Origin of the sequence: Citrobacter sp. TBCS-14 (assembly GCF_005280805.1) — a bacterium.
GTDB lineage: Bacteria > Pseudomonadota > Gammaproteobacteria > Enterobacterales > Enterobacteriaceae > Citrobacter > Citrobacter gillenii.
Genome location: NZ_SZWM01000164.1, coordinates 57,219 through 172,561 on the forward strand (window position 1 = coordinate 57,219; position 115,343 = coordinate 172,561).

Sequence of the window (115,343 nt, forward strand, 5' to 3'; positions counted from 1 at the left end):
GATTGAAGGTGCAGGGCGTGAGCGTTTTAGCGCCGTGCTCGAAAAAGGGGCTATTGCCGCAGAGGGCGACGAAAAGGCTGTCGAAAAAGCGCGTACTGCGCCGTTTCGTGCCCCGCTGATTATTGCGGTGGTGGCGAAATGTGAAGAAAGTGACAAGGTTCCACTGTGGGAACAGGAAATGTCAGCGGGTTGTGCGGTAATGGCCATGCAAATGGCGGCGATTGCGCAAGGCTTTGGCGGGATCTGGCGCAGCGGTGCATTAACCGAAAGTGCAGTGGTGCGCGAGGCATTTGACTGTCGTGCGCAGGATAAAATTGTCGGCTTCCTCTATCTGGGCACGCCACAGCTTAAAGCATCCACCACGATTAACCCTGCCGATCCGAGCGCATTCGTCCAGTATTTCTGATTTCAGCGGCTAAACTGTCTGGATTATGAGCAAAGACACCCGAATTCAGACAGTCACTCTTACCACATCATGGAATGAGCGCTACCATAGCCCGATTGCAATGACAGGAGATGTCCATGAGCGAGCACGCTATTCGTTTAACGCAATACAGCCACGGAGCCGGTTGCGGTTGTAAAATTTCCCCCAAAGTGCTGGAAACCATCCTGCACAGCGAGCAGGCGAAATTTGTTGATCCGAATTTACTCGTGGGGAATGAAACCCGCGACGACGCGGCCGTGTACGATCTGGGTAATGGCACCAGCGTTATCAGCACCACCGATTTCTTTATGCCGATAGTCGATAATCCGTTTGATTTTGGCCGCATCGCCGCGACCAACGCCATCAGCGATATCTTCGCGATGGGTGGCAAACCGATTATGGCTATCGCGATTCTGGGCTGGCCGCTCGATAAGCTGGCACCGGAAGTCGCCCGTGAAGTGACCGAAGGCGGGCGTTTCGCCTGTCGCCAGGCCGGCATTGCGCTGGCGGGTGGTCACTCTATTGATGCCCCAGAGCCGATTTTTGGTCTCGCCGTGACGGGCGTGGTCCCTACCGAGCGCGTGAAGAAAAACAGCACCGCAGAAGCGGGATGTAAGCTGTTCCTCACCAAGCCGCTGGGCATTGGCGTGTTGACCACCGCTGAGAAAAAATCGCTGCTTAAGCCTGAGCATGTTGGGCTGGCGACGGAAGTGATGTGCCGCATGAATATTGCGGGCGCAGCGTTTGCGGACATTGAAGGCGTGAAAGCCATGACCGACGTGACCGGTTTTGGCCTGCTGGGACACCTGAGCGAAATGTGTCAGGGCGCGGGCGTTCAGGCGCAAATCGTTTACCAGGATATTCCAAAACTGCCTGGTGTTGAAGAGTACATCGCGCAAGGCGCAGTGCCGGGCGGCACGCAGCGTAACTTTGCCAGCTACGGGCATCTGATGGGTGAGATGCCGCAGGCGGTACGAGACCTGCTGTGCGATCCGCAAACCTCCGGCGGCCTGCTGCTGGCGGTAACACCGGAATCTGAGGCTGAAGTGAAAGCGGTTGCCGCGCAGTTTGGCATTGATCTCACCGCGATTGGTGAGCTGGTTGAAGCACGTGGCGGTCGCGCCATGGTTGAGATCCGTTAATTCGATGCGGTTGTTTATTGCCGAAAAACCGAGTCTGGCGCGCGCGATTGCCGATGTGCTCCCTAAGCCACATCGCAAAGGTGATGGCTTTATTGAATGCGGAAATGGGCAAGTGGTGACCTGGTGTATCGGTCACCTGCTTGAACAGGCGCAGCCAGACGCCTACGACAGTCGCTATGCACGCTGGAGTCTGGTCGACTTGCCGATTGTACCGGAAAAGTGGCAACTGCAGCCGCGTCCCTCCGTCACCAAACAGCTCAACGTCATCAAGCGCTTTCTGCATGAGGCCAGTGAAGTCATTCACGCGGGAGACCCCGATCGTGAAGGACAGCTGCTGGTCGATGAAGTGCTGGATTACCTGCAACTGGCGCCGGAAAAGCGGCATCAGGTACAACGGTGTCTGATTAACGACCTTAACCCACAGGCGGTGGAGCGGGCAATTTCTCGTCTGCGCGCCAACAGCGAGTTCATCCCGCTGTGCGTTTCGGCGCTGGCGCGAGCGCGTGCCGACTGGCTGTACGGCATTAATATGACGCGCGCCTATACCATTCTTGGGCGTAACGCGGGTTATCAAGGCGTGCTGTCCGTGGGGCGTGTGCAGACGCCGGTGCTTGGTCTGGTGGTGCGCCGTGATGAAGAGATTGAAAACTTCGTCGCCAAAGATTTCTTTGAGGTCAAAGCGCATATCGTCACACCTGCCGACGAGCGGTTTACCGCTATCTGGCAGCCGAGCGAGGCGTGTGAACCTTATCAGGATGAAGAAGGGCGCTTACTGAACCGTACGCTGGCGGAGCATGTGGTGAAACGCATCAACGGTCAGCCAGCGATAGTCACCAGCTATAACGATAAACGGGAATCAGAATCCGCACCGTTGCCGTTCTCACTGTCGGCGTTGCAGATTGAAGCCGCTAAACGCTTCGGACTGAGCGCGCAAAACGTGCTCGATATCTGCCAGAAGCTGTATGAAACCCACAAATTGATTACCTATCCGCGTTCTGATAGCCGCTATCTGCCGGAAGAACATTTTGCCGGTCGCCATGCGGTGATGAATGCGATTAGCGTGCACGCTCCGGATTTATTTCCGCAGCCTGCGGTTAATCCCGATACGCGTAATCGCTGCTGGGACGATAAAAAGGTTGATGCGCACCACGCGATTATTCCCACTGCGCGTAGTTCATCCATCAATTTGAATGACAATGAAGCCAAGGTGTACAACCTGATTGCGCGTCAGTATCTGATGCAGTTCTGCCCGGACGCGGTATTCCGCAAGTGCGTCATTGAGCTGGATATTGCGAAAGGCAAATTTGTTGCTAAAGCCCGTTTCCTGGCGGAAGCCGGGTGGCGTACGCTGCTGGGTAACAAAGAGCGCGACGAAGAAAACGACGGCACACCGTTGCCGGTGGTGGCTCGTGATGACGAACTACTGTGTGAAAAGGGCGAAGTGGTGGAACGCCAGACCCAACCGCCGCGCCATTTTACCGACGCGACGCTGTTGTCGGCGATGACCGGGATCGCACGGTTTGTGCAGGATAAAGATCTGAAAAAAATCCTGCGTGTCACCGACGGACTGGGAACGGAGGCTACGCGTGCGGGGATTATTGAACTGCTGTTTAAGCGCGGGTTCCTGGTGAAAAAGGGTCGCTATATACACTCGACGGATCCCGGAAAGGCGCTGTTCCATTCGTTGCCAGAAATGGCAACGCGTCCGGATATGACCGCGCACTGGGAGTCGATCCTGACGCAAATCAGTGAAAAGCAGTGCCGCTATCAGGACTTTATGCAGCCGCTGGTGGACACGCTGTATCAGCTGATTGACCAGGCTAAACGTACGCCAGTACGCCGATTCCGCGGGATAACCGCGCCGGCTGGCGCGGAGAAGAAAAAGAGCGCGCCGCGAAAACGTCCGGCGAAAAAAAGCCCGCCTTCAGAGGAGGCAGGCCTGTAATGCGGTCATGACTGATGATTAAATCACACCCTGGCCCAGCATCGCGTCGGCAACTTTCACGAAGCCAGCAATGTTGGCGCCTTGCACGTAGTTGGTTTGTTTGCTTTCACCACCGTACTCGACGCAGGCGTGGTGAATATCCAGCATGATGTGGTGCAGGCGCGCATCCACTTTCTCCGCTTTCCAACCCAGACGCGCGGCGTTCTGCGCCATTTCCAGGCCTGATGTCGCCACGCCACCGGCGTTGGCGGCTTTACCCGGCGCAAACAGTACGCCCGCTTCGAGGAACAGATCGGTGGCTTCGATGGTGGTCGGCATGTTTGCGCCTTCCGCCACGGCCTTGACGCCGTTGGCAATCAGCATCTGCGCAGCGTCCACATCCAGTTCGTTCTGCGTAGCGCACGGCAGGGCGATATCCACCGGCACTGACCACGGTTGCTTACCTTCCAGATAGGTCAGGCCAAACTCACGGGCGTAATCCGCCACGCGGCCATCGCGGCTGTCTTTAATGGCACACAGACGCGCCAGTTTCTCTTTCGTGAAGCCACTCTCGTCAACCACGGTACCGCTGGAGTCGGAGGCGGTCACCACACGGGCACCAAACTCCATGGCTTTCTCAATGGCGAATTGCGCCACGTTACCGGAGCCGGAAACGGCGACACGCATGCCTTCAAAGCCCAGACCATGGCGCTTAAGCATTGCTTCGGTGAAGTACACCAGGCCGTAGCCGGTCGCTTCCGGGCGGATCAGACTGCCGCCGAACGACAGACCTTTGCCGGTAAAGACGCAGGCGCTGTTGTTGGAGAGTTTTTTCATCATCCCGGCCATAAAGCCGACTTCACGACCGCCTACGCCGATATCACCCGCCGGAACGTCAGTGTCTGGCCCTAAATGGCGGAACAGTTCGGTCATCAGGGACTGGCAAAAACGCATCACTTCGCCTTCGCTTTTGCCTTTTGGATCGAAATCGCTCCCGCCTTTACCTCCGCCCATCGGCAGCGTGGTGAGGGCGTTTTTAAAAGTCTGCTCGAAGCCAAGGAATTTCAGGATCGACAGGTTTACCGACGGATGGAAACGCATGCCGCCTTTGTAAGGACCAATCGCCGAGCTAAACTGTACACGCCATGCGCGGTTAACCTGTACCTGATTACGATCGTCCAGCCAGACCACGCGGAACTGGATCACGCGCTCAGGTTCAACCAGACGTTCCAGCAATGACATTTGACGATAGCGCGGGTTTTGTTCGAGGAACGGCCACAGCGTCGTCATGACCTCACGAACGGCTTGCGCGAACTCGGTTTGATTCGGGTCGCGCTTTTGCACATGGTTGAGAAATGACGCCAAAGAACATGTCTGATCCATAGATATAAGAACCTCTTATGTATTGATATGGTTATATTTTTGATGTTTATGTTATGTGTTGTGCAGTTTTTGACTATAACATCAGCAGTGTGACGGGACGCAAGAAAAAATTAACCCCGCTAAGGAAATTAATATTGCGGCGTAGGTCATAACTAAAAACGATGCGGGAAGGGACTAAAGTTTCAGCCGGTTTATACCGTTATACTGAGCATAGAGGTCAGTTTAAAAGGAAAGAGTATGCGCCGTTTTATCATGGCAGGTGCGCTGGTTTTGCTCTCCAGCACGGCACTGGCAAATCAGCTTTATCGCCCGGATGTGCAGGTTAATGTGCCGCCAGAAGTGTTCAGTTCCAGCGGTCAGCGGGCGCAGCCCTGTAATCAGTGCTGCGTTTATCAGGATCAAAACTATTCGGAAGGCGCGGTGATCAAGGCTGATGGCGTGCTGTTGCAATGCCAGCGCGATGAGAAAACGATCGGCACTAATCCGCTGGTCTGGCGTCGCGTAAAAGAATAAATGCCTGTAAGAGCGGGATGTCGGCAGGCGCCAGCGGATACGTCAGCGCCTCTTCAGGTAGGCACCACACCAGTTGCTGATGCTCATGCGCGTGCAGTTCGCCCTGATAATCTGGCACATGCCAGGCATGCAGATGGATAATCCGGCCTGATACTTCGCGTTGATGGCTGGCAACGTACTGCCCAACAATCGCCTCAATGCCGAGTTCTTCGTGCAGTTCACGCCTCAGCGCCTGCGGCTGGTTCTCGCCGGGCTCTACCTTACCGCCCGCAAACTCCCACATACCCGGCTGATCCGCATGCGCCGGGCGCTGAGCGAGTAATATTTTGCCATCACGTTCAAGGATAGCGGCGACCACGTCGAGGGTTTTCATCATATTCATCAAGATCTAACAGCAGAAAGTGACATACTATCGCTATCTTTGTTTTATCTAAAGTATTCAGGAGTCACCGTTGAACGATCCTCAGGCGTGGGTAAAACCGTTGACGCGTATCCCTTCCAGTTTGAAACCGCTTGTCGCGACGCAGAAAAAACATTACGGCGACGTGCTGCATCCCACGCGCTGGTGGGGGCGTATGCCGTTTCTGTTTTGGCTGGTCGCGCTGTTTGTCGGATTTCTGGAGCGTAAACGGGCGCGATTAACCCCGGTGATGCGCGCGCTGTTGATGACGCGGGTGTCGCAGGTGTGTCATTGCGCGTTCTGCGTGGATGCCAACAGCTTACGGCTGGCCGAACGCAGCGGTGCGCTGGATAAAGTGTTACAGGTGGCGAACTGGCAATCGTCTGCACTGTTTAGCGCAGAAGAGCGCGTGGCGCTGGCCTATGCGGATGCGATGACTGCCACGCCGCCGCGCCTTGATGATACGCTGAAGACGCAAATGCAGCAGCATTTTACCGATGACACGATTACCGAAATGACCGCGCTGATTGCCTTTCAAAATCTCTCGGCACGCTTTAACGCCGCGCTGGATATTCCTTCGCAGGGATTGTGCGACAGTTTCAAAGGACGGCCAGATGCTTGACCGCCATCTTCATCCGCGGTTAAAACCGCTGCTACATCAGTGCGCTCGCATGATTGATAAGCCCGGTATTTCGCCGGACGGTCTGACGCTCTTCGGTTTCGCTATTGGCGTGCTGGCCTTGCCGTTTCTGGCATTAGGCTGGTATTCGGCGGCGCTGGTCGCCATTGTGCTTAATCGTCTGTTTGATGGGTTGGACGGCGCGCTGGCGCGGCGCAGGGGACTGACCGATGCCGGCGGATTCCTCGATATTTCACTCGATTTTCTGTTTTACGCGCTGGTGCCGTTTGGCTTTATTCTGGCGGCACCCGAGCAGAATGCGCTGGCGGGCAGCTGGCTATTGTTTGCGTTTATCGGCACCGGCAGCAGTTTCCTGGCCTTTGCCGCGCTGGCGGCGAAGCATCAGATTGATAACCCCGGTTATGCGCATAAATCGTTTTATTATTTAGGTGGGTTGACCGAAGGCACCGAGACGATATTGCTGTTCGTGCTGGGCTGTCTGTTCCCTGATTATTTTGCCGTGCTGGCGTGGATATTTGGTGCGCTGTGCTGGCTGACAACGTTCACGCGGATCTGGAGCGGATACCTGACGCTGAAATCGGTCCAGCGTCAGGAATAATCAGCGATTACTTGCTGGTGTCCGGGCCGCGCTCGCCGCTGGCTACCGGGTTCTTCGGATTGCTGCTCCACTCGAACCAGCCACCGTCGTACACCGAGACGTTTTTCCAGCCCATCGCACGGGCGTACATAAACGTCTCCGAGGCACGCCAGCCGGTACCGCAGTAGAAGGAAACCTGCTGATCCGGCAAGATGTTCCACTGTTTCCACATTGCGGCGATATCGTCTGCGCTGCGCATGGTGCCGTCCGGGTTATGGAAATCTTCCATATGCGTGGAGTCGCTGCCCGCATGACCCCAACGCGCCCCCGCAATTTCACCTTTTGGTTTAATGTAGCTGTAACCGCTGGTGGTGCCGACAAATTCCGGCCACGAACGAATGCTGACCAGCGACGCATCCTGACGATGCAGCAGGCCACGCGCCTGTTCCATATCCAGCATCAGCTGCGGCTGGGCAGGGATCGTCGCGCCAAAATCAGGCTCCGGTTTAACCGTCGGTGCCGTGCCGCGTTCGACCGGTAATCCTGCGTCGGACCACGTCTGCCAGCCGCCGTCGAGCAGGCGAACATCTTTCACGCCTGCGTACAGCATGATCTGTGCGACACGCGCCGCCGCATAGACATCACGGCCATACAAAATCACCGTCGTGTCATGACGAATACCGTGTTTAGCCAGCATCGCTTTGAGCTGCGCGTCGGAGACTTTGTTCCACAGCGGTTCGCTTTCGACTTCGTTGGTATCAATGTATCCGGCACCCGGAATATGACTGAGCAGATAGAGCTTCGGTGCCCCCCAGGCCGCTTCAATGACTTTCCAGTCACCGGCCGGTTTAGCGGTGACGGCTTTGCCTTGTTGCAGGTCGTGTAGCCACTGCGGATAGACCAGCTGTTCGAAGTGCGGTAGGCGCTGCAGGCGCGCGGGATCCTGCAGTGCATCGCTGAGCGTGGAAAGCTGGCTAAAGCCCACTTTCTGCAGACGCGCTTTAACGGCCTGCATGTCGCTTTCGCTGCCATACAGCGCTACCGGTGCATCGGTTTTTAACTGATGTTGCTTAACCCAGGCGGTGAGTTGCTCGTCGTTCATGTTGTCGAGCCAGGCGGCAGACAGGTTCAGGGCGGCAGGTTCATGGCCGGAAGGGCCATTAAGCGATTGCGGCCAGCCGTTATAAAACGCACTTTGACGGGTATCGATTGCCGCGCCTTGTTGCTGCTGTAACTGGTGGAGGGTGAGCGTCTGTGCTGTTTCAGCAGCCCAGGAAGAAGCGCAAGCGAGCCCTAAAGCCAGTGCCAGCGCGGTCATTTGAGAAACACGTTTCATCGAATAGCCCGACGTTGAAAAAAAGAAGACGACATTCTGTGCCGCCAGCCCGATAAAATCATTGCGTTAACGCAGCATATCGCCACATTCACGCCCAGTTTGCCATCTGCAAAACGCGGCCCGCGGGCGGAACGTCCTGCGCGTCATGGGTAACCTGCACCACGGGAATACCCAGCTTGCGCACTTCGGTAAAGACCCACTGGCGAAACGCGTCGCGCAGCGAGGTGTCCAGTCGGCTGAAGGGTTCATCCAGCAGCAGCGCCTGTGGTTGTGCCAACAGCGCGCGCAGCAGGGCGATACGCGATCGTTGCCCGCCGGAGAGTGACGCCGGATCGCGATGATAAAAGCCCGCCAGCCCGGCACGCTCAAGGGCGCGCTCGACCTTATCTCGTCTGGCCGATCCTTTCAGACTTGCGGGGAGTGCCAGCAGCAAATTTTGCCCCACGCTGAAATGGTCGAACAGCAGGGCATCCTGGAACAAAATGCCAATCTGGCGCTGCGCCGTGGGCAACGAGTCGATGCGCCGGTCGTTAAGCCACAGCTCGCCACTCGCCTGAAACGTTGGAGAAAGTGCGCCAATCATCCACGAGAACAGCGATGATTTGCCGCTGCCGGAGGGACCCATAATAGTGACAATGTCACCTTTGTTGACCTCGAAATTGGCCTTGTTGAGCAGAACGCAAGGTCCCAGATGTAGCGAAACATTTTTCACAATTAGCATTAGCGGAGTCCTTGTCGACAGCGGCCAACCCATGCGGAGAGTAATGCTGACAGTGCGAAAACCAACAGCGGCAGCAGCAGTTGCCAGAGCGCCTGTGACGCAAGCCGTGCCGCGCTGCCGCCGCTGCTCAATGCAACGGCCTCGGTGGTCAGCGTGGGAAAGCGTCCGGCCCCTAACCACAGGGTCGGCATATACTGGGCGATACTGACGGAAAATCCCACCGCGAAAGCAATCAGCGCCGGACGCAGCAGCAGCGGACATTTCACCTGCCAGAAGATGCGCTCCCGCGACCAGCCCAGCGTCTGCGCAATCAACATTAACCGCGGATCAATTCGCTGCCACGCCGGTTTGAGGATAAACAGCATCCACGGTGTGACCCACAGCAAATGTCCCCAGACAACCGTCAACAATTGACCATCCAGCTGTGAGTGTAGCGCCAGCGTATATTGTCCGGTGACCAGCGGGAGTGCAGGCAGGATAATCGGCAGCCAGACCCAACGATGTCCGCGCTGTGGTCCCCATTCCAGCCATAGCAACAGCGTGATTAATGCCAGTGCGCTGGCAATCATTCCCACTTGCAGGCTGGTGAATAACGTCTGGCTATCGATGAATGAATACTGTGCAACCAGGGCCAGAACCAGCAGGCAGAGTACGCCGCTTACGGGCACCAGTTGCGCCAGTGAGCGCCCCAGTGGATAGGATGAAAAACGCTGACGCTTCCCGCTAATCCCCGGCAGGGTACGCCGCCAGCTGCGCCAGAGCAGATAACCAACCAGCGCATACACACACAGCAGCAGTACCAGCAGCAGGCTGGCGAGCGAGCCTTTTATCTGTTGGTCGGCATCGCCCTGAGTGAGCCATTGCCAGCTCAACACCGCAAGCGTTGGCGGATTGCCCGGACCCAGCACGATCGCCACATCCACCGCCGACAATGACCATGCAGTGGCCGCCAGCATCACTTTTCCCAGTGCCGGTGCGATGGCGGGTAAGACCAACCAGTTGAGGCATTGCAGGCGGCTATATCCCAGCGAGTCCAGCACGGTCACCTGCCGGGCAAGCTGCTTTTCACTGAGCAGGGCCGAGAGTACCCATAACAAAAAAGCGCTCTCTTTGACGGCTAGCGTCAAGCCCAGACCGATCCCGTAGCGGTCAGCCTGTGGGGTAAGAAAAGGCAACACGCGGTACAGCAGACCGCCTTCGGCAAACAACAACAGGACGCTGGTGGCAAACGCGACGTGCGGAATCGCCAACAGCCACGGCAGCCGGGTGCACAGCCGCGCCCAGCCCGCGCCGGGCCACATGGCGAGGATCGCCAACAGGGCAATGACCAACGCACCGAGGGTCGCCAGCGTCACGGAAACCAGCGTCGCCATCAGCGCCTGCGGCAGCTGGGGATCGGCAAACAGCGCCAGCCAATAAGTGATGGAGAGCGCAGGTGTGAAAAGTGCGATGGCGGCAGGTACCAGCGGCAAATAAATCACCGCCATGACGCCCCATATCAGCAGGATTAATGCGTACCGTAACGGCGTAGCCATTCTTGTTCCAGTACGTTTACCCAGGCCGCATGGGGTTCAGGAAGCACGGTGGGTAATCCTTTAGGGATCCGTGCCTGCAGAGCTTCACGTTGTGCCGCAGGTAATTTTTGCGGGTCGAGAACCGAAGGGTCGCCCCAGTAGGCGGGATCGGCTTTACGCAGTTGCGCCTCCGGAGAGAGCAGGAAGTTGGCGACGACTTTCGCCCCTGCGCTGGCGCTGGCGTTAGCCGGGATCGTGACAAAATGCACGTTGCCAATCATGCCTTGCGTAAAACCAAAGCTGTAGCTGTTTTTGGGCAATTCACCGCTGACCACTTTTTGTTGTGCATGCGCGGGGTTAAAGGTCAGCGACAAGCGCAGTACGCCGTTGTTCAGCAGCGTATCCATTCGTGCGGGCGTAGGCGGGAAGTCTTTACCTTCACGCCATAAAAACGGATGCAGCGTGTCAAGATACTGCCACAGCGGAGCCGTAACATCAGCGAACGTCGCGGTATCGGGCGCCATTTTCAACGCTTGTGGTTGGGTAGTAAGCGCCATCAGCAACTGCTCAAGAAATGCAGTCCCGGTAAAATCCGGGGGGCGCGGGTAGGTCACCGTACCAGGATGCGCTTTGGCAAATGCCAGCAGCGCCTGCGGGGTTTGTGGTGGCTGTTCGGTCACATCACGGTTAGCGATAAAAGTAAGCTGCGCGCCTCCCCACGGTGACTCGGCTCCCTCTGTAGGGATGGAGAAGTCTTCGCTGACAGGCTGCAGGGTATCAACGTAGCGCCAGTTGGGTAGCGTCTGCGCCCACTGCGTTTGCAGCAGGTTTGCCTCTTTCAGCGTACGGAAGTTTTCACCGTTCACCCACAGTAAATCGACAGAGCCGCCGGTTTTACGCCCGGAAGCGGCCTCTGTTTGAATACGCTTAACCGCGTCGGCAGCATCGGCCAGACGCACGATTTTCAGGTTAATGGCGTAATGTGTTTTCATCTCGCCGCTTACCCAGTCGAGATATTGGTTCACTGCGTTATCGCCTCCCCAGGCGTTGAACCACACCGTCTGGCCGCGGGCGTCGTTTTTGATCTGCTGCCAGCTGTGATCTTGCGCGAAGGTCGCCAGCGGTGAAAACAGCAAACTCAGGCACAATAAGCAATAACGCATACACTCTCCAGTTGTTAAGGGGGGCCTCAGACGTGTTTTCTGTGCCGTTCAAGATAAATGCTTCTCGCCACGGAGATAACCACAGTCAGCGCAAATAATACAAATAGCCCGGTCACGAACCAGAATGCTCCTCCGGTTAACAGGCTGCCGGCCCAGGAATAGACGAGTGTCGCGGGTAGCTGACCGACGCCGGTGGCGAGGAAAAAATGACGAAAGCGGATCGATGTCAGACCGGCGGCGTAACTGACCGGATCAAAGGGAACGAAAGGTAACAGGCGACAGACCAGAATAGTGTGTTTGCCGTAGCGTGCAAAAAAGGCGTCCATGCTATTCAACACCGTTTTTCCGGTCAGCTTTTCCACCGTGCTACGACCAAAAACACGGGCGATGAAAAAGCATAGCGCCGCGCCAGCCATTGCGCTGGTCCAGGAGAGTACGCCTCCCCAGAATGCGCCGAACAATGACGCATTGGCAAAGGTGATCACAAACGCCGGAAGCGGGGCGATAATGGCTTGTAAGATCATTAAGCAAAACGATACCACCGCAGCCTGAGCACCGTATGACCGAATGAGATTTTCAATGGCGTGCTGGTCAACTGTGGCGAATGCCGCCAGGCTGTGACTGACAAAATCACTGACGCCGGGCACCCATATCCAGGCGATCGGCGCCAGCAGTAGCAGGAGAATCAGCCCGGTCCGGCAATAGCGTATGACGTGCGTTTTGTTCAGCTTCATGATTTATCGGCTAACTCACGTTGGACAGAGGGATCAATACGCTTCACGCGGGCCCAGGCTTTGGCTGCCTGTACCAGGGTAAATAAAATAATGCCAGCAATACTGAGTTTAACCATAAACGCCAGGGTGATACCGTCGCTGACGAGTTCATGCGACATGAGCGTATAGATGAACAGGCCGGGGAAGGTGGTGAGCGCAGAAATGACGGTGAATGACCAGAATGGGATGGCGGTCAGCCCATAGGCATAATTTTGAATATTGTACGGGAATAACGGCACCAGGCGGGTGAGGATCAGAAAATCGCTACCGCTTTGGGCAATGCCTTTTTCTATCGCCTGGAAGGTGGCCGTATGCCCGACATATTTCAGCAGCAGATCGCGACCCAGCCAGCGGGCAAGTAAGAACGACAGCGCCGAGGCCACGGTGGCTGCAAACAGCGATACAAGCGTCCCCACCAGCGGGCCAAACAGGATACCGCCGACGATCACCAGCATGCTGCCGGGTATCAGACACAGCGCAGCGACGATAAACAGCAGAATGTACAGCACGTAGCCGTATATGCCGCTCTGGCGGATGAGATCTTGTAAAAGGTGGAAATGGGTTATCAGGCCACTCAGGCCAGAATAATGGAGAACGCCCACCAGGACACAGAGGAGTAGCGCAACGATCAGCAGTCTGTATTCTGCTTTATGCGAACTTCTTTTTCATGGGGGTCTCCTGTAATACCGAGGGTAATAACGCGTTTCGCCAGCGAAAGTGCGCGCGAAGATATAATAAATCCCCGTTGGCAACAATGTATTACCGTGGTTTTTTTGATTTTGCTCAGGCTACACCGACTCTCCAGGCAAGGCCCGGAGAGTGGCAACGCTGAGGCGATCAGACGCGGAATTTGGCCCATACCGGCGCATGGTCGGACGGTTTTTCCATACTGCGGATCTCATAGTCGATGCCGGTTTCTTCGCAGCGCTCCGCCAGCGGGTTGCTCGCCAGCAGCAGATCGATACGCAGACCACGGTTATCGTCAAAGCCTTTTGAACGGTAATCAAACCACGAGTACTGGTCGGCGGTGTCCGGATGTGCGTGACGGAACGTGTCCACCAGACCCCATCCCATCAGTCGTTCCATCCATTCACGCTCTTCCGGCAGGAAGGAGCACTTGCCGGTACGCAGCCAGCGTTTGCGATTCTCTTCACCAATACCGATGTCCAGATCGGTTGGGCTGATATTCATATCTCCCATGATCAGCACCGGATTGTCGCGCTTCAGTTCAGTCTCCAGATAGTTTTGCAGGTTCTGATAAAACGCGGCTTTGGCTGGGAACTTCAGCGGGTGGTCACGGCTTTCGCCTTGCGGAAAATAGCCGTTAATCACGGTGATATTCCCCAGTGGAGACGGGATTTCGGCCATGATAATACGGCGCTGAGCTTCTTCGTCATCGTTCGGGAAGCCACGACGCACCGAAATGGGCGTTTCTTTCGTCAGCAGCGCGACGCCGTAATGGCCTTTTTGACCGTGATAGAAAACGTTGTAACCCAGCTTTGCGACCTCTTCGAGAGGGAACATGTCATCGTGGACTTTTGTCTCCTGCAAGCCGATCACATCCGGTTGGTGTTTTTCGACAATGGCTGCCAGTTGATGAGGACGGGCACGCAGGCCGTTGATATTAAAAGAGACAAATTTCATAGTCGCTGCCACTTTGCAAGATGAATAGTGCAAGGATGGTAGCAGAATTTCCGCAGGCTGACTGCTTCTTGTCACCTGATTCCAACAATGATTGCTAATGGCGTTAACGATGGGGCAAAAACTGCACTGTTTTGGCGCGATACGCGTCAGAATGGGGCAATAATTTCCGAAAAATTTCGTATACGATCACAATTCCAGAATTATATTTGGCGACTGAATAGAATTGCGTTTTTTCCTCTAATTATTCACCCCGCTGGCGAACGTATTCACTTTATATGCACATATGATGAATATTGATGGTTCGTAACTTATTGATATTTCGTTGTCTCATCGTGTTTATGCATATTTTTTGCTGGCTGGCACGAACCCTGCACTCTACATTTACACCGCAAACACTATATTTATTAACATATAAATAACTTTTTATTTACCGTAGAGGTCGCTATGTCTCTGTCAGTTACGCGTGAAAATTTTGATGAATGGATGATGCCCGTATACGCACCGGCTCCTTTTGTGCCGGTTCGCGGTGAAGGCTCGCGACTGTGGGATCAGCAGGGCAAAGAGTATATCGATTTCGCGGGAGGCATTGCGGTTAACGCGCTGGGTCACGCACACCCGGCTTTGCGCGAAGCATTAAACGATCAGGCCGGTAAATTCTGGCATACCGGAAATGGCTACACTAACGAGCCGGTACTGCGGCTAGCAAAAAAACTGATTGATGCCACCTTTGCCGAGCGTGTCTTCTTCTGTAACTCCGGCGCAGAAGCCAACGAAGCGGCATTAAAACTGGCGCGTAAATATGCTCACGACCGTTTCGGCACGCAGAAAAGCGGCATCGTCGCGTTTAAAAACGCCTTCCACGGTCGCACGCTGTTTACCGTCAGCGCCGGGGGCCAGCCGGCCTATTCGCAGGATTTTGCGCCATTGCCGCCGGATATCCGCCATGCGGTGTATAACGATCTTGACTCTGCCAGCCAGCTGATTGATGACACCACCTGTGCGGTTATTGTTGAGCCGATTCAGGGTGAAGGCGGCGTGGTGCCTGCGACAAAGGCCTTTTTGCAGGGACTGCGCGAACTCTGCGATCTCCACAATGCGTTGCTGATTTTTGATGAAGTGCAGACTGGCGTGGGACGTACCGGCGAATTGTATGCCTATATGCACTACGGCGTGACGCCGGATCTGCTGACCACGGCCAAAGCGCTGGGCGGTGGGTTCCCTATTGGGGCGCTGCTGGCTACTGAACCATGCGCAAGCGTTATGACGGTGGGTACGCATGGCACCACTTACGGCGGAAACCCGCTGGCTTCTGCGGTGGCCGGAAAACTGCTGGAGATCGTTAACACGCCGGAAATCCTCACTGGCGTGAAACAGCGTCACGACTGGTTTGTGGAGCGTATTAACGCCATTAACGAACGTTTTGGATTGTTTAGTGAGGTTCGTGGACTTGGCCTGCTGATCGGCTGTGTGCTGAATGCAGAGTTTGCCGGTAAAGCGAAGCTTATCTCGCAAGAGGCGGCCAATGTCGGCGTGATGGTGCTGATTGCTGGCGGTAACGTGGTGCGTTTTGCACCTGCGCTGAACGTTAGCGAAGAAGAGGTTGCCAGCGGACTGGATCGCTTTGCGCTGGCCTGCGAACGTATTAAAGCAGGAGGTTCATCATGATGGTGATCCGTCCCATTGAACGCGCCGATATTACGGCGTTGATGCAGTTGGCCAGTAAGACCGGCGGTGGGCTGACCTCGCTTCCGGCTAACGAAGCCACGCTGATGGCGCGTATTGAGCGTTCACTGCAAACCTGGCAGGGCGAACTGCCAAAAAGTGAGCAGGGCTACGTTTTTGTACTCGAGGACAGTGCCACCGGTACCGTGGCCGGGATCTGCGCGATTGAAGTGGCGGTCGGGCTAAACGACCCCTGGTACAACTATCGCGTCGGGACGCTGGTCCATGCCTCGAAGGAGTTGAACGTCTATAACGCGCTGCCGACGCTGTTTCTCAGTAACGATCACACCGGCAGCAGCGAACTTTGCACCCTGTTTCTTGATCCGAACTGGCGTAAAGAGGGCAACGGCTATTTGCTGTCGAAATCGCGCTTTATGTTTATGGCGGCATTCCGCGACCGGTTTAATGAAAAAGTGGTGGCCGAGATGCGCGGTGTGATTGATGAACACGGCTACTCCCCGTTCTGGCAGAGCCTCGGCAAACGCTTCTTTTCGATGGAGTTTAGCCGTGCCGATTTTCTTTGCGGCACCGGGCAAAAAGCCTTTATTGCCGAATTGATGCCCAAGCATCCTATCTATACCCACTTCCTGTCGGATGAAGCGCAAAGCGTGATTGGCGAAGTGCATCCGCAAACGGCACCGGCGCGTGCGGTACTGGAGAAAGAAGGCTTCCGCTATCGCAACTATGTCGACATTTTCGACGGCGGACCGACGCTGGAATGCGATATCGACCGGGTGCGGGCGATTCGGAAAAGCCGGCTGGTGGAGGTGGCTGAAGGCCAGCCCGCGCCGGGAGAGTATCCGGCCTGTCTGGTGGCGAATGAAAACTACCATAACTTCCGCGTCATGCTGGTGCGCGCCGATCCGCATACCCAGCGGCTGGTGCTGACGGCAGCGCAGCTGGATGCCCTGAAGTGCCATGCGGGTGACCATGTCCGTTTCGTTCGTCTATGTGCAGAGGAGAAAACAGCATGACTTTATGGATAAACGGCGACTGGGTAACGGGCCAGGGCGAGCGTCGGGTTAAAACTAATCCGGTGGGCGGCGATGTATTGTGGCAAGGCCATGATGCAGATGCTACGCAGGTGGCGCAGGCATGCCGCGCCGCACGAGCGGCATTTGCGGGCTGGGCCAGGCAACCCTTTTCCGCGCGCCAGGCGGTGGTGGAAAAATTCGCCACATTGCTGGAGAGCAACAAAGCCGAGCTGACGACCATTATCGCCAGAGAAACCGGAAAACCACGCTGGGAAGCAGCCACCGAACTGACAGCGATGATCAATAAAATCGCCATTTCCGTAAAGGCGTACCACACGCGTACCGGAGAGCAACACAACGAATTACCCGACGGCGCGGCGACGTTACGCCATCGTCCTCACGGTGTGCTGGCGATATTTGGTCCGTATAACTTCCCCGGCCATCTCCCCAACGGTCATATCGTTCCGGCGCTGCTGGCGGGCAATACGCTGATTTTTAAACCCAGTGAACTGACGCCGTGGACCGGTGAAGCGGTGACTAAACTGTGGGCGCAGGCGGGACTCCCTGCGGGCGTGCTAAACCTGGTGCAGGGTGGGCGCGAAACCGGGCAGGCGCTAAGCGCGCTGGAAGATCTCGACGGTTTGCTGTTTACCGGTAGCGCCAATACGGGTTATCAACTGCACCGACAGCTCTCCGGTCAGCCGGAAAAAATCCTCGCGCTGGAGATGGGGGGCAACAACCCGTTAATTATTGAGAATCCGGAAGATATTGATGCCGCCGTGCATCTGACTATTCAGTCTGCGTTTGTCACCGCCGGGCAGCGTTGCACCTGCGCCCGCCGTCTGCTGGTAAAAAAAGGTGCGCAGGGCGATGCGTTTCTGGCGCGCCTGGTTGAGGTCAGCCAGCGTTTACTGCCCGGCAAGTGGGATGACGAGCCGCAACCGTTTATCGGCGGACTGATATCTGAGCAGGCGGCGCAACACGTCTGTGATGCCTGGCAGCGTCTTGAGGCGTTAGGTGGCCGTACGCTGCTGGCGCCGCGACGGGTAAAAGCGGGCACGTCACTGCTGGCGCCGGGCATTATCGAACTCACCGGTGTGGCCAACGTGCCGGATGAAGAGGTATTTGGTCCGCTGCTCGGCGTCTGGCGTTATGACTGTTTCGACGAGGCAATAAGCCTTGCGAACCACACCCGATTTGGCCTGTCATGCGGATTGGTCTCACCGGATCGCAATCAGTTTGACCAGCTGTTGCTGGAAGCTCGGGCGGGCATCGTTAACTGGAATAAACCGTTGACCGGGGCGGCGAGTACGGCACCGTTTGGCGGAGTGGGGGCTTCAGGAAACCATCGTGCCAGCGCGTGGTATGCCGCAGATTACTGCGCCTGGCCAATGGCGAGTCTGGAGTCACCGGCATTAACATTGCCGACGACGCTGAGCCCAGGTCTGGATTTTTCTCGTGGAGAAAAGCGATGAAAGCGCGTGAGGTCAATTTCGACGGGCTGGTGGGACTGACCCACCATTATGCGGGGCTGTCGTTTGGCAATGAGGCCTCGACCCGGCACCGTTTTCAGGTGTCGAATCCCCGTCTGGCGGCGAAGCAGGGCTTATTAAAGATGAAAGCGCTGGCAGATGCCGGGTTTCCTCAGGCGGTGATCCCGCCGCATGAACGTCCGTATATTCCGGTTCTGCGTCAGCTCGGCTTCAGCGGTAGCGATGAGCAGATCCTGGAAAAGGTGGCGCGTCAGGCGCCACACTGGCTTTCCAGCGCCAGCTCGGCCTCGCCGATGTGGGTGGCGAATGCGGCCACGGTCTGTCCTTCGGCCGATTCACTGGATGGGAAAGTGCATCTGACGGTGGCGAACCTGAACAACAAATTCCACCGTTCACTGGAAGCGCCGACTACCGAAGCGTTATTACGGGCGATATTCCGTGATGAGCATGCTTTTGCGGTCCACAGCGCGCTACCTCAGGTGGCTCTGCTGGGCGATGAAGGGGCGGCCAACCACAATCGCCTTGGCGGAGATTACGGTGCACCTGGTGTGCAGCTGTTTGTTTACGGTCGCGAGGAGGGGAATGTGTCACAGCCGAGGCGCTACCCGGCCAGACAATCGCGTGAGGCCAGCGAAGCAGTGGCGCGGCTGAACCAGGTTAATCCACATCAACTTATCTTTGCCCAGCAAAACCCGGACGTTATCGATAGTGGCGTGTTCCATAACGACGTTATCGCGGTATCGAATCGCCAGGTGCTGTTTTGCCATGAACAGGCATTTGTCCGACAGCAGGCGCTGTTGAGCCAGCTACGCGCTCAGGTTGATGGGTTTACGGTGCTGGAAGTGCCTGCTGCGGAGGTGTCGGTGGCGGATGCGGTGGCAACGTATCTGTTTAACAGCCAGTTGTTGAGCCGTGATGATGGCTCAATGATGCTGGTTTTACCACAGGAGTGTCGGGAACACGCGGGCGTGTGGCGCTATCTGAACGGTCTACTGGACGCGGATAATCCGCTTGACGACCTGCGAGTATTCGATCTGCGTGAAAGTATGTCGAACGGCGGCGGTCCGGCATGCCTGCGACTGAGAGTGGTGTTAACACCACAGGAACTGCAGGCGGTGAATCCGGCGGTAATGATGAACGACACGTTGTTCAATACGCTCAATAACTGGGTTGATCGTTACTACCGGGACCGGCTTACCGCTGCAGATCTTGCTGACCCCCAGCTGTTACGTGAAGGGCGCGAAGCGCTGGATTCGCTGACGCAACTGCTCAATCTCGGCTCGGTGTATCCTTTCCAGCAGGAGCGGGCGATCTATGGATAACTTTCTGGCCCTGACCCTCGCGGGAACCTCGCCGGATATCACCCACGGTGAGGCTCATAGTTTTAGCTGGCGGTGGACAGGGCACGGGATGCTGGAGCTGACGCCGGTCGCCGAGGTTGATCGTTCGCTGGTGATCTCTGCAGGTATTCATGGCAATGAAACGGCACCGGTTGAGATGCTGGATGCGCTGCTGTCCGCGCTTTTTCGTGGCGAGTTGACGCTGACATGGCGGTTGCTGGTGATTCTGGGCAATCCGCAGGCGCTGGCGGAGGGGAAGCGCTATTGCCATAGCGACATGAACCGTATGTTTGGCGGGCGCTGGCAGATATTTGTCGAGAGCGGTGAAACGCGGCGCGCCCGCGAACTTGAGCTGTGCCTGGAAGCGTTTTATTCGCGCACCAGGGAGTCCGTGCGCTGGCATCTGGATCTGCACACCGCCATTCGTGGTTCGCATCATCTGCGCTTTGGCGTACTGCCGCAGCGCAACGTGCCCTGGGACGAAGGGTTTCTATCGTGGCTGGGGGATGCGGGACTGGAGGCGCTGGTTTTCCATCAGACACCGGGCGGGACATTTACCCATTTCAGTGGCGAGCATTTCGGTGCGCTGGCCTGTACGCTGGAGCTGGGTAAGGCTCTGGCGTTCGGGCAAAACGATTTGACGCAGTTTGCTCACACGGCGGAGGCGTTGGCGGCTTTGTTGCAGGGTGAGCGTGCATCATCCACGCAAACCACGCCGCTGCGCTATCGCGTGGTGTCGCAAATCACGCGACACAGCGACGATTTTGTTCTTCATATGAACAATCAGACGCTGAATTTTACCCCCTTTAACGAGGGCACATTGCTGGCGCAGGACGGCGATGCGCGTTTTGTTGTTACTCATGATGTTGAATATGTGCTGTTTCCCAACCCAAACGTGGCCTGTGGTTTACGCGCGGGGCTGATGCTGGAAAGGTTATAATCAATATCTTTCCCTCGGGTTTATCTCCGGGGGGTATTTTTTGTGTGCGCTTTCGTTATTACGGATTATTCCTGGTGAGTTGCTTTATTAATAATCAGGCTTCATGTATAATTCTCCATAATCCTTTCAAAATCATCCTGTTGTAATATTTAATTTCAACTCTGCGCAATTAATTCTTTTTTTCTCCATAATTGATGAGAATTTGTTTTTTATACTTTCATTGTTTTACCGTTGCTCTGATTAATTGACGCTTCTACCGGTAAAGTTAATCTCGTCAACACGACATCCGATGAGATAAGCATCGTAAGAATGTCGTCAGAATAACTGAAAGGAAGGATAGAAATTATGCGTAAACTGACTGCTCTGTTTGTTGCCTCTACTCTGGCGCTGGGCGCTGCAAATCTGGCACACGCCGCTGATACCACAACTACCGCTCCGGCTGATGCCAAACCGATGATGCACCATAACGCTAAGTTTGGCCCGCACCACGACATGATGTTTAAAGATCTGAATCTGACTGATGCCCAGAAACAGCAGATCCGCGACATTATGAAAGGCCAGCGCGATCAGATGAAACGTCCGCCGCTGGAAGAACGCCGTGCAATGCACGATATCATCGCCAGCGACAGCTTCGACAAAGCGAAAGCTGAAGCGCAGATTGCGAAGATGGAAGAACAGCGCAAAGCTAATATGCTGGCGCATATGGAAACCCAGAACAAGATTTACAACATCCTGACGCCGGAACAGAAAAAACAGTTTAATGCCAATTTTGAGAAGCGTCTGACAGAACGCGCGGCGCAGAAAGGTAAAATGCCAGAGGCTGCTGAGTAACCGATTAGCGTCTACACTACATTATTCGCGTTGTGTCTGGGCATTGCTCAGGACGGCGCGAATCAAAACTCAAGACCGCCGGCCTTGTCCACAACACGTTTAACGAGGTGGGCAGGATCGGCGGTTTTTTCTTTCCAGCCTATTGCACCCTGCAACCGACACGCTATTCTCCTGAAGCCTGCGAAAATTCTACCTGGATCAGCGCGTTAATCTTTTTTCTTAAAACGTCCTCATCCTCGCTAAGGCAAATCAACTCTGCTGCCGATAACAATAAATGTGCAGAGTGAACTTATGGCGGCCAGGGAGCGTCACGCTGACGTACCGCGCCTTTCTGGAGGGATGATGGAATACTTTGATATCCGCAAAATGCCGGTCAATCTTTGGCGCAATGGTGCGGGTGAAACGCGAGAGATTTGTTGTTTTCCGCCAGCGACCCGCGATTTTCACTGGCGGGCAAGTATCGCGTCCATTGCCGCGAACGGTGAGTTTTCTCTTTTCCCGGGCGTAGAGCGAGTGATTACCCTGCTGGAAGGAGGCGAAGTGACTCTGGAAGGCGCCAATCCCTTCAGCCATACCCTGAAACAGCATCAACCGTTCACCTTTGCGGGCGATCAGGTAGTCAAAGCCAAACTGACAGAAGGTCAGATGTCGATGGATTTCAATATTATGACCCGTCGTGATGTCTGCCAGGCCAAAGTCAGGGTTGCGGATCGAACGTTTACCACCTTTGGTTCGCGCGGCGGTGTGGTGTTTGTGTTAAGCGGAGCCTGGCAGTTGGGCGATAAGTTACTGACGGCGGACCAGGGCGCATGCTGGCACGACGGCAAGCACACGCTGCGGTTGTTAAAAGCGGAAGGGAAGCTGCTGTTTAGTGAGATTAACTGGATGCCGGGGCATTCGCCGGATCCAGTTCAATAATGTCATAGTGACCGGACATTACCGGCCGGCAGAGAATTTTGTAACCATCATGATCGAAGCCGGCGGGCATTCGTGCCAGCGTAGCGGCTTCATCCAGCGATGAAACCGCGCCCAGCCATAGCCAGTTATTGATAATGTGATATTGGGTCATTTCTGCGCGGCTTTCTTTTAGCGCAATCGCATTGCTCCACGGCCAGCAGATCACGCGCAATCTTTCCAGTGCCGCCATCAGACGCAGATGATGCGCCTCGGGACTTTCTTTCCCACAGCAGGCTCCGGCGCAACGTTTAAGCGCTGAGCGAAAGCAGGCGCGACCGCGACTTAGCGGTTCTAGTCCCAGCAAACCGTAGCAAAGCTGGTGCTCGTCGGCGACCGTCTGTAATGCCTGCAGCGCCGCACGCCGGTGTGCAAACAGGCCAAACAGATTCGGGGTATGTGAAAAATCCACATCGCGCGCGTAGATAACCTGGACGCGTTGATCGGTTAATTGCAGAGCACAGAGTTGGCGAGTGCGGCGCAGACGCTTATTGAATAAAGGCTGTTGTTCTTTAATTAGCCGTGCCTCCAGCAACAGGGCACCCATTTCACCCGCCGTGCAAATCCAGGTAATACGTCGGGATTGATGCAGCATGGCCGCTTCGTCTGCGTTGCGTAGATGCGCCATCACCCGGCTGCGAACATTGATGCTTTTACCGATATAAAGCGGCATGGTGTCACTTTCGCCGTGAAACAGATAAACACCGGGCGTGGCCGGAAGCGCTTGTAAAAAGGGGCGCAGTTGCTCGGGGTACTCATAAATTGCAGCTGCTTCAAAGGTAATACGAGGGGCTGATTGGCGGCGTACCACTGTTTACTCCGGATGCTGGTTATTCATCCAGTATAGCAGGTGATTATTGATTGAAAAAGCAACATGCGTGAGGTTGTTGACGCCGGACATGCGAAGCTTTGTTGCTGTCCGGCGTTATGCAAGAAGGTGGGTTACGCTTTTTTCCAGAAATCGTCAAACACCGTAATGGGCGTACGACGTTTGTGTTCCGTCTTTAAATACCAGCCTTCAATTTTCTTCGCGATAGTATCATCCAGAATTTTGCCTTCCAGATAATCATCAATGTTGTCGTACGTTACGCCTAAGGCGGCTTCATCGGGCAGAGAAGGGCGATCGTCTTCGAGGTCGGCGGTAGGCGCTTTCTTATATAAGTGCTCCGGACAGCCTAGCGCGGCCAGCAGCTGTTTCCCCTGACGCTTGTTGAGGCGGAATAGTGGGTTAATGTCGGTGCCGCCATCGCCATATTTGGTGAAAAAGCCGGTAATCGCTTCCGCAGCGTGATCGGTGCCAACCACTACGCCGCTGGTCATTCCGGCGATGCTGTACTGTGCCTTCATACGTTCACGGGCTTTTTCATTACCGCGCACAAAATCGCTCAGCTCAATACCGGCTTCACGTAATGCCTGTTCGCTGGCCAGCACCGCAGCTTTGATATTGACGGTTAACACGCGATCCGGCTGAATGAAGGTGATGGCGTCCTGGCAGTCCTGTTCATCGGCCTGCACACCGTAAGGGAGGCGCACGGCAATAAACTGCAGCGCGTCGTTCCCGGTCTCGTCGCGCAGCTCTGAAATGGCCATTTGGCATAACTTTCCGGCGAGCGTTGAATCCTGACCGCCGCTAATCCCTAATACCAGTGATTTCAGGAAAGGATAGGTTTTCAGATAGGATTTCAGAAAATCTACGCTACGGCGAATTTCTTCTTCTGCATTAATGTGCGGCTGTGCGCCAAGTGCCTGGATTATCTCTTGCTGCAGAGTCATCTAACCCCTCCGAAAAAAATAATGACAAAAAATATGATCGGTTAAAGCTAACGCGTTGACGTCCAAACGACAAGGGATGCAGCCTGATATCGCAGTATTTTGTTTTAATATACCCGTCATACTTCAAGTTGCATGTGCGTCGGCTGCACTCGTTCTCCCCAGTCACTTACTTTAGTAAGCTCCTGGGGATTCGCTCCCTTGCCACCTTCCTGCAACTCGAATTATTTAGGGTATAGATTTTTCCGAAATGGTCTGAGACTCATCTGTAAGCTTGAAAAATGTGTTGTTGTGCTCCAGGCTTATATAACACGCTGAAAAACAAGAGGACGAGAAAATGAACAAGAATCTAACAGGAATTCTGGGTGCAGCGGCGGTATTGACTATGCTGGCGGGGTGTACGGCCTACGATCGTACAAAAGACCAATTTGTTCAGCCCGTGGTGAAAGATGTGAAGAAAGGGATGAGCCGGGCGCAGGTTGCGCAGATTGCCGGCAAGCCGTCTTCTGAAGTGACAATGGTGCATGCTCGCGGGACGTGTCAGACCTACATCCTGGGTCAACGAGATGGTAAAGCAGAGACCTATTTTGTAGCTTTGGATGATACGGGACACGTGGTTAATTCTGGTTATCAGACCTGTGCCGAGTACGACACCGATCCGCAGGCGGCGAAGCAGTAACGACTGCTTAATGCCTGAGCACTCAACGGAACCGGCCATTGCGCCGGTTTTTTTGTGCCGTACGATCTTATTTAATGTCGCGAATTATTTGCCTGAAATGTGAGGGGTGTCATAACGCAAGGTCAATGAGAGACAATTTAGTTGGTCAAGGAAATACCATCCTCTGGTGCAATCCCGTATACTCATTTCAGCCACCTAAAAAAGTAATTTAGCTGACGCAAGTTACCCAGAGCATGGATGCAGGTTATGGCTTGCGGAGTGTCTGGATGACAGATAATCGCATATGAGGATCGTTTTTATGGAAAAGAAACACATTTATCTGTTTTGTTCTGCGGGCATGTCGACTTCCTTGTTAGTTTCAAAGATGCGTGCGCAGGCTGAAAAATACGAAGTACCGGTTATTATTGAAGCATTCCCTGAAACGCTGGCTGGGGAAAAAGGTCCTGTTGCTGACGTCGTGTTATTAGGCCCGCAAATTGCTTATATGTTACCCGAAATTCAGCGTTTGTTACCTAACAAGCCTGTAGAAGTGATTGACTCGCTGTTATATGGCAAAGTCGATGGTTTAGGCGTGCTTAAGGCTGCAGTTGCAGCAATTAAAAAAGCCGCAGCAAATTAATTATATTTTTTAAATTTCCCGTCAAAGAGTTATTTCATTAACATTCACCGCAATATTATATTGCGGTATTTAAGGGTATTTTTCTATGAGTAACGCTATTGCTTCACTTGAAAAGGTACTCCTTCCTTTTGCTGTAAAAATTGGAAAGCAGCCACACGTTAATGCAATCAAAAACGGTTTTATTCGTTTAATGCCGTTAACCCTCGCAGGGGCCATGTTTGTATTAATAAATAACGTTTTCCTGAGCTTTGGGGAGGGGTCGTTTTTTTATTCAATGGGTATCCGACTTGATGCTTCGACTATTGAGAATCTCAATAGCTTAAAAGGTATCGGTGGGAACGTTTATAACGGTACGCTGGGTATCATGTCATTGATGGCGCCTTTCTTTATCGGCATGGCGATGGCCGATGAACGCAAAGTTGACTCTCTGGCCGCAGGTTTGCTCTCCGTCGCAGCTTTTATGACCGTCACGCCTTATAGTGTGGGTGAAGCCTATGCCGTTGGTGCTAACTGGTTGGGTGGTGCGAACATTATTTCCGGTATTATTATCGGTCTTGTGGTCGCAGAAATGTTCACCTTTGTGGTCCGTCGTAATTGGGTTATCAGATTACCCGATAGTGTTCCTGCCTCGGTCTCGCGCTCCTTCTCAGCACTGATTCCTGGATTTATCATTCTCTCCATTATGGGGATCATTGGTTGGGCACTGGCAATCTGGGGCACCAACTTCCACCAGATCATCATGGATTCTATTTCGACTCCGCTGGCGTCGCTGGGCAGCGTAGTGGGTTGGGCTTACGTGATTTTTGTTCCGCTGCTGTGGTTCTTTGGTATTCACGGTTCACTGGCGCTGACCGCGCTGGACAGCGGTATCATGACGCCTTGGGCACTGGAAAACATCGCTATCTATCAACAGTTTGGTTCCGTAGACGCAGCATTGGAAGCCGGTAAGACGTTCCACGTCTGGGCAAAACCGATGCTGGATTCCTACATCTTCCTCGGCGGTAGCGGCGCAACCCTGGGTCTGATTATTGCTATCTTCCTGGCATCTCGTCGTCCGGATTATCGTCAGGTGGCGAAACTGGCCCTGCCGTCAGGTATCTTCCAGATTAACGAACCGATTCTGTTCGGTCTGCCAATTATCATGAACCCGGTTATGTTCATCCCGTTCATTCTGGTTCAACCGATTCTGGCCGCGATTATGCTGGCAGCCTACTACACTGGCATTATTCCACCGATTACCAATATTGCGCCGTGGACGATGCCAACCGGGTTAGGCGCGTTCTTTAACACCAACGGTAGCGTTGCGGCTCTGCTGGTGGCACTGTTCAACCTTGGGGTCGCCACGCTGGTGTATCTGCCATTCGTTGTCGTCGCCAACAAAGCGCAGAACGTTATTGATAAAGAAGAAAGCGAAGAAGATATCGCTAACGCATTGAAATTCTAAATTTAATCCGGCATGGCTTCTCGGTCATGCCGGACTGAACCAGAGGAAAAGAGTATGTTGGATATCGAAAATATCGTGGATACATCGTCAGAAGCTGAAGAGCTTGAAGAAGTGGTGATGGGGCTTATCATCAATTCGGGGCAGGCGCGTAGCCTGGCCTATGGCGCACTCAAGATGGCCAAACAGGGCGATTTTGAGGCGGCGAAGGCCATGATGGAACAGTCTCGTATGGCGCTGAACGAAGCGCACCTCGTACAAACGAAACTGATTGAAGGCGATCAGGGCGAAGGTAAAATGAAAGTGAGCCTGGTTCTGGTTCACGCACAGGATCACCTGATGACGTCGATGCTGGCACGCGAGCTGGTGACGGAACTGATTGAGCTTCACGAGAAGCTGAAATAGCGAGGAGTGCATGATGCAATTACAGATTAACGCACCGGAAATCAAAACCGTTTACGAGCAGCAGTTGTTTAATGGCAAAAATTTCCATGTGTTTATCTATAACAAAACTGAAAGTATCAGTGGACTGCATCAGCACGATTACTATGAATTTACGCTGGTATTAACCGGTCGCTATTATCAGGAAATCAACGGTAAACGTGTGCTGCTGGAACGTGGTGACTTTGTTTTTATCCCCCTGGGATCGCATCACCAAAGTTTCTATGATTTCGGCGCCACGCGGATCCTTAACGTCGGTATCAGTAAGCGTTTTTTTGAACAGCACTATCATCCTTTATTGCCGTTTTGTTTTGTTGCATCGCAGGTGTATCGGGCGAATAACTCCTTTCTCACCTATATCGAAACGGTCATTGCATCACTGAACTTTCGCGAGAGCGGGCTGGATGAATTTGTCGAAGTGGTCACCTTCTACATTATTAATCGACTCCGGCATCACCGTGAAGAACAAGTGTTGGATGACATTCCACAATGGCTGAGAGCGACCGTGGAAACGATGCACGACAAACGTCAGTTTAGCGAGAATGCGCTGGAAAACATGGTCCAGCTGTCGGCAAAATCTCAGGAATATCTGACTCGTGCCACCCAGCGTTATTACAGTAAAACACCGATGCAGATTATTAATGAAATCCGCATTAACTTTGCTAAAAAACAGCTGGAAATGACCAACTATTCGGTCACGGATATTGCTTATGAGTCTGGTTACAGCAGCCCAAGCCTGTTTATTAAAACGTTTAAAAAACTGACGTCGTTTACGCCCAATAGCTACCGGAAGAAGTTAACTGAGTTTAATCAGTAGCTATTATTTGCCAATAACCCATTTTTATAGCTTGCCCAAAATAGCGTCGGGACAGCCACGCTATATCTGACAAACGGGTTGAGCATAATACACGTCAGTGTTTTGACACTGAAGGGAGAAAGTATGAGCCAGAAATTAAAAGTCGTCACTATCGGTGGCGGGAGCAGCTACACCCCTGAATTACTTGAAGGCTTTATTAAGCGTTATCATGAGTTACCGGTGTCTGAATTGTGGTTGGTTGATGTCGACGGCGGTAAAGAGAAGCTGGATATTATTTTCGACCTGTGCCAACGCATGATCGACAAAGCTGGCGTGCCGATGAAGCTGTATAAAACACTGGATCGTCGCGAAGCGCTGAAAGACGCTGACTTTGTGACCACGCAGCTGCGCGTTGGACAACTTAAAGCCCGTGAGCAGGACGAGCGAATCCCGCTGAGCCACGGTTACCTGGGCCAGGAGACAAACGGCGCGGGCGGCCTGTTTAAAGGTTTGCGGACTATTCCGGTTATTTTTGACATCGTGAAAGATGTCGAAGAACTGTGCCCAAATGCGTGGGTGATTAACTTTACTAACCCGGCCGGAATGGTCACTGAAGCCGTCTATCGCCATACGAATTTTAAGAAATTCATCGGGGTATGCAATATTCCGATCGGCATGAAAATGTTTATTACCGACGTGTTGGCGTTAAAAGAGAGCGATGATTTATCTATCGATCTGTTTGGCCTGAACCATATGGTGTTTATTAAAGATGTGCTGGTCAACGGCGAGTCACGTTTTGACGAACTGCTCGACGGCGTGGCCTCGGGGCAGTTAAAAGCGTCCACCGTGAAGAACATTTTCGACCTGCCGTTTAGCGAAGGATTGATTCGCTCGCTGAAACTGCTGCCGTGCTCGTATTTGCTTTACTACTTCAAGCCAAAAGAGATGCTGGCGATTGAAATGGGTGAATACTATAAGGGCGGTGCACGCGCGCAGGTTGTGCAAAAAGTGGAGAAACAACTTTTTGAGCTGTATAAAAATCCTGAACTGAATGTGAAACCGAAGGAGCTTGAGCAGCGTGGTGGGGCGTATTACTCCGATGCGGCGTGTGAGGTGATCAACGCCATCTACAACGACAAGCAGACCGAGCACTATGTCAACATTCCTCACCATGGCCATGTAGACAACATTCCTGCGGACTGGGCTGTTGAGATGACCTGTACGCTGGGGCGCAATGGCGCGACCCCGCATCCACGGATCACGCATTTTGATGAGAAAGTGCTTGGCCTTATCTATACCATTAAAGGTTTTGAGGTGGCGGCGAGTAATGCGGCACTGAGCGGTGAATTTAATGATGTGCTGCTGGCGTTAAATCTGAGCCCACTGGTGCATTCTGACCGTGATGCCGAAATTCTGGCGCGGGAACTGATCCTTGCCCATGAAAAATGGCTGCCAAACTTTGCCGGGTGCATCGAGACGCTCAAAAGCGAACAACACTGATAGAGGTCGGCTATGGAACGCGTACTGATTGTGAATGCGGATGATTTTGGCCTGAGCAAAGGGCAAAACTACGGCATTATTGACGCTTGTCGCCATGGTGTTGTCACCTCGACAACGGCGCTGGTCAACGGCGAGGCCATTGAGCATGCGGTGCAGTTGAGTCGTGAGCTTCCTGAACTGTCTGTTGGCATGCACTTTGTGCTGACGCTGGGGAAACCGCTGACGGCAATGCCAGGGCTGACCCGCGACGGACTGCTGGGGAAATGGATCTGGCAGATGGCCGAGGAGGACACCTTGCCGCTGGATGAAATTTCGCACGAGCTGGCCGCACAGTATCAGCGTTTCATCGACCTGTTCGGCCGGGAGCCGACGCATCTGGATAGCCATCACCATGTGCATATGTTCCCGCAGATTTTCCCTGTAGTGGCCAATTTTGCGGCCCAGCACGGTATTGCGTTACGCATCGATCGTCAGACGGTGTTTGAGGCTGCTGACTTACCTGTTGCGTTGCGCACGTCGCAGGGATTTAGCAGCGAGTTTTACGGCGAGGCGATTTCCGAAGAGCTGTTTTTGCAGGTGCTAGACGCCTCAGCAGACAGGGGCGAGTCCTCGCTGGAAGTGATGTGCCACCCGGCCTTTGTCGATAATATCATTCGACAAAGCGCCTACTGTTACCCCCGCTTAACTGAACTTGATGTGCTGACGTCTCCGGTATTGAAATATGCTATTGCGGAGCGCGGTTATCGTCTCGGCAGTTTTCTGAACGTGTAATTCCTGAGTTTGCGGCGCGTCAATGCGCCGCTTTTTTTAGGCCGGAATGGTGTCGACTTTTCCGCTGCGAGACCAGACACGGTGCGCGGTCATGAGTGCCAGCAAAGTATCCATAAACTGCGCATCTGCGCTGTCCGCTTCAACAATCCCTTCTTCACCCTGATTGCTAACCTTCAGCACGGCTTTCAACTGACGCGCATTGCCTGCCAGCGCAATGGGTTTCAAATGTTTGTATGCTTCCAGTAAGTAGTAACGGGTATCGCCGCGCATGTCGATATCCGCAATATTGCCGCAAGGCACAATGACCGCATCCACGGTCAGTGATGGCGAACCGGCAAAGGTACCGGCGATGTTCAGCACCGAGCCATCGTCGGCAACCACGTTCCCCATACGCGAATAGAGCAATTTTGCATGCACACCGCGGGACTGGAGAGCTTGCATGATGGTGAGCATATCGGCCGATTTGACCTCGTCATTCAGCAAAATGGCCACTATCCGGCCTTTGATATCGCCTTGTGCCCCTGCGTACAAACTGAGTGATGGGGCTTCAGTTAACCCGTTGACGTCCGCAGGTGGGGCGATTTGCTGCTGTTCGTCGGTTAGTTCAAAACCGAGGTTGTCGGCAACAGATTGTGCAAGGGTGGTATCAATGTGCGCCAGTTGTTCAACCACTCTCTCGCGGATATACGGGCGGGTGACTTTGCTCAGTTCAAAACTGAATCCGCCAACAATATGCTGCTGCTCAATAGGCATCTGACTTAGCCAGAACAGGCGAGGGTGCGCATAGTATTCGCCGAAAGAGGGGCTTCTTTCACGTATCTTACTGCCTTCAATACGTTCCTGATATGATTCAAATCCCCCGCGTTTAGGGCCAGGTGGCGTTTCGCGCGGCCAGTTATCATTGATCGAGTTTGGTTCGTAGTTGGCCGGGTTGGTATCAATATCCATGCGATGCATGCCTTCGCGCTGGAAATTGTGATACGGGCAGGTCGGGCGGTTAATCGGAATTTCATGAAAGTTAGGTCCGCCCAGACGGCTGATCTGCGTGTCGGTATATGAAAACAGTCGGCCCTGTAGCAGCGGATCGTTGGTGAAATCAATACCGGGGACGATGTGTCCTGGATGAAATGCTACCTGCTCGTTTTCGGCAAAGAAATTATCCGGGTTACGGTTAAGCACCATTTTTCCGACGCGCTGAACCGGAACCAATTCCTCGGGGATCAACTTTGTTGGGTCGAGCAGATCAAAATCGAATTTAAACTCGTCCTCTTCCGCAATCAGTTGCAGTCCCAACTCATATTCCGGGTAATCACCGGCTTCGATGGCCTCCCACAGATCGCGACGGTGGAAGTCAGGGTCTCGACCGGTAAGTTTTTGCGCTTCATCCCAAACCAGAGAGGCTTTGCCTGCCAGGGGTTTCCAGTGGAAGCGTACAAAGGTGGCTTTACCTTGCGCGTTAATCAGTCGAAACGTGTGGATGCCAAAGCCTTCCATCGTGCGATAGCTACGAGGGATCCCACGGTCTGACATGGCCCACATCACGTTATGCAGTGTTTCTGGCTGTAAAGAGACGTAATCCCAGAAGGTATCATGCGCGCTTTGTCCCTGTGGAATAGCCCAGTGCGGCTCTGGTTTAACCGCGTGGACGAAGTCCGGGAATTTATGGGCGTCCTGGATAAAAAACACCGGTGTATTATTTCCTACCAGGTCAAATATCCCCTCTTCGGTATAAAACTTTGTGGCAAATCCGCGAATATCCCGGACCGTGTCTGCTGAACCGGCGCCGCCCTGGACGGTGGAGAAACGCACAAAAACCGGGGTTATCTTATTTGCCTCGCACAGGAAGTCGGCTTTGGTGACGGCACTTAAATCGGCATAGGACTGAAAGTAACCATGCGCGGCGGAGCCACGGGCATGAACGATCCGTTCCGGAATGCGTTCATGATCAAAATGGGTAATCTTCTCACGCAGGATAAAATCCTCGAGCAGCGTCGGCCCACGGTTTCCGGCGCGTAATGAGTTTTGATCGTCTGCAATGCGGACACCCTGATTGGTGGTCAGGGCAAAATCTTCACTGCCTTTACGAAAAGGCTCCAGTGAGTTGAGTTTGTCATTAACGGTGTCGGGGGCCTTTGCACTACCAGGGGCAGTGGGCTGCATGCCCGGCGGTGTGGGTTTGGCGTCGGGTTTGTGCGAGCCGTCTGCGGGGGCCAGGGAATCTAGCCCTGGTCTGGATTCGCTGGCATCATGAACCGGTGCCGGGTGATTGAGTGGATGCTTGTCATTCTGCGACATGAACTCGTCTCCTGTTTTCATTGCTGAAAGGGTCGTTGTTGCTGTCAAAAACATTAACTATAGACCACGCATCCAGGTGAGCCGGGATCCGTTGAAGGGGAATACTGTAATGAACAAGGCAAACAGCGCACGCAAGGCAGGACGTCAGGGCGCAAAATCGGCTAAGATAGCGTTTTTCTGATTTTTAGAATTTGTCTTTAGTGAAGCAACTGATTATGAAACCTCTTCGCCAACAAAATCGCAAGGTTATCAGCTACGTTCCGCGTGTGGAGCCCGCGCCACCAGAGCATGCGATAAAAATGGATGCGTTTCGTGACGTATGGATACTGCGCGGAAAATATGTCGCTTTTGTCTTAATAGGAGAGGCGTTTCAACGTTCGCCTGCGTTTACGGTTCCGGAGTCGGCGCAACGCTGGGCAAACCAGGTCCGTCAGGAAAACGAACTGAGCAATTAATGGGATATAAAAAAACCGCCGGGGCATGATACTCCGGCGGTTTTTTACGCTTCAGGAAACCGGTTTAACGGTGTGCCAGTTCGGCGTTATCGTCACTGTCCAGAATCGTTTTGTCGGTTTGCTTCAGCCACTGACTGGTGAGCGTACCGGCAGTCATGGAGCCACTGACGTTCAACGCAGTACGACCCATATCGATCAGCGGTTCTACGGAGATCAGTAGAGCGACCAGCGTAACCGGCAGGCCCATCGCCGGCAGCACGATCAGTGCGGCAAACGTTGCACCCCCACCCACACCCGCGACTCCGGCGGAGCTAACGGTCACAATACCGACCAGTGTTGCAATCCACATTGGGTCGAGCGGGTTAATCCCCACAGTCGGCGCAACCATCACTGCCAGCATTGCCGGGTACAGCCCCGCACAACCGTTTTGACCAATCGTGGCGCCAAAAGAGGCGGCAAAGCTGGCAATCGACTCAGGCACACCCAGGCGACGGGTTTGCGCTTCCACATTCAGCGGAATAGACGCAGCGCTGGAGCGGCTGGTGAAGGCAAACGTCAGTACCGGCCAGACTTTACGGAAGTACTTCAGCGGGCTCACGCCGTTAATACCCAGCAGAATACCGTGTACCACGAACATGATGCCCAGACCGAGGTACGAAGCCACCACGAAGCTGCCCAGCTTAATAATGTCCTGCAGGTTGGAGCCGGCAACCACTTTGGTCATCAACGCCAGAACACCGTACGGCGTCAGCTGCATCACCAGACGAACCAGCTTCATCACCCAGCTTTGTAGGGTATCAATAGCGGTTAATACGCGTTCGCCTTTCGGGGCATCATCTTTCAGCAGTTTCAGGGCCGCGACACCAAGGAATGCGGCGAAGATAACAACGCTGATAATGGAGGTTGGGTTAGCGCCAGTGAGATCGGCAAACGGGTTTTTCGGGATAAACGACAGCACCAGCTGCGGCACGCTCAGGTCGGCAACTTTACCCACGTAGTTGGTTTCGATGGCGTTCAGACGGGCGGTTTCAGCACCACCCTGTACCAGTCCATCCGCCGTCAGGCCGAACAGGTTAGTGACCAGTACCCCAACTAACGCGGCGATAAGTGTTGTAAACAGCAACGTCCCGATGGTCAGGAAGCTGATTTTCCCCAGCTGAGAGGCGTTGTGCAGACGCGCAACGGCGCTGAGGATAGAGGCAAATACCAGCGGCATGACGATCATTTGCAGAAGTTGAACATAGCCGTTGCCGACAATGTTGAACCACTGTACAGAATCTTTCAGTACCTGGCTGTCTGAGCCGTAAATCGTATGCAGGGCAAGGCCAAATACCACGCCCATAACCAGACCAACCAGTACTTTTTTGGCCAGACTCCACTGTTTGTGACGGGCTTGCGCCAGCACGAACAGCAGTACAACGAACACGATAATGTTCGCGATTAATGGAAAGTTCATCCCCGTTCTCCTGATCTTTTTTTATGTATCACCGAACTACAGTGATTCTGTTGGCGCAAGATTAGCAGAACTGTGACTTGCCTCTTATATTCAAATGGAATTGTTTATGCCAAAAATGACATTTTGGCCGATTTCTTAATCAGCCTGGTGTTTTATAAAACGATTAAACTGCATTTGTAGCGTATTAATCATCTGCGATGACCAGCGTACTGCACTGTTTTCAGGCAAAGTTTGTGGCATCCAGATAGCCCAGGCAAACAGCGCCATGCATAAAAAACGCTCCAGCTGGTTGCCTTTTTGCGGTACGAGGATCGGCAGGCGAAAGCGCCAGCGGCAGGGCCACAGCAGAGGAACGCCGGCTGGGGTCAGCATATCGGCCAGAATATGACTAAGGTAGCCGAGCACCATCCCCTGTAACGCATCCGCCGGGATTATCCAGGTCTCGGGTACTTTCAAATAGAACGTCGCCAGCAAGGCAAACACCGCCAGCAGGCTATGCGTAAACCCGCGATGACCAAATGCCCGGGCTATGGGCTTTGAGACCAACTTCAGACGCTGCCCCAGCAACGATTTGGGATGATCGATATCGGGCAGCAGGCAGGTCAAGATAGCTGAAGGAACAATATGCCACCAGTCACCCTGCGCGAGAACGGGCGTCAGTTCGGCATTCTTGGCAAATACCGCACAGGCAATAGAGAAAAGAAGGTGGCCTTCCGCCGTCATGATAAAACCCAATAAACTGTCAATTCATACAGTATAGGGGTTTTATACAGTAGGCGAAAGAGGTGACGTTGTAACCCTTTGTCACAAATAGGCGATTAACGTGCCAGCCAGCCACCGTCGACGGCCAATGTATAACCATTAATGTAGTCAGAGGCGCGGCTGGCAAGGAATACCGCCGGGCCTTTCAGGTCGTCAGGCGTTCCCCAGCGTCCGGCCGGAATACGGTCGACAATCTCCTGATTACGGTCGGCATCGTCCCGCAGTTGCTGCGTATTGTTGGTCGCCATGTAGCCCGGCGCAATGGCATTGACGTTAATACCCTGTGCGGCCCATTCATTGGCCAGCAGGCGGGTTATGCCCAGCACGCCGCTTTTTGAAGCGGTGTAGGAAGGTACGCGGATACCGCCCTGGAAGGAGAGCATTGACGCAATGTTGATGATTTTTCCGCCCTGACCCTGGCTCAGGAATTGTCTGGCGACGGCCTGTGACAAAAAGAAAACGGATTTGAGATTCAGGTTCATCACATCATCCCAGTCTTGCTCACTAAAGTTCAGGGCGTCCTCACGGCGAATGGTCCCCGCGTTATTGACCAGAATATCGATCCGACCAAAGGTGGAGACCGTTTGCATCACGATATCGTTCAGCGAGTCCTGCTGGCTGAGGTCGGCCTGGATAGTCAGAAAGCGTCGCCCGAGTGCATGGATTTTCTCAGCGGTTTGCACAGGAATTTTACGATTGACGCCGACCACATCGCAGCCGGCCTCCGCCAGCGCGACCGCCATACCTTGCCCAAGCCCGGTATCACATCCGGTGACGATTGCTACTTTACCTTCAAGACGAAAAGCATCCAAAATCATATTCACCCCAGCTATCAAATGGTTTTAACGCATGCTGTGAGTGAAAGAATAGGAGAGGCTGGCAGGAAATACAATGAAAAATGAAACAACGTTTCAAAAACATGACTGACCTGGCAAAACGGGCAATGCAACCATTGCCCATCAGGGAATTATCCGCGTAGATGCGTGACTGTGAGATCGGCCAGCGAGGTCAATTTAACGTCAGCAAGAACAAAGCGGGCATCGTCCTGGTTCTCATGTGCAGGTACGACGATCGCGCGCATGCGTGCTGCTTTTGATGCAATCATGCCGTTGACAGAATCTTCCAGCGCTACGCAAGATAAGGGCTCCACACCCAATTTTGCCGCGCAGTCGAGGTAGACCTGAGGATGCGGTTTGCTGTAGGGCAATTTTTCTGCCGAGGCCAGCGCATCGAAGCTGTCGCGAAGATCAAACATCGTCAGCACTTTTTCCAGCATATGCAGCGGGGAGGCCGATGCCAGACCCACTCGTAAGCCCTGGGATTTGCACAGCGCGACGGCTTCACGTACGCCAGGCAGCAGTGGTTTTGTCTCTTCAACCAGGGCGATAGCCCGGGTGATAATGCGATCGGTGACCTCCTGGAGAGATGGGCCGCTCCACGGTTGCTGGGCGAACCATAGATCTACAACCATATCGATACGCAGCCCCAGCGTATCGGGCAGTTCATGGCGGCGAGTGATATCTACGCCTAAACTTGCGATCACATCCAGTTCAGCCTGATCCCAAAGGGGTTCAGAGTCGACCAGTAATCCATCCATATCGAAAATTGCAGCAAGAATTTGACGCGGGGTTGACATCACAACCTCTCCTTTGAACATGAAACAGCAGGGATTAAGAGCCTGGGTGAACCGGCTCTCAGCGTTCATTATGGCTAATCCTCGATTATACCGCCTTTAAAGATCAGGCGAAAATGGTTATCAACGGGTAAACTTAGGCCAAAATGACACGTCTTAATCAAGGGGAACTCATGACGTATCAACAAGCTGGACGCATTGCTGTCTTGAAAAGGCTGGTGGGATGGGTGATTTTCATCCCGGCGCTGATTTCAACGCTGGTTTCAGTACTGAAGTTTATGTATGCGCACAGTGAAAAGCAGGAGGGGATTAACGCGGTGATGCTCGACTTTGCCCACGTGATGATTGACATGATGCGGGTAAACACTCCCTTTCTTAACCTGTTTTGGTATAACTCACCGACACCTGATTTTCAAAGCGGACTGAATCTGGTTTTCTGGCTGATTTTTATTCTTATTTTTATCGGGCTGGCGATGCAGGATTCGGGTGCTCGCATGAGCCGTCAGGCTCGTTTTTTACGTGAAGGCGTTGAAGATCAGCTGATTCTGGAGCAGGCGAAGGGCAGTGAAGGGTTATCGCGAGAGCAGATTGAGTCGCGTATTGTCGTGCCGCATCATACGATTTTCTTACAAATATTCCCGCTCTATATTTTGCCGGTTATCGTCATCGTGATTGGCTATTTCTTCTTTTCGCTACTAGGTTTTTTGTAAGCGCGTCACTATCAGGCCCACGCGAAAGCTGCGGGCCTGATTAGCAAAGAACTTCCGCTATATATCTGTTAAGCCGCCAGTATCCTGTCCATCGCTTTCTGCGCCACCACCATATGTTGCCCGCCGAACAGAATCGCTCGATTCAGCAGCGTATAAAGCTGATAGACAGGCTGCCTGTCGAGAAAATCCAGCGGCAGGGGGGAAACCGACTGATAGCCGTCATAAATTTGTGGTGGCTGATCGCTATGTAATGGCAGCATTGCCAGGTCGCACTCTCTGTCGCCCCAATAGCAGGCGGGGTCAAAGATGTAGGGACCATGAGGGCCAAGGGCGCAGTTCCCCGACCACAAATCGCCATGCAGTAGTGAAGGCTGTGGCTGGTGTGATGACAAACGCTGCTGAACATGGTCAACAATGGCGTCAATATTGCCAAATGCGATCCCTTTTTCGGCGGCAAGCTCCAGTTGCCAGCCAATCCGCTGTTCTGCAAAAAAGGTAGACCAGCGACGCTGCCACGTATTGGGTTGAGGCGTGGTAGAGAGTGCATTATCAAAGTCGAGGCCAAACTGCGGCTGATCGCTCCATTCATGAAGATGCGCGAGCTGTTGTCCGAGAATAAAGGCGTTGTGGGCATCCAGTGGACGGGGAGGGAGGAAATCCATCACCAAAAAGCTGTAGTCTCTGTCTGCACCGACCGCCCAGACCTTGGGGACTGAAACGGTATTGCTGCGGGAAAGCAGTTCCAGCTGGTCGGCTTCTGCCGTAAAGCCGGTTAATAGCTCCCTTTCATCGCATTTGACGAAAAAATCGCGCCCCGCATAGCGTAAATGCCATGCGGCGTGGATCTCACCGCCGGGCAGTTCATTACGCAGCTCGATTTCGCCTTCACCGAGTTGCTCGCTTAAAAGACGACTGATAGCCTGCCACATGATGTCTCTCCCCATGTTGTCTGCCAGATCATAAGGTTAGCGCAATAATGCGGTAAAAAAACACGAACCAACGCACACCGTGGACGCGTTATCGCTGAAAAAGCACGTAATGTTTGTTGCTATTTCACTCCTTGCCAGAGCGCTGCAGTTATGGGTTCACGTGATCCACTGCTTTGTTATCACGTGATTTTTCAGCATAGACGCATAACACGTATGTCGACAGTTTTGTTGGTAAATCCCCCTTGATGATGAGGGGGAAGGGCATTACCGCGAAAGGTATGCGTATATTTTCTGCGTATCGTCCTGCGAGCATAAACGGGTACCCTGATTGAGGGTTGCCGCGCTACCTGCCGCTACGCCAAAACGAACAATATCGTCAAATGGCGCATTCTGTGCCAGCTTCAGTGTCATCGCGCCGACCATACTGTCACCCGCGCCAACGGTACTTTGGCTCTTAACCGGCGGGGGTACCACCTGTACGCAGGTTTCACCGTCAACGCCCAGTGCCCCTTGCGGTCCCAACGAAACGACAACACGTTGCGCTTTACCGCTGTGCACAATTTCCTCTGCGGCCTTACGGACGTCATCAGGTTGTGTGAGTTCGCGGTTAACCAATGCGCTGAGTTCTTTGAGGTTGGGTTTGACCAGTTCGATATTGCCGAGCGTTAATGCGGCAGTCAGTGCCTCACCTGAGCTATCAACAATGCAGCGAATGCCCTGCTTTTGTGCCGCAGTAATAAGCTGGGTGAGTTTTTCAAGCTTCACGCCGGGTGGCAGGCTGCCGCTTATCACCAGCAGCGCGCCGGACTCAATTTCCAGCACCTGATCCTGAAGCTGGTGGAACTCGTCATCGGTAAGTGTTGCTCCAGGCATAACAAATCGATACTGCTCGCCGCTGGATTCTACGTGGACGTGAAGATTTTGCCGGGTCCAGTCTTTGGCCTCTATGGTGGCGACCGGGACATTTTCATCGGCAAGCAATGATACCAGGTGTTCCCCGGTAGCGCCGCCAGCCGGAAAGATAGCCGTTGCGTTTCCGCCAAGATGAGCAATGGCGCGGGCCACGTTAATACCACCACCACCGGGTTCAAAAACCGGCGAGGTGCAGCGAAGTTTACCTTCGGGATAGATTTGCGGGGTGATTGTTGCGCTATCGAGAGAGGGCGCAAGTGTTAACGTATAGATACGTACCATCTTTACCTCCTGTTAGGCTGTCCTCAGTCTGGCACTTAATGTGACGAAAGTGAAGTAATTAACAACATGATTTATCGCATCTTTATTTAAAATTATCTCGGCAAAGATATATAAATAAAATTACGGTTTAAGAACGCTCTTATTCAAAAAATGAAATAAGAAATTATTGCTATGTTATTCGAGTCTTTTTATAATTTGTTACCTTTCAAGGGGCTTTTGTCATTGATCCCTATGAAAGTTTCCGAGACCGTAATGGTCTCTTTTTTTGTTGTACGGACTCTTTATAAATGAAGCTTTTGAAGACAGTACCCGCAGCACTCGTGCTGATGGGGGGCGTGTTTGCGTCAATGCATGCCGCCGCCGATGATTCCGTTTTTACTGTCATGGATGACCCCTCCAGCGCGAAAAAACCCTTTGAAGGTAACCTGAACGCGGGATACCTCGCCCAGTCAGGCAACACAAAAAGTTCTTCTTTAACCGCAGATACCACCATGACCTGGTACGGTGAAACCACGGCGTGGTCTCTGTGGGGCAATGCCAGCAATACCTCGTCGAATGATGAACGCTCTTCGGAGAAATACGCCGTAGGTGGTCGTAGTCGTTTTAATATGACGGATTATGATTACCTATTCGGACAGGCCAGCTGGTTGACCGACAGATACAACGGCTATCACGAGCGTGACGTACTGACTGCAGGTTATGGTCGTCAGTTCCTTAATGGGCCGGTACACAGCTTCCGTTTCGAATTCGGTCCAGGCGTACGCTATGACGAACACACCGATGGCACAACCGAAACGCAGCCGCTGGGTTATGCGTCAGGCGCTTATGCGTGGCAGATGACGGACACCACCAAATTCACACAAGGGGTGTCGGTGTTTGGTGCTGAAGATACGACGCTTAACTCTGAAACAGCGTTAAATGTGGCTATCAACGAACATTTCGGTTTGAAAGTGGCTTATAACGTCACCTGGAACTCAGAACCACCGGCTACGGCACCGGAACATACCGATCGTCGTACGACCGTTTCGCTCGGCTATCGTATGTAGTAAAAAACCGGGTCAAATAAATGGCCCGGCTTTTCCAAATAAAATTTCAGTGTTATTATTTTCTGACCGGCATTTTAATTTTTTCGAAAAAAACTTTTCTTCATACTTTCTCCATAATTACTCTTTTGGGTACATATTCAATTTATTTGACACGAATTGATAAATAAATTGACTAGGAAAAAATGTGAGCCAGATCTACACTCTTACCTACAGGCAATTAATCGCCTTCAGACCTTAGCATTAATTCAAGTAAGAGAAGATACCTATGAAAAATATCAAAGCGACGGCTGCTGTCATCGTGCTTTCTGCGCTGTCCTTCGGCGTGTTTGCAGCCGTTCCGGTCACCAACGCACCGTCTGATAACACGACACAAGTTGGCATCACGCATGCCTCTGATGTGGAAGCAGGTTCAAATATCGCTCCTGGTTCCCAGTCAACTGGCCAAAGTATGAATGATGCGTTTAATGTTCATACCCTGGTTGCTGGCGAATGGTCTTAATATCTTCATCAGTGTCCAGACGTCTATTCAGCCAAATGTCGTAATGAAAAAACCGGATATTGATGTACCGGTTTTTATTTTGTCATAAACAGTAAAGTAATATTGAAATATCTTTTTTAATTTATTGGAAGCATCTGTGTACATCGCAAAATAACGCAAAGTACCATTTATTAACGGCGTGACGGTTCAACCCCAAATCATTGCTGCCCACCTTAACATCAGCATTGCCGCGCAAATGACGAGCAGTACCACAACCATTTTCCAGTGTTTTTTGGCAAAGCGATTTTTTGGCATGGTTCTTTCCTGGTCAGTAACAATGATTACCGCATAGTGTAACAAAGACGGCAGGGCGCCAGTGAATTGATTTACATCATAGATGGCGCGTTGATTGTCGCTTTGAACGACCCGTAATGCCGTGTACACTGTCAAGCGGTGTTATCAAAAAGCGGGTGTAGGTTACAGCGTTGCCAGTCAGGTAATGCGTGACATATTTCGCAGAGTGAAGCGGGAATCAGCCCACACCTTTTTGATAAATTTTAAATAGTGAAACTTTGTATGTGCTCTTACGTGTGGGGCACCACTGCAAATAAGGATATAACATGCCTGTTATTACTCTTCCTGATGGCAGCCAACGCCATTACGACCACGCTGTAAGTCCCATGGATGTTGCGCTGGACATCGGTCCAGGTCTGGCGAAAGCCACTATCGCTGGCCGTGTAAACGGTGAGCTGGTTGATGCTTCCGATCTGATTGAACAGGATGCGAAACTCTCCATCATTACCGCTAAGGATGATGAAGGTCTGGAGATCATTCGTCACTCCTGTGCGCACCTGTTAGGGCACGCGATCAAACAACTCTGGCCGCACACCAAAATGGCGATCGGACCGGTTGTTGACAACGGCTTTTACTACGATATCGATCTTGACCGTACGTTAACCCAGGAAGACGTCGACGCGCTCGAAAAGCGGATGCACGAGCTCGCTGAGAAAAACTACGATGTCATCAAGAAGAAAGTCAGCTGGTACGAAGCGCGTGAAACGTTCGTGAAGCGTGGCGAGACCTATAAAGTCTCTATCCTTGATGAAAATATTGCCCATGATGACAAGCCTGGCTTGTATCATCATGAAGAATACGTCGATATGTGCCGTGGCCCGCACGTGCCGAACATGCGTTTCTGTCATCACTTCAAACTGATGAAGACCGCTGGGGCATACTGGCGCGGCGACAGCAACAACAAGATGCTGCAGCGCATTTATGGTACTGCATGGGCCGATAAAAAAGCGCTGAGTGCCTACCTGCAACGTCTGGAAGAAGCGGCTAAACGCGACCACCGTAAAATTGGTAAGCAGCTTGACCTGTATCATATGCAGGAAGAAGCGCCAGGTATGGTGTTCTGGCATAACGATGGCTGGACAATTTTCCGTGAACTGGAAGTTTTCGTTCGTTCGAAACTGAAAGAATACCAGTATCAGGAAGTGAAAGGCCCGTTCATGATGGACCGTGTGCTGTGGGAAAAAACAGGGCACTGGGACAACTACAAGGATGCGATGTTCACCACCTCTTCAGAGAACCGTGAATACTGCATCAAGCCAATGAACTGCCCAGGCCACGTTCAGATCTTTAATCAGGGTCTGAAATCGTATCGCGACCTGCCGCTGCGTATGGCGGAATTTGGTAGCTGTCACCGTAACGAACCGTCAGGTGCGCTGCACGGCCTGATGCGCGTACGTGGCTTCACTCAAGATGATGCGCATATCTTCTGTACCGAAGAGCAGATTCGTGATGAAGTTAACGCCTGCATTCGTATGGTCTACGATATGTACAGCACCTTTGGCTTCGAGAAAATCGTTGTCAAACTGTCCACTCGCCCCGAGAAACGTATCGGTAGCGATGAAATGTGGGACCGTGCTGAAGCGGACTTAGCGGTTGCGCTGGAAGAAAACAACATCCCGTTTGAGTTCCAACTGGGTGAAGGCGCATTCTACGGTCCGAAAATTGAATTTACCCTGTATGACTGCCTCGATCGCGCATGGCAGTGCGGTACTGTACAGCTGGACTTCTCTCTGCCGTCTCGTCTGAGCGCCTCTTATGTTGGCGAAAACAACGAGCGTCAGGTACCGGTAATGATTCACCGCGCGATTCTTGGGTCAATGGAACGTTTCATTGGTATCCTGACCGAAGAGTTCGCTGGCTTCTTCCCGACCTGGCTTGCGCCGGTTCAGGTTGTAGTCATGAATATTACCGATTCGCAGTCTGAATACGTCAACGAATTAACGCAGAAACTACAAAATGCGGGTATTCGTGTAAAAGCAGACTTGAGAAATGAGAAGATTGGCTTTAAAATCCGCGAGCACACTTTACGTCGTGTCCCTTACATGTTGGTCTGTGGCGACAAAGAGGTAGAAGCAGGCAAAGTTGCCGTGCGTACCCGTCGTGGCAAAGACTTGGGCAGCCTGGACGTAAGTGAAGTTATCGAGAAGCTGCAACAAGAGATTCGCAGCCGCAGTCTTCAACAACTGGAGGAATAAGGTATTAAAGGCGGAAAACGAGTTCAAACGGCACGTCCGAATCGTATCAATGGCGAGATTCGCGCCCTGGAAGTTCGCTTAACAGGTCTGGAAGGCGAAGCTTTGGGTATTGTGAGTCTGAGAGAAGCTATCGAAAAAGCTGAAGAAGCTGGAGTAGATTTAGTTGAAATCAGCCCTAACGCCGAACCGCCAGTTTGTCGTATTATGGACTACGGCAAGTTCCTTTATGAAAAGAGTAAATCTTCTAAGGAACAGAAGAAAAAGCAAAAAGTTATCCAGGTTAAGGAAATTAAATTCCGTCCTGGCACCGACGATGGCGATTACCAGGTAAAACTCCGCAGCCTGGTACGCTTTCTGGAAGAGGGTGATAAAGCTAAGATCACGCTGCGTTTCCGCGGCCGTGAGATGGCTCACCAACAGATCGGTATGGAAGTGCTTACGCGCGTCCGTGACGATCTGAGTGAACTGGCAGTGGTCGAATCCTTCCCTACGAAGATCGAAGGCCGCCAGATGATCATGGTGCTCGCTCCTAAGAAGAAACAGTAAGGCCTTCAAGTAGCAATTCCTGTGGAGCCTACGGGCTTCGCAGGTTTTGTTCGCCTATGTTTCGTTTATTAACAATGCGAAGTGGAAGTTATTAAAATGCCAAAAATTAAGACCGTACGCGGTGCTGCTAAGCGCTTCAAAAAAACCGGTGGTGGTGGATTTAAGCGTAAGCACGCAAACCTGCGTCATATTCTGACCAAAAAATCTACTAAGCGTAAACGTCACCTGCGTCCAAAAGGCCTCGTGTCTAAAGGCGATCTGGGTCTGGTTATCGCGTGCCTGCCGTACGCATAAGCCGTTAACGTTTAATTAATTTTTTTACTAAGAATATAGATACAGGAGAGCACATATGGCTCGCGTAAAACGTGGTGTAGTTGCCCGTGCACGTCACAAGAAAATTTTGAAACAAGCTAAAGGCTACTACGGTGCGCGTTCTCGCGTATACCGCGTTGCCTTCCAGGCTGTTATCAAAGCTGGTCAGTACGCTTATCGTGACCGTCGTCAGAAAAAGCGTCAGTTCCGTCAACTGTGGATTGCGCGTATCAACGCAGCAGCACGTCAGAACGGTATTTCTTACAGCAAATTCATCAACGGCCTGAAAAAAGCCTCTGTTGAAATCGACCGTAAGATCCTGGCTGACATCGCAGTATTCGACAAAGTAGCGTTCACCGCTCTGGTTGAAAAAGCGAAAGCAGCTCTGGCATAAGCCGGTGAAAAGAGGGAGCCTGGCTCCCTCTCTTTTATTTGTAGCGTAATCAATTAGTTGACAATTCACCCGTAAGCCTTTTCAATAAAGGTTGTCCGGTTTTTACTACATAAGGTAACGCAAGCATGAATGCTGCTATTTTCCGCTTCTTTTTTTACTTTAGCACCTGAATCCGGGAGGCTCGCGCGTGAAAGAAGAAACGGAAAACAGCGCCTAAGAGCCTCCCTGGTGGAGGCTTTTTTTATACACGTAATCCTTCAAGCGGCCCCTGTATTGGCTGCATTTTGCTCTCTTGCCGCCTGGATGCAACTTGAATGATTTTGTGTATATATGAGCGACATATGAATATCGCCACACAACGAGGAAAACCATGTCACATCTCGCAGAGCTGGTTGCCAGTGCAACGGCCGCTATTAACCAGGCTTCAGATGTTGCCGCATTAGACAATGTCCGCGTCGAATATTTGGGTAAGAAAGGGCATTTGACCCTGCAAATGACAACCCTGCGCGAACTGCCGCCTGAAGAGCGTCCGGCAGCAGGTGCGGTTATCAATGAAGCCAAAGAGCAGGTACAGCAGGCGCTGAACGCGCGTAAAGCTGATTTAGAAAATGCTGCGCTGAATGCACGTCTGGCAGAAGAAACCATTGATATCTCCCTGCCGGGCCGTCGTATTGAAAACGGCGGGTTGCATCCGGTCACACGTACCATCGACAGGATTGAAAGCTTCTTCGGTGAGCTCGGATTTACCGTGGCGACGGGACCGGAAATCGAAGATGACTACCACAACTTCGATGCGCTGAATATTCCAGGCCATCACCCGGCGCGTGCTGACCACGACACGTTTTGGTTTGACGCCACGCGCCTGCTGCGTACTCAGACCTCTGGCGTGCAGATCCGCACCATGAAAGAAAAACAGCCGCCAATCCGCATTATCGCACCGGGCCGCGTGTATCGTAACGACTACGATCAGACGCACACCCCGATGTTCCATCAGATGGAAGGCTTGATTGTTGATACCAACATCAACTTCACCAACCTGAAAGGCACGCTGCACGATTTCCTGCGTAACTTCTTTGAAGAGGATCTGCAGGTACGTTTCCGTCCTTCCTATTTCCCGTTCACTGAGCCTTCTGCGGAAGTTGACGTAATGGGAAAAAATGGCAAATGGCTGGAAGTGCTGGGCTGCGGTATGGTCCACCCGAACGTGCTGCGTAACGTTGGTATCGACCCAGAAATCTACTCAGGTTTTGCCTTCGGTATGGGTATGGAGCGTCTGACCATGCTGCGTTACGGCGTCACCGATCTGCGTTCTTTCTTCGAAAACGATCTGCGTTTCCTCAAACAGTTTAAATAAAGGCAGGATAAAACAATGAAATTCAGTGAACTGTGGTTACGCGAATGGGTAAACCCGGCAATTGATAGCGATGCGCTGTCAAACCAGATCACCATGGCGGGCCTCGAGGTCGACGGCGTTGAAGCCGTTGCCGGTGAATTTAACGGCGTAGTGGTCGGTGAAGTGGTTGAGTGCGGCCAGCACCCGAACGCAGACAAACTGCGTGTCACCAAAGTTAATGTGGGCGGCGATCGTCTGCTGGATATCGTCTGTGGCGCACCTAACTGCCGTCAGGGATTAAGAGTCGCCGTGGCGACCATCGGTGCCGTTCTGCCGGGCGATTTCAAGATTAAAGCCGCCAAACTGCGCGGTGAGCCGTCAGAAGGGATGCTGTGCTCGTTCTCTGAGCTGGGTATTTCCGATGATCATAACGGGATTATCGAACTGCCGGCGGATGCGCCGATTGGCACCGATATCCGCGAATACCTGAAGCTTGACGATAACACTATCGAAATCAGCGTTACGCCGAACCGCGCCGACTGCTTAGGCATCATCGGTGTTGCACGCGATGTTGCGGTACTGAACAAAGCCCCGCTGGTTGAGCCGGAAATCGTCCCTGTGGCGGCGACAGTTGATGACGTGCTGCCAATCCAGGTTGAAGCCGTTGACGCCTGTCCGCGCTATCTGGGCCGTGTGGTTAAAGGTATCAATGTTAAAGCACCAACGCCGCTGTGGATGAAAGAGAAACTGCGTCGTTGCGGGATCCGTTCCATCGATGCCGTGGTTGATGTGACCAACTATGTACTGCTCGAACTGGGTCAGCCGATGCATGCGTTCGACAAAGACCGCATTGAAGGCGGAATTGTTGTGCGTATGGCAAAAGAGGGTGAGACCCTGGTATTGCTGGACGGCAGCGAAGCAAAACTGAATGCGGATACGCTGGTTATTGCTGACCACAACAAAGCGTTGGCAATGGGCGGCATCTTTGGCGGAGAGCACTCTGGTGTGAATGATGAGACGCAAAACGTCCTGCTGGAATGTGCGTTCTTCAGCCCGCTGTCCATTACGGGTCGCGCGCGTCGTCACGGTCTGCACACCGATGCCTCTCACCGCTATGAGCGTGGCGTCGATCCGGCACTGCAGCACAAAGCTATGGAGCGTGCAACGCGTCTGCTGATTGATATCTGCGGCGGCGAAGCCGGTCCGGTTATCGATGTGACGACCGAAGCCACGCTGCCAAAACGCGCAACCATTACGCTTCGTCGTAGCAAACTGGATCGTCTGATTGGCCATCATATTGCCGATGAGCAGGTGAGCGATATTCTGCGTCGTCTGGGTTGTGACGTGACGGAAGGCCAGGATGAGTGGCTGGCGGTTGCACCGAGCTGGCGTTTCGACATGTCGATTGAAGAAGACCTGGTCGAAGAAATTGCCCGCGTATACGGTTATGACAATATCCCGAATACGCCTATTCAGGCAGGCCTGATCATGGGGACGCATCGCGAAGCAGATTTATCGCTGAAGCGTGTCAAAACCATGCTCAATGATAAAGGCTACCAGGAAGTGATCACCTACAGCTTCGTCGACCCGAAAGTTCAGGCGCTGCTGCATCCGGGTGAAGAAGCGCTGTTGCTGCCAAGCCCAATCTCAATCGACATGTCGGCAATGCGTTTGTCCCTGTGGACCGGCTTGCTGTCTACGGTGGTGTATAACCAGAACCGTCAGCAGAACCGCGTGCGTATTTTCGAAACGGGTTTACGTTTTGTTCCCGATACCCAGGCTAACCTCGGGATCCGTCAGGATCTGATGTTGGCAGGTGCGATCTGCGGCAACCGTCATGATGAACACTGGAACCTGGCAAAAGAGGCCGTTGATTTCTATGATCTGAAAGGCGATCTGGAAGCGGTTCTCGACCTGACCGGTAAACTGGGTGACATTCAGTTCAAAGCTGAAGCCAATCCGGCATTACATCCGGGCCAGTCTGCGGCGATTTATCTGAAAGGTGAACGTATTGGTTTCATTGGGGTTGTTCATCCTGAGCTGGAACGTAAACTGGATCTGAACGGTCGCACTTTAGTGTTTGAACTGGAGTGGAACAAGCTCGCAGACCGCGTGGTGCCTCAGGCTCGTGAAGTTTCTCGCTTCCCGGCGAACCGCCGTGATATCGCCGTGGTGGTGGCAGAAAACGTTCCCGCTGCGGATATTTTATCCGAGTGTAAGAAAGTTGGCGTAAATCAGGTAGTTGGCGTAAACTTATTTGACGTGTACCGCGGTAAGGGTGTTGCGGAGGGTTATAAGAGCCTCGCTATCAGCCTGATCCTTCAGGATACCAGCCGTACACTTGAAGAAGAGGAGATTGCCGCTACCGTCGCCAAATGTGTAGAGGCATTAAAAGAGCGATTCCAGGCATCATTGAGGGATTGAACCTATGGCGCTTACAAAAGCTGAAATGTCAGAATATCTGTTTGATAAGCTTGGGCTTAGCAAGCGGGATGCCAAAGAACTGGTCGAGCTGTTTTTCGAAGAGATCCGTCGTGCTCTGGAAAATGGTGAGCAGGTAAAACTCTCTGGTTTTGGTAACTTCGATCTGCGTGATAAGAATCAACGCCCGGGACGTAACCCGAAAACGGGCGAAGATATTCCCATTACAGCACGGCGCGTGGTGACCTTCAGACCCGGACAGAAGTTAAAAAGTCGGGTCGAAAACGCAACGCCCAAAGAAGAGTGATTTGACGTTCCGCTAAGTCACTTACGCCGCCATCAAAGCGGCAGTGAAAAGCATGACGTATATATACCCTAAATACTTCGAGTTGCAGGAAGGCGGCGACGCAGCGAATCTCCAGGAGCGTACATAAGTACGTGGCTGGGGTGAGCGAGTAAAGCCAACGCACATGCAGCTTGAAGTATGACGGGTATAACTAAAAAGGCCGCTCTGCGGCCTTTTTCCTTTCCACTACCGAATCGGCACCGTAAAATCCCCTCATCTCTTTTCAGCAGAATGGAAAACATGCTGACCTTCGCCCATCAACAACAGCGACGAAATGTACGCTGGATATTGTCTCTGTCAGCGCTGATGCTGCTGGCAACGATCCTCAGCCTGTGCGCAGGCGAACAGTGGATTGCGCCCGGCAACTGGTTTAGCGCCCGTGGCGATCTGTTCGTGTGGCAAATTCGACTTCCTCGTACGCTGGCCGTACTGCTGGTCGGTGCCGCGCTGGCGCTGTCCGGTGCTGTGATGCAGGCGCTGTTCGAAAACCCGTTAGCCGAACCAGGCCTGCTGGGCGTGTCTAACGGCGCAGGCGTTGGACTCATCGCCGCGGTGCTATTGGGGCAGGGCCAGTTACCCGGCTGGGCGCTGGGCCTGTGCGCGATTGCCGGGGCGCTGATCATCACGCTTATCCTTCTGCGTTTTGCCCGCCGCCACCTGTCGACCAGCCGTCTGCTGCTGGCGGGCGTGGCGCTGGGTATTATTTGTAGCGCCTTGATGACGTGGGCTATCTACTTCTCAACCTCTTTTGATCTGCGACAGTTAATGTACTGGATGATGGGCGGCTTTGGCGGTGTCGACTGGCAGCAGGCCTGGCTGATGGTCGCGCTGCTGCCCGTTTTACTGTGGATTTGCTGTCAGTCGCAGCCGATGAATATGCTGGCGCTGGGGGAGACGTCTGCGCGCCAGCTAGGGCTGCCTTTATGGTTCTGGCGGAACCTGCTGGTGGTGGCCACTGGCTGGATGGTGGGGGTCAGCGTGGCGCTTGCTGGCGCCATTGGTTTTATCGGCCTGGTTATCCCGCATATTCTGCGACTGTGTGGATTAACCGATCATCGCGTATTGCTGCCTGGCTGTGCGCTGGCGGGGGCTATTGCATTACTGTTAGCGGATGTTGTGGCACGTCTGGTGCTGGCGTCGGCTGAACTGCCTATCGGCGTGGTAACGGCAACCATGGGTGCACCGGTATTTATCTGGTTATTGTTAAAATCCGGGCGCTAGACGTCTGCGGTTCGGACTATGATTAAACACGGAAAATTGATCGCTGACTATCCACCTGGAGATGCTATGCAAGACACTATTTTCAATACCGAAGTGACGACTATCGACGGAGATGTCGTCTCATTACAAGCGTATGCCGGAAAAGTCCTGTTAATTGTTAATGTTGCCTCAAAATGTGGATTAACGCCGCAGTATGAGCAACTGGAGAATCTGCAGAAAACATGGCACGAGCAGGGATTTACCGTGTTGGGGTTCCCCTGCAATCAGTTTCTCGGTCAGGAACCCGGTAGTGAAGAGGAAATTAAAACCTGGTGCAGTACTACCTGGGGCGTTACTTTCCCCATGTTCAGTAAAATAGATGTCAACGGCGAAGCGCGCCATCCGCTGTATCAGAAGCTGATTGCCGCCGCGCCCACCGCCGTAGCGCCAGCCGACAGTGGGTTTTATGCGCGCATGGCGAGCAAAGGGCGCGCGCCGCTCTACCCGGACGATATTCTGTGGAATTTCGAGAAGTTTTTAGTCGGGCGCGATGGTCAGGTTTTACAGCGTTTTTCACCCGATATGACGCCTGAAGATCCCATCCTTGTGGAACATATCAACGCGGCGCTGGCAAAATAATGTCTCCTTTGATGCAGCTCCAGAATGTGGCGGAATCGACCCGGCTTGGCCCGCTTTCCGGTGAAATAAGGGCCGGGGAGATCCTACACCTTGTCGGACCCAACGGCGCAGGAAAAAGCACGCTGCTGGCGAGGATGGCGGGGTTAACGACCGGTGAAGGAACCATCGTGTTGGGTGATGTGCCGCTCGATGACTGGCCTGCGGCAAAACTGGCGCAACATCGCGCTTATCTTGCGCAACAACAAACCCCCCCGTTTGCCATGCCGGTTTGGCATTTTCTGACGCTGCATCAGCCTGATAAAACGCGTACCGATTTGCTGCAGGAGACGGCCGACGCGCTTGGGTTGGGTGATAAACTTGGACGTGGGTCGAATCAGCTTTCTGGCGGCGAATGGCAGCGGGTGCGTCTTGCGGCGGTAATACTGCAAATTTGTCCGCAGGCTAATCCGCACGGCCAACTGTTGCTGTTAGATGAACCGATGAACAGTCTGGATGTTGCGCAACAAAATGCGCTGGACCGCCTATTGGGCCGACTCTGTCAGCAGGGAATTGCAATTGTGATGAGCAGTCATGACCTGAACCATACGCTGCGTCATGCGCACAAAGCCTGGTTACTCAAGCGCGGGAAGTTGTTGGCCAGTGGTACACGCGATGCGGTGCTGACGCCGGCTAATCTCTCTCAGGCTTATGGCGTAAACTTCCGTCGTCTGGATATCGAAGGCCACAGAATGCTCATATCAACCACTTAAGTTAAATGGGCTCTTGAAAACCCCATTATTTCCACGCTAAATTGGCGCAAGAATAAAAAATAGAGGATTCGTCCTGCATGCGTTTTTGGCTTCTTTTTATCACAGCATTGTTTTTGGCAGGGTGCAGTAGCCATCGCGCTCCCGCACCCAATGCCCGGTTATCGGACTCTATCGCCGTGATTGCCGGTCTTAACGACCAGTTACAGCACTGGCGTGGTACACCTTATCGTTATGGCGGCATGAGCCGGAGCGGCGTGGATTGTTCTGGCTTTGTACTGATGACGATGCGCGATAAATTCGACCTGCAATTACCGCGCGATACGCGCACGCAGTCAAAGATTGGTACCGAAATTGATAAAGATGAATTGCTGCCAGGCGATCTGGTTTTCTTTAAAACCGGATCGGGTGAAAGCGGGCTACACGTCGGTATTTACGATACCAATAATCAATTTATTCATGCCTCCACCAGTCGTGGCGTGATGCGCTCCTCGCTTGATAATGTCTACTGGCGTAAAAATTTCTGGCAGGCGCGACGTATTTAAATCTCCCGGGTGATGGGGCTGGTCATGTATGAAGCAGTTCCATCATCGCCATTTAAAGTCAACTTTCACTTCAGCTGCTGCACTGACAATAACCCTGTGCATTAAGAGAGTATTTTGCTAAAAATATGATTTATGCCGAGTTATTAAAAAGTACAAAGCTGGATATTAGCTTATAATCAGGATAAGCTAAAAAAAAGGATTCGATTTACTGGCTAAAAAGGGAAAAATGAAAGAGCCTCAATTTGCATCTGATGTGACGTATTTTTCCATCCTTTGCTACAGGATGCCGGATTACACCCATGCAGCGGGGCTGGCACAATGATAGTTTCACTGGATAATCTTTATCATTCTGAGTTCTCTTTTCTTCCTGCGCGAAGTGCAGGAGGCGATCTTAAATACGTAGACATCATCACCCATTTTGTTAGTCCTGACGGCGTAGTGCATATGCCATCAGGGTTGGTCATACCTCGGATGTCGGACGATGAGCAGCGTCGTTTATTTAGCGAAAAACTCGAATTAATCGAAACATGCCAACATTTTTTTATTCAACGCAACATTTCTGCGTGGCTTAATTTAACTCCGGCAGTCGCTAATACTTTATTATTAGATGCAGAATATGCTTCGCGTATTGAACGATTTTCATTTATTGAATTAACCATTAATGAAAGTTTTCCCGAGTTAAACAAGGGTAAAGAAAATCCAATACTGGCGGCATTAGCGGCGCGATTTCCATTAGTCTTGACCAACTTCGGTGCGCCAGGCATATCCACGCGTGCAATTTTTGATGGCCTGTTCAAACGTGTCGTACTGGATAAACACTTTATTCAACAACGTATTACGCAAAATTCGTTTGAGCCTTTTATGCGCGCCATTCAGGCACAAATATCCCCAGACTGCGAATCAATAATCATCAGCGGCATTGATACGCAGGAGATGCTCGAACGGGTATTGCCCCTGGGATTCAGCGCCATGCAGGGTGCGCTATGGCCGGCTGTCTTACCCGCGCAGATAACCTCATTGATGCAAGGATAACCCTTGCATTTGCCGGTGTTTAACCGTTCGTTAACAGTCTACACTAGAGGCAGGAGGCCCTATGACCCTGTCTTTTACCACCCGCTGGCGTGATGAATTGCCAGCAACCTATACGGCACTTTCGCCTACTCCCCTGAAAAATGCGCGCGTAATTTGGCATAACGATATGCTTGCTGAGCAATCAGGGATCCCGGCTACGTTGTTTAATAGTGAAAATAACGCAGGCGTTTGCGGCGGTGAAACGCTGCTTCCCGGCATGTCGCCGTTGGCGCAGGTCTATAGCGGACATCAGTTTGGTGTTTGGGCAGGGCAGTTGGGTGACGGACGCGGGATCCTGCTGGGTGAACAGCTGCTCGCCGATGGCTCGACGCTTGACTGGCATCTGAAAGGCGCGGGACTTACGCCATATTCGCGCATGGGAGACGGGCGTGCGGTACTACGTTCGACGATCCGCGAAAGTCTGGCCAGCGAAGCCATGCATTATCTCGGGATCCCCACGACGCGAGCGCTGTCGGTGGTCACCAGCGACACGCCGGTCTACCGCGAAACGGTAGAAGCCGGGGCGATGCTGATTCGCGTGGCGCAAAGTCATATGCGCTTTGGTCACTTTGAACACTTCTACTATCGTCGTGAACCCGAAAAAGTACGTCAACTGGCCGATTTTGCGATTCGCTATTATTGGCCGCACTGGCAGGACGAGGCGGATAAATATCAACGGTGGTTTCAGGACGTGGTCACGCGCACCGCGATCTTAATTGCCGACTGGCAGACGGTAGGGTTTGCGCACGGGGTGATGAACACCGACAACATGTCGATTCTGGGGCTGACGATGGACTACGGTCCCTTCGGTTTTCTGGATGACTATGTGCCTGATTTTATCTGTAATCATTCGGATCACCAGGGGCGATACAGTTTCGATAATCAACCGGCTGCCGCGCTGTGGAATTTGCAGCGGCTGGCGCAAACCCTGTCGCCGTTTATTGCGGCCGACGCACTCAATGACGCGCTGGATAACTATCAACTGGCGCTGCTGACCCGTTATGGGCAGCGGATGCGACAAAAGTTGGGCTTCTTTAGCGAGCAAAAAAACGATAACGAATTGCTCAGCGAACTGTTTAGCCTGATGGCACGGGAAAGAAGCGATTTTACGCGAACGTTTCGTATGCTGAGTCAGACGGAGCAACATAGTGCGTCTTCGCCGTTGCGCGATGAGTTTATCGACCGCTCAGTATTTGATGACTGGTTTGCGCGCTATCGTTCACGTTTGCAACAGGATAACGTGGCGGACGAAGTAAGACAGGCGCAAATGAAAGCTGCCAACCCGGCAATAGTGTTACGCAACTGGCTGGCGCAGCGGGCAATTAGCCAGGCAGAGCAGGGGGATTACGCTGAACTGCATCGCTTACACATTGCGTTGCGCACGCCGTATGCCGACAGGGATGATGACTATGTCAGCCGTCCGCCAGACTGGGGTAAGCGGCTGGAAGTCAGTTGTTCAAGCTAACGGGCGAGAAAAACCTGCGGCGAGGCGTTAGCCGGATGCAGGCCAATGTGAAGCTGGGCGCCGTACCAGCGCATCAGCTCATTGGCCTGTAATACGGCTTCCGGCGTCCCCTGAGAGACTATATGTCCGTCATGGAGCAAGATAATTTTGTCGGCCCACAGCGCGGCAAGATTGAGATCGTGAAGGACTACGCATACGTGTAACTCCCCCGCAGCCGTTAGCGACGTTAACAAACGTAACAGCTGCTGCTGGTGGTAGAGATCTAACGCTGAAGTAGGTTCATCAAGGAATAGCCAGCCGCGCGGCGCGCCATCGCACCACAACTGCGCCAGCGCACGGGCAAGCTGTACTCGTTGCTGCTCGCCGCCGGAAAGCGCGGCGTAGTGCCTGCCAGCTAGCGGTGTACATCCGGTCATCGCCATCACCTGAGCAATAAGCGCCGGTTCGGGTCGTTGGGTCCAGGGCGCTCGCCCCATGGCGATCACGGCTTCGACCTGCCAGTCAAAGCCTATCTGTGTTTGTTGCCGCATGACTGCGCGATGGCGAGACAGACTCTGTATACGCCAGTCATTCAGCGGTTTTCCGTTCAGTAAGCAGCGCCCGGCTGTCGGCGTCAGAAAGCCGGTCAGCAGGCGCAGCAGCGTGGACTTCCCCGCACCATTTGGGCCGATCAACGCCACCAGTTCACCCTTTGTCAGCGTCAGTGACACGTCGCGAATCACCGAACGATCCGCCACATGATAGTACAGATTTTCGGCGATAAAATGTTCAGCCATGCGGACCTCGCTGACGAAAAATAAGCCACAAAAACCACGGCGCACCGAGAATACTGGTCAACAGACCCACCGGCATCTCAGCGGGCGAAACCGCTGTTCGCGCGAGGGTGTCGGCGATCAACAGTAAACATGCCCCCGCCAATACAGAGCCTGGGATCACCGCCCGATGATCGCTACCAAGCCACATGCGCATCAAATGGGGGATAACCAAACCGATAAAACCAATTACGCCGCAGACCGCGACGGCTGCGGCTACTAACAGTGCGCTGCATAGCAGTAAAATGCACTGCACCCGACGGACATCCACGCCAAGATAGTGCGCGTCTTCCTCTCCGAGCTGCAGCAGATTCAGCGTCGGGGCTAAACGCCAGATGAAAAGCACCGTGGGCAGCATCAGCGAAGTGACCGCCAACAGTGTTGACCACTGCGCTGTTCCCAGACTGCCCATCCCCCACAGCGACAACTGGCGCAGTTGCGCATCATTGCTGACCCACGACAACACGCCGACCGCAGCTCCGCACAATGCATTGATGGCAATACCCACCAGCAACAGGCGTGAAAGCGAACCGTCGCGCTGTTGACTGAGGATAAAAATCACTCCGGTGGCGGCGAGTGCGCCGAGAAACGCCGCCAGCATCGGGGCATACAGCATCAGCAGCGCCGGTAAGGTGACCGGTAATACTACCCACAATGCGACGGCGCAGGCGGCTCCGCTACTGATCCCCAGCAGGCCCGGATCGGCAAGTGGATTGCGAAACAACCCCTGCATCACACAGCCCGCCAGCGCCAGTGAACCGCCAATCACCAGTGCCAGCAGCACGCGCGGTAGTCGAATAGTGAGCCAGATTTGACGCAGCGCGCCATCTCCCTCACGCCAGAAAAGGCTTACCGGCAGACGCAATGCGCCAAAACCGGTGGCCACAATCGTCATCACGACCAGCGTAGCGGCCAGCATCCACAAAGAGCAGGTGATACGCCAGGGCATCAGGGCAATTGCTCCGCTTTGGCACGCAGTTGCTGGATGGCCTGCGGCGTACGCACGCTAAAACCCAGCAATGCCATATCGTCAATCTGCAACACCTGCTTATTACGACCAGCGGGCGTTTGCGCCAGTCCCGGCAGCGTCCACAGATTATCTTCACCCCCCATCGCGTTGACGCCGTCTTGGGAAATCACCACCAGATCGGGCTGACTGGCAATCACTCCTTCTTGAGACAAGGGTTGGTAACGGGTAAACCCTTGCATAGCGTTGCGCAAACCTGCGGCACGAATGGCTGCATCGGCTCCGGTTTGCTGTCCGGCCGCCATGGCGGTCATTCCGCCGTGATTGAGAATGAACAGCACGCGTTTGTTGAGTTCCGAGGAGGGCAGTTCAGCCAGCGTCTGGCGTAGGGTTTGGCGTAGCGCCTCGCCTTGAGCCTGACGATGGGTTGCCTGTGCAATCACCCGGACTTTCTCATCAATCACGCTAAGCGCATTACCTGCCGGTACCGTAACAACGTTGACCTGACTTTGCTTGAGCTGTTCAAGCACCAATGAGGGCTGCGCCTGCGCGCTGGCCAAAACCAGCGTAGGGCGGGTGGCCAGGATCCCTTCGGCATTGAGCTGACGTAAATAGCCCACGTCCGGCAATGCCGTTGCCGCCGCCGGCCACTGGCTGGTGCTATCCCGCGCCACAAGGGATGACTGCGCGCCCAGCGCGAAGACAATCTCTGTCACGTCACCGCCGAGGGTGACCACTTTCTCTTCGGGCGCGGCCTGAGCCGTCAGCGGCAGAAACGCCATCAGGACCCACAGTATCTTCATGCGGCCAGCCCTTTCGGTGCTAACGCGTCGATTTGCGTACGCCATTGCTTCTGTTCTGGCTCGCCCTCCGTACGCTGCCCATACAGCTGGGCGATTTGCGTACCGTCTGCTGCAAACAGTTCCAGGCTGGTGACGTGACCGTCAGCGGTCGGCTTACGCGTGACCCACGTCTCGGCGACGGTCTCTTCCAGCAGGTGCAGCGTAAAGGTAGGGTTGAAAATATTCAGCCAGCCTTTCATTGGCACCAATTTTTCTACCACGCCGGTAAAAATCTGCACGCAGCCGCGGTTGCCGACAAATACCATAATTTCGTTGCCATCCTGACGTGCAGTTTCCAGCAATTGGGCCACCGCACTGTTCGCCACTTTGCAGGCCAGATCGTCACCCACCAGGCGAAAGGCCTGCTGACGGGTTAGGTTGTGGCGTTTCAGCAGGCCAAAAAACTGGTGCACATCGGTCATGGTGCGCCACTCTGCATCTACCGCCGTAGCGTCTGCGTTAACGCCAGAAACGGCGGTTTCGAGGGTTTGCAGCATCAGCGGTGGGTTTTCCGCAAAGATGAAACGGGTCAGCAGCGAGCCCCAGGCAGCAATATCGGTATGCTGCGTGGTGTAGACCTTTAGCAACGCGTCGCCCTGACTATCGAAAAACTGGATGCTCTGGCGCTCGCCGTGAGCGGTGTTCTCGCTGATGTGAAATGCGCAGGCCCATTGATTCAAGAACAGGCGCAGATCGAGGGCGCGCGGATTCAGAATGAGCCCAGCATGGCCGTTCAGGTGTTGATTCGTAAACGCGCCAATAACTTCATGCACCGCGTATTCATTGCGACAAATGCATTTGGTTTCGCCCACGGCCTCCAGTGCACAGAGGATCTCGCGCACCTCACCGCGCAGGCGCCAGGCGTCATGACCAACGCGCGCAAAGGCCAGTTCAGCTTCGCTGATATGCAGCAGACCTGCGATGTCACGGGCGTACTTGCCAGGATGTTCTTTTTTCAGTTCCAGCCAGCGGGTGTAGTAATTCATTGCCTCTTCCTTTCCGATTGCTGCCCCGGTGTCCGGGGCAAAGTGATTACCACTGATAACTCACGAAAATTTTGCCGTTGCGTCCATCTTGTGGAATGCCCTGCGGCGACCAGTATGCTTTGTCAAAGGCGTTACCCAGCACCAGCGTGGTGGTCATGCCTTTCAGCGCCTGCTGCCCCTGGTAGCTGACATAGAAGTCGTTGACCGCATAGCCGGGCTGTTTAGTGTAGCTGTTGCTGATATGGGTTGAACGGTCGGCAAAGGTACCGAGCCAGCCAACTGAGAAACCGCTGTGCGCGACAGGCACGTTTAGCTTGCTGGTGACGGTGTCCGGGTTAATGCTGGAAATATATTCACCGGTGTCGGTGTCTTTGCCGCGCGTGCGGTTATAGGCCAGATCCAGGCTGAACAGATCGGTGGAATAAGTTGTCATCACGTCCCAGCCCCAGATTTTGGCGTTAGCAACGTTGTAGGACATCGTCGTTGCGGCGGCGAAATCGACGCGGGTGGAGATATAGTCTTTCGCTTTCGTGTCAAAATAGCTGGCTTTAAATTCAAGGGCATCGTTCGCCAGCAGCAAATCGTCAAAGCGCAGACCAAAACCATACTCCTGCGTTTCGTTGGTTTCCGGGCGCAGATTCGGATTAGGTACCCAGTAGTTGGTGTAGAAGCGACCGATGGAGAAGTGTTTTGCATCGTTGTACATTTCGCCCATGGTTGGCGCACGGAAGGCCTGGGCGTAAGATCCAAACAGCATCAGCCAGTCGGTTGGGGTTACGGTCATTCCTGCGCGGGACGACCATTTATCGGCATCGACATCTGCGTAACCGTCGCTGCTACCGCGATAAGAGTCATAACGCGTGCCGCCCAGCAAGGTCACCGGCAGGTCACGCAGGGTGATTTCGTCCTGTAGCCAGCCGGAGCTGAAATCAATTTTCGCCTGTGGGAAACCGGTAGTGGCTCCCGCTGGTTTTTGCTCCTGACGATAGTACTCGCCGCCATATGTCAGCAGATGCGCGGCAAAGGTGTCGCTAAACAGGCGCGTACGGTTGTCAATCTTCCCACCTGTGGTGGTTTGCTTACGAAACTCGCCGGTGGCATCCGGGTTTTGTGCGTTAATGCGCGCTTCAGACCAGTAAATGCGCGCATCGGCATTCAGCCAGTTTTTATCCGCCGGGGCTACCGAGTAGGTCAGTTGGGCATCGCGCTGGATCGTCGAACGGTCGGTCATTGGATTGCTGCTGTCAGCGTCACTGGCCTGCGGGTTTTTAGGTTCCCGTGCATCGTTGTTGTAATAGCGCAGTGAGCCGGCCAACGTCTGGGCGTTGTCAATTTTCCAGCTGCCTTTCGCCAGCATATTATTAATCGCTTCGTTGTTCGGCGCGGTGGTGCCGTTACTCTGACGGAGGTCACCCCGGTCACGGCTGGACCAGGACAGCAGTCCGTCCAGCGTATCGGTGCGGCCATACGTGCTGGCACCCATCCCGAGGCTGTGATCCCCCGTGGCAGCGGTACCGAACACGCGATACCCGCTGTTTTTTCCCGCGCCCAGTAGATCGCTGGCATTCGCCGTCTCATAGGCAATGACGCCGCCCAGTGCGCCGCTGCCGTACAGCAGCGCGGACGGGCCGCGCACCACTTCAATACGCTTGATGAGGGCAGGATCGAGGAAGGTGCTGTTGAGGTGTCCGGTGTCAGTGCCTTGACGGACGCCGTCAACCAGTACCAGCACGCCGCGTCGGTCGTAGCCGCGCAGATTGACGTCCTGGCCGTTGGTGCGACCGGTGCCGTCAAGAGTCAGGCCGGGGACCCTGCGCAGCAGGTCTGCGGCGGAGCTGGCGGTTTGATTTTCCGGGGCCGTCGCGTCGATGACGCTGACCATCATCGGTGCTTCAAAGGCGCTGCGAGCATTGCCGGTCGCGGTAACGGTCATGTCTTCAACCGCCGCGTAGGCGGCGCCAGGAAGACTGCAGACGATCGCCAGCGCCAGCAGCGATGGGCGCATCCTCGCGGTGTGCAGGTAAGGCATAGCAACTCTCCATTAGAAACTCGAAAAGCGCTGGCTGCCTGGGGATAACCTGGGTGGCTGGCGAAATGTGTGGGGTTATTTCGTTAAAATTAGTTTTCCGGCATGGGTCTGGCGCAGCAGGTAATGCTGCCCGTCATGCTCAATGATCACACGTCCCTCATTGCCCAGCAGGCTTTTGCTGTCAATTCGACGCTCAGCGACGGGGGCAGGGAGTGGTGTCTTCTTTTTTGCAGGCGTTGCCGTTGTGTTATCCATACGTGACATAGTGTTTAAAAATAACAATCAATGTAACAATGATAATCATTATCATCAAAGTAAAAATTTGCGGCAAGCCTTTTTGTGAAAAAATTGTGACGAGAGCGATTTTTGAGCAAAAAAGAGGAAAAAACAGGAGGAAAACAAGGGATTGTCACCGGGTAACATATGCTACCCGGCGAAAAAGTTAGAAGCGGCTATCCACCGCAGCCGCGAGTTTTTCGACCAGCAGTTCGGTATCTTCCCAATTCAGGCAGGGGTCGGTTATGGACTGACCGTAGACCAGCGGCTGACCGCTGACGATTTTTTGTGTCCCTTCGCGCAGGAAACTTTCTGCCATAATCCCGGCAATGGCCGTTGAGCCATTGCGAATTTGCTGACAGACGTCATCACACACTTCCAGCTGGCGGCGATGCTGCTTCTGGCAATTGCCGTGGCTGAAATCGACGACCAGATGCTCCGGCAGCGAAAATTCATGCAGCGTATCGCAGGCGGCGGCAATATCTTCTGCAAAGTAATTCGGCTTTTTACCACCGCGCATGATGATATGCCCGTACGGGTTGCCGCTGGTCTGATAGATGGTCATCTGACCGGTTTTATCCGGTGAGAGGAACATATGGCTGGCGCGGGAAGCGCGAATCGCATCGACGGCGATACGCGTATTACCATCCGTCCCGTTTTTAAACCCAACCGGGCAGGACAGCGCAGAGGCCATTTCACGGTGGATCTGGCTTTCGGTAGTACGTGCGCCGATAGCGCCCCAGCTGATCAGATCGGCAATAAACTGGCCGGTGACCATATCGAGGAATTCGGTGGCCGTAGGGACCCCCAGCTCGTTGACCTGTAGCAGGAGTTTACGCGCCAGCTCAATGCCGTGGTTAACGCGGTAGCTGCCGTTCAGGTCCGGGTCGGAAATTAAGCCTTTCCAGCCGACGACGGTGCGCGGTTTTTCAAAATAGGTCCGCATCACGATTTCCAGGCGTGCCTGGTGTTGGGTGCGCAGCGTCTGCAAGCGCGTGGCGTACTCCAGGGCCGCATCGAGGTCGTGAATCGAGCAGGGACCCACGATCACCAGCAAACGAGGATCTTCGCCATTCAGTATTTTTTCTATCCGGCGTCGGGAATCCGTCACGTGATGAGCGACAGAGGACGACACAGGATGCCGTTGCGCCAGCTCAGCGGGAGTGACCAGATTGTCAATACGCGCAGTACGGAGTTCATCAGTTCGGTTCATTACGTGTCTCAGAAATTTATTGCTTCAACGGCAGGACTACCGGGAAGTGATGCGCATCACGATAAACCAATCCCTGCTGATTTCAAGTGCGAGGCGTGTCACACCTCACAAGCCAAAGTTTATGCTAACAAAAAATGAACCATTGCACTAGCATTCTAGTACATGCGGCGATTTAGTCCCATAATATCGAGGATCTTGGTGGCAATTTCTTCTACCGAATAGTTGGTACTGTTGAGCCATGGGATCTTGTTTTTACGGTATAACGCTTCAACTTCGGCTACTTCCATGCGGCACTGACGCAGCGAGGCATAACGACTGTTTTCTCTACGCTCCTCGCGGATCGCCGTCAGACGTTCCGGATCAATGGTCAGACCAAAAAGTTTGTGTTGCAGCGGTTTTAGCGACGCGGGCAGTACCAGGTTATCCATATCATCGGCAATAAAGGGGTAGTTCGCCGCCCGAATGCCAAACTGCATCGCCAGATACAGGCTGGTTGGCGTTTTACCGCAGCGGGAGACGCCGAGCAAAATAACCTGCGCCTGATCGAGGTTGCGCAACGAAATACCGTCATCGTGGGCGAGGGCGTAATCAATGGCGGCAATGCGTGCGTCGTACTTATTGAGGTTGCCGGGATTCAGTCCGTGCGTGCGATGAGCGATTGGAGTCGGGTCGAGTTTCATCTCATGTTGCAGCGGTGCGACCAGCGCCTGGACGATATCCTGACAGAAGCCCTCGCTTTGCAAAATGATTGCGCGAATCTCCGGCAATACAATGGAGTAGAACACTAACGGGCGTACGCCCGTTTGCTGGTAAATGGCGTCAATCTGGTCTTTCACCGCGCGGGCGCGGCTCTCATTTTCAACAAACGGCAGCGTAATACTGCTGATCGTAACCGGAAATTGCGACATCACTGCGTGGCCCAATACCTCTGCGGTGATGGCCGTGCCATCAGAAATATAAAATACGTGACGATCAACAGCATTATCCATTTTGCTCATCCTGGGGGCAGATATAATTCTCTGAAAGCATAAATTAAAATGCGTCAGAAGCGAATATTGTTGTCGCCATTTTATAAAATGAAACGGTATTTTTATATTTACTGAAAAGTACATTTCATTTTTCGGAACGAATGTTTAGACCGACTGTTTTTGTGGTGATCCCGTGCCGCTCGCGGGTTTGCGCAAATGCGGAAACAATCTGAAAAAATAAAAAATAAAGTTGCTTGAACGATTCACCGTTTTTTTCGCCGCGGTAAATATGCAAAGATAATTACGCAAAATTGAGTTTCCTAACCTCGTTCATATATAAGGATTGTTCGATGTCCAACAATGGCTCGTCACCGCTGGTGCTTTGGTATAACCAACTCGGCATGAATGATGTAGACAGAGTTGGAGGCAAAAATGCCTCCCTGGGTGAAATGATTACTAACCTTTCAGGTATGGGTGTTTCCGTACCGAATGGTTTTGCAACGACCGCCGATGCGTTTAACCTGTTTCTGGAGCAAAGCGGTGTAAACCAGCGCATTTATGAACTGCTGGATAAAACGGATATCGACGATGTCACCGAGCTTGCCAAAGCCGGGGCGCAGATCCGCCAGTGGATTATCGACACTCCTTTCCAGCCTGAGCTGGAAAATGCCGTCCGTGATGCCTACGCGCAGCTTTCCGCGGACGATGCCCATGCCTCTTTTGCTGTGCGCTCCTCCGCCACCGCAGAAGATATGCCTGATGCTTCATTTGCCGGTCAGCAGGAAACGTTCCTCAACGTCCAGGGCTTTGATGCCGTGCTGGTGGCCATCAAGCACGTCTTTGCTTCGCTGTTTAACGACCGTGCAATTTCTTACCGTGTGCACCAGGGTTATGACCACCGCGGCGTAGCGCTTTCTGCTGGCGTTCAGCGGATGGTGCGATCCGACCTGGCCTCTTCGGGCGTCATGTTCTCTATCGACACAGAATCTGGCTTCGATCAGGTGGTGTTTATCACCTCCGCATGGGGCCTGGGCGAAATGGTGGTGCAGGGTGCCGTTAACCCGGATGAATTCTATGTGCACAAACCGACCCTGGCGGCTAACCGTCCGGCTATCGTACGTCGCACCATGGGTTCGAAAAAAATCCGCATGATCTACGCGCCGACCCAGGAACACGGCAAACAGGTGACGATCGAAGATGTGCCGCAGGAACAGCGCGATATTTTCTCACTGACGAACGAGGAAGTGCAGGAACTGGCGAAGCAGGCGGTGCAAATCGAGAAGCACTACGGTCGTCCGATGGACATCGAATGGGCGAAAGACGGTCACACCGGCAAGCTGTTTATTGTGCAGGCGCGTCCGGAAACCGTTCGTTCTCGCGGCCAGGTGATGGAGCGTTATACGCTGCATGCGCAGGGCAAAATCATTGCTGAAGGCCGTGCTATCGGCCATCGCATCGGTGCGGGTCCGGTAAAAGTCATTCATGACATCAGCGAAATGAACCGCATTGAACCTGGTGACGTGCTGGTTACTGACATGACCGACCCGGACTGGGAACCGATCATGAAAAAAGCGGCGGCGATTGTCACCAACCGTGGTGGTCGTACCTGTCACGCGGCAATCATCGCCCGTGAACTGGGGATCCCGGCGGTAGTAGGCTGTGGTGATGCAACCGATCGCATCACCGAAGGCGAGAATGTGACCGTCTCCTGTGCCGAAGGTGACACCGGCTACGTGTATGCCGATATGCTCGACTTTAGCGTTAAGAGTTCCAGCGTCGAAACGATGCCGGACCTGCCGTTGAAGGTGATGATGAACGTTGGTAACCCGGACCGTGCATTCGACTTCGCTTGCCTGCCAAACGAAGGTGTTGGGCTGGCGCGTCTGGAATTTATCATCAACCGCATGATTGGCGTGCATCCTCGCGCGCTGCTGGAATTTGATGACCAGACGCCGGAACTGCAAAACGAAATCCGCGGGATGATGAAAGGTTTTGATTCGCCGCGTGAATTCTACGTCGGTCGTCTGACCGAAGGGATCGCGACGCTGGGTGCGGCGTTCTATCCAAAACGCGTCATTGTGCGGATGTCAGACTTTAAGTCCAACGAGTATGCCAACCTTGTCGGCGGCGAGCGTTACGAGCCGCATGAAGAAAACCCGATGCTGGGCTTCCGCGGGGCAGGCCGTTACGTGGCAGACAGCTTCCGCGACTGCTTCGCACTCGAATGTGACGCGGTGAAACGTGTGCGCAACGAGATGGGACTGACTAACGTTGAAGTGATGGTGCCGTTTGTGCGTACCGTGGCGCAGGCCAAGGCAGTGGTGGAAGAGCTGGCTCGTCAGGGTCTGAAGCGCGGTGAAAACGGGCTGAAGATTATCATGATGTGTGAGATCCCATCCAACGCCTTGTTGGCTGAGCAGTTCCTTGAGTACTTCGACGGTTTCTCTATCGGCTCGAACGACATGACGCAGCTGGCGCTGGGTCTGGACCGTGATTCCGGCGTGGTGTCTGAACTGTTTGATGAGCGTAACGACGCGGTGAAAGCGCTGCTGTCGATGGCGATTCGCGCGGCCAAGAAACAGGGTAAATACGTGGGTATTTGCGGTCAGGGCCCCTCTGACCACGAAGACTTCGCGGCCTGGCTGATGGAAGAGGGGATCGACAGTCTGTCGCTGAACCCGGACACCGTCGTACAGACCTGGCTGAGCCTGGCGGAACTGAACAAGTAATACCCTGCCGGATGGCGGCGTAAATGCCTTATCGGCCTACGGTCAGCATTATTCGTAGGCCGGATAAGGCGCGAGAGCGTCGCCATCCGGCATTCATACCTTGCTCAGGCGCTGAATAATATCCTGACGAAGTTGATACTTCTGAATTTTACCGGCGGCGGTGCGCGGTAATTTATCGACAATCACCAGATGTTCTGGATATTTGTATTTTGCTACCCGCTTGCGGCTAAAGAAGGCCACCACCGATTCCAGCGACAGCGAGTGATGTGGCGGTTTAAGCACCACGTAAGCGCACGACCTTTCCCCTAAACGCTCGTCCGGCATCGCCACCACGCAGGCATCGTGAATACGCGGATGCTGCAATAAAATGTCCTCGACCTCACGGCTGCTGATATTTTCGCCACCGCGCACGATAATATCTTTCTTACGTCCGGTAATCTTAATGTAGCCCGCCTCGTCCATGCGGCATAAGTCACCGCTGTAGTACCAGCCGTCTTGATCCAGTGCTCTGGCAGTCATTTCGGGTTCATCAAGGTAGCCCATAAACACGTTCGGCCCGCGCGAGGCTTCTTCGCCTTCCACGCCAGGTGGCAGCGTATTACGTGCCTCGTCAACCACTTTAATTTCAACGCCCGCAGCGGCGTAGCCGTCGGTATGCATCATGTGGGAAAGCGAATCATCGAGATTCACCACTGCATGCGGTGAGCTTTCGGTCGAGCCGTAAACACTTAACAACTTAATGCCGCGCTGCTGACACTCGCGGGCAATTTTCTGCGGAATGGTGGTGCCCCCGCATAAGAAAAAGCGTAACGATGAGAGGTCGTAAGGCCGTTTTTCCACGCAGCACAGCATGTCATAGACGAAGGGCGTGGCGCCGAGGACGCAGGTACAGCGCTGTTGCTCCAGCAGTTCAAGACAGGCTGTTGGGGTAAAAATATCCAGCAGCACGCTGCGTGCGCCGATTAAAAAGGGGGCCGTGACACCGTGCAGAAAACCGGTGGCGTGCCCCAGCGGTGCAGGCATTAAAAAAACATCCTGCCAGTTGAGGTTAAGGCGGGCGCAGTAGGCGCGTTCGCTGGCGAGAATATTGTTATGGGTCAGCATTACTCCTTTTGGCATACCCTCTGTGCCGGAAGTGAACAGCACGGCGGCTAACGCGTCGGCGTGTACGCTAACGGTGTGGGTTAACGGGGGGGAGGTCAGAAGCTGGCTTAGCGCCAGCGAAGCAGTTGCCGGGGCCAGTTTATCCACGGCAATAATTTGTTGCAGGTGCGGCAACTGATTCTGTAAGGGCAGGATCAGATCCACCGGGCGAGTCTGTTTAAACAGGGTTGGCGCAAAGAAGAGCTTCGCCTTACATTTGTTTAGCACCCATACCAGCTCTGCTTCGCGCCAGGCAGGCAGTAGCGGTACGGAAACGGCACCGGTTTTCAGGCAAGCCAGATAAATCACGGTAAATTCACACCAGCCCGGCAACTGGAAGGCCACACGATCGCCGGGTTGAATGCCGCTGGCTAAAAACCAGGTGGCCAGGCTGCTGGCGGCGCGGTCAAGTGCGGCGTAGGTGTAGGCATCGCCGTGATTATCGACCACGGCAATTTTATCCGGTACGGCCCGGGCGGTCTGGCTCCAGTAATCGCCCAGTGAGGCATCACCCCACAGTCCTTGCTGTCGCCAGGCATGACGACGCTCGGCGTTAAACGTTAATCTGACACTCATTGCTTTGTCCCTGGATGATTGCGGCATACGTCTTGCCGGACGGCGACTGGGCCTTATCCGGCCTGCAACTGGCAATATCCGTTATCCATAACGAAAATCGATGCCAAAAGTGCCGAGCGGGTACGTCCATTGTTCAAGTATTGTTTCGCCGCACAGCACCCGACAGGTTCCGCACTCCAGACATCCGGCGGAATCAAAATGGATATTTCCGGCCTCGTCCTGCTTGTACAGTCCGGCGGGGCAGGCATAGAGCAGTTTGCGAAACTCGTTCAGATCCGGGTGGGTGGCCAGAATAATGTGCGGATGTCCTTCATCAACGTTGAATTTATTGACGCCCAGCTTGACGTCAACGTTCACGGTGTTGTCCTGGTTCATAACGCGGTCGCTCCCTTAATGCCGTCTTTCAGTAAGTTCATTAACCCAATGCGTTTTACATGGGGCATGATCCTTTTGCGCATTGGGGGCGTCGGACGTCCGTCAACGGTGAATATTTCGCTCATGATATCCGCCACCATGCGCGGGTACTGGGTGAACAGACGTGGGTTTTCCATCAGTGCCGGGATCTTGCGAAAATGCTGTAACTCATGCATGACGCAACCCTGCTCGAGGGAGCGCTTGTATTCCATCAAGCTGTTGGCGGAGAAATCCTGGCGTTCTTTCGCCGCGATAGCCGTTTTCGCCGCAGCCTCTGCGGAGGCAATGGCCAAATCCATACCGCGGATTGTATACCCCAGATTCAGGCAGAAGCCGGCGGCATCGCCGACGATCATCACACCGTCATCGACCAGTTTAGGCACCATTGCCAGGCCGCCTTCTGGCACCATATGCGCCGAATATTCCAGCAGTTCACCCCCGGCAATCAGCGGACGAATGGTTGGATGCTGCTTAAAGTCTTCCAGCATTTGTGGAACGCTCTTCGTTGCGTGGGCGATATCGCCCAGCCCACAAACCAGGCCCAGAGAAATTGAATCCTGATTGGTGTACAGAAAACCACCGCCCATCAAGCCGTTTGACGGGGAACCGGCAAACAGCCAGGCTGCGCCGTCGTTGCCCGAAAGATTGAAACGGTCTGCAATGACCGCGGGCGGCAAGCCAATCAACTCTTTAACGCCGACGGCGTAGTGGTGTGCTGAAGCGGGCGGGACCATGCCGAGCGAGCGACCGAGTAGGGAGTTGACGCCGTCAGCGAGGATGACGATGTTAGCCTCCAGAACATCGTCACCGGCCTGCACGCCCGTAACCTTATTACCTTCGCGGAGTAATGCATCGACGCGTACGCCTGGAATAAACTGCGCGCCGGCCTGTTCGGCTTTATCCATTAGCCACGGGTCAAAACGGCTGCGTAAAACCGTGTACGAATCCTGCGTTGCGGCCGTGTTTTTTTCACCATGAAAATCGAGCGTGACGGCGCTTTCTTCGGTTAGAAAAGAGATTTTTTCGCGCGTCACTTTGCGTTCGACAGGCGCTTCCTCGGCAAATCCTGGCATGATGCTTTCAAGGCTGTGTGCATAGAGACGCCCGCCGGTCATGTTCTTACTGCCCGCACGGTTTCCGCGCTCGATGACCAGTACGTCCAGTCCGGCTTTTGCCATTACGTAGCCAGCGACCGCTCCCGCCACGCCAGCACCAACCACAATGGCATCAAATTTTTCATCTGACATGCTTATGCTCCCTTCCCGCCGCGAGCGCAGCGGGAGATGTGGATTAAATGAGGGGGGGGGTTAGCGGCTTAACTGTTCGATCAGGGCCGGCACAACTTTGTAGATATCGCCCACCAGGCCGTAATCGGCATAATTAAAGATCGGCGCTTTTTTATCTTTGTTGATGGCGACGATGACTTTTGCACCATTACCGCCGACCATATGCTGGATTTGTCCGGAGATGCCCAGCGTCAGGTACAGGTCAGATTTCAGCAACACGCCGGAAACGCCAATGTAGCGTTCGCGCTCCATCCAGTTTTCGCCTTCAGCAATCGGACGGGAACAACCGACCTCTGCGCCCAGCACGGCCGCCAGTTTATGTACCATCTCCAGATCGGCTTGTGCCACCAGACCGCGGCCGACGCCCACCACGCGTTTGGCTTTGCTGAGATCCACGCTGCTCAGGGGTTTGGCGCGACGCTCCTGACACATAATTTCATGGTGAGGGGGGATGTACGGCGCAGCGGTAACAGGGCAGGTGTGTGCCGGGTTGGCCTCGCTCGACTCCAGTACGCCGGATGCAAGCGTGATTATGGCCAGCGCGCTATTGAGTTTTTCTTTACCGAATGCCAGACCGCCATACATGCGGTGTTCAACGAACAGTGCGCCAGCATCAAGACTTACCGAGGTGGCGTCATTCACCATCGCCGCATTGAGTTGAATGCTCAGACGCGCGCCAAGGGATTTCGCGCGCTTGGTGGCGGGCATCAGCAGTAAACCGTTGTGATCTTGCAGCAGCGAAGTGAAGATTTCGGCATAGTTTTCAATGCGCTGTAAGCCGGAAGATTGCTCAAGCACGATAATGCTATCGGCCCCCAGCGGCAGAACCTGATTTGCCTGCTCGCTACCTTGCACAATGATATGGACCTGTTCACCCCATTGACGCGCGCCGGTCATTAATTCTGCGTAGCGTTCAGCGTTATCGCTAAATACCCAGACGTTGGCTAATTTACTCATAATGTTTTCTCTCCGTTGGGCTTAATTCAGGGCTTTTTTCAGGTGGTCGGCCAGTTCAGCAATGGCGTCCGCTGAATCATTTTCCAGAATGATGCGTTTACGCTCGGTTTGTGGCGGAACCGTTATTGCCACCAGTTCCGCTAACGGCGGCACAGGCGTCCAGCCAATATCGCTGGCCTGCCAGGGGGTGACGGCTTTTTTCCCGGCGCCAAGAATGGCTTTCATTGACGGAATGCGCGGCGTGTTGATATCTGACGTGACGCAAAGCACGGCGGGGAGCGGGAGTTCAAGCACTTCGATCTCGTTCTCAAGCGTGCGCTCGACCAGAATCCGCTCACCGTGACGTTCAATCTTGCTCACCGCGTTGACGACGGGCAACTGCAGGAGTTCGCCTACCAGCAAGCCCACCTGCTGTGCATAGATATCGCCCGACCCTTCGCCGAATAACATCAGGTCACATTCGATTTTTGTTGCGGCGCAGGCCAGCGCCTGGGCGGTATCTCTGGGCAGTGCATGTTCCAGTTGCGCATCCTGGACCATAAACAGGCTGTCCGGCCCGCGGGACAAGACGTCTTTACGCACTTTGGAGTTTTGCAACAGCGAGCCGCCAACCGTTAAGGCGACGATCTCGTCACTTTCTGCAGCCAGTTGCGCTGCGGCTTCGATGGCGTTTAAGTCAAATTGGCTGATTTTGGCTTCGGCTCTGTCGAAATTAAGCGAACGCTCAGGGGTAACGACAATGTCCTGTTCTTCAGGGACCAACTTAAAGCAGGTGACTATTTTCATGGCATCTCCGGTGAATCATGTTCAGATGATGACGGGGAGCGTCATTATCGGCAGTAGGGAAAGTTGACTGAAATTAGTGTGCGGCAGGTGAGGGGCATTTTCGACGGGACAATCTGTTTTCGTTTCCAACAATCTTGCAAAAAAAAGTGTCGACCGGACGCTTTACTGATAAGCGCTGATTAAACGTCATGGGGGGCGGCAATAAACAGAAAAAACGCGCAGGATGTGAAAATTGCGAAATGCATCATGTTTTTAATCAACATATGATTATTTATGTTTCTGTCATGTGAATAATTGACGGCTAAATAATAACATTTATGCTTTTTATTAATTTTAAAACGTTAATAAGCTGTGCGGATAATGCCTGTTGACTATGCGTACCATCTTGCAGGAGGCCCCAATAATTTTGTTTCTTCAGGGTGAAATAACGTTGTATAACATGCTCAGTCCCTTTATTTCATCGCTATTATTCATCCAAAATTATCCGGTCTTAAGGTGGAGGTTGTCATGTATCAACGATGTTTTGATAATGCCATGGAAACCCTTTTTGAGCAGGGGAAAACCCCTGTGTTTTCACGCTTCGTCATCAGCGACGATCCGAACTGGGAGTCAGGCCACCATGTCCATGACAATGAAACCGAGCTCATTTATGTCAAAAAAGGTGTCGCCAGGTTCATTATCGACTCGTCACTGTATGTTGCCCACGCCGGCGATATTGTGGTGATAGAGCAAGGCAGGCTGCATGCGGTCGCGTCTGACAGCAGCACACCGGCTACCACCTACACTTGCGCACTGGCAGGATTCCGCTTTAACGGCTGGCAGGATAACCAACTGCTGCAGGCGCATTCGTGCCCGGTTATCAGCGTCGGACAGGGAAAGGAGGTGATTAAAAGTATTTTTAATGAACTGAGTATTATGCTGCCACGAAGCAAAAATAACCCGACCTCGACGGCTTACGCAGCTTTCGCCTATGCGTTAACCGTGCTGTATTATGAAAATTTCAAAAATGCGTACCGTTCGGAGCAGGGATATATTAAAAAAGATATCTTAATTAAAGATGTGTTGGTGTATTTAAATAACAACTTTCGGGAAAAAATTACACTTGAACAGTTGTCAAAAAAATTTCGCGCCAGCGTCAGTTACATTTGTCATGAATTTACTAAAGAGTATCGGATCTCACCGATTAATTATGTTATTCAGCGGCGAATGACGGAGGCTAAATTTTCTCTGACCAACACCGAATCATCACTGGCAGAAATTTCGTGGCGAGTGGGATATGAAAATGTCGATCACTTTGCCAAACTCTTTCAGCGCCACGTAGGCTGCTCGCCCAGCGAGTATCGCAAGCAATTTAAAAACAATCTGCTTGAGCAGGAATGCCTGATGCCGGAGATCTAATTAGCGGTTTTCTGCGTGCCCGGTAAGTTTGACGCCTACCGGGCCATTAACGCTTACTTGTTCTGGTAATCTTTCAGGATCTGACGGCCCGCAACGTAAATCATGATTTCATCCGTGCCGCCGCCAATGCGCTCACAGCGTACGTCGCGCCAGAAGCGGGACACGCGAGCCTCATCGGTATACCCCAGTCCTCCCATAATTTGAATCGCGTCGTCAATCACTTCCATCGCCGTACGCGCGCAGTACAGTTTTGCCAGCGCTGCGCTGGTCCTCAGTGATTGCTTCTGATCGGCCTGCCAGGCGACCTTCAACACCATATTGCGCATGTTTTCGATTTTAACGGCCATTAACGCCAGTTTTTCCTGGATCATCTGGTTGTGGCCGATCGGCTTGCCGAAGGCAATTCGTTGATTAGCATAACGCGCGGCATCTTCGAAGGCACACTCGGCAAAGCCGGTACTGCGTGCGGCGTTGATCAGCCGCTCCATTTCGAAGTTGTACATTACGTTGAGGAAGCCCATGCCTTCTTCGCCAACCCTATCGCTTTCGTCAACTTCAACGTCGTCGAGGTAGACTTCGCAGGTGCTTAACATGTGCCAGCCGATCTTGTGCAACGGGTTCACCTTAATACCCGGTTTACTGGAATCGACCCACCACAGCGTAAAGGCTTTCTTCGGATCTTTTGGCTCCGGGTCGCGGGCCAGTACCAGCATGTACGGGTACTCTTTAGCACCGGTAATGAACGTTTTTTGCCCGTTGAGATACACTTTGCCGTTTTTACGCGTGTAACTGGTGGTGGCACTGTTGTTGTCAGATCCGGCACCCGGTTCGGTTAACGCCAGCGCATATGCGGGATCACCGGTTTCCATGGTGCTTTCCGCCGTTTTACGTAACTGCTCGGCGGAACCAAAACGGAGCATGCTGTGAATACACTGCCCGTTAGTGATTAAAAATGCCGGAGCGCCGCATTTTGACACTTCCATCAGCGCCAACATCTGGGTGACATAATCTGCCGGTATGCCGCCGAACTCTTCCGGCACGCCCAGCATCGAAATACCGTTATCCGCAAGGGCGCGCATAAACTCTTTTGGGTAGGTGGCGGTCTGATCGCAAGTGCGGAAATATTCTTCCGGAAAATGGCTGGTGATCAGTTCGCGAATGCTGGCAAGAAGCAGCTCTTGTTCTTCAGTTAACGAAAAGTCCATTAGGGTACTCCTTTTAATTGGCTGCGTCGGGCAAGACAAAACCCATGGGGGTATTGATAAATAATCTTTCGTCCATCAGTTTTAACTCAGGAGAAATAACCGGGGTGAAATCCATTTTGTCCAGAATATCGTCTTGCAAAGAAACGCCGGGGGCAATTTCTACCAAATGGAGACCATCCTCTTTTAAGGTAAAGACGGCACGTTCGGTGATGTAACGCACCTCTAATCCGCGTTCGAGAGCAATTTTTCCACTGAAGGTTATTTCAGGTAATTCACTGACGAATTTTTTCACCCGACCTTCCTGGACAATATTCAGCTTGCCGTCGGCGACGTCTGTTTTCAGACTTCCGGCAGTGAGTGTGCCGCAGAAAATAATTTTCTTGGACGTGGCGCTAATATCAATAAATCCACCGGTGCCCATAATCTTGCCATTGAATTTATGTACGCCGACGTTGCCGTGGCTGTCCACTTCAGCAAAACTCAAATAGCACACATCCAGACCGCCGCCGTGGTAGAAATCGAACTGGGTGGTCATATCCATAATGGCACGGGTGTTAACGTTGGCACCGAAGGCAATGCCTTGCGAGGTTATCCCACCCACTGGACCAGTTTCGACCGTCAGAATAAAGTCGTCGGCGCAGCCTTCTTCACGAGCAACCAGACCAATGCCGTCAGCGATACCGACCCCCACGTTACCCACCGCGCCTTTGCGCATTTCGAACAGGGCGCGCCTGGCCACCAGTTTGCGCTGGTTGAGCGGCAGGGCGATTTGCTGGCTGTCATCAAGGACAAAGTCGCCGGAAATAAAACGGTTAACCGGCGCCCCGCCGTACAGTTGGGTCTGATCAGGGTCAACCACCACGATGTCCACCAGATAGCCCGGGATCCGCACCGCTTTGGGGTGTAAGGTGGCTTTCTTGACCATTTTTTGTACCTGCATCATGACGATGCCGCCGTGGTTATGCACGGCCTGGGCAATCACCAGCGCATCGAGGTACATCACCTCATCCTCAAACGTGGCGTAGCCTTCGCTGTCACAGGTGGTAGCGCGAATGAAGGCGATGGTGGGCGCGATGGCCTTGTAGTAGAGGTACTCCTTGTTGTCTATCTCCACCAGTTTGATCAGATCGTCGGTGGTTACGTCATTGAGCTTGCCGCCCTGCTGGCGGGGGTCAACAAACGTGCCGATCCCAATATCACTCAGAATACCCGGCTGGTGGGCTGCGGCTGCACGCAGCGTTTGCGTCAATACGCCCTGAGGATAGTTATAGGCGGCGATTTTATTTTGTTCAGCTAAATCGGAAATGCGCGGTGATTGCCCCCAATGTCCGCATAGCGCCCATTTGACCAATCCTTCTTGTGCCAACGGGCTAATACCCCGGTCGGCGCGATCGCCCAATCCCGTCGGACTAATTAGCGATAAATTACGCGGAGTTTGACAGGTTTTATATTTCTCGGCCAGTGCGCTAATTAATGTGGTGGCCTCCAGAATACCGCCGCCGGCGCCTAATACGCAGAGCGTGGCTTCATCAGGAATATAATCAACTGCATCCGCTGCCGATAATACCGGCACCCGACCGTTAATACGTTCAGGTCTGTTAAGTTTCATATAAACTCCAGGTTACAGGCGTGAGGCTGCCTATCGTTTTATTCGATAAAAGAAATTCATTTATTTTAAAAATAACTAACCGTCTGCCCGGTATTCAAAATAATATGAATAGCAGGGCAGGGAGGTTATTTAAAACAGTACAGAAATATTTTGTTATTAAGCCTGATGCAAAATGGTCAGTACGCTGCGCAAATCGGAGACCGAGATCTGCCCGGGCGCGGAGGCTTTTTTCACCGCACCAAAGGTCGCCGCAGAACCAAAAACTTCACCCGCCAGTCGCGAAATTACGCCGGTTTTGGCCATCGACATAGTAATGATTGGGCGGTCGGCGTAGTGCTCCTGCATCTCAAGCGTAGCGCTAAGCAGCGTCAGGACATCTGTCTTGTTTTGTGGCATCAGCGCAATTTTCGGGATATCTGCGCCCAGCTCCTGCATTTTACGCAGCCGCTGGATAATCTCTTCTGCCGCCGGTGTTTTGTGGAAATCATGATTCGACATAATCACCAAGACCTGCTTCGCGTGCGCATGCTCGACGGTGGCTTTGACCTGTTCATCGCCGGTGAACAGTTCCAGATCGATCATATCCACCAGCCCGCTATCCACCGCCGCACGGTTAAGCGCAATATAGTCTGCAACAGACAGCGCCTGTTCACCGCCTTCTTTGGCGCTGCGGAAGGTGAAAAGTAGCGGCTTATCGCTCATCACGTCGCGGATTGTGCGGGCCGCTTCCAGCATCGCGTCAATGGAAGAGACATCGGCAAAATGGTCAACACGCCATTCCAGGATGTCGAAGTCCGCGTCGCGGTAGGCCAGCGCTTCGGTTTTTACCGTGGCGATGTCTTTACCCATTAACGAAACAATGATCTTCGGCGCACCCTCGCCAATCACGAGGTTTCTTACGGTTACGGTTTTCATTGATTACCCTTTAAAAATTCACAGATTGTTGCCCGTCAGGCGGCAAACCCCATAACCTGCTTAACGTATTCCAGCGGAAAATCTTTCCCGGTCCACAATTTGAACTGCTCAGCACCTTGCCATAACAACATGCCGTAACCATCAATGGTTTTGCAACCGGCACGCTGCGCCTGCTGCAGTAACTTGGTCATATGCGGATTGTAGACGCATTCGGTTACCAGCAGATCCGGGCGTAGGAGCGATTCATCGCTAACAATGGATTCGTTTTCCAGTGGTTTCATGCCGACTTTTGTGCCGTTGGTCAAAATGTCTGCGCTGGCCAGAGCCTCGGCGAACGCCTGTTGGTCTGCCAGATCGATAACGGTCACCACACAGTCGGTGTTTTCATTCACGCGTTTGGCGAACTCAAGCGCCTTGCTAAAGAAATCATCCTGACGGTTAAACAGTTTAATCTCTTTAATGCCCTCAATGGCGGCCTGTGCGCCGATCGCGGTCGATGCACCGCCCGCGCCCAACAGTACCATGGTTTTGCCTTTTATATCGAAGCCGCTTTCCTTAATGGCGCGAATATGGCCGGTGCCGTCGGTGTTGTAGCCACGAAGATAGCCATTGTCATTGACGATGGTATTGATGGCACCGACCAGTTTAGCGGCCGGGGTTAATTCATCGACATATTCGCACGCCAGCTGTTTATTGGGCATCGAGACGCCGGTACCGCGCATCTTTAACGCTTTCAACCCTTCAATGGCACCTGCAAAGGTTGTGTTATCGACTTCAAATGCCATATAGGTAAACGGCAGTCCGGCTTTTTCCAGCGCCTTATTTTGCATTTCTGGCGACAGGCTGTGTCTGATGGGGTAGGCCATCAGGCCAATCAGTTCATATTTTGCAGTAACATCCATTTTTAACTCCTTGTGAACTCTTTATTGAAAATAACGTTCGCCCAACCGCACATCGTTTTTGGGTATATCAAATACGCGGTAGTAACGGATAAAGACGATAATGGCCGTGATAAATGCCAGCAGGGCAAAGACCAGATCGAGCAAAATAATGTATTGCAGGCCGATGTTAGACAGGTATCCGGTGATCAGCGGGATAATGAAGTTGGCAACGCCGCCCATCATCATATAAACGCTGGTGACTTTGGCTTTGCTCTTCGGGAAGAACTCCGACATCACCGAGACGCCCAGTTGTAAAATACCGCCAGCGGCAGAGAACCCGATGAGAAATGAGCCTGCGTTACAAACCAGCGGCGAGGGGTACAAATAGATAACCGCTGCTGTAATCGTTGCCAGCCCGGCGTTAAAGACGTTGGCCCAGATCGGACGGACTAATTTCTTCAACAGTGCAGCAAAAATAAACACGCAGACCAGGGAACCCATGCTGTAGTAAGAGATGGTTTTCAGCGCGTCGGCTTCGGCCATCCCGGCAAAGGCCATGGCGTATTTCGGCATCCACACCACGATGACGTAAAAGGTTGAAAATGCGGCCACGCCGAACATCACTGATGCCACACCTTCCAGCCACACCAGCGGCTTACTGTTCATCTGCGGCAGATCTTTCGCCACGCCTGCGTCCACCACTTGGCTGGGGAAGCGACTCTTGAGCAGCATTAAGGTAATCACCACGAACAGGATGCCCGGGACAATGACGGCATAGCCGTACCAGATATGATTCAATAACATGGTGCTGACAACGAGCGGGTAGATCATCTGCCCAAAAGACACCATCGCCTTCACCAGAATAACCGCCGAACCGGACGCTTTGGGGAAGCACTCCATTAACGCCGGATAGCCACCGGTATCCAGCGCGGAGTTGGCGACGCCCACACAAACCGCCAGAATAAAAGCAATCATCAGATTTGGGCTGGCGGGAATACCGAAGAAGAACAGCATATAAAGAATGACGCCTAACAGGATAATAGCCCGACGACCAAATTTATCGGAGAGTACGCCAAAGAATAAAATACTGACCAGACGGCCCAATCCGATACCGGAAATTAAATAGGCAATCCCCGCATTGTCGGTAGAAAATTCCTCTGCCAGGGAAGTCATGTTTTGTGCCAGCGTAATGACACTAATGCCATGCAGGAAATAACTGAGATAAATACAGGTTATTGCCAGAAGAAATGGCGTATTAAAAGCCTTGCTCTGAGACATTTCGCATAACTCCTTGCAGATTTTAATAGGGTTCATTTTCATCGTGATAATATTGATTGCGATGATGATGTCATTACTATACCGAGTGACGGATGCTGTACCTACATAGCATGACGCTTAAGTGACCAGGTATATTGCATAGCAAAGTGTGAAATTAATTCTTCCTGTTGCCGTTTTGCTGTTGTTTTAAATAGTCCGCAAATTATTTTGCAGACGGGGGGAACAATATTGCATCCGTGCTATTCGGCGAGTGGCGCCATTTTTAATGGATACTTTGTCGCCATGCGGCTGCGATAACCAATGAACAGTGCCAGCAAGAAGCCGATGGCAGCCATGCCGGTATCAAACCACATGATATGGGCAATGCTGGATTGTGAGAGTTTTGCCGTAATCAAGGGAATGGTGAAAGTGGCAATACTGCCCGCACTGTAATAGATCCCGGTGGCTTTCCCCTTGGCATGCGGGAAGCGCGCCGCCATCAGCGTTAGCCCGATTTGCACCACGCCGCCAGCAGATGAAAAACCGATGACAAAAGCAAACGCGATCACCACCGTTGGTGTAGGGTGCAGGCAGACCGCCAGCAGAGCAATAAACGAGATGAAGGTGTAAAGCATTAACAGCGTCGGTGCGCGTTCGGCCTTCCTCGCCAGCGGGGCGGTGATCAGCACGCACAGTAGCGAACCGCACGTGTAAACGCTCAACAGCTTGATGGATAACGTATAGGACATGCCAGCGACAAACTGACCGTACTGAGCCAGCCACTGGCTCACCAGGTAAAAGGTGGCCATTGAGATGTAGCCGTACAGGGTGTAGCTGCCAAGATCGATCAGGGAACAACGATGCGTAGCCATCGTTGTTTCGGGTGCTTCCTTGACGGTGGGTTGGCGTCCCGGATGCGCAGGAAATCGGCAGCGAAATAAAAATATGCCGTTGGAAATCATGATGCCTGCCGCCAGCAGGAAGGACCAGCCAAACCAACATTCACCCCACACCAACAGACTGATGAACATCGGCAACAGGAACTGGCCGCTGGAGACAAAGGCTTTAATCAGAATATTCGCGGTGCTGGGTGTGCGGGGAAATGCCTCCATCAGGCTGGGGTATGTTCCCGCATCGAGAAAACTGTTCGCCATCCCGGCTAAAAAACCAAACGCGTAGGCAATGTAAATATTGTGCGTATTGATAATACCCACGAAGAAACAGAGATAGCAGGTCATGCCGAGCAGGATAAACGGCCTGCGCCCATAGCGATCGGAGAGTAAACCCGCCAGTAATAAGACGCTTAATCGACCAATGCCGAGAGAAGAAATGACAATCGACACGCCTGCCGCATTGGTTTGCCACTGTTGTTCCAGTGAGGACATATTGAGGCTCATCAAAATGACCCCCATACCATGTACCAGATAATTAAGGTACAGCCCTATCGCAGTGGAGAAATAGGTATTTTTCATAATGTGTTACTCAGCGAAGAGGCTAAAGGGTGTGGCGTCGCGGTTTCCTAGCACAAACGCTCGAGGTCATGGGCAAAAAGTTCAACTGCCGTCGATTGATAAATTTTCCAGTCGAGGAAATTATCGTCGTGATAGACCGCCTGAAAAGACATCAGGTCGGGGAAAAAACGCATCGTATTATTACCAATACGATTGTTGATTTTTTCGATGATGGCATTAATTCGCAATTTGCGCTTTGCTTTCATTTCTGCACAGCGCTGTACAATGCTCTCTGGTATATCACGATCACCATTTTCCCATTGTTGCCAGGTGGTAACATTGCCATCACCCGCAATATAACTCGCACTTTCTTCAATCGATAGCGCAAAAAGGTGGCGGAATGCCTGCAATTCGAATGCGTTCATCATGTCATCACTTAATAAAAACGGTGGAGTAGTAATAACATTACTGTGGATATTTCAACTTGAAGAGAGTCACACTATCTTGTGCAATATTATTTGTTATTGATCTGTAAATACGACGGGCATTGGCCTTTCAGGTCGCGAGTAAATCACCCCTTGCGGCCGATCACATTAACTAAATAACGTAATTCCACTGGCTATTTCCGCAATTGTTCACGTTGTCGCGCCTCTTGATACTTGTCAGAGCAATGGTTGATGGAGAGAGGGGAGTTACAATGATGAGTATTTACAAGGATGCAAAACGGCCGGTGCACGAACGCGTGGCTGATTTGCTGGCGCGCATGACACCTGAAGAGAAGTTCGCGCAAATGCATGCTTACTGGTTGGTGCTATCTGAAAAGGGCGACCACCGGGAACGCAGCGACATGAGTGACGAGTTTGCCGGTGTGAGCGGTCAGGCAGCACTCACCGAGCGACTGAAAATGGGTGTTGGACAGATTACGCGCCCGCTGGGTACCCATATCGTTGAGGCAAAAACGGGCGTGCGGGCGGCGAATCGTTTACAAAAGATGTTAGTGGAAGAGACGCGACTGGGCATTCCCGCGCTGTTTCATGAGGAGTGCCTGGTGGGGTTGTTATGTAAAGATGCCACCCTGTTTCCCTCGTCGCTGAACTACGGTTCAACCTGGGATCCTGAACTGGTCAAGCGTGCCGCCAGGCAGATTGGCCTGGAGGCGCGTTCAACCGGATGCCGCCAGGGGCTGGCACCGGTGCTGGATGTCTCACGCGATGTCCGCTGGGGTAGGACGGAAGAAACCTTTGGTGAAGATCCATGGCTAGTGGGGGTAATGGCCTGTGCCTATGTGCAGGGCTTACAGGGCGAAAAACGCGATGTGCTGGCGACGCTGAAGCATTATGTCGGGCATTCGTTCAGCGAAGGTGCGCGCAACCATGCGCCCGTGCATCTGGGATTCTGTGAGCTTAACGATACCTTCCTGCTGCCGTTCGAGATGGCGGTTAAATTGGCCAATGCCGGATCGGTAATGCCTGCCTATCATGATATTGATAACCAGCCGGGGCACAGTGACAATTATCTGTTAACCACCGTTTTGCGCGAGCAATGGGGATTTGATGGGATTATTGTGGCGGATTACGGTGGTGTGAGTTTGCTGCATCAGCATCATGGCGTGTCGCATGATGCTGCGCAATCTGCAGCGCTGGCCTTTAATGCCGGGTTGGACGTTGAGTTGCCGAAAGACGACTGCGCCCGCCATTTAGCTACGGCGGTTGAGCGTCGACTGATGACCATGACCAAAGTCGATGAGATTGTCTCCCGCATCCTGACGGAGAAATTCCGTCTTGGCCTGTTCGAACAGCCGTATACCGATGTGTCCGCGATTGACCTACAGTCCGATGAGGCACGCAAGGCAGCGCGTGATGTTGCCACTAGCTCGATAACGCTACTGGAAAATAACGGTATTTTGCCGCTGCAGGGCAGACCGCGCGTTGCGGTGATCGGCCCCACGGCGGACGACCCGCTGGCGCTGCTCAGTGGTTACAGCTTCCCGGTGCATCTGATCATCAGCGATATGGCTGACAGCGCCGTGTAGGTGACGACCCCGCTGGCCGCGCTGCGCCACTATCTGGGCGATGACCATATCGACTATGCGAAGGGCTGTCATATCATAGAGAAACGGTTGGCGGGCGCACCGGTGTTTCCCGGTGACAGCAGTGGCAAACCGATGCAGTCCTCCCCGGTTTCCACTGACCAACGTTTGATTCCTGAAGCGGTTGCCGTCGCCCGTCGCAACGATGTGGCGGTGGTCTGTGTCGGCGATCTGGCCGGACTTTTCCAGAGCGGCACGGTGGGAGAAGGCTCGGATACAGACAGCCTCACTCTGCCGGGTGTACAGCAACAACTACTGGAGGCTCTGGTGGCGACGGGTAAACCGGTTGTTGTGGTGATGACAGGCGGTAGGCCATACAACCTGCAGGGGCTGGAGGACCATGTCGCCGGACTGTTAGTGGCCTGGGCGCCGGGTCAGGAAGGTGGCTGGGCTATTGCCGATGTGCTGACCGGACGGGCTGAGCCGCTGGGCAGGCTGGTGGTTAGCGTGCCGAAAAGCGCAGGTGCTATGCCCTATTACTACAATCACAAACTGAAAAGCGGCGGAACGCCGTTTGCATTCCACTTTGGATCCCGCTATCCCTTCGGCTACGGCAAAGGCTGGACCGATTTTGCCTGTGAGGAGGTAGCAGCGCTGGCGAAGGATGTCCCGGTGGAAGGCGAGATTGCTTTGCAGGTAACGTTAAGTAACCGTGGCGAGCGCAGGGGAAGTGAAGTGGTGCAGGTGTATGTCCACGATAAAGTGGCTTCGATGGTACGCCCCGTTAAAGAGCTGAAAGCGTTTCAGCGCCTCACGCTGGAGCCCGGTGCACGCGCGACGCTGACCTTTTATGTGCCGGTGGATATGCTTAACTTCACCCGCCGGGATGGCAAACGGGTGGTTGAACCTGGCGAGTTCGACCTGATGGTCGGGAATTCATCTGCGAACATCTGGGCGAGCACGACGGTCAATGTGGTTGGTACGCTACAGATTATGCCGAAGAAATGGCAGATGATGAGCCGTTGCGTGGTGAGCTGCGAGTAAATGTTAAAAAAAAGCCCATCGTGGGAGATGGGCAAAGACTACACACAGCAATTCGTTGTTTCACTCAGGGGATTTCCATGCTTATAAATCAATGTGTTGATCTAAAGCCTTGAGACAATAGTAGGCATGTCGATTTTTCACGTCGATCAGATTCATCTCAATAGTTTAAAAACTGTAAAGAAATTGCGACACAAATGAGGGTTTTAAGGCATGAGGCGTGGGATTGGGGCAATGAGTGCTAAAGCATCAATAAGCTGTGCTAAACAATCAGGCGGTGATGCCGCCTGATGTCAGGGTTATTTGTTGTTTTCGATTTCAGCGATTTCTTCGAGGATTTCGTCCGGATCGTTACCTGGAGCCGGGGCTTCGTTCACCCAAGCAGAGAACAGACGCCAGGATACCGCCAGGACCACTGGGCCGATAAACAAGCCAATCATGCCGAAGGCAATTAACCCGCCGATGACACCCGACAGGATGAGGATCAGCGGTAAATCGGCGCCCATACGAATCAGCATCGGGCGGATTACGTTATCCAGCGTGCCGACCACGGCACTCCAGACCAGCAGCACCGTGCCCCAGGTGGAGTCCCCCGTCCAGTACAGCCAGATAATGGCCGGGATCAGCACCGGTAGAGGACCCAACTGCACCAGGCAGGACAGGATCATCAACACCGCCAGCAGCGTGGCGTACGGCACACCCGTTACCGCCAAACCAATACCCCCGAGAACGGCCTGCACCAGTGCGGTGACGACCACACCCAATGCCACCGCGCGGATCGCTTGTGCCGCCAGCAAAATAGCAGCATCACCACGCTTAGAAGCCAGGCGACAGGCGAAGTGCCGAATCCCTAATGCCACCTGCTCGCCGCGCCAGTAGAGCAGGGCGCTGAACAGCAGCATCAGGCCACAGTGCATCATAAAGCGACCAATGTGCGCGGCCTGACCAACAAACCAGGTCGTTGTGGAACCGATATAAGGACGCACTTTGGCCATAATTGCCGCGCCGCCCATATCCAGCAGGCTGTGCCATGCGCCATAAATTTTGGCACCCACTAACGGAATACTGTTCAGCCACTCCAGGTCCGGCAAGGTCATATCGCCTGCGGTTACGGCATGGATCAACGGTCCGCTGCCATCAACAATACTGTTGACCAATAGCGCGATGGGAATGATAAACAAAAGGACCAGCAGCAGGGTCATTACCAGCACGGCCAGAGAACGGCGTCCCCATAACAATTTCTGTATGCGTAGCAAGATAGGCCAGGTCGCAATGACCACGGTTCCAGCCCACGCAAAACCAAGGATAAAGGGCTGCACTATCCACAAACAGGCCACAATCAGGATGGCTAAAAACAGCACCGAGAGCAGCACTTGTGCGATATCCCTGGGCTGACGGAAATTTACCATAAATACTTTTTCACCTTTTCTGTACGTCAGGACGTTGACGCGACGTGAACGCTAAAACCCCACCCTATAATGATGAGCAATTTCAGCGGTTTTTAACAGGCAGATTCTGCCTTTAAATCTGCCGGGCGTATTAGAAAAAAATGTGATACAACAAACAAAGCAACACGCAAACGATTAAATTCACAACACAGACCGCAGGAAAGGGTCACTATAATGATTCCACAAATTTCTCAGGCACCTGGTGTCGTTCAACTGGTGCTTAATTTTTTGCAGGCGCTGGAGCAGCAAGGGTTTACGGGCGACACGGCAACGAGCTATGCCGATCGCCTGACAATGTCGACAGATAACAGCATTTATCAGCTTCTTCCTGATGCCGTGGTTTTTCCCCGTTCAACGGCGGATGTGGCGCTGATCGCCCGTCTGGCGGCAGAACCTCTCTTTTCCTCGTTGATTTTTACCCCGCGCGGCGGCGGCACGGGTACCAATGGTCAGGCGCTGAATCAGGGCATTATCGTGGATATGTCCCGTTATATGAGCCGCATTATTGAAATCAATCCGCAGGAAGGTTGGGTACGGGTCGAAGCCGGGGTGATAAAAGACCAGCTTAACCAGTATCTAAAGCCGTACGGCTATTTCTTCGCACCAGAATTGTCGACCAGTAACCGGGCAACGCTTGGCGGGATGATCAACACCGATGCGTCCGGACAGGGCTCGCTGGTATACGGTAAAACCTCCGACCACGTACTGGGCGTACGTGCGGTACTGATGGGCGGCGATATCCTTGATACACAGCCGATGCCGGTGGAACTGGCTGAAATGCTCGGTAACACCAATACCACCATCGGGCGCATCTATAAGACCGTTTACCAGCGCTGTCGCGAAAATCGTCAGCTGATCGTGGATAAGTTTCCGAAGCTGAATCGGTTTTTAACCGGCTACGATCTGCGGCACGTCTTTAACGATGAGATGACCGAGTTTGATTTAACCCGCATCCTCACCGGTTCCGAGGGCACGCTGGCATTTATTACCGAGGCTCGCCTCGATATCACGCCATTGCCGAAAGTGCGGCGGCTGGTCAACGTCAAATATGACTCATTTGATTCCGCTTTGCGCAATGCCCCGGTAATGGTTGACGCGCGCGCGCTGTCGGTAGAAACCGTGGACTCCAGGGTGCTGAATCTGGCACGCGAAGACATTGTCTGGCATTCGGTTAGCGAACTGATTACCGATGTACCGAATAAAGAGATGTTGGGACTGAATATCGTCGAGTTTGCCGGTGACGACGAAGCATTGATTGATGAGCAGGTCAGCGCGTTGTGTGAACGCCTGGACGGTTTAATTGCCCGTCAGGAAGCTGGCGTTATTGGCTGGCAGCTGTGTACTGAGCTGGCGGGCGTGGAGCGTATCTACGCGATGCGCAAAAAAGCCGTCGGTCTGCTGGGTAATACAAAAGGGGCCGCCAAGCCGATTCCGTTCGCGGAGGATACCTGCGTACCGCCTGAGCATCTGGCGGATTATATCGCGGAGTTCCGCGCGCTGCTTGACGGCCACGGCCTGAGCTATGGCATGTTTGGTCACGTGGATGCCGGGGTGTTACACGTCAGGCCTGCGCTGGACATGTGCGATCCGCAGCAGGAAGTGCTGATGAAACGCATTTCTGATGACGTGGTGGCATTGACGGCAAAATACGGCGGCCTGCTGTGGGGCGAACACGGCAAAGGATTCCGCGCGGAGTACAGTCCGGCTTTCTTTGGCGATGAATTGTACGGTGAACTGCGCAAGGTTAAGTCGGCGTTTGATCCGCAAAACCGACTGAACCCTGGTAAAATATGCCCACCGGAAGGCGTCGATGCGCCGATGATGAAGGTCGATGCGGTTAAACGCGGTACCTACGATCGCCAGATCCCACTGGCCGTAAGGCAGGAGTGGCGTGGGGCGCTGGAGTGTAACGGCAACGGGTTATGTTTTAACTTCGATGCCAACAGCCCCATGTGCCCGTCGATGAAAATCAGCATGAACCGAATTCACTCCCCCAAAGGACGCGCAACGTTGGTACGGGAATGGTTACGCCTGCTGGCTGACCGCGGCATCGATCCGGTTCATCTGGAAAAAGAGTTACCGGAAAAAGGTGCCAGCTTGCGCACGTTAATTGCCCGCACGCGTAACAGCTGGCATGCGCGCAAGGGGGAGTACGATTTCTCGCACGAAGTCAAAGAGGCGATGTCCGGCTGTCTGGCATGTAAAGCGTGTTCCACGCAGTGCCCGATCAAAATTGACGTCCCGGAATTTCGCTCTCGCTTCCTGCAACTGTACCACACGCGCTATTTGCGCCCGCTGCGCGATCATATGGTGGCAACCGTCGAAAGCTATGCGCCGCTAATGGCGCGTGCGCCAAAAACATTCAACTTCTTCATTAACCAGCCGCTGGTGCGTACGCTGGCCAAAAAGCATATTGGCATGGTGGATTTGCCGCTACTGTCCGCGCCGTCGTTACAACGTCAGCTGGTCGGGCACCGCTCCGCCAATATGACGCTGGAACAGCTCGAGCTATTGAGTCAGGAACAGAAAGCCCGCACGGTGCTGGTGGTCCAGGATCCGTTCACCAGCTATTACGATGCGCAGGTGGTAGCTGATTTTATCCGCCTGGTGGAAAAACTCGGTTTACAGCCGGTCCTGCTACCGTTCTCGCCTAATGGCAAGGCGCAGCACATTAAGGGTTTCTTAAACCGTTTTGCCAAAACGGCGAAAAAGACCTCTGAATTTCTCAATCGGGTGGCGACGTTGAACATCCCAATGGTCGGCGTCGATCCGGCGCTGGTATTGTGCTATCGCGATGAATACAAGCTGGCGCTTGGCGAGCAGCGTGGAGACTTCCATGTACTGTTGGTGAACGAGTGGCTGTCAACCGTCCTGGCCTCTCAGCAGCCTGCTGCTGTTGCGGGTGAGCCGTGGTATTTCTTTGGACACTGCACCGAAGTAACGGCCCTGCCGGGTGCGCCAGCGCAGTGGGCGGCCATTTTTGCCAAATTTGGCGCGCAGCTGGAAAACGTCAGTGTCGGGTGCTGCGGCATGGCGGGCACGTACGGTCATGAAGTGAAGAATCACCAGAACTCGCTGGGCATCTATGAGCTATCATGGCATCAGGCGATGCAGAGACTACCGCGCAATCGCTGTCTGGCTGCGGGATATTCTTGTCGCAGCCAGGTGAAACGCGTGGAAGGCACGGGCGTTCGCCACCCATTACAGGCACTGCTGGAGATTATTGGATGATCTGGAAACGTGAAGTTTCACTCGAGGCGCTCAATGCCATGGGTGAGGGAAATATGGTTGGTCTGCTTGATATTCGTTTTGAGCACATTGGTGACGATACGCTGGAAGCCACAATGCCGGTGGATCACCGGACCAAACAGCCTTTTGGCCTGTTACACGGTGGCGCGTCGGTGGTGCTGGCCGAAAGCATTGGCTCGGTGGCCGGCTATTTATGCACTCAAGGTGATCAAAAAGTGGTGGGTCTTGAGGTCAATGCCAACCATATCCGTTCCGCGCGGGAAGGGCGAGTGAGAGGGGTGTGCAGCGCGCTGCATACCGGTTCTCGCCATCAGGTCTGGCAAATCGAAATCTTCGATGAACAGGGACGGTTGTGCTGTACCTCGCGTCTGACGACCGCTATTTTGTGACGCATGTTGCGTTTGGTCATTATCTGCGCAGGGAAAGGTGCTATACTGTGCAGGTTTTGAACACAAGCGAGGATGATATGTCTACCCAATTAGACCCGGCCCAACTGGCAATAGAATTTATACGTCGTGATAACAGCGATCTTTCACCGGCTCAGTACCTGAAAAGACTGAAACAATTAGAGCTGGAGTTTGCTGATTTACTGGCGCTTTCTTCGACTGAACTCAAAGAAGAAATCTATTTTGCCTGGCGGCACGGCGTTCATTGATTCCAGTATGCTTATCGTGATGAAAACCCCGACACCTGTTCGGGGTTATTTTTTGCCTTAAATCGGGTTTACCATTTCATCTCCCCGGTATTGACCTTCGCACTCAGCTCCAGCGAGCTGTCGTCCGCAAGTCCTGGCCATGCCGCCTTCATCGTTTTAATCACATATGCAGACCCTTTTTTTGCGCCCAGCGCCTGCTCAAAAGCGTGCAAGTAATCACCGGTGAAGCGGATCGCTTGATCGCCTGCCGGGCGTTCGCCGATGTAGTGACCGGGGATCACCTCGGTTGGGCGTAAGGTTTGCATTTCGCTCAGCACGTTGCGCCATGCGCGACGCTGTTCAGGAGACTGTGTGTCCGCAGTCCAGACATGAATACCGGAAGCCACGCCGGTGCCGCCGAGGATCGCCCGGTTAGCCGGGATCCAGACATAGGCCGCGTAATCATTTGAGCGGCGCAGTTCCAGCGTTTCACCATCAATGGTAAAGCGTGTCTGCGTCGTGACCTGTGGCACGATGAGCGTCGTTGGTGCGCCGTCTTTCATCTGCGGGCCCCAAAACTGCAGTTTGGCATCTTTGGTAGCACGAATGTGCTCCACGACGTGCGGTGTTGCCAAAATCTTTACCTCGGGAAAGGCGTTAACAATCGGCTGCAGACCAAAATAAAAATCCGGATCGCCAGAGGTGATCACGATGGCCTGCAGTTTTTTGCCGCTGTCGCGAATCATCTGCACCAGCTTTTCACCGTCTTTGGTGCTGAATTGCGCATCAAATAAAATGGCCTCTTTCGGGCCGGACACCAGCGTTGAGGATACCGGGAAAATAGCTTTTTCCTGGGGATTGTAGACGTCAAGCTGGAGTGGCGCGGCGAATACCGGCGAGGCAAACAGAGGTAACAGCAGGGCCAGGGCGTTCACTTTCATGGGGGATAACCTTTTGCAGATGAAATGTCTTTTTCTTGTTCTTTATTTTACGGATATTTGGATCTGTTAGAATTCCTCTATCAGGACATGCTGAGTTTCATAAAACGATCGGATGGGATGCAATGGACAGAGTCATGGCGGCAACGGTGTTTAACCACATCTGCGATTTGGGCAGCCTGAGCGCCGCAGCGCGCGCGCTGGGGCTTTCCCGTCCGATGGTCAGTCGCTACCTCGACGAGATGGAAAAATGGGCGGGTGCAAGGTTAATCCACCGTTCATCGCGTCGGCTGACCATTACGCCCGCAGGGGAAGAGGCGTTAGTGAAGACGCGCTCGCTGGCGCAGCTGTCGCTGGATATCAGCGCCGCCAGCGCAGCAGAGATTCCTTCCGGCACGCTACGTGTGGCTTGCGCGCATTTTACTGCGATGCATATTTTGGCGCCGGTACTGCCCGTTTTTCTGGCGCGTTTCCCTGAACTGCGCATTGAGGTTGAGATTAACAATCAACCGGTGAGCCTGGTCGGTGAACGTATTGATGCGGCGATCCGCATTACGGATAATCCTGAACCGGGTACTATCGCCCGTCGTCTGGGTGACTGTGAGTCGGTGTTATGCGCCTCTGCGGACTACCTGCGCCAGCATGGCATTCCGCAAACCCTGGACTGTCTCGCCCAGCATAATTGCCTTTACTACAGCGGGTTTGCCGGAAAATCATGGCACTTTGATGATGAGCAGGGCAACGCTGTATCGGTGGCGATAAAGGGAAATCTCAGCGCGGGGATCTCTGCGCTATTATGTGAGTCGGCGCTGGCTGGTATGGGTATTGCGCTGGTGCCGGAACAAGAGGCGCGTGAAGGGCTGGCACGCGGCCAGTTGATCCGGCTTTTGCCCCAACTCAAGCCGCGACGTCTGCCAATTTACGGCTTATACCTGTCTCGTGAGCATCAACCGGCAGGGCTGCGTCTGCTATTGGATGCCCTGCATGAGATTCTGGTCTGAATATGTGAGCTGCGTCTGCCTGTAAATCAGACAAACCGCAGTTTGTGTTAAAAACACGGCGTCAGGTCGTGAGACTATTCTTATCGCCCCTTCAAGAGCTAAGCCATCGTGAGTGCCGGAGATAAGCGCCGGATGGGGTCGGAACCCTTAAGCCTGCTAATAGAGCAGCCTTAAGGGTTTTTTTATTGTCTGTCTGCGCTGTTTTGCACGCGGTTACCTCTATTTCTCCGTCTTTCCCCTATCTCTTAAATAGACATTTTCTATACATCTTTTTGCGTTTTACCTTGCTGAACGATTAACGGTTTGTAACCCATTATTTATCAAAGCATTGAACAAAATAATCGCTCTCTGTAAACCCTCGCCGCAGGGTCTATGCTTAATAAAAGTAACCAAAAAAGGCGGTTAACCCGAATGCCCCTGCTGATCAGGGGTTGAAGTGATAATCATTATCACTAACATGGTGTTGTAGCGTGCAGGTTAATGACTCGAGGTAACCCTATGGAATTGCATTCAGGAACATTTAATCCGAACGATTTTGCATGGCGTGGGTTGACGTTAACGTCAGCCGCAGCGGCGCATATTCGTGAGCTGGTGGCGAAACAGCCCGATATGCTGGGCGTGCGGTTAGGCGTGAAGCAAACAGGATGTGCGGGGTTTGGCTATGTGCTGGATACCGTCAGCCAACCGGAAAAAGACGATCTGGTGTTCGAAACCGATGGCGCCAGGCTGTATGTGCCGTTACAGGCGATGCCGTTTATTGACGGAACCGAAGTCGATTTTGTTCGTGAAGGATTAAATCAGTTATTTAAATTTCATAACCCGAAAGCCCAGAACGAATGCGGCTGTGGCGAAAGTTTTGGGGTATAGGCGGTACTATGTCGCGTAACACTGAAGCAACTGACGATGTCAACACCTGGGCTGGCGGACACCTCAATTATAAAGAGGGATTCTTCACCCAACTAAAAACTGATGAACTGGCGAAGGGCATCAATGAAGAAGTCGTGCGGGCGATTTCCGCGAAACGCAACGAACCGGACTGGATGCTGGCATTTCGCCTGGATGCGTTTAAGGCGTGGCTGACGATGGAGGAGCCGCACTGGTTAAAAGCGCATTACGATAAGCTGAATTATCAGGATTACAGCTATTACTCCGCACCTTCCTGCGGTAACTGCGATGAGACCTGCGCCTCCGAGCCGGGAGCGGTACAGCAAACGGGCGCGAATGCGTTTTTAAGTAAAGAGGTTGAGGACGCTTTCGAACAACTTGGCGTGCCGGTACGTGAAGGGCGAGAAGTGGCGGTCGATGCCATTTTTGACTCGGTATCGGTGGCGACCACCTATCGTGAAAAGCTGGCGGAGCAAGGCATTATTTTCTGCTCGTTCGGTGAGGCCATTCATGATCACCCGGAACTGGTGAAAAAATATCTCGGCACGGTGGTGCCGGGCAACGACAATTTCTTTGCCGCGCTGAATGCGGCGGTTGCCTCAGACGGTACGTTTATCTATGTGCCGAAAGGCGTACGCTGCCCAATGGAGCTTTCCACCTATTTTCGTATTAATGCGGAAAAAACCGGGCAATTTGAACGCACTATCCTGGTGGCGGATGAAGGCAGCTACGTCAGCTACATTGAAGGATGTTCTGCTCCGGTGCGCGACAGCTATCAGCTGCACGCGGCGGTGGTGGAAGTGATCATCCACAAAGATGCTGAAGTGAAATACTCGACGGTGCAAAACTGGTACCCTGGCGATGGCAACACCGGCGGCATTCTGAACTTCGTGACCAAACGTGCACTGTGTGAAGGCGAAAACAGCAAAATGTCGTGGACCCAGTCGGAAACTGGCTCGGCCATCACCTGGAAATACCCCAGCTGTATTTTGCGCGGCGATAACTCCATCGGCGAATTCTACTCCGTTGCGTTGACCAGCGGTCATCAGCAGGCCGATACCGGCACCAAGATGATCCACATCGGCAAGAACACCAAATCGACCATTATCTCGAAAGGGATCTCCGCCGGGCACAGCCAGAACAGCTATCGCGGCCTGGTAAAAATCATGCCGACGGCCACCAACGCCCGTAACTATACCCAGTGTGACTCGATGCTGATTGGTGCGGACTGCGGGGCGCACACCTTCCCGTACGTAGAGTGTCGCAACAACAGCGCCCAGCTTGAACACGAAGCCACCACCTCACGTATTGGTGAAGACCAGCTGTTCTACTGTCTGCAGCGCGGTATCAGCGAAGAAGACGCCATCTCGATGATCGTCAACGGGTTCTGTAAAGACGTGTTCTCTGAACTGCCGCTGGAGTTCGCTGTTGAAGCGCAAAAACTTCTCGCCATCAGCCTTGAACACAGCGTCGGTTAAAATTTAAGGAAAGCACATGTTAAGCATTAAAGATTTACAGGTCAGCGTCGAAGAGAAGGCGATCCTGCGCGGGCTGAGCCTGGAGGTCCGCCCGGGTGAAGTTCACGCCATTATGGGGCCGAACGGTTCAGGAAAAAGCACGCTGTCGGCAACATTGGCCGGGCGTGATGATTATGCCGTCACCGGGGGAACGGTGGAATTTAACGGTAAAGATTTACTGGAACTGTCGCCGGAAGACCGGGCTGGTGAAGGCATCTTTATGGCGTTTCAATACCCGGTGGAAATTCCCGGCGTCAGCAATCAGTTTTTCCTGCAAACCGCGCTTAATGCAGTGCGCGGTTACCGTGGCGAAGACGCGCTGGATCGATTCGACTTCCAGGATTTGATGGAGGAGAAAATCGCGCTGTTGAAAATGCCGGAGGATTTGCTCACCCGCTCGGTAAACGTCGGTTTCTCCGGCGGTGAGAAAAAACGCAATGATATTTTGCAGATGGCGGTGCTGGAGCCTCAGCTGTGCATTCTCGACGAGTCTGATTCGGGGTTGGATATTGATGCGCTAAAAATTGTCGCTGATGGCGTCAATTCGCTGCGCGACGGCAAGCGTTCATTCATTATTGTCACCCACTATCAGCGCATCCTCGACTATATCAAACCCGATTACGTCCATGTTTTGTATCAGGGACGCATTGTTAAGTCCGGCGATTTCACGCTGGTTAAACAGCTGGAGGAGCAAGGATATGGCTGGCTTAGTGAACAGCAGTAATGTGCTGCAGCAGTGGCATCACTTGTTTGAGTCACAGGGCGAAACCCGCTCGCAGCACGCGCAGCAGCACTTACAGCAGATGCTGCGTCTTGGGCTGCCTACGCGTAAGCATGAAGACTGGAAATACACGCCGCTGGAAGGATTAACCAGTAGCCAGTTTGTTAGTCATCTTGCCGCGATAACCCCGGCGCAGTGCGAGGCGTTAGCCACTGGCATTGATGCTGTGCGTCTGGTGTTTGTCGACGGGCAATTCTGCGAAGCGCTTAGCGACAGCACGGACGGTAGCGGCTTTGACATTACTGTTGACGATGCGCACCTGTCGCTACCGGCACCGATTCAGCCAGAGGTTTTTCTGCATCTGACGGAAAGCCTGTCGCGCAGTGTGACGCATATCAAGGTGAAGCGTAATCAGCGCCCGGCGAAACCGCTACTGTTGATGCACATCACCCAGGGAGTGGCGGGCGATGACGTCAATACCGCGCATTATCGCCACCACCTTGAACTGGCGGAGGGCGCAGAAGCCACCCTCATCGAACATTTTGTCAGCCTCAATGCGCTGAAGCACTTTACCGGCGCGCGCGTTACGATGAACGTGGCGGCCAATGCCCACTTGCAGCATATCAAGCTGGCGTTTGAGAACCCGGTCAGCCATCACTTCGCCCATAACGACATTCAGTTGGGCGCAGATGCTACGGCGGTGAGCCACAGCTTTTTGCTCGGCGACGCGGTGTTGCGCCATAACACCAGCACCCAACTGAACGGCGAAAACACCACGCTGCGGATTAACAGTCTGGCGATGCCGGTGAAAAACGAAGTCTGCGATACCCGCACCTGGCTTGAGCATAACAAAGGCTATTGCAACAGCCGCCAACTGCATAAAACCATCGTCAGCGATAAAGGTCGGGCGGTGTTCAATGGTCTGATCAACGTGGCGCAGCACGCGATTAAAACCGACGGACAGATGACGAACAATAATTTGCTGCTCGGTAAGCTGTCGGAAGTGGACACCAAACCGCAACTGGAAATCTATGCCGATGACGTGAAATGCAGCCACGGCGCGACGGTAGGGCGGATCGACGATGAGCAGATGTTCTATCTGCGCTCGCGTGGGATCGGCCAGCAGGATGCTCAACAGATGATTCTCTATGCGTTTGCCGCTGAGCTGACGGAAGCCCTGAGCGATGAAACGCTTAAACAACAGGTTCTGGCGCGTATAGCCCAACGCCTGCCGGGAGGCGTAGCATGACATTTCCGATTGAAAAAGTGCGGGCTGACTTTCCGGTCCTGACCCGTGAAGTGAACGGCCTGCCGCTGGCGTATCTGGACAGCGCTGCCAGCGCGCAAAAGCCGAATCAGGTGATTGATGCCGAAGCTGAGTTTTACCGCCATGGCTATGCGGCGGTTCACCGTGGTATTCATACCTTAAGCGCCCAGGCGACGGAAAAAATGGAGAATGTGCGTAAGCTGGCGTCGCTGTTTATTAATGCCCGCTCCGCTGAAGAACTGGTATTTGTGCGTGGCACGACCGAGGGCATTAATCTGGTAGCCAACAGTTGGGGCACCAGCAATGTGCGGGCGGGGGATAACATCATCATCAGTGAGATGGAACACCACGCCAACATCGTGCCATGGCAGATGCTGTGTGCCCGCGTGGGTGCTGAGCTGCGTGTCATCCCCCTGAATGCTGATGGCACCTTGCAGTTGGATACTCTGCCAACTCTGTTCGACGAACGCACCCAACTGCTGGCGATTACCCATGTATCCAACGTGCTGGGCACCGAAAACCCGTTAGCAGAGATGATTGCGCTGGCGCATCAGCACGGGGCAAAAGTGCTGGTCGATGGTGCGCAGGCGGTGATGCACCATAAAGTAGACGTGCAGGCGCTGGATTGCGACTTTTATGTCTTCTCCGCCCATAAGCTGTATGGACCCACCGGCATTGGCGTGCTGTATGCCCGTGAGTCGCTGTTGCAGGAGATGCCGCCCTGGGAAGGCGGGGGCTCAATGATAGCAACGGTTAGCCTGAGCCAGGGAACCACCTGGACGAAAGCGCCGTGGCGTTTTGAAGCGGGAACGCCCAATACCGGCGGTATTATCGGCCTGGGCGCTGCCATTGAATATGTGAGTGCGCTGGGTCTGGATAACATCAGCGAGTACGAGCAGTTCATGATGTGCTACGCGCTAGAACAGCTGGCCAGTGTGCCGGATCTGACGTTGTACGGTCCGCAGGCGCGTCTGGGCGTCATCGCGTTTAACCTCGGTAAACACCACGCCTACGACGTGGGTAGTTTTCTTGATAACTACGGTATTGCTGTACGCACCGGGCACCACTGCGCCATGCCGTTGATGGCATATTATAACGTCCCTGCGATGTGCCGGGCCTCGATTGCCATGTACAACACTCAGGAAGAGGTGGATCGACTGGTAACGGGACTTAAACGTATTCATCACTTATTGGGATAACAGGGAGGGGGTATGGCTGCGCTACCGGATAAAGAAAAGTTGTTGCGTAATTTTCTGCGCTGCGCGAACTGGGAAGAGAAGTATCTGTATATCATTGAATTAGGTCAGCGTTTACCAGAATTAAATGCTGATGATCGCTGTGAGAAAAATAGTATTCAGGGCTGTCAGAGTCAGGTATGGATAACAATGCGTCAGAATGCTGACGGAATTATTGAATTACAGGGCGACAGTGATGCGGCAATTGTGAAAGGACTGATTGCTGTGGTATTCATTTTATATGATCGAATGACTGCCGAAGATATTGTGCGTTTTGATGTGCGTCCGTGGTTCGAGAAAATGGCGCTGACGCAACATCTCACGCCATCGCGTTCACAGGGGCTGGAAGCGATGATTCGCGCTATTCGTACGCAAGCGGCAGCTCTTAGCTAAACTGATAAAACACGTTATCCGGCAAACCTTGCAAGATAACGCTGAGCAGATTTATGCAATGACTCGTCGGCCGGATACCGCAGCAGCCGTTATCCGGCAATAACGCCAGGGGGGTGAGTGAGTATGAAACGCGCGTCTATTATTACTCTAATGCTAATTGGCGCTTACAGCGCTATACAGGCCGCCTGGGCGGTCGATTATCCTTTGCCTGCGGCGAACAGTCGTCTTGTCGGGCAGAATCAAACCTACACCGTGCAGGAAGGCGATAAAAATTTGCAGGCAATAGCCCGCCGCTTTGATACCGCCGCGATGCTGATCCTCGAAGCGAATAATACGATCGCCCCGGTACCCAGCCCCGGCACCCTGATTACGATTCCTTCGCAACTGCTGTTACCGGATGCGCCGCGCGAAGGTATTATTGTTAATCTGGCAGAATTGCGTCTGTATTATTTCCCGCCGGGAGAGAATATTGTTCAGGTATTCCCGATTGGCATTGGTTTACAGGGACTGGAGACCCCGGTGATGGAAACTCGGGTGGGACAGAAAATCCCTAACCCTACATGGACCCCAACACCAGGCATCCGTAAGCGTTCTCTGGAGCGCGGCATTACGCTACCCCCTGTAGTGCCCGCCGGGCCCAATAACCCGTTAGGACGCTTTGCGCTGCGTCTGGCGCATGGAAACGGTGAATACCTCATCCACGGTACCAGCGCACCCGACAGTGTAGGCCTGCGCGTCAGTTCTGGCTGTATTCGCATGAACGCGCCGGACATCAAAGCCCTGTTTGCTCAGGTCAGAACCGGCACGCCGGTCAGAGTGATTAATGAGCCGATAAAATACGCCATCGAGCCTAACGGCATGCGTTATGTTGAAGTGCACCGACCATTGTCGCCAGAGGAAGAACAAAACGTACAGACCATGCCGTATGTACTGCCTGCCGGTTTTACCCAGTTTAAAGACAGTAAAGCCGTAGACCTGGGGCTGGTGGATCGGGCGCTGTATCGTCGGGCAGGTTATCCGGTTACCGTTACGGCCGGGCAGGCACCGATTGTGGCTAACGGGCCAGAGGTGAAGTCGGCACAGAATGGATTGCCAGAAGCAGGGGACGTGCGGACGATGCAGTAACAGGGAAGGAGGAATGAAGGGCAAAAAAAATGGCGCACAATGTGCGCCATTTCTATTACACAGATACTATTACTTACGGTATTTAGTAGCTGCGTTGTCCAGACGCTGGTTAGCGCGTGCTGCGTCATCTTTAGCAGCCTGAACGTCGGAACGCATTGCGTTCACGTCGTTGCTCAGCTGGTCAACTTTAGCGTTCAGAGTCTGAACGTCAGAAGACAGCTGATCGATTTTAGCATTGCTGGAGCAACCTGCCAGCAGAGTAGAACCCAGGATTACCGCGCCCAGTACCAGTTTAGTACGATTCATTATTAATACCCTCTAGATTGAGTTAATCTCCATGTAGCGTTACAAGTATTACACAAAGCTTTTTAGGTTGAGAATATTTTTTTGATGCGAATGCACTTATTTTTGATCGTTCGCTCAAAGAAGCATCGAATTGTGCAAAAACGGCTAAAAACCCGAGTGAAAACAGAAAGCTTCCATCGGATTCATCTTAGATAATCTCTAATTAGATAGTGAAATCCGATTTGATTTTTTATTAATAGTAGCTAACGCGGAAATAAAAAAAGCGCCGCAAGGGCGCTTTTTAGGCAAATTAATTCCCGATGGAATTATTACAGCACGTGAACAGATGCCGTGTTGGTGGTGCCGCTCGGTACCAGCGCACCGGAAACCATCACTACAACGTCACCTTTCTGTGCCAGGCCGCGCTCAACTAACTGCAGCGCAACTTCTTTACCCAGACGGTAGAAATCATCAGTAGAAGCGATTTCTTTCACCAGGTGCGGCACCACGCCTTTGCTGAGAACCAGCTGACGCGCAGTCACTTCGTTGGTGGTCAGCGCCAGAATGGTCGCGTTCGGGAAGTATTTACGTACGGCTTTAGCGGATTTACCACCCTGGGTCGCTACGACGATCAGCGGAGCTTCCAGTTTTTCAGCGGTTTCTACAGCACCACGGCAAACGGCTTCGGTAATACGCAGTTTGCGGTTGTCATGGCTGTTGTCCAGACGGCTGGTCATCACGCGGTCGGTACGTTCACAGATGGTTGCCATGATAGAAACGGCTTCCAGCGGGTATTTACCTTTAGCGGATTCACCAGACAGCATGACTGCATCAGTACCGTCGAGGATGGCGTTTGCCACGTCACCGGCTTCAGCACGGGTCGGACGTGGGTTTTTGATCATGGAGTCCAGCATCTGAGTCGCGGTGATGACCACTTTACGTGCGCGTACGCATTTTTCGATCATCATCTTCTGCGCGAAGATAACTTCTTCAACCGGGATTTCTACGCCCAGATCGCCACGTGCAACCATGATGCCGTCAGACGCTTCGAGGATCTCGTCGAAGTTGTTCAGGCCTTCCTGGTTTTCGATTTTGGAGATGATCTGAATGTTTTCGCCGCCGTGCGCTTTCAGGTGCTCACGAATTTCAATGACGTCAGAACGTTTACGGATAAAGGACGCCGCAACGAAGTCAACGCCTTGCTCGCAACCGAAGATCAGGTCCTGTTTGTCTTTTTCAGCCAGTGCTGGCAGCGCGATAGAAACGCCCGGCAGGTTAACGCCTTTGTTTTCGCCCAGGTCGCCGTTGTTCAGCACTTTACAGATAACTTTGTTACCTTCGATTGCGGTAACTTCCATGCCGATCAGACCATCGTCAACCAGCACGGTGTTGCCAACGGACAGGTCATTGGTGAAGCCTTCATAAGTAACAGCAACGATTTCGTTGTTACCTACGACAGATTTGTCGGTGGTGAACGTGAAGGTCTGACCCGCTTTCAGAGAAACGTCGTTACCGCCTTCCAGTTTAATGGTACGGATTTCCGGACCTTTGGTGTCGAGCAGGATGGCCGCTTTCTTGCCGGTCTTGCTCATCACGTTGCGCAAGTTCTTAATGCGCTGACCGTGTTCTGCGTAATCGCCGTGGGAGAAGTTCAGACGCATGACGTTCATGCCCGCGTCCAGCATTTTGGTTAACATCTCTTCGGATTCGGTTTTCGGACCGATGGTGCAAACAATTTTCGTCTTTTTCATGACAGTCTTAGTCTTTAAGTTGAGAAGGATATGGAAATCTGGCTTCCGTCGCGCACGGATGGGAAGCTAAACCTGAGTTACGAAAGTTGTGATGCCTCGCTCTAAGGATAGGTGACATCGAAAGAGCGTGCAGAGGAATGTGTGCTTGCGTTTCAGCCCAACGGGTAGGAGAGTTTTGTAGTCGTTGAGTTTTACAGGTCAATGTGCTGAAACCATTCAAGAGACAATTGGCGCGCATTATACGCTGAAAATTATCTAAAAGGAAAATGGAAACGGTGTTTCAAAAGCGTTCTGTGCAGTTTCACGAAAAAATATTCACGAATTTGTTCATTGCTATGGATAAAGAGGTTGTCCGCAGCGGTGGTCTGTTGCGCAACAACACGAGGTTCTCCATTCCCGGCTCTTGCAAACGACAATAGTGCAAAACAGTTATTCCTTATAGTTATATCAAATTCTTTTTAATTCATATCAAAAGCCCATTTCCCTGATTACACTCGTTTGGACATCCATACTGCTAAACAGCCAAAAGCGTTAGCAGGATAACGATAAGCAGCAGCGGATACCCAAACGACATGATTGTCCTGAAAAATATTTCGAAAGTGTTTACGCCAGGCAGGCTTGCTATTACCGCTGTCGATAACGTCAACCTGACGGTTGAACAGGGGCAGATTTACGGAATTATTGGCTACAGCGGTGCCGGTAAGAGCACCCTGATTCGCCTGCTTAACGGCCTTGAACAGCCAACTTCCGGCAGTGTGACCGTCAATGGTCACAATATCTCCACGGCGCGCGGGGAATCGTTACGCCAGGCACGACTGAAAATCAGCATGGTGTTTCAGCACTTTAATCTGCTGTGGTCGCGGACCGTCAGCGAAAACATTGCCTTCTCAATGCAAATCGCCGGTGTACCAAAAGCAAAAATTAAAGCACGTGTGGCCGAACTGATTACATTGGTCGGGCTGGATGGTCGAGAAAACGCCTGGCCGTCGCAGCTCAGCGGTGGGCAAAAACAGCGTGTCGGGATTGCCCGTGCGCTGGCGAACAACCCGGACGTGCTGTTGTGCGACGAAGCCACCTCCGCGCTGGATCCGCAAACCACCGATCAAATCCTGGATTTGCTGCTCGATATTAACCGGCGTTTCAAATTAACCATTGTGCTGATCACTCATGAGATGCACGTGGTGCGCAAAATTTGCGATCGCGTGGCGGTGATGGAGAACGGCAAAGTGGTTGAAGAGGGCGATGTGCTCAGCGTGTTTAGCCACCCGCAGCAGCCGATCACCCGTCAGTTTGTCCGTCAGGTAAGTCAATATGCCGAGGAAGATGAGTTTAATCCGCAACTGGCAAGCGAACTCGGCGGTGCGGTGATTAAGTTAACGTTTACCGGACAGCGTACCCATCGGCCTGTGGTCGGGGAGCTGACCCTGCGCTACGGCCTGCCGTTTAACATTTTGCACGGCAAGATGACGCAAACCGCCCATGGCGCGTTTGGTCAACTGTGGGTGCACGTGGTGGCCACTGAAGAACAACTCAACAATATTCTGGCCGATCTGCGCCACAGCGACGTTGACGGCGAGGTTATCCAACATGGCTGATTCCCTGTTTCCCCATCTGAAATGGGACCAACTGTTCGCGGCAACTCAGGAAACGCTCTACATGACCGCGCTTTCCGGTGTGGCGACCTTTGTGCTGGGTATTGCGCTCGGACTGGCGCTATTTCTGACCGCGCGTGGCGGCCTGTATCAGAACCGCACGCTGTACAGCGCCATCTCGTTGATCGTGAATATTTTCCGCTCAATCCCGTTCATCATTTTGATCGTGCTGCTGATCCCGGTGACCAAAACGCTGGTTGGCACCATTCTTGGTGCCAACGCCGCGCTACCCGCGCTGATCGTGGGTGCCGCACCGTTCTATGCCCGTCTGGTCGAAATTGCCCTGCGTGAAGTAGATAAAGGCGTTATTGAAGCGAGCCGCTCCATGGGGGCACGTCTGAGTACGCTTATTTTTCGGGTTTTACTGCCGGAATCATCGCCCGCTCTGGTGTCCGGTATCACCGTGACGCTGATTGCCCTGGTTAGCTACAGCGCAATGGCTGGTGTGATTGGTGCCGGTGGTTTAGGGAATTTGGCTTATCTGGAAGGATTCCAGCGCAACCACAGCGACGTTACGCTGGTGGCGACGGTGACCATTCTGGTTATTGTCTTCATCATCCAGTTTTGCGGCGATGTGATCACCTCTCTGTTAGATAAACGCTAATAAAATACGGAAACCATTATCATGAAAAAATCACTGACATTACTCGCCGCCGCCACCTTAAGCGCCCTGAGCTTTGCGTCGTGGGCAGATACGCTGACCGTGGGCGCGTCCAACGTGCCGCACGCTGAGATCCTCGAACAGGCGAAACCGATCCTGGCAAAGCAGGGGATCGAGCTGGAGATTAAACCGTTCCAGGACTACATTCTGCCAAACACCGCGCTGGCGGGGCGTGAGATTGACGCCAACTACTTCCAGCATATTCCGTACCTGAACAGCGTACTGAAGGATCATGCGGGTGATAAGACCTATGATTTCGTCAGCGCCGGGGCGATTCACATTGAGCCGATTGGTATCTATTCTAAAAAGGTAAAGTCGCTGAAGGACCTGCCGGAGGGCGGAAAGATCATCATGCGTGATGCGGTGTCCGAAGAAGGGCGCATTCTGTCGATTTTCGAAAAAGAGGGTGTGATTAAGCTCAAGCCAGGCGTTGATAAAGTCACCGCGCGCATCAGCGACATCGTTGAGAACCCGAAAAAGCTGAAGTTCCTGCCTAACGTTGAAGCGGCACTGTTGCCGCAGATGTATAACAACGATGAAGGCGATGCAGTGGTGATCAACGCCAACTACGCTATCGATGCCGGGCTGGATCCGGTGAAAGATCCGATTGCTGTCGAAAGCGGCGAAAACAACCCGTATGCCAACATCATTACCGTGCATCGCGGCGATGAGAAGAAAAAGGATATTGTGGCGCTGGTTGACGCACTGCACTCAAAAGAAATTCAGGACTGGATCCGCACCAAATATAAAGGCGCGGTGATCCCGGTAAATAACTGATCCACTTTCTGCCGGGTGGCGGCTTCGCCTTACCCGGCCTACAACGTCTGTAGGCCGGGTAAAACGCAGTAGCGTTGCCATCCGGCGCTAGAGTTGCACTCGCTCGATTCTCGCCGGTAGCCCTTGGCGCACAGACGCTCCTGAGACCCAGTCCAGCCAGGTATTGGCCACCTGACGCGTCGGGTCGGCAAAACCCAAATCGTTAATATTAATCCCCGATTTAATCTTTTCATCAAACGCCATCGGCTCTCCGTCAAGCGTATGCTGTGCTGCCCCCATTTCTTTATGTCCGTAGCCATGTTCAATTGCGATAACGCCCGGCATAACGCCGTTGAGCAGGCTGACCTGCGCTTGTGCGTGTCCACCCGGCGTGATGATGCGCACCGTGTCGCCGTGTGACACACCATAACGCGCGCCGTCCTGCGGGTTGAGCGCCACCAGATTCACAGGCTTGAGATGGTGAAGACGTGGGATCACCGCCGAGGCGCTGGACATGGTATTGGACTTAAAGGAGATCATCTTCAGCGGCCATTGCTGCTGCGGAAACAATTCGTCCACCGAACGCCCGTCGGACAGGCGGGAAGGATACCAGGCCGGACAGCCGCTGTAGCGCTCGCCGGTGATCGCATGGCGGTGCGCGGCGACATCCGCGTTCCAGATTTGCAGAGGTTTCTCCCACGCATTACCGACGCGGTTATCGGTGCGGCCACTCTTATCTGGCGCAAAACGACCACCGCGCGAGTAGACAAACGCCACGCGACGAACTTCGTCGGCTTTTAGCGTGTCGGTGATGACCGGCAGGATCCGCGTCACGCCGGTCAGCGAGATATCTTCCGGCGCGGCTTCGGCGACCGGCGCCTTACCCATAAACGCAATGTTGGCGGCCAGGCGCAGGTAGTAATCTTCCGCGCGGTTCAGCGGATAGTGATTGCCCTGCGGATCGGTAATGGCGTTATCGCCAAAGCCCGGCAGCCCGATGCGTTTTGCCACCGCGATGCAAAATGACTCCATGGATGCTGGTTGGCCGTCGGCGGTTTTGCTGGTGGCGGGTGCAACAATCGGCCAGCGGGCGGTGGTGGCCTTGCTCGCCACGCCTGCCCACGGGGCGCTGAATCCCCAGCTTTCGAAGTTGTGGGTATCCGGGACAATATAGTCCGCCAGCGCGGTGGTTTCGTTCATAAAAGCATCAATGGCAATAAATAGCGGCAGACGAGCCGGATCTTTGAGCTTTTCTTCCGCTACGCCACGCAGCCCCGCAATGCCGTAAAACGGGTTGGTCATGTTGGAGATCCAGGCTTTTAGCGGATACGGGTAGCCTTCGAGCGCCGAGACGAGTAATTCGGTCAACTGCCCGGCGACAAACGGATACCACGGGGCTTTTGCCGGGAAGGGCGATTGTCCAGCAGCCACTTTATTACGGTACTCTTCAGAGGATTCATAGGCGGTTTTGCTGCGTGCGATGCTCAGGCCTTTCGGTTTCACCTTTCCGACGAAACTGTCCATATTGTAGCGCGGTCCGTCAGTGGCACCGTTGAATTTACCGCCGCCCACAAAGACGCCGCCTTCGAGGCTGAGGTTGCCAATCAGCGCATTCAGCATCATCACCGCCCAGGCGTTGTAAAATCCGTTGCCTGCCATCATCCCGCCGTGGGTGATCACCGCCGCTTTACGCCCGTGACGGGTAAAGGCGTCCGCCAGCGCGCCTATTTTTGCCTCCGACACGCCGCACTGCTGGCTGTATTGCGCCAGTGACAGCTTTTCGGCAGACTCTTTCAGACGCTGGAATCCGCTTTTGACCGTCACGGTTTGCCCGTCGGCCAGCGTTACTTCGCGGGTCACGAACAGCTGTGCGCGTTGACAGCTGCTGGCTGCTACCATGTCACCGGTCTCGTTAACGACCAGCGGTTCGCCAGGCGCGTCGGTGTTCAGATGGGCGAGCGTGAGATGCTGTCCGGCAAGCGTTGGGATCTCATCGGTAATCACCAGATGCGTGGCGTTGGTCCAGCTTTTTTCTCCGGCCTGTTGCATGGCCTGGACACCAGGGATGGCGAGGTAATCGGCGTTGTAACGCTGCTTTTCGATGATCCAGCGGATCATTCCCATTGCCAGCGCCGAGTCGCTCCCCGGGTGCACAGGCTGCCAGTGACCGCGATCGTCAGCCAGTACCGTGGTTAATGGCAGGGCGGGTGCGACAACGACATACTCGAAATCATTGCGTAAGCGGGCGCTGGCGAGTTGGCGAGCCTGGCGCTTAAACGGGTTGCCGGACTGCGCCGGGGAGGTGCCCATAAATAACGCGAACTCAACGTTATCCCAGTCCGGTTTGACGTGGGTGTTTTTATCCAGATCGCCCATTAGCGCGCCGGAACCGGCCCGATACGCTAGCCCACAATACGCACCGTGCGCGCCGAAGTTTTTACTACCAAAACTGTTCAGTGCGAAACGGCGGATAAACGTATCGCGTCCCTCGTCGCTGGTATTGGTGACCAGCAGTTGATTGGATTTCGGGCCAAAGCCGGGGTGCTTAGCATCTAACGGGGTGATGGGGTCGTGGATGGCCCGCAGGCCGTCAACGTGACCTTCACCAAACAGGTCGCCGCCTTCCACCACCTCTTTGATGAGCTGTTCAAAGCTGATGCGCTGCCATTTACCTTCGCCACGTTTACCGACGCGCTTCATCGGCTCCAGAATTCGCAGCGGGCTGTACAGGCCTTCGAGCAGGGTTGCGCCCCGGGCGCAGGCGGTGGAACGCGCATCAAGACCGCTTTCGCCCGCCAGTTGTTCCATTGCCGTGGCAAACGGAACCGACGAATCAATGTGATGTTCATGCGACAGTGGGTGGTAGGGGTTGCCCGCAATGCGCAGAACTTTCCCCGCTTTGCTGTCGACGCGGACCCGCACACCGCACTGGGTCCAGCAGCCGAAGCACTGGGTCATGGCGATCACCTGCTGCGGATTCTGCTGCCAGCGCGGTTGGGCGTTGGCTTCGGGGATCAGCGCATTGCCGAAGATGCGATCGCGGGTGATTTTCCCCGAGGTGCCATCCAGCAAACCGTCAATCGCGCGCTTTGCCACATCCCGATAACTCAGGCCAAAGGTCACCATCCCGCCAACGGCGAGACCAACTTTAAGCCACTGACGACGGGTTAAATTAGCCATGTTGCATTCTCCTTGCGATCGCGTTGAGGCCTTCATGAACAATAATGAGTAGCGCAACCCACAGGCCAAAGGTGCCTACAATGGCCAGCCAGCCATCTGTGCCGCCGGGCAGGGAGTACGGATTGAATTGCGCGTTAAATTTGGGGATGGTCTGCACCTGAATCAGTATCGTCCAGCGCATCAGCCAGCACAGCGCCATGGCGCTGAAGGCCAGCGTAATGCGCAGCGGTAATGACGATGGGTGACGTAACACCCATCCGCAAAGTGCCAGTGAGACAGCCCACAGCACTACCCAGCCGATGGCGTAGTGCCGTGCAGACGCGGCGACATCCAGCCACTGGCGAATCGCCGACCCGGAAAGCGTATCGCCGCTCACCCACCACGCCATCACAATGGCCAGGGCGATCAACGTGACAATCTGCCCCCATGCCAGTTTGCGCGGTAGTGTGCTGTCGCGGTTTATGCTGGCGATAAGCAGGGCGAAGAAGGTTTGCAGCGCGCTGAGGAACATCGCCAGCGGGAAGGCATAGCTGAACCAGATGGGACGCGCCTGCACGACGGAGACTTCGCGGCCGGTATACACCAATAATCCAATGGCTGAGAGCGCGCTGCCCACAGCTAGCCATTTAGTGACGCTGTAACTTTTATGCGTAAACCGTTTGACCTGCTGCGCCAGAAACCACAGCCCGAGAAACCCGGTGAACAACGGTAAAAACAGTGCCCCCCACGGCATCCATGACCACGGTGTCGGATAGGCATAGAAATGCCAGACGCGCGCGGTCTGGTGCAGATCCGCGGTCAGCGCCAGCGGGGCGGTGATGGCACAGGTCAGGGCGATCAGCAGCGTCAGGTTTTCTAGCTGCGGCTGCGCTTTTTTACGCCAGTGGAGCACGCAGGCGAACAGCGCCGCGCAGGCGGCAATGCCAATGAAAAAGAAATACTGTACCGCCCAGGGCAACCAGCTTATTTCCTGCGGATGGGCCAGCACCTCTTCGATAATCAGTGAATGGGTCATTTAAACCTCCTGCCACAGAGTGGGTTGAGCACGTCCCATCAACGGGGTGACGAAGGCGTCATCTAGCCCCAGATAGAACACGTGAGGCGAGGTGCCGCTTTCCGGTTTCAGGACTTTGATGGTGTCATGGTGTTCGTGCAGCATGCGTGAAATCCGGCTGTGCGGATCGTTGATGTCGCCAATGATGCGCGCGCCGCCCACACAGGACTCCACGCAGGCCGGGAGCAGCCCGGCTTCCAGGCGGTGCACGCAAAATGTGCATTTGTCGGCGGTCTGCGTTTCATGGTTAATAAACCGAGCATCGTATGGGCAGGCTTGCACGCAGTAGGCGCAGCCCACACAGCGCGTATTGTCGACCACTACAATGCCATCTTCGCGCTGAAAGGTGGCCTGCACGGGACAAACGGGCACACAAGGTGGGTTATCGCAATGGTTACACAGGCGCGGCAGCAGCACGTTGGTGACGCTTTGCTGACCCTCAACCTGTACCTGATACTGGTTGACGTTGGTACGAAACGCGCCCTGAGGCGTCTGGTTTTCAATGGCGCAACTGACGGTACAGGCCTGACAGCCGATACACCGCCGCAGATCAATCAACATGGCGTAGCGATGCTGGCGCGACCCCTCGTGGCGTTCTGGCGAGAAGGGAAACTCGGCCTGAGCCAGGGGAACCAGGGATGCGCCTGCGGTCAGAACGCCCAGTTGCTGGAGAAACTGCCGTTTACTGCTGTCCATATTTTCTCCCGTCACAATGCAACAACGAAACATTGGTCACGCCGTTGGTTTGCGTGTGATGAATAAAGAATCTTGATGATTTACAGTGTAAAAATCGTGGCGGGGGTACTCTATTGTGGTTAACCACATACCCGGCTTGTTGTTGATCTAAAACAACATAAATGACAGGGATAATGGCGTGAGATGTAAAGTAGTACATTGCCTGACGGTGCTGGCAGCGTTGTGGATGCTGAGCGGAGCGGCCTGGGCGCAGACATGGAACATTGGCGTCTTAGCCATGCGTGGGGAGGTCACCACACGTAATCACTGGCAGCCGCTGGAAACCCTGCTGAATCAGCAAATCGCCGGTGAACGGTTTCATATTCAACCGCTGGACCTGCACCAGATGCAAGATGCCGTGAACCGGGGAACCGTGCAGTTTGTGGTAACCAATCCGGCGCAGTTTGTGCAGTTAAACAACCGCGCAGCGCTACGCTGGCTGGCATCCTTACGCTCCACCCGCGGCGGAAAAGCGACCAGCAATGTGATTGGTAGTGCGATCCTGGTCAGGCGTGACGGAGAGATCGCGTCGGCACACGATCTGATCGGCAAAACGGTTGGGGCGATCGATGCCCAGGCATTTGGCGGCTATTTGCTGGGTTATAAAGCGCTTATCGATGCGGGATTGCGCCCGGAGCGCGATTTGCGCCTGAGGTTCACGGGTTTTCCTGCCGATGCGTTAGTGTATTTATTGCGTGAGAAAGCCGTTCAGGCCGTGATTGTGCCGGTGTGTCTGCTGGAAAAAATGGATGAAGAAGGGCTGATCCATAAAGCAGATTTTAAGGTGGTGCTCAACCATCCGACGTCGATTCCCTGCCTGAGCAGCACGCCGCTTTATCCTGACTGGTCCTTCGCCGCACTGCCTGCAGTGAGTGATGAACTTGCCGATCGCGTCACCCGGGTTCTGTTTAATGCACCACAAGATGCGCCTTTTCGCTGGGGAGCTCCCGCCTCGACCCGCGAGGTCGAAACGTTACTACGTGACGTTCGTCAGCACCCGCAGCAGCGTCAACTGTGGCTGGATATCAAAAGCTGGTTTATCCAGCATCAACTGGTAATGGGGGCAGCAGCGGTAGTTCTGCTGTTGCTCACACTCAACTACATCTGGGTGATGCTGTTGGTCCGTCGTCGCGGCAGGCTGCTGGAGCGTAACAATGTACTGTTGCGCAAGCAGGAGCAGGCACTGGAAACCGCGCGTCAGATGAGCGTCCTCGGCGAGATGACGTCCGGGTTTGCCCATGAACTTAACCAGCCGCTCTCGGCTATCCGTCACTATGCGCAAGGCTGCCTGATTCGCCTGCGCAGTCAGGATCAACAGCATCCGCTGTTACCTGCGCTTGAACAGATAGATGCTCAGGCACAGCGGGGGGCCGATACGTTGCGCAATCTGCGTCTGTGGGCCAGCCAGGCCCAGGGCAATCCAGTAATGACGGATGACTGGCAGGCGATCAACATCCGTGATGCTGTCCACCACGTGTGGCAATTATTGCGTATGACACAGCAATTCCCTGACGTCACGCTGCAAACGACGGTCAGCGCAAACTTAACGCTGACGCTGCCCAGCGTTCTGCTGGAACAAGTACTGGCAAATCTGGTGCTTAACGCCGCTCAGGCAGGGGCCAGCACGGTGTGGTTTACCGCTCAACATGAGGACGACGGTATCAGCATACAGGTACAGGATAACGCCGGGGGAATCGATGAAACTCAGCTTTATCAAGCGTTCCAACCGTTTATGACTACCCGCAAAGAAGGAATGGGGCTGGGATTGGTCATATGCCAACGCCTGGTTCGCTATGCCGGCGGCGAGATTAGCATCAACAATCAACAGGCTCCAGATGGTCGGGCGGGTGTCGCGGTAAGATTACATTTTAAGCCAACACAGAAAGGGGGCGATTGTGGCGATCATTCATCTGCTGGATGACGATGTAGCCGTCACCCAGGCCTGCGCATTTTTACTGGAAAGTCTGGGATACGAGGTCCGGTGCTGGCAGCACGGAGAAACCTTCCTGGCCGAGGTCAATCTGCATCAGGTCGGGGTTGTATTGCTGGATATGCGTATGCCGGGACTGGATGGACAAGGTGTACATGACGAGATGCTACGGCGCGGCAGCACGCTGGCGGTGGTCTTTCTTACCGGGCATGGCGATGTACCGATGGCGGTCGCGCAAATGAAACGTGGAGCGGTCGATTTTCTGCAAAAGCCGGTTTCTGCCGGACCACTTCAGGTCGCGTTGGAACATGCTCTGCAGGTTTCCATTACGGCATGCACGCGCCATGAGATTGTCGCTTGCTACCAACAGCTTACCCCAAAGGAACGCCAACTGGCCGGTCTGGTGGCACAAGGGTTGATGAACCGGGAAATCGCAGATGCAATGAATATTGCGGTCCGTACCGTTGAGGTTCACCGGGCAAGAGTGATGGAAAAAATGCAGGCGGGGAGCCTGGCTGAGCTGGTTCACCGACTCCAGCAGGTTCTGTAGATTCATGACAGTTATTTGATTTTCATTGATTTTTTGTCTAATAAGCCAGACTGATATATGCTGTTGGTTTGAGCTAATGACGAGCAGGCAAATATGGGTAATCAGACCAAAGATGACGAACTGTACCGCGAGATGTGCAGAGTTGTTGGTAAAGTAGTACTGGAAATGCGCGATCTGGGACAAGAGCCTAAGCATATCGTCATTGCCGGTGTACTGAGAACCACCCTCGCCAATCAGCGTGTGCAACGCAGTGAGTTAGAAAAACAGGCCATGGAGACGGTGATTAAAGCGTTAGCCGGTTAATCCTGAAAAGGGCGGTGGAGAAAGGCTACCGCCCTGTAATTCTGCCACGGTATTCTATCAATATATATAATTCATCTTTGAAAATAAAAAGTGCAGAAAAATGTATTTGTCGTTATGTATTATATTATATATCGATTAAAACAAACGCTTATATTTGGAGGTGTAATCACAAATATTTGTAATGCAGATGAAATACTATTTCAACCTGCCTTAATGATAATAAATATCACTCCGCATTAATTATTCTCCTTCCCGTTTTTACTTGATAACGATCAAGGTTACAGGCTATGAATAACCACATTATTTATCCGCCTAACCCTAAAGGGTTATTCCTGTCTTGAGGGTAAAGATTCACTCCGTTTAACCACCGTCATTGATGCGATCAGGTTAGGGCAAAAATATCACGTGTTGTCGGCAACATCAGTGGCCCGATTTGGCCTGCCCGGCGCGTATAAACATGAGCACTGGATGTGTTGCTGCTACAGCGTTTGCGAAGAGGATGCGAAATAAATGAACCAGGTTGATCGTCCATTTTTAGATTGTGGTTTAACGCGACTTGAATTTCTACGGATATCAGGAAAAGGTCTGGCAGGGTTAACCATTGCCCCCGCACTGTTATCACTTTTTGGCTGTAAGCAGGAAGATGTCGATAGCGGCACTGTCGGGCTGATTAACACGCCGAAAGGAGTGCTGGTGACGCAACGTGCACGCTGCACAGGATGCCACCGCTGCGAAATTTCCTGTACGAATTATAACGATGGCGCCGTTGGCACCTTCTTTTCCCGTATCAAAATCCATCGCAACTTTTTCTTTGGTGACAACGGTGTCGGTTCCGGTGGCGGACTATACGGCGATTTAAACTACACCGCCGATACCTGCCGCCAGTGCAAAGATCCGCAATGTATGGCTGTCTGCCCGATAGGCGCAATTACCTGGAAACAGGAAGACGGTTGTATTGCGGTGGATCACAAGCGCTGTATTGGCTGTAGCGCGTGTACCACTGCCTGTCCTTGGATGATGGCGACCGTGAATACCGAAACTAAAAAATCCTCGAAATGTGTGTTGTGTGGGGAATGCGCCAATGCTTGTCCGACTGGAGCATTAAAAATTATCGAATGGAAAGAGATTACCGTTTGATGGATCGCAGGCTTGCCTGATACGCGTCATTAATTGCCAAAAAAATTGCCGCTATGTACAGAAATGCGGCCAGCAAAATGACGGGTATATCTATTAAACCTTCTAGCAAAGGAAAAAATGATGGCTAATGGTTGGACAGGTAATATTTTACGGGTCAATCTCACGACGGGTAATATCACCGTGGAAGATTCCAGTAAATTTAAAAAATTTGTCGGTGGGATGGGCTTTGGTTATAAAATTATGTACGACGAAGTCCCGCCAGGCACAAAACCTTTTGATGAAGGGAATAAACTGGTTTTCGCCACCGGTCCCCTCACTGGCTCGGGCGCACCCTGCAGTTCACGCGTCAATATCACCTCATTATCAACCTTTACCAAAGGTAATTTAGTCGTTGATGCCCATATGGGCGGCTTCTTTGCGGCACAAATGAAATTTGCCGGCTATGACGCGATTGTGATTGAAGGTAAGGCGGCATCGCCTGTCTGGATCAATATCAAAGACGACAAAGTCAGCATCGAAAAAGCCGACTTCCTGTGGGGCAAGGGTACACGCGCTACGACCGAAGAAATTTGTCGCATCACCAGCCCGGAAACCTGCGTCACCGCCATCGGTCAGGCGGGAGAAAATCTGGTACCTCTGTCCTGTATGATCAACAGCCGCAACCACAGCGGCGGTGCTGGCACCGGTGCGGTGATGGGCTCGAAGAACCTGAAGGCCATTGCGGTTGAAGGCACAAAAGGGGTCAACATCGCCGATCGCAAAGAGATGAAGCGGCTGAACGATTACATGATGACCGAGCTTATCGGCGCTAACAACAACCATGTGGTGCCGAGCACGCCACAGGCGTGGGCTGAATATTCATCGCCAAACTCACGCTGGACGGCGCGTAAAGGGCTGTTCTGGGGCGCGGCGGAAGGCGGCCCGATTGAAACGGGGGAAATCCCGCCAGGCAACCAAAATACCGTCGGCTTTCGTACCTACAAGTCGGTGTTCGATCTCGGACCGGCCGCAGAAAAATACACGGTCAAAATGAGCGGCTGTCACTCATGCCCGATTCGCTGTATGACCCAGCTCAACGTCCCGCGTGTTAAAGATTTTGGTGTACCGAGTACCGGTGGTAACACCTGCGTGGCGAACTTCGTGCACACCACGATTTTCCCGAACGGCCCGAAAGATTTTGACGAGAAAGATGATGGCCGCGTGGTGGGGAATCTGGTTGGCCTGAACCTGTTCGACGACTACGGTATCTGGTGTAACTACGGGCAATTGCACCGTGATTTTACCTACTGCTACGCCAAAGGCGTTTTTAAACGCGTGCTGCCGGCTGAAGAGTATGCCGAGATCCGTTGGGATCAGCTGGAAGCGGGCGATCCTAATTTTATTAAAGATTTCTACTACCGCCTGGCGCATCGCGTCGGCGAACTCAGCCACCTTGCAGATGGGTCATATGCCATTGCCGAACGCTGGAATTTAGGCGACGAGTACTGGGGCTATGCCAAAAACAAACTGTGGTCGCCGTTTGGTTTTCCTGTTCACCATGCTAACGAGGCCTCGGCACAGGTGGGGGCGATCACCAACTGCATGTTTAACCGTGACTGCATGGCGCACACCCACATCAACTTTATCGGCTCTGGTTTGCCGTTGAAATTACAGCGTGAAGTGGCGGGTGAGTTGTTTGGCTCACAGGATGCCTACGACGAAACCAAAAACTACACCCCAATCAACGCCGCCAAAATTAAATATGCCAAATGGACGCTGCTGAAGGTCTGTCTGCATAACGCCGTCACGCTGTGCAACTGGGTCTGGCCGATGACGGTGTCGCCGCTGAAGAGTCGAAACTATCGTGGGGATCTGGATCTGGAAGCGAAATTCTTCCAGGCGGTAACCGGTGATGAAACAACGCAGGCAAGCCTGGATCTCGCCGCTGAGCGTATTTTTACGTTGCACCGTGCCTATACAGTGAAGCTGATGCAAACCAAAGATATGCGCAATGAGCACGATCTTATCTGCTCCTGGGTCTTCGACAAAGATCCTAAGATCCCGGTGTTTACCGAAGGGACCGACAAAATGGATCGGGAAGATATGCGCCAGTCATTGACGATGTTCTATCAGGAAATGGGCTGGGACCCGGAACTCGGCTGCCCAACGCGTGAAACCCTGAATCGCCTCGGTCTTGAGGATGTGGCAGCCGATCTGGCTGCGCAGAATCTGCTGCCGGCGTAAGGAACGTGAGATGACTAACGTGAGCGACGTTCTGGTCGCCGATGAGGAAGCGTGTATAGCGCTTCCTGATGAGGTGGATAGCCAAAAACGACAGTGGCTACAGGCGTTACACCCGGCCGTAGAGCACAGCAACACGCCGCAGGCCGAAGAGCCGGTGACGGCGGAGTCGATAATGGCGGATTTTATCCGCCAGCACTCCACGTCGGGCCAGTTGGTGGCGCGCGGTGTGTTTTTGCAGCCACCTTATTCAATGCCTGAAACAGACCTTACGCTGCTGCTGGACGCCATGCATGAGCAGGCGGGAAGTGCGGATATTACCTGCGTGCAGGGTGCGGAAGATGTGTATTTCTACTCGACGCAGACCATGACGGCTAACTATGCCGACATGTGCGTGCAGGTGGTGGAAAACGATATCTGCCGGGCGATCGCCGAGGCGGTGCGCTTTGACTGCCGAACGTATCCTCGCCCGTATAAGGTCGCCATGCTCGGACAGTCGCCGTATCACTTTGCACCTCAACAGATAGCCGCGGCGCTGACCGCCATGGAAACGCACCCGGATTACGCAGATATACGCGTTGTGGAAGCGTCGAATGCGGAACCTTATCTGTTTAGCGAGCGCTTTATGCGCTACGGCAAGGCGTACGGCCTGTGTGAATGGCTTGAGGTTGAGCAGTACCAGAACCCCTGAATTGATCAGGTAAATGTCATGGAACGTGTGGACGATCACTGTCACAGCATTAGAGGATAACCCGATGTCCTTCACCCGACGAAAATTTGTCATTGGCATGGGGACGGTGATTTTTTTCACCGGCCCAGGCCAAACCTTGTTAGCAAGTACCAAAAATACGCAAGCGGTTCGTTATGTCATGATTCATGATGAGTCATTGTGCAACGGCTGTAATATTTGTGCCCGAGCGTGCAGAAAAACCAACCATGTTCCAGCCCAGGGTAGCCGTTTGTCGATTGCCCATATTCCGGTGTCGGATAACGACAACGAGACCCTGTATCACTATTTCCGCCAGTCCTGCCAGCATTGTGACGATGCGCCCTGTATTGAGGTGTGTCCGACCGGTGCTTCCTGGCGCGATGAGAATGGGATTGTGCGGGTTGACGCCGCGCGTTGCATTGGCTGTAGCTACTGCATAGGGGCCTGTCCTTATCAGGTTCGCTATCTTAATCCGCAAACCAAAGTGGCCGACAAATGTGACTTCTGCGCCGAGTCACGTCTGGCAAAAGGCTTCCCGCCTATCTGCGTGAATGCGTGCCCGGAACATGCGCTGATATTTGGGCGCGAAGATAGTCCGCAGGTTCAGGCCTGGCTGCGCGAAAACAAGTTTTACGAGTATCAGCTGGCAGGCGCCGGGAAACCCCATCTGTATCGTCGGTTCGGTCAACATTTGATTAAAAAGGATAATGTATGAACGCGTCGCAGAATGCCGAACAGTTTCATGCGCAACTGGCGCAGTACGTCCCCTTGTTTAAGCCCGACTACTGGCCCGTCTGGCTGGTGGCTGCCGGGTTAATGCTGGTGGGGATGTGGCTGGTGCTGGCGCTACACGCCATGTTGCGCTTTCGCTCTGCCAATAAAGCGTCAGCCGGGCACGGTGAGAAAGTTTATCTGTACTCTAAGGCGGTCCGCCTGTGGCACTGGTCGAATGCGCTGCTGTTTTTACTGCTGCTGGGCAGTGGCCTGGTCAACCACTTTTCTGCCGTCAGCGCCCCGGTAATGAAAAGCCTGCATGCTGTGCACGAAATCTGTGGCTTCTTGCTGCTGGCGTGCTGGATTGGCTTTGTGCTGATCAACCTGATCGGTGGCAACGGGCATCATTATATGATTAAACGCCAGGGCTGGATTGGGCGGGCGCAACGACAGACGCGGTTTTATCTGTTTGGCATTATGCAGGGTGAGGCACACCCGTTCCCGGCATCCACGCGGTCTAAGTTCAACCCGTTACAGCAGGCGGCCTATGTCGGCGTAATGTACGGACTGTTA

Annotated in this window: 108 protein-coding genes, 1 other RNA gene, 1 pseudogene and 1 other annotated feature (2 of these 111 cut by a window edge); of the genes and pseudogenes, 63 read left to right on the forward strand and 47 right to left on the reverse strand. The window is 53.4% G+C overall.

Annotation, left to right across the window (positions count from 1 at the left end; translation table 11 throughout):
- The 3 genes from FDX22_RS03990 to FDX22_RS04000 form a co-directional block, all read left to right on the forward strand.
- A protein-coding gene (locus tag FDX22_RS03990; RefSeq protein ID WP_096757296.1) for an NAD(P)H nitroreductase crosses the window boundary here: on the forward strand, positions 1-406 show its 3' portion. It extends 146 nt beyond the left edge of the window; 406 of the gene's 552 nt are visible here — the last part of the coding sequence; its start codon lies off the left edge, out of view; it ends in the stop codon at positions 404-406.
- Positions 407-522: 116 nt separating this feature from the next.
- Positions 523-1,566 carry a selenide, water dikinase SelD gene (selD, locus tag FDX22_RS03995; RefSeq protein WP_115258691.1) on the forward strand — a complete coding sequence of 348 codons (1,044 nt, stop codon included), beginning with the start codon at positions 523-525 and terminating at the stop codon, positions 1,564-1,566.
- A 4-nt stretch (positions 1,567-1,570) separates the two neighbouring features.
- Positions 1,571-3,511 (forward strand): DNA topoisomerase III, encoded by a 1,941-nt coding sequence (locus FDX22_RS04000; RefSeq protein ID WP_146717029.1) that lies wholly within the window; start codon positions 1,571-1,573, stop codon positions 3,509-3,511.
- Positions 3,512-3,529: 18 nt separating this feature from the next.
- Here the strand turns inward: FDX22_RS04000 and gdhA are convergent, their stop codons facing one another.
- Positions 3,530-4,873, reverse strand: coding sequence for an NADP-specific glutamate dehydrogenase (gene gdhA / locus FDX22_RS04005; RefSeq protein WP_096757292.1), 1,344 nt, complete (start codon positions 4,871-4,873; stop codon positions 3,530-3,532).
- Between the two features lie 237 nt (positions 4,874-5,110).
- On the opposite strand from gdhA, the gene FDX22_RS04010 reads away from it, so the two are divergent.
- Positions 5,111-5,386 carry a YnjH family protein gene (locus FDX22_RS04010; RefSeq protein WP_115258689.1) on the forward strand — a complete coding sequence of 92 codons (276 nt, stop codon included), beginning with the start codon at positions 5,111-5,113 and terminating at the stop codon, positions 5,384-5,386.
- Here FDX22_RS04010 and FDX22_RS04015 read toward each other — a convergent pair.
- On the reverse strand, positions 5,352-5,759 hold the full coding sequence (locus tag FDX22_RS04015) for a pyrimidine (deoxy)nucleoside triphosphate diphosphatase (protein ID WP_135912878.1): 408 nt from the start codon (positions 5,757-5,759) through the stop codon (positions 5,352-5,354). The genes FDX22_RS04010 and FDX22_RS04015 overlap by 35 nt on opposite strands.
- Before the next feature lie 79 nt (positions 5,760-5,838).
- On the opposite strand from FDX22_RS04015, the gene FDX22_RS04020 reads away from it, so the two are divergent.
- Both FDX22_RS04020 and FDX22_RS04025 read left to right on the forward strand, forming a co-directional pair.
- Positions 5,839-6,408 carry a carboxymuconolactone decarboxylase family protein gene (locus FDX22_RS04020; protein WP_146716742.1) on the forward strand — a complete coding sequence of 190 codons (570 nt, stop codon included), beginning with the start codon at positions 5,839-5,841 and terminating at the stop codon, positions 6,406-6,408.
- Complete coding sequence (locus FDX22_RS04025) at positions 6,401-7,024, forward strand: CDP-alcohol phosphatidyltransferase family protein (protein ID WP_135912158.1); 624 nt, start codon at positions 6,401-6,403, stop codon at positions 7,022-7,024. Before FDX22_RS04020 ends, FDX22_RS04025 begins: the two co-directional genes overlap by 8 nt.
- 7 nt (positions 7,025-7,031) lie before the next feature.
- On the opposite strand, the gene FDX22_RS04030 is transcribed toward FDX22_RS04025, so the two are convergent.
- From FDX22_RS04030 to xthA, 7 genes are all read right to left on the reverse strand, one after another.
- Positions 7,032-8,339, reverse strand: coding sequence for a sulfurtransferase (locus FDX22_RS04030; protein ID WP_137399332.1), 1,308 nt, complete (start codon positions 8,337-8,339; stop codon positions 7,032-7,034).
- Between the two features lie 88 nt (positions 8,340-8,427).
- On the reverse strand, positions 8,428-9,060 hold the full coding sequence (locus FDX22_RS04035; RefSeq protein ID WP_146716743.1) for an ATP-binding cassette domain-containing protein: 633 nt from the start codon (positions 9,058-9,060) through the stop codon (positions 8,428-8,430).
- Positions 9,060-10,595: a thiamine ABC transporter permease gene (locus tag FDX22_RS04040; RefSeq protein WP_146716744.1), complete on the reverse strand. Its 1,536-nt coding sequence runs from the start codon at positions 10,593-10,595 to the stop codon at positions 9,060-9,062. The genes FDX22_RS04035 and FDX22_RS04040 overlap by 1 nt, the downstream gene beginning before the upstream one ends.
- Positions 10,568-11,737, reverse strand: a complete 1,170-nt coding sequence (locus FDX22_RS04045) for an ABC transporter substrate-binding protein (RefSeq protein WP_115258683.1) — start codon at positions 11,735-11,737, stop codon at positions 10,568-10,570. Before FDX22_RS04045 ends, FDX22_RS04040 begins: the two co-directional genes overlap by 28 nt.
- A gap of 26 nt (positions 11,738-11,763) precedes the next feature.
- Complete coding sequence (locus FDX22_RS04050) at positions 11,764-12,471, reverse strand: TVP38/TMEM64 family protein (protein ID WP_146716745.1); 708 nt, start codon at positions 12,469-12,471, stop codon at positions 11,764-11,766.
- A complete protein-coding gene (locus FDX22_RS04055; RefSeq protein ID WP_249418532.1) occupies positions 12,468-13,019 on the reverse strand; it encodes a TVP38/TMEM64 family protein in 552 nt (183 codons plus the stop codon). Before FDX22_RS04055 ends, FDX22_RS04050 begins: the two co-directional genes overlap by 4 nt.
- Positions 13,020-13,347: 328 nt before the next feature.
- The gene (gene xthA, locus FDX22_RS04060) at positions 13,348-14,154 is read right to left on the reverse strand and encodes an exodeoxyribonuclease III (protein ID WP_115258681.1); all 807 of its coding nucleotides are present in this window, start codon (positions 14,152-14,154) and stop codon (positions 13,348-13,350) included.
- A 444-nt stretch (positions 14,155-14,598) separates the two neighbouring features.
- Here xthA and FDX22_RS04070 point away from each other — a divergent pair, with 444 nt between their 5' ends.
- The 7 genes from FDX22_RS04070 (at position 14,599) to ves (ending at position 22,372) form a co-directional block, all read left to right on the forward strand.
- Positions 14,599-15,819: an aspartate aminotransferase family protein gene (locus tag FDX22_RS04070; RefSeq protein ID WP_146716746.1), complete on the forward strand. Its 1,221-nt coding sequence runs from the start codon at positions 14,599-14,601 to the stop codon at positions 15,817-15,819.
- Positions 15,816-16,850: an arginine N-succinyltransferase gene (gene astA / locus FDX22_RS04075; RefSeq protein WP_146716747.1), complete on the forward strand. Its 1,035-nt coding sequence runs from the start codon at positions 15,816-15,818 to the stop codon at positions 16,848-16,850. The genes FDX22_RS04070 and astA overlap by 4 nt, the downstream gene beginning before the upstream one ends.
- Positions 16,847-18,325 (forward strand): succinylglutamate-semialdehyde dehydrogenase, encoded by a 1,479-nt coding sequence (gene astD, locus FDX22_RS04080; RefSeq protein ID WP_146716748.1) that lies wholly within the window; start codon positions 16,847-16,849, stop codon positions 18,323-18,325. The genes astA and astD overlap by 4 nt, the downstream gene beginning before the upstream one ends.
- Positions 18,322-19,665, forward strand: coding sequence for an N-succinylarginine dihydrolase (gene astB, locus FDX22_RS04085; protein WP_135912151.1), 1,344 nt, complete (start codon positions 18,322-18,324; stop codon positions 19,663-19,665). Before astD ends, astB begins: the two co-directional genes overlap by 4 nt.
- Positions 19,658-20,623: a succinylglutamate desuccinylase gene (gene astE / locus FDX22_RS04090; RefSeq protein ID WP_096757277.1), complete on the forward strand. Its 966-nt coding sequence runs from the start codon at positions 19,658-19,660 to the stop codon at positions 20,621-20,623. Before astB ends, astE begins: the two co-directional genes overlap by 8 nt.
- A gap of 345 nt (positions 20,624-20,968) precedes the next feature.
- Complete coding sequence (spy, locus tag FDX22_RS04095) at positions 20,969-21,454, forward strand: ATP-independent periplasmic protein-refolding chaperone Spy (RefSeq protein ID WP_146716749.1); 486 nt, start codon at positions 20,969-20,971, stop codon at positions 21,452-21,454.
- A 342-nt stretch (positions 21,455-21,796) separates the two neighbouring features.
- The gene (gene ves / locus FDX22_RS04100) at positions 21,797-22,372 is read left to right on the forward strand and encodes an environmental stress-induced protein Ves (RefSeq protein WP_115258676.1); all 576 of its coding nucleotides are present in this window, start codon (positions 21,797-21,799) and stop codon (positions 22,370-22,372) included.
- Here ves and cho read toward each other — a convergent pair.
- Together cho and nadE are read right to left on the reverse strand one after the other, a co-directional pair.
- Entirely contained in the window at positions 22,332-23,219 is an 888-nt protein-coding gene (gene cho, locus FDX22_RS04105; protein WP_146716750.1) for an excinuclease Cho, read from the reverse strand. The genes ves and cho overlap by 41 nt on opposite strands.
- A gap of 131 nt (positions 23,220-23,350) precedes the next feature.
- Positions 23,351-24,181: an ammonia-dependent NAD(+) synthetase gene (gene nadE, locus FDX22_RS04110; protein ID WP_135912148.1), complete on the reverse strand. Its 831-nt coding sequence runs from the start codon at positions 24,179-24,181 to the stop codon at positions 23,351-23,353.
- 334 nt (positions 24,182-24,515) lie between these two features.
- Here nadE and osmE point away from each other — a divergent pair, with 334 nt between their 5' ends.
- From osmE to chbG, 7 genes are all read left to right on the forward strand, one after another.
- Positions 24,516-24,857: an osmotically-inducible lipoprotein OsmE gene (gene osmE, locus FDX22_RS04115; protein ID WP_096757272.1), complete on the forward strand. Its 342-nt coding sequence runs from the start codon at positions 24,516-24,518 to the stop codon at positions 24,855-24,857.
- A gap of 298 nt (positions 24,858-25,155) precedes the next feature.
- Positions 25,156-25,476 (forward strand): PTS N,N'-diacetylchitobiose transporter subunit IIB, encoded by a 321-nt coding sequence (gene chbB, locus FDX22_RS04120; RefSeq protein ID WP_003832547.1) that lies wholly within the window; start codon positions 25,156-25,158, stop codon positions 25,474-25,476.
- 85 nt (positions 25,477-25,561) lie between these two features.
- Complete coding sequence (gene chbC, locus FDX22_RS04125) at positions 25,562-26,920, forward strand: PTS N,N'-diacetylchitobiose transporter subunit IIC (RefSeq protein ID WP_115258672.1); 1,359 nt, start codon at positions 25,562-25,564, stop codon at positions 26,918-26,920.
- Positions 26,921-26,974: 54 nt separating this feature from the next.
- Positions 26,975-27,322, forward strand: a complete 348-nt coding sequence (chbA, locus tag FDX22_RS04130; RefSeq protein WP_096757270.1) for a PTS N,N'-diacetylchitobiose transporter subunit IIA — start codon at positions 26,975-26,977, stop codon at positions 27,320-27,322.
- Between the two features lie 10 nt (positions 27,323-27,332).
- Positions 27,333-28,175, forward strand: coding sequence for a transcriptional regulator ChbR (gene chbR, locus FDX22_RS04135; protein ID WP_117342988.1), 843 nt, complete (start codon positions 27,333-27,335; stop codon positions 28,173-28,175).
- A 123-nt stretch (positions 28,176-28,298) separates the two neighbouring features.
- Positions 28,299-29,654: a 6-phospho-beta-glucosidase gene (locus FDX22_RS04140; protein ID WP_135912147.1), complete on the forward strand. Its 1,356-nt coding sequence runs from the start codon at positions 28,299-28,301 to the stop codon at positions 29,652-29,654.
- Between the two features lie 12 nt (positions 29,655-29,666).
- Positions 29,667-30,425, forward strand: a complete 759-nt coding sequence (chbG, locus tag FDX22_RS04145; RefSeq protein ID WP_137363008.1) for a chitin disaccharide deacetylase — start codon at positions 29,667-29,669, stop codon at positions 30,423-30,425.
- Between the two features lie 36 nt (positions 30,426-30,461).
- On the opposite strand, the gene katE is transcribed toward chbG, so the two are convergent.
- A complete protein-coding gene (katE, locus tag FDX22_RS04150) occupies positions 30,462-32,720 on the reverse strand; it encodes a catalase HPII (RefSeq protein ID WP_146716751.1) in 2,259 nt (752 codons plus the stop codon).
- A 191-nt stretch (positions 32,721-32,911) separates the two neighbouring features.
- Between katE and cedA the strand changes: the two genes are divergently transcribed.
- Positions 32,912-33,175: a cell division activator CedA gene (cedA, locus tag FDX22_RS04155; protein ID WP_117342992.1), complete on the forward strand. Its 264-nt coding sequence runs from the start codon at positions 32,912-32,914 to the stop codon at positions 33,173-33,175.
- Between the two features lie 64 nt (positions 33,176-33,239).
- On the opposite strand, the gene tcyP is transcribed toward cedA, so the two are convergent.
- The 4 genes from tcyP to hxpB form a co-directional block, all read right to left on the reverse strand.
- Positions 33,240-34,631 (reverse strand): cystine/sulfocysteine:cation symporter, encoded by a 1,392-nt coding sequence (tcyP, locus tag FDX22_RS04160; RefSeq protein WP_096757263.1) that lies wholly within the window; start codon positions 34,629-34,631, stop codon positions 33,240-33,242.
- 135 nt (positions 34,632-34,766) lie between these two features.
- Positions 34,767-35,354, reverse strand: a complete 588-nt coding sequence (locus FDX22_RS04165; protein ID WP_146716752.1) for a metal-dependent hydrolase — start codon at positions 35,352-35,354, stop codon at positions 34,767-34,769.
- A 95-nt stretch (positions 35,355-35,449) separates the two neighbouring features.
- Positions 35,450-36,211 carry a 2-dehydro-3-deoxy-D-gluconate 5-dehydrogenase KduD gene (kduD, locus tag FDX22_RS04170; protein WP_146716753.1) on the reverse strand — a complete coding sequence of 254 codons (762 nt, stop codon included), beginning with the start codon at positions 36,209-36,211 and terminating at the stop codon, positions 35,450-35,452.
- Positions 36,212-36,360: 149 nt separating this feature from the next.
- Positions 36,361-37,029, reverse strand: coding sequence for a hexitol phosphatase HxpB (gene hxpB / locus FDX22_RS04175; protein ID WP_146716754.1), 669 nt, complete (start codon positions 37,027-37,029; stop codon positions 36,361-36,363).
- A gap of 170 nt (positions 37,030-37,199) precedes the next feature.
- Here hxpB and FDX22_RS04180 point away from each other — a divergent pair, with 170 nt between their 5' ends.
- Complete coding sequence (locus tag FDX22_RS04180; protein ID WP_115258665.1) at positions 37,200-37,736, forward strand: YniB family protein; 537 nt, start codon at positions 37,200-37,202, stop codon at positions 37,734-37,736.
- Positions 37,737-37,804: 68 nt separating this feature from the next.
- On the opposite strand, the gene FDX22_RS04185 is transcribed toward FDX22_RS04180, so the two are convergent.
- On the reverse strand, positions 37,805-38,665 hold the full coding sequence (locus tag FDX22_RS04185) for a fructosamine kinase family protein (RefSeq protein ID WP_117342995.1): 861 nt from the start codon (positions 38,663-38,665) through the stop codon (positions 37,805-37,807).
- Between the two features lie 264 nt (positions 38,666-38,929).
- A complete protein-coding gene (gene pfkB / locus FDX22_RS04190) occupies positions 38,930-39,859 on the reverse strand; it encodes a 6-phosphofructokinase II (RefSeq protein WP_117342996.1) in 930 nt (309 codons plus the stop codon).
- Between the two features lie 287 nt (positions 39,860-40,146).
- Here pfkB and FDX22_RS04195 point away from each other — a divergent pair, with 287 nt between their 5' ends.
- Together FDX22_RS04195 and FDX22_RS04200 are read left to right on the forward strand one after the other, a co-directional pair.
- Positions 40,147-40,905: a YdiY family protein gene (locus tag FDX22_RS04195; RefSeq protein ID WP_115258663.1), complete on the forward strand. Its 759-nt coding sequence runs from the start codon at positions 40,147-40,149 to the stop codon at positions 40,903-40,905.
- Positions 40,906-41,170: 265 nt separating this feature from the next.
- Positions 41,171-41,404 carry a hypothetical protein gene (locus FDX22_RS04200; protein WP_096757255.1) on the forward strand — a complete coding sequence of 78 codons (234 nt, stop codon included), beginning with the start codon at positions 41,171-41,173 and terminating at the stop codon, positions 41,402-41,404.
- A gap of 186 nt (positions 41,405-41,590) precedes the next feature.
- On the opposite strand, the gene yniD is transcribed toward FDX22_RS04200, so the two are convergent.
- Positions 41,591-41,698 (reverse strand): small membrane protein YniD, encoded by a 108-nt coding sequence (gene yniD / locus FDX22_RS04205; RefSeq protein ID WP_096757254.1) that lies wholly within the window; start codon positions 41,696-41,698, stop codon positions 41,591-41,593.
- Between the two features lie 305 nt (positions 41,699-42,003).
- Here yniD and thrS point away from each other — a divergent pair, with 305 nt between their 5' ends.
- The 14 genes from thrS (at position 42,004) to selO (ending at position 54,950) form a co-directional block, all read left to right on the forward strand.
- Entirely contained in the window at positions 42,004-43,932 is a 1,929-nt protein-coding gene (gene thrS, locus FDX22_RS04210; protein WP_096757253.1) for a threonine--tRNA ligase, read from the forward strand.
- Between the two features lie 3 nt (positions 43,933-43,935).
- On the forward strand, positions 43,936-44,478 hold the full coding sequence (gene infC, locus FDX22_RS04215; RefSeq protein ID WP_071830666.1) for a translation initiation factor IF-3: 543 nt from the start codon (positions 43,936-43,938) through the stop codon (positions 44,476-44,478).
- A 96-nt stretch (positions 44,479-44,574) separates the two neighbouring features.
- A complete protein-coding gene (gene rpmI / locus FDX22_RS04220) occupies positions 44,575-44,772 on the forward strand; it encodes a 50S ribosomal protein L35 (protein ID WP_003030583.1) in 198 nt (65 codons plus the stop codon).
- A gap of 55 nt (positions 44,773-44,827) precedes the next feature.
- Entirely contained in the window at positions 44,828-45,184 is a 357-nt protein-coding gene (gene rplT / locus FDX22_RS04225) for a 50S ribosomal protein L20 (RefSeq protein ID WP_003030578.1), read from the forward strand.
- A gap of 120 nt (positions 45,185-45,304) precedes the next feature.
- Positions 45,305-45,429 (forward strand) — a sequence feature (Phe leader region).
- Positions 45,310-45,354, forward strand: a complete 45-nt coding sequence (gene pheM, locus FDX22_RS29965; RefSeq protein WP_001386830.1) for a pheST operon leader peptide PheM — start codon at positions 45,310-45,312, stop codon at positions 45,352-45,354. It overlaps the preceding feature by 45 nt.
- 125 nt (positions 45,430-45,554) lie before the next feature.
- Positions 45,555-46,538, forward strand: a complete 984-nt coding sequence (pheS, locus tag FDX22_RS04235; protein ID WP_045442121.1) for a phenylalanine--tRNA ligase subunit alpha — start codon at positions 45,555-45,557, stop codon at positions 46,536-46,538.
- Positions 46,539-46,553: 15 nt separating this feature from the next.
- Positions 46,554-48,941, forward strand: a complete 2,388-nt coding sequence (gene pheT, locus FDX22_RS04240) for a phenylalanine--tRNA ligase subunit beta (protein WP_115258661.1) — start codon at positions 46,554-46,556, stop codon at positions 48,939-48,941.
- 4 nt (positions 48,942-48,945) lie between these two features.
- Positions 48,946-49,245: an integration host factor subunit alpha gene (gene ihfA / locus FDX22_RS04245; protein WP_003030571.1), complete on the forward strand. Its 300-nt coding sequence runs from the start codon at positions 48,946-48,948 to the stop codon at positions 49,243-49,245.
- 279 nt (positions 49,246-49,524) lie between these two features.
- Positions 49,525-50,505, forward strand: coding sequence for a vitamin B12 ABC transporter permease BtuC (btuC, locus tag FDX22_RS04250; protein ID WP_096757251.1), 981 nt, complete (start codon positions 49,525-49,527; stop codon positions 50,503-50,505).
- A 66-nt stretch (positions 50,506-50,571) separates the two neighbouring features.
- Positions 50,572-51,123, forward strand: a complete 552-nt coding sequence (locus FDX22_RS04255) for a glutathione peroxidase (protein ID WP_137363003.1) — start codon at positions 50,572-50,574, stop codon at positions 51,121-51,123.
- A complete protein-coding gene (gene btuD / locus FDX22_RS04260; protein ID WP_146716755.1) occupies positions 51,123-51,872 on the forward strand; it encodes a vitamin B12 ABC transporter ATP-binding protein BtuD in 750 nt (249 codons plus the stop codon). The genes FDX22_RS04255 and btuD overlap by 1 nt, the downstream gene beginning before the upstream one ends.
- 77 nt (positions 51,873-51,949) lie before the next feature.
- Positions 51,950-52,414 carry an NlpC/P60 family protein gene (locus tag FDX22_RS04265; RefSeq protein ID WP_096757248.1) on the forward strand — a complete coding sequence of 155 codons (465 nt, stop codon included), beginning with the start codon at positions 51,950-51,952 and terminating at the stop codon, positions 52,412-52,414.
- Between the two features lie 318 nt (positions 52,415-52,732).
- Positions 52,733-53,446: an EAL domain-containing protein gene (locus tag FDX22_RS04270; protein WP_115258658.1), complete on the forward strand. Its 714-nt coding sequence runs from the start codon at positions 52,733-52,735 to the stop codon at positions 53,444-53,446.
- A gap of 61 nt (positions 53,447-53,507) precedes the next feature.
- Positions 53,508-54,950: a protein adenylyltransferase SelO gene (selO, locus tag FDX22_RS04275; RefSeq protein ID WP_146716756.1), complete on the forward strand. Its 1,443-nt coding sequence runs from the start codon at positions 53,508-53,510 to the stop codon at positions 54,948-54,950.
- On the opposite strand, the gene FDX22_RS04280 is transcribed toward selO, so the two are convergent.
- The 8 genes from FDX22_RS04280 to ppsR form a co-directional block, all read right to left on the reverse strand.
- Positions 54,947-55,726 carry a heme ABC transporter ATP-binding protein gene (locus tag FDX22_RS04280; protein WP_115258656.1) on the reverse strand — a complete coding sequence of 260 codons (780 nt, stop codon included), beginning with the start codon at positions 55,724-55,726 and terminating at the stop codon, positions 54,947-54,949. The two genes, selO and FDX22_RS04280, sit on opposite strands and share 4 nt — an antisense overlap.
- Positions 55,719-56,711, reverse strand: a complete 993-nt coding sequence (locus tag FDX22_RS04285; protein ID WP_135912140.1) for an iron ABC transporter permease — start codon at positions 56,709-56,711, stop codon at positions 55,719-55,721. The genes FDX22_RS04280 and FDX22_RS04285 overlap by 8 nt, the downstream gene beginning before the upstream one ends.
- Positions 56,711-57,532 (reverse strand): hemin ABC transporter substrate-binding protein, encoded by an 822-nt coding sequence (locus FDX22_RS04290; RefSeq protein WP_146716757.1) that lies wholly within the window; start codon positions 57,530-57,532, stop codon positions 56,711-56,713. Before FDX22_RS04290 ends, FDX22_RS04285 begins: the two co-directional genes overlap by 1 nt.
- Positions 57,529-58,557 carry a hemin-degrading factor gene (locus FDX22_RS04295; RefSeq protein WP_146716758.1) on the reverse strand — a complete coding sequence of 343 codons (1,029 nt, stop codon included), beginning with the start codon at positions 58,555-58,557 and terminating at the stop codon, positions 57,529-57,531. The genes FDX22_RS04290 and FDX22_RS04295 overlap by 4 nt, the downstream gene beginning before the upstream one ends.
- Before the next feature lie 46 nt (positions 58,558-58,603).
- The gene (locus tag FDX22_RS04300; protein WP_146716759.1) at positions 58,604-60,586 is read right to left on the reverse strand and encodes a TonB-dependent hemoglobin/transferrin/lactoferrin family receptor; all 1,983 of its coding nucleotides are present in this window, start codon (positions 60,584-60,586) and stop codon (positions 58,604-58,606) included.
- 75 nt (positions 60,587-60,661) lie between these two features.
- Positions 60,662-60,850, reverse strand: a complete 189-nt coding sequence (hemP, locus tag FDX22_RS04305; protein ID WP_135912137.1) for a hemin uptake protein HemP — start codon at positions 60,848-60,850, stop codon at positions 60,662-60,664.
- A 178-nt stretch (positions 60,851-61,028) separates the two neighbouring features.
- Positions 61,029-62,075, reverse strand: coding sequence for a 3-deoxy-7-phosphoheptulonate synthase AroH (gene aroH / locus FDX22_RS04310; RefSeq protein WP_096757239.1), 1,047 nt, complete (start codon positions 62,073-62,075; stop codon positions 61,029-61,031).
- 155 nt (positions 62,076-62,230) lie between these two features.
- The gene (ppsR, locus tag FDX22_RS04315) at positions 62,231-63,064 is read right to left on the reverse strand and encodes a posphoenolpyruvate synthetase regulatory kinase/phosphorylase PpsR (protein ID WP_096757238.1); all 834 of its coding nucleotides are present in this window, start codon (positions 63,062-63,064) and stop codon (positions 62,231-62,233) included.
- 329 nt (positions 63,065-63,393) lie between these two features.
- Between ppsR and ppsA the strand changes: the two genes are divergently transcribed.
- Positions 63,394-65,772 (forward strand): phosphoenolpyruvate synthase, encoded by a 2,379-nt coding sequence (gene ppsA, locus FDX22_RS04320; protein WP_117343008.1) that lies wholly within the window; start codon positions 63,394-63,396, stop codon positions 65,770-65,772.
- Positions 65,773-65,865: 93 nt separating this feature from the next.
- Here ppsA and fadK read toward each other — a convergent pair whose 3' ends face one another.
- The 5 genes from fadK to FDX22_RS04345 all read right to left on the reverse strand — a co-directional run bounded on the left by fadK (position 65,866) and on the right by FDX22_RS04345 (position 70,934).
- A complete protein-coding gene (gene fadK, locus FDX22_RS04325; protein ID WP_146716760.1) occupies positions 65,866-67,491 on the reverse strand; it encodes a medium-chain fatty-acid--CoA ligase in 1,626 nt (541 codons plus the stop codon).
- An 81-nt stretch (positions 67,492-67,572) separates the two neighbouring features.
- Positions 67,573-67,866, reverse strand: coding sequence for a ferredoxin family protein (locus tag FDX22_RS04330; protein ID WP_096757235.1), 294 nt, complete (start codon positions 67,864-67,866; stop codon positions 67,573-67,575).
- A complete protein-coding gene (locus tag FDX22_RS04335; protein WP_146716761.1) occupies positions 67,863-69,152 on the reverse strand; it encodes an FAD-dependent oxidoreductase in 1,290 nt (429 codons plus the stop codon). Before FDX22_RS04335 ends, FDX22_RS04330 begins: the two co-directional genes overlap by 4 nt.
- 60 nt (positions 69,153-69,212) lie before the next feature.
- On the reverse strand, positions 69,213-70,148 hold the full coding sequence (locus FDX22_RS04340) for an electron transfer flavoprotein subunit alpha (protein ID WP_146716762.1): 936 nt from the start codon (positions 70,146-70,148) through the stop codon (positions 69,213-69,215).
- 21 nt (positions 70,149-70,169) lie between these two features.
- Positions 70,170-70,934 carry an electron transfer flavoprotein gene (locus tag FDX22_RS04345; protein WP_117343012.1) on the reverse strand — a complete coding sequence of 255 codons (765 nt, stop codon included), beginning with the start codon at positions 70,932-70,934 and terminating at the stop codon, positions 70,170-70,172.
- 507 nt (positions 70,935-71,441) lie between these two features.
- Here FDX22_RS04345 and FDX22_RS04350 point away from each other — a divergent pair.
- On the forward strand, positions 71,442-72,332 hold the full coding sequence (locus tag FDX22_RS04350; RefSeq protein ID WP_146716763.1) for an AraC family transcriptional regulator: 891 nt from the start codon (positions 71,442-71,444) through the stop codon (positions 72,330-72,332).
- Positions 72,333-72,385: 53 nt separating this feature from the next.
- On the opposite strand, the gene FDX22_RS04355 is transcribed toward FDX22_RS04350, so the two are convergent.
- From FDX22_RS04355 to FDX22_RS04385, 7 genes are all read right to left on the reverse strand, one after another.
- On the reverse strand, positions 72,386-73,537 hold the full coding sequence (locus tag FDX22_RS04355; protein WP_115258643.1) for an acyl-CoA dehydrogenase: 1,152 nt from the start codon (positions 73,535-73,537) through the stop codon (positions 72,386-72,388).
- Positions 73,538-73,550: 13 nt separating this feature from the next.
- Complete coding sequence (locus FDX22_RS04360) at positions 73,551-75,146, reverse strand: acyl CoA:acetate/3-ketoacid CoA transferase (protein WP_146716764.1); 1,596 nt, start codon at positions 75,144-75,146, stop codon at positions 73,551-73,553.
- 156 nt (positions 75,147-75,302) lie between these two features.
- Entirely contained in the window at positions 75,303-76,061 is a 759-nt protein-coding gene (aroD, locus tag FDX22_RS04365) for a type I 3-dehydroquinate dehydratase (protein ID WP_146716765.1), read from the reverse strand.
- A 35-nt stretch (positions 76,062-76,096) separates the two neighbouring features.
- Positions 76,097-76,963: a quinate/shikimate dehydrogenase gene (ydiB, locus tag FDX22_RS04370; RefSeq protein WP_115258641.1), complete on the reverse strand. Its 867-nt coding sequence runs from the start codon at positions 76,961-76,963 to the stop codon at positions 76,097-76,099.
- 21 nt (positions 76,964-76,984) lie between these two features.
- Entirely contained in the window at positions 76,985-78,220 is a 1,236-nt protein-coding gene (locus FDX22_RS04375) for an MFS transporter (RefSeq protein WP_146716766.1), read from the reverse strand.
- A 239-nt stretch (positions 78,221-78,459) separates the two neighbouring features.
- Complete coding sequence (locus tag FDX22_RS04380) at positions 78,460-79,671, reverse strand: MFS transporter (protein WP_137400039.1); 1,212 nt, start codon at positions 79,669-79,671, stop codon at positions 78,460-78,462.
- A 47-nt stretch (positions 79,672-79,718) separates the two neighbouring features.
- On the reverse strand, positions 79,719-80,075 hold the full coding sequence (locus FDX22_RS04385; protein WP_146717030.1) for a YdiL family protein: 357 nt from the start codon (positions 80,073-80,075) through the stop codon (positions 79,719-79,721).
- 272 nt (positions 80,076-80,347) lie between these two features.
- On the opposite strand from FDX22_RS04385, the pseudogene FDX22_RS04390 reads away from it, so the two are divergent.
- Positions 80,348-82,723 (forward strand): annotated as a pseudogene (locus FDX22_RS04390) (glycoside hydrolase family 3 N-terminal domain-containing protein).
- A gap of 3 nt (positions 82,724-82,726) precedes the next feature.
- On the opposite strand, the gene rprA reads toward FDX22_RS04390, so the two are convergent.
- Together rprA and ydiK are read right to left on the reverse strand one after the other, a co-directional pair.
- Positions 82,727-82,834: antisense sRNA RprA (gene rprA, locus FDX22_RS04395), an RNA gene on the reverse strand.
- 185 nt (positions 82,835-83,019) lie between these two features.
- Positions 83,020-84,129: an AI-2E family transporter YdiK gene (gene ydiK, locus FDX22_RS04400; RefSeq protein ID WP_115258636.1), complete on the reverse strand. Its 1,110-nt coding sequence runs from the start codon at positions 84,127-84,129 to the stop codon at positions 83,020-83,022.
- Positions 84,130-84,342: 213 nt separating this feature from the next.
- Here ydiK and FDX22_RS04405 point away from each other — a divergent pair, with 213 nt between their 5' ends.
- The 3 genes from FDX22_RS04405 (at position 84,343) to FDX22_RS04415 (ending at position 88,072) form a co-directional block, all read left to right on the forward strand.
- On the forward strand, positions 84,343-87,399 hold the full coding sequence (locus tag FDX22_RS04405; protein ID WP_146716767.1) for an FAD-binding and (Fe-S)-binding domain-containing protein: 3,057 nt from the start codon (positions 84,343-84,345) through the stop codon (positions 87,397-87,399).
- The gene (gene menI / locus FDX22_RS04410; protein WP_096757221.1) at positions 87,396-87,806 is read left to right on the forward strand and encodes a 1,4-dihydroxy-2-naphthoyl-CoA hydrolase; all 411 of its coding nucleotides are present in this window, start codon (positions 87,396-87,398) and stop codon (positions 87,804-87,806) included. The genes FDX22_RS04405 and menI overlap by 4 nt, the downstream gene beginning before the upstream one ends.
- A 77-nt stretch (positions 87,807-87,883) precedes the next feature.
- Entirely contained in the window at positions 87,884-88,072 is a 189-nt protein-coding gene (locus tag FDX22_RS04415) for a YdiH family protein (RefSeq protein WP_135912127.1), read from the forward strand.
- A gap of 68 nt (positions 88,073-88,140) precedes the next feature.
- Here FDX22_RS04415 and FDX22_RS04420 read toward each other — a convergent pair whose 3' ends face one another.
- On the reverse strand, positions 88,141-88,992 hold the full coding sequence (locus FDX22_RS04420) for a Vmh family MBL fold metallo-hydrolase (RefSeq protein WP_146716768.1): 852 nt from the start codon (positions 88,990-88,992) through the stop codon (positions 88,141-88,143).
- Between the two features lie 122 nt (positions 88,993-89,114).
- Here FDX22_RS04420 and FDX22_RS04425 point away from each other — a divergent pair, with 122 nt between their 5' ends.
- The 8 genes from FDX22_RS04425 to FDX22_RS04460 all read left to right on the forward strand — a co-directional run bounded on the left by FDX22_RS04425 (position 89,115) and on the right by FDX22_RS04460 (position 97,133).
- Entirely contained in the window at positions 89,115-89,990 is an 876-nt protein-coding gene (locus FDX22_RS04425) for a LysR family transcriptional regulator (RefSeq protein ID WP_115258632.1), read from the forward strand.
- A gap of 498 nt (positions 89,991-90,488) precedes the next feature.
- Positions 90,489-90,857 carry a Fe-S cluster assembly scaffold SufA gene (sufA, locus tag FDX22_RS04430; RefSeq protein WP_135912125.1) on the forward strand — a complete coding sequence of 123 codons (369 nt, stop codon included), beginning with the start codon at positions 90,489-90,491 and terminating at the stop codon, positions 90,855-90,857.
- An 8-nt stretch (positions 90,858-90,865) separates the two neighbouring features.
- On the forward strand, positions 90,866-92,353 hold the full coding sequence (gene sufB, locus FDX22_RS04435) for a Fe-S cluster assembly protein SufB (protein WP_146716769.1): 1,488 nt from the start codon (positions 90,866-90,868) through the stop codon (positions 92,351-92,353).
- Between the two features lie 16 nt (positions 92,354-92,369).
- Complete coding sequence (gene sufC / locus FDX22_RS04440; protein ID WP_115258630.1) at positions 92,370-93,116, forward strand: Fe-S cluster assembly ATPase SufC; 747 nt, start codon at positions 92,370-92,372, stop codon at positions 93,114-93,116.
- The gene (gene sufD / locus FDX22_RS04445; RefSeq protein WP_115258629.1) at positions 93,091-94,362 is read left to right on the forward strand and encodes a Fe-S cluster assembly protein SufD; all 1,272 of its coding nucleotides are present in this window, start codon (positions 93,091-93,093) and stop codon (positions 94,360-94,362) included. Before sufC ends, sufD begins: the two co-directional genes overlap by 26 nt.
- Positions 94,359-95,579, forward strand: a complete 1,221-nt coding sequence (sufS, locus tag FDX22_RS04450) for a cysteine desulfurase SufS (RefSeq protein ID WP_117343024.1) — start codon at positions 94,359-94,361, stop codon at positions 95,577-95,579. Before sufD ends, sufS begins: the two co-directional genes overlap by 4 nt.
- Positions 95,580-95,591: 12 nt before the next feature.
- Positions 95,592-96,008, forward strand: a complete 417-nt coding sequence (sufE, locus tag FDX22_RS04455) for a cysteine desulfuration protein SufE (protein ID WP_146716770.1) — start codon at positions 95,592-95,594, stop codon at positions 96,006-96,008.
- A 123-nt stretch (positions 96,009-96,131) separates the two neighbouring features.
- Positions 96,132-97,133 carry a L,D-transpeptidase family protein gene (locus FDX22_RS04460; RefSeq protein ID WP_115258626.1) on the forward strand — a complete coding sequence of 334 codons (1,002 nt, stop codon included), beginning with the start codon at positions 96,132-96,134 and terminating at the stop codon, positions 97,131-97,133.
- Between the two features lie 69 nt (positions 97,134-97,202).
- Here the strand turns inward: FDX22_RS04460 and lpp are convergent, their stop codons facing one another.
- Both lpp and pykF read right to left on the reverse strand, forming a co-directional pair.
- Positions 97,203-97,439 (reverse strand): murein lipoprotein Lpp, encoded by a 237-nt coding sequence (lpp, locus tag FDX22_RS04465; protein ID WP_003029373.1) that lies wholly within the window; start codon positions 97,437-97,439, stop codon positions 97,203-97,205.
- A 308-nt stretch (positions 97,440-97,747) separates the two neighbouring features.
- The gene (gene pykF, locus FDX22_RS04470) at positions 97,748-99,169 is read right to left on the reverse strand and encodes a pyruvate kinase PykF (protein ID WP_096757211.1); all 1,422 of its coding nucleotides are present in this window, start codon (positions 99,167-99,169) and stop codon (positions 97,748-97,750) included.
- A 572-nt stretch (positions 99,170-99,741) separates the two neighbouring features.
- On the opposite strand from pykF, the gene FDX22_RS04475 reads away from it, so the two are divergent.
- Genes FDX22_RS04475 through FDX22_RS04485 form a run of 3 tightly spaced genes read left to right on the forward strand, consistent with a single transcriptional unit; the run spans position 99,742 to position 102,259 of the window.
- Positions 99,742-100,764, forward strand: coding sequence for a methionine ABC transporter ATP-binding protein (locus FDX22_RS04475; protein WP_117343025.1), 1,023 nt, complete (start codon positions 99,742-99,744; stop codon positions 100,762-100,764).
- Positions 100,757-101,425 (forward strand): methionine ABC transporter permease, encoded by a 669-nt coding sequence (locus FDX22_RS04480; RefSeq protein WP_096757209.1) that lies wholly within the window; start codon positions 100,757-100,759, stop codon positions 101,423-101,425. Before FDX22_RS04475 ends, FDX22_RS04480 begins: the two co-directional genes overlap by 8 nt.
- Before the next feature lie 21 nt (positions 101,426-101,446).
- A complete protein-coding gene (locus FDX22_RS04485; protein WP_096757208.1) occupies positions 101,447-102,259 on the forward strand; it encodes a MetQ/NlpA family ABC transporter substrate-binding protein in 813 nt (270 codons plus the stop codon).
- Positions 102,260-102,346: 87 nt separating this feature from the next.
- Here FDX22_RS04485 and ttrA read toward each other — a convergent pair whose 3' ends face one another.
- The 3 genes from ttrA to ttrB are packed head-to-tail and all read right to left on the reverse strand — an operon-like array spanning position 102,347 to position 107,168.
- Positions 102,347-105,418 (reverse strand): tetrathionate reductase subunit TtrA, encoded by a 3,072-nt coding sequence (gene ttrA, locus FDX22_RS04490; protein ID WP_146716771.1) that lies wholly within the window; start codon positions 105,416-105,418, stop codon positions 102,347-102,349.
- Positions 105,411-106,433: a tetrathionate reductase subunit TtrC gene (gene ttrC, locus FDX22_RS04495; protein ID WP_117343027.1), complete on the reverse strand. Its 1,023-nt coding sequence runs from the start codon at positions 106,431-106,433 to the stop codon at positions 105,411-105,413. Before ttrC ends, ttrA begins: the two co-directional genes overlap by 8 nt.
- Complete coding sequence (gene ttrB / locus FDX22_RS04500) at positions 106,434-107,168, reverse strand: tetrathionate reductase subunit TtrB (RefSeq protein ID WP_324187050.1); 735 nt, start codon at positions 107,166-107,168, stop codon at positions 106,434-106,436.
- Between the two features lie 178 nt (positions 107,169-107,346).
- Here ttrB and ttrS point away from each other — a divergent pair, with 178 nt between their 5' ends.
- From ttrS to phsC, 8 genes are all read left to right on the forward strand, one after another.
- On the forward strand, positions 107,347-109,128 hold the full coding sequence (ttrS, locus tag FDX22_RS04505; RefSeq protein ID WP_115258622.1) for a tetrathionate respiration histidine kinase TtrS: 1,782 nt from the start codon (positions 107,347-107,349) through the stop codon (positions 109,126-109,128).
- A complete protein-coding gene (ttrR, locus tag FDX22_RS04510; RefSeq protein WP_115258621.1) occupies positions 109,103-109,687 on the forward strand; it encodes a tetrathionate respiration response regulator TtrR in 585 nt (194 codons plus the stop codon). The genes ttrS and ttrR overlap by 26 nt, the downstream gene beginning before the upstream one ends.
- Before the next feature lie 93 nt (positions 109,688-109,780).
- Positions 109,781-109,990: a fumarate hydratase FumD gene (fumD, locus tag FDX22_RS04515; RefSeq protein WP_096757203.1), complete on the forward strand. Its 210-nt coding sequence runs from the start codon at positions 109,781-109,783 to the stop codon at positions 109,988-109,990.
- A 510-nt stretch (positions 109,991-110,500) separates the two neighbouring features.
- Positions 110,501-111,127, forward strand: coding sequence for a ferredoxin-like protein (locus FDX22_RS04520; RefSeq protein ID WP_096757202.1), 627 nt, complete (start codon positions 110,501-110,503; stop codon positions 111,125-111,127).
- A 120-nt stretch (positions 111,128-111,247) separates the two neighbouring features.
- The gene (locus tag FDX22_RS04525) at positions 111,248-113,350 is read left to right on the forward strand and encodes an aldehyde ferredoxin oxidoreductase (RefSeq protein WP_115258620.1); all 2,103 of its coding nucleotides are present in this window, start codon (positions 111,248-111,250) and stop codon (positions 113,348-113,350) included.
- Positions 113,351-113,360: 10 nt separating this feature from the next.
- Positions 113,361-114,038 carry a YdhW family putative oxidoreductase system protein gene (locus FDX22_RS04530; RefSeq protein ID WP_146716772.1) on the forward strand — a complete coding sequence of 226 codons (678 nt, stop codon included), beginning with the start codon at positions 113,361-113,363 and terminating at the stop codon, positions 114,036-114,038.
- 64 nt (positions 114,039-114,102) lie between these two features.
- Positions 114,103-114,771, forward strand: coding sequence for a 4Fe-4S dicluster domain-containing protein (locus tag FDX22_RS04535; RefSeq protein ID WP_096757199.1), 669 nt, complete (start codon positions 114,103-114,105; stop codon positions 114,769-114,771).
- Positions 114,768-115,343 carry the 5' portion of a thiosulfate reductase cytochrome B subunit gene (phsC, locus tag FDX22_RS04540; protein WP_096757198.1) on the forward strand. The gene runs 210 nt beyond the window's last position, so 576 of the gene's 786 nt are visible here — the first part of the coding sequence; the start codon lies at positions 114,768-114,770; its stop codon lies off the right edge, out of view. Before FDX22_RS04535 ends, phsC begins: the two co-directional genes overlap by 4 nt.

Coding starts and splice junctions, on each gene's coding strand:
- selD (WP_115258691.1), top strand. CDS start 523: ATGAGCGAGCACGCTATTCGTTTAACGCAATACAGCCACGGAGCCGGT.
- FDX22_RS04000 (WP_146717029.1), top strand. CDS start 1,571: ATGCGGTTGTTTATTGCCGAAAAACCGAGTCTGGCGCGCGCGATTGCC.
- gdhA (WP_096757292.1), bottom strand. CDS start 4,873: ATGGATCAGACATGTTCTTTGGCGTCATTTCTCAACCATGTGCAAAAG.
- FDX22_RS04010 (WP_115258689.1), top strand. CDS start 5,111: ATGCGCCGTTTTATCATGGCAGGTGCGCTGGTTTTGCTCTCCAGCACG.
- FDX22_RS04015 (WP_135912878.1), bottom strand. CDS start 5,759: ATGAAAACCCTCGACGTGGTCGCCGCTATCCTTGAACGTGATGGCAAA.
- FDX22_RS04025 (WP_135912158.1), top strand. CDS start 6,401: ATGCTTGACCGCCATCTTCATCCGCGGTTAAAACCGCTGCTACATCAG.
- FDX22_RS04030 (WP_137399332.1), bottom strand. CDS start 8,339: ATGAAACGTGTTTCTCAAATGACCGCGCTGGCACTGGCTTTAGGGCTC.
- FDX22_RS04035 (WP_146716743.1), bottom strand. CDS start 9,060: ATGCTAATTGTGAAAAATGTTTCGCTACATCTGGGACCTTGCGTTCTG.
- FDX22_RS04040 (WP_146716744.1), bottom strand. CDS start 10,595: ATGGCTACGCCGTTACGGTACGCATTAATCCTGCTGATATGGGGCGTC.
- FDX22_RS04045 (WP_115258683.1), bottom strand. CDS start 11,737: ATGCGTTATTGCTTATTGTGCCTGAGTTTGCTGTTTTCACCGCTGGCG.
- FDX22_RS04050 (WP_146716745.1), bottom strand. CDS start 12,471: ATGAAGCTGAACAAAACGCACGTCATACGCTATTGCCGGACCGGGCTG.
- xthA (WP_115258681.1), bottom strand. CDS start 14,154: ATGAAATTTGTCTCTTTTAATATCAACGGCCTGCGTGCCCGTCCTCAT.
- FDX22_RS04070 (WP_146716746.1), top strand. CDS start 14,599: ATGTCTCTGTCAGTTACGCGTGAAAATTTTGATGAATGGATGATGCCC.
- astA (WP_146716747.1), top strand. CDS start 15,816: ATGATGGTGATCCGTCCCATTGAACGCGCCGATATTACGGCGTTGATG.
- astD (WP_146716748.1), top strand. CDS start 16,847: ATGACTTTATGGATAAACGGCGACTGGGTAACGGGCCAGGGCGAGCGT.
- astB (WP_135912151.1), top strand. CDS start 18,322: ATGAAAGCGCGTGAGGTCAATTTCGACGGGCTGGTGGGACTGACCCAC.
- astE (WP_096757277.1), top strand. CDS start 19,658: ATGGATAACTTTCTGGCCCTGACCCTCGCGGGAACCTCGCCGGATATC.
- spy (WP_146716749.1), top strand. CDS start 20,969: ATGCGTAAACTGACTGCTCTGTTTGTTGCCTCTACTCTGGCGCTGGGC.
- ves (WP_115258676.1), top strand. CDS start 21,797: ATGGAATACTTTGATATCCGCAAAATGCCGGTCAATCTTTGGCGCAAT.
- nadE (WP_135912148.1), bottom strand. CDS start 24,181: ATGACTCTGCAGCAAGAGATAATCCAGGCACTTGGCGCACAGCCGCAC.
- osmE (WP_096757272.1), top strand. CDS start 24,516: ATGAACAAGAATCTAACAGGAATTCTGGGTGCAGCGGCGGTATTGACT.
- chbB (WP_003832547.1), top strand. CDS start 25,156: ATGGAAAAGAAACACATTTATCTGTTTTGTTCTGCGGGCATGTCGACT.
- chbC (WP_115258672.1), top strand. CDS start 25,562: ATGAGTAACGCTATTGCTTCACTTGAAAAGGTACTCCTTCCTTTTGCT.
- chbA (WP_096757270.1), top strand. CDS start 26,975: ATGTTGGATATCGAAAATATCGTGGATACATCGTCAGAAGCTGAAGAG.
- chbR (WP_117342988.1), top strand. CDS start 27,333: ATGATGCAATTACAGATTAACGCACCGGAAATCAAAACCGTTTACGAG.
- FDX22_RS04140 (WP_135912147.1), top strand. CDS start 28,299: ATGAGCCAGAAATTAAAAGTCGTCACTATCGGTGGCGGGAGCAGCTAC.
- chbG (WP_137363008.1), top strand. CDS start 29,667: ATGGAACGCGTACTGATTGTGAATGCGGATGATTTTGGCCTGAGCAAA.
- katE (WP_146716751.1), bottom strand. CDS start 32,720: ATGTCGCAGAATGACAAGCATCCACTCAATCACCCGGCACCGGTTCAT.
- tcyP (WP_096757263.1), bottom strand. CDS start 34,631: ATGAACTTTCCATTAATCGCGAACATTATCGTGTTCGTTGTACTGCTG.
- FDX22_RS04165 (WP_146716752.1), bottom strand. CDS start 35,354: ATGACGGCGGAAGGCCACCTTCTTTTCTCTATTGCCTGTGCGGTATTT.
- kduD (WP_146716753.1), bottom strand. CDS start 36,211: ATGATTTTGGATGCTTTTCGTCTTGAAGGTAAAGTAGCAATCGTCACC.
- hxpB (WP_146716754.1), bottom strand. CDS start 37,029: ATGTCAACCCCGCGTCAAATTCTTGCTGCAATTTTCGATATGGATGGA.
- FDX22_RS04180 (WP_115258665.1), top strand. CDS start 37,200: ATGACGTATCAACAAGCTGGACGCATTGCTGTCTTGAAAAGGCTGGTG.
- FDX22_RS04185 (WP_117342995.1), bottom strand. CDS start 38,665: ATGTGGCAGGCTATCAGTCGTCTTTTAAGCGAGCAACTCGGTGAAGGC.
- pfkB (WP_117342996.1), bottom strand. CDS start 39,859: ATGGTACGTATCTATACGTTAACACTTGCGCCCTCTCTCGATAGCGCA.
- FDX22_RS04195 (WP_115258663.1), top strand. CDS start 40,147: ATGAAGCTTTTGAAGACAGTACCCGCAGCACTCGTGCTGATGGGGGGC.
- FDX22_RS04200 (WP_096757255.1), top strand. CDS start 41,171: ATGAAAAATATCAAAGCGACGGCTGCTGTCATCGTGCTTTCTGCGCTG.
- yniD (WP_096757254.1), bottom strand. CDS start 41,698: ATGCCAAAAAATCGCTTTGCCAAAAAACACTGGAAAATGGTTGTGGTA.
- thrS (WP_096757253.1), top strand. CDS start 42,004: ATGCCTGTTATTACTCTTCCTGATGGCAGCCAACGCCATTACGACCAC.
- rpmI (WP_003030583.1), top strand. CDS start 44,575: ATGCCAAAAATTAAGACCGTACGCGGTGCTGCTAAGCGCTTCAAAAAA.
- rplT (WP_003030578.1), top strand. CDS start 44,828: ATGGCTCGCGTAAAACGTGGTGTAGTTGCCCGTGCACGTCACAAGAAA.
- pheS (WP_045442121.1), top strand. CDS start 45,555: ATGTCACATCTCGCAGAGCTGGTTGCCAGTGCAACGGCCGCTATTAAC.
- pheT (WP_115258661.1), top strand. CDS start 46,554: ATGAAATTCAGTGAACTGTGGTTACGCGAATGGGTAAACCCGGCAATT.
- ihfA (WP_003030571.1), top strand. CDS start 48,946: ATGGCGCTTACAAAAGCTGAAATGTCAGAATATCTGTTTGATAAGCTT.
- btuC (WP_096757251.1), top strand. CDS start 49,525: ATGCTGACCTTCGCCCATCAACAACAGCGACGAAATGTACGCTGGATA.
- FDX22_RS04255 (WP_137363003.1), top strand. CDS start 50,572: ATGCAAGACACTATTTTCAATACCGAAGTGACGACTATCGACGGAGAT.
- btuD (WP_146716755.1), top strand. CDS start 51,123: ATGTCTCCTTTGATGCAGCTCCAGAATGTGGCGGAATCGACCCGGCTT.
- FDX22_RS04265 (WP_096757248.1), top strand. CDS start 51,950: ATGCGTTTTTGGCTTCTTTTTATCACAGCATTGTTTTTGGCAGGGTGC.
- FDX22_RS04270 (WP_115258658.1), top strand. CDS start 52,733: ATGATAGTTTCACTGGATAATCTTTATCATTCTGAGTTCTCTTTTCTT.
- selO (WP_146716756.1), top strand. CDS start 53,508: ATGACCCTGTCTTTTACCACCCGCTGGCGTGATGAATTGCCAGCAACC.
- FDX22_RS04280 (WP_115258656.1), bottom strand. CDS start 55,726: ATGGCTGAACATTTTATCGCCGAAAATCTGTACTATCATGTGGCGGAT.
- FDX22_RS04285 (WP_135912140.1), bottom strand. CDS start 56,711: ATGCCCTGGCGTATCACCTGCTCTTTGTGGATGCTGGCCGCTACGCTG.
- FDX22_RS04290 (WP_146716757.1), bottom strand. CDS start 57,532: ATGAAGATACTGTGGGTCCTGATGGCGTTTCTGCCGCTGACGGCTCAG.
- FDX22_RS04295 (WP_146716758.1), bottom strand. CDS start 58,557: ATGAATTACTACACCCGCTGGCTGGAACTGAAAAAAGAACATCCTGGC.
- FDX22_RS04300 (WP_146716759.1), bottom strand. CDS start 60,586: ATGCCTTACCTGCACACCGCGAGGATGCGCCCATCGCTGCTGGCGCTG.
- hemP (WP_135912137.1), bottom strand. CDS start 60,850: ATGTCACGTATGGATAACACAACGGCAACGCCTGCAAAAAAGAAGACA.
- aroH (WP_096757239.1), bottom strand. CDS start 62,075: ATGAACCGAACTGATGAACTCCGTACTGCGCGTATTGACAATCTGGTC.
- ppsR (WP_096757238.1), bottom strand. CDS start 63,064: ATGGATAATGCTGTTGATCGTCACGTATTTTATATTTCTGATGGCACG.
- ppsA (WP_117343008.1), top strand. CDS start 63,394: ATGTCCAACAATGGCTCGTCACCGCTGGTGCTTTGGTATAACCAACTC.
- fadK (WP_146716760.1), bottom strand. CDS start 67,491: ATGAGTGTCAGATTAACGTTTAACGCCGAGCGTCGTCATGCCTGGCGA.
- FDX22_RS04330 (WP_096757235.1), bottom strand. CDS start 67,866: ATGAACCAGGACAACACCGTGAACGTTGACGTCAAGCTGGGCGTCAAT.
- FDX22_RS04335 (WP_146716761.1), bottom strand. CDS start 69,152: ATGTCAGATGAAAAATTTGATGCCATTGTGGTTGGTGCTGGCGTGGCG.
- FDX22_RS04340 (WP_146716762.1), bottom strand. CDS start 70,148: ATGAGTAAATTAGCCAACGTCTGGGTATTTAGCGATAACGCTGAACGC.
- FDX22_RS04345 (WP_117343012.1), bottom strand. CDS start 70,934: ATGAAAATAGTCACCTGCTTTAAGTTGGTCCCTGAAGAACAGGACATT.
- FDX22_RS04350 (WP_146716763.1), top strand. CDS start 71,442: ATGTATCAACGATGTTTTGATAATGCCATGGAAACCCTTTTTGAGCAG.
- FDX22_RS04355 (WP_115258643.1), bottom strand. CDS start 73,537: ATGGACTTTTCGTTAACTGAAGAACAAGAGCTGCTTCTTGCCAGCATT.
- FDX22_RS04360 (WP_146716764.1), bottom strand. CDS start 75,146: ATGAAACTTAACAGACCTGAACGTATTAACGGTCGGGTGCCGGTATTA.
- aroD (WP_146716765.1), bottom strand. CDS start 76,061: ATGAAAACCGTAACCGTAAGAAACCTCGTGATTGGCGAGGGTGCGCCG.
- ydiB (WP_115258641.1), bottom strand. CDS start 76,963: ATGGATGTTACTGCAAAATATGAACTGATTGGCCTGATGGCCTACCCC.
- FDX22_RS04375 (WP_146716766.1), bottom strand. CDS start 78,220: ATGTCTCAGAGCAAGGCTTTTAATACGCCATTTCTTCTGGCAATAACC.
- FDX22_RS04380 (WP_137400039.1), bottom strand. CDS start 79,671: ATGAAAAATACCTATTTCTCCACTGCGATAGGGCTGTACCTTAATTAT.
- FDX22_RS04385 (WP_146717030.1), bottom strand. CDS start 80,075: ATGAACGCATTCGAATTGCAGGCATTCCGCCACCTTTTTGCGCTATCG.
- ydiK (WP_115258636.1), bottom strand. CDS start 84,129: ATGGTAAATTTCCGTCAGCCCAGGGATATCGCACAAGTGCTGCTCTCG.
- FDX22_RS04405 (WP_146716767.1), top strand. CDS start 84,343: ATGATTCCACAAATTTCTCAGGCACCTGGTGTCGTTCAACTGGTGCTT.
- menI (WP_096757221.1), top strand. CDS start 87,396: ATGATCTGGAAACGTGAAGTTTCACTCGAGGCGCTCAATGCCATGGGT.
- FDX22_RS04415 (WP_135912127.1), top strand. CDS start 87,884: ATGTCTACCCAATTAGACCCGGCCCAACTGGCAATAGAATTTATACGT.
- FDX22_RS04420 (WP_146716768.1), bottom strand. CDS start 88,992: ATGAAAGTGAACGCCCTGGCCCTGCTGTTACCTCTGTTTGCCTCGCCG.
- FDX22_RS04425 (WP_115258632.1), top strand. CDS start 89,115: ATGGACAGAGTCATGGCGGCAACGGTGTTTAACCACATCTGCGATTTG.
- sufA (WP_135912125.1), top strand. CDS start 90,489: ATGGAATTGCATTCAGGAACATTTAATCCGAACGATTTTGCATGGCGT.
- sufB (WP_146716769.1), top strand. CDS start 90,866: ATGTCGCGTAACACTGAAGCAACTGACGATGTCAACACCTGGGCTGGC.
- sufC (WP_115258630.1), top strand. CDS start 92,370: ATGTTAAGCATTAAAGATTTACAGGTCAGCGTCGAAGAGAAGGCGATC.
- sufD (WP_115258629.1), top strand. CDS start 93,091: ATGGCTGGCTTAGTGAACAGCAGTAATGTGCTGCAGCAGTGGCATCAC.
- sufS (WP_117343024.1), top strand. CDS start 94,359: ATGACATTTCCGATTGAAAAAGTGCGGGCTGACTTTCCGGTCCTGACC.
- sufE (WP_146716770.1), top strand. CDS start 95,592: ATGGCTGCGCTACCGGATAAAGAAAAGTTGTTGCGTAATTTTCTGCGC.
- FDX22_RS04460 (WP_115258626.1), top strand. CDS start 96,132: ATGAAACGCGCGTCTATTATTACTCTAATGCTAATTGGCGCTTACAGC.
- lpp (WP_003029373.1), bottom strand. CDS start 97,439: ATGAATCGTACTAAACTGGTACTGGGCGCGGTAATCCTGGGTTCTACT.
- pykF (WP_096757211.1), bottom strand. CDS start 99,169: ATGAAAAAGACGAAAATTGTTTGCACCATCGGTCCGAAAACCGAATCC.
- FDX22_RS04475 (WP_117343025.1), top strand. CDS start 99,742: ATGATTGTCCTGAAAAATATTTCGAAAGTGTTTACGCCAGGCAGGCTT.
- FDX22_RS04480 (WP_096757209.1), top strand. CDS start 100,757: ATGGCTGATTCCCTGTTTCCCCATCTGAAATGGGACCAACTGTTCGCG.
- FDX22_RS04485 (WP_096757208.1), top strand. CDS start 101,447: ATGAAAAAATCACTGACATTACTCGCCGCCGCCACCTTAAGCGCCCTG.
- ttrA (WP_146716771.1), bottom strand. CDS start 105,418: ATGGCTAATTTAACCCGTCGTCAGTGGCTTAAAGTTGGTCTCGCCGTT.
- ttrC (WP_117343027.1), bottom strand. CDS start 106,433: ATGACCCATTCACTGATTATCGAAGAGGTGCTGGCCCATCCGCAGGAA.
- ttrB (WP_324187050.1), bottom strand. CDS start 107,168: ATGGACAGCAGTAAACGGCAGTTTCTCCAGCAACTGGGCGTTCTGACC.
- fumD (WP_096757203.1), top strand. CDS start 109,781: ATGGGTAATCAGACCAAAGATGACGAACTGTACCGCGAGATGTGCAGA.
- FDX22_RS04520 (WP_096757202.1), top strand. CDS start 110,501: ATGAACCAGGTTGATCGTCCATTTTTAGATTGTGGTTTAACGCGACTT.
- FDX22_RS04525 (WP_115258620.1), top strand. CDS start 111,248: ATGGCTAATGGTTGGACAGGTAATATTTTACGGGTCAATCTCACGACG.
- FDX22_RS04530 (WP_146716772.1), top strand. CDS start 113,361: ATGACTAACGTGAGCGACGTTCTGGTCGCCGATGAGGAAGCGTGTATA.
- FDX22_RS04535 (WP_096757199.1), top strand. CDS start 114,103: ATGTCCTTCACCCGACGAAAATTTGTCATTGGCATGGGGACGGTGATT.